Annotated in this window: 101 protein-coding genes, 7 tRNA genes and 1 pseudogene (2 of these 109 running past the window's edge); 66 read left to right on the top strand and 43 right to left on the bottom strand. The window is 70.7% G+C overall.

What is annotated here, in order from left to right; genetic code table 11:
• From sdhA to KAK03_RS13565, 19 genes are all read left to right on the top strand, one after another.
• Positions 1-382, top strand: the 3' end of a protein-coding gene (gene sdhA, locus KAK03_RS13475; RefSeq protein WP_210854481.1) for a succinate dehydrogenase flavoprotein subunit. It extends 1,385 nt beyond the left edge of the window; 382 of the gene's 1,767 nt are visible here — the last part of the coding sequence; its start codon lies beyond the left edge, outside the window; its stop codon occupies positions 380-382.
• 117 nt (positions 383-499) lie between these two features.
• Positions 500-1,207, top strand: a complete 708-nt coding sequence (locus KAK03_RS13480) for a succinate dehydrogenase iron-sulfur subunit (protein ID WP_210854482.1) — start codon at positions 500-502, stop codon at positions 1,205-1,207.
• Between the two features lie 38 nt (positions 1,208-1,245).
• Entirely contained in the window at positions 1,246-1,515 is a 270-nt protein-coding gene (locus tag KAK03_RS13485) for an FAD assembly factor SdhE (protein ID WP_210854483.1), read from the top strand.
• A 28-nt stretch (positions 1,516-1,543) separates the two neighbouring features.
• Positions 1,544-2,854: a citrate synthase gene (locus tag KAK03_RS13490; protein ID WP_210854484.1), complete on the top strand. Its 1,311-nt coding sequence runs from the start codon at positions 1,544-1,546 to the stop codon at positions 2,852-2,854.
• 207 nt (positions 2,855-3,061) lie between these two features.
• Positions 3,062-4,003 carry a hypothetical protein gene (locus KAK03_RS13495; RefSeq protein WP_210854485.1) on the top strand — a complete coding sequence of 314 codons (942 nt, stop codon included), beginning with the start codon at positions 3,062-3,064 and terminating at the stop codon, positions 4,001-4,003.
• Positions 4,000-4,632 carry a PilN domain-containing protein gene (locus KAK03_RS13500; RefSeq protein WP_210854486.1) on the top strand — a complete coding sequence of 211 codons (633 nt, stop codon included), beginning with the start codon at positions 4,000-4,002 and terminating at the stop codon, positions 4,630-4,632. The genes KAK03_RS13495 and KAK03_RS13500 overlap by 4 nt, the downstream gene beginning before the upstream one ends.
• Positions 4,629-5,357, top strand: coding sequence for a type II secretion system protein M (locus tag KAK03_RS13505; protein ID WP_210854487.1), 729 nt, complete (start codon positions 4,629-4,631; stop codon positions 5,355-5,357). The genes KAK03_RS13500 and KAK03_RS13505 overlap by 4 nt, the downstream gene beginning before the upstream one ends.
• A 1-nt stretch (position 5,358) precedes the next feature.
• Entirely contained in the window at positions 5,359-6,561 is a 1,203-nt protein-coding gene (locus KAK03_RS13510; RefSeq protein ID WP_210854488.1) for a hypothetical protein, read from the top strand.
• Entirely contained in the window at positions 6,558-8,150 is a 1,593-nt protein-coding gene (gene mshL, locus KAK03_RS13515; protein WP_210854489.1) for a pilus (MSHA type) biogenesis protein MshL, read from the top strand. The genes KAK03_RS13510 and mshL overlap by 4 nt, the downstream gene beginning before the upstream one ends.
• Positions 8,151-8,166: 16 nt before the next feature.
• Positions 8,167-9,879, top strand: coding sequence for a GspE/PulE family protein (locus KAK03_RS13520; RefSeq protein WP_210854490.1), 1,713 nt, complete (start codon positions 8,167-8,169; stop codon positions 9,877-9,879).
• A gap of 1 nt (position 9,880) precedes the next feature.
• A complete protein-coding gene (locus KAK03_RS13525; protein ID WP_210854491.1) occupies positions 9,881-11,113 on the top strand; it encodes a type II secretion system F family protein in 1,233 nt (410 codons plus the stop codon).
• On the top strand, positions 11,110-11,613 hold the full coding sequence (locus tag KAK03_RS13530) for a type II secretion system protein (protein ID WP_210854492.1): 504 nt from the start codon (positions 11,110-11,112) through the stop codon (positions 11,611-11,613). The genes KAK03_RS13525 and KAK03_RS13530 overlap by 4 nt, the downstream gene beginning before the upstream one ends.
• A gap of 29 nt (positions 11,614-11,642) precedes the next feature.
• Positions 11,643-12,050: a type II secretion system protein gene (locus KAK03_RS25415; RefSeq protein WP_310738595.1), complete on the top strand. Its 408-nt coding sequence runs from the start codon at positions 11,643-11,645 to the stop codon at positions 12,048-12,050.
• Positions 12,051-12,083: 33 nt separating this feature from the next.
• Positions 12,084-12,482 carry a type II secretion system protein gene (locus KAK03_RS25420; RefSeq protein ID WP_210854493.1) on the top strand — a complete coding sequence of 133 codons (399 nt, stop codon included), beginning with the start codon at positions 12,084-12,086 and terminating at the stop codon, positions 12,480-12,482.
• Between the two features lie 166 nt (positions 12,483-12,648).
• Positions 12,649-16,824 carry an NIDO-like domain-containing protein gene (locus KAK03_RS13545; protein WP_210854494.1) on the top strand — a complete coding sequence of 1,392 codons (4,176 nt, stop codon included), beginning with the start codon at positions 12,649-12,651 and terminating at the stop codon, positions 16,822-16,824.
• A complete protein-coding gene (locus KAK03_RS13550) occupies positions 16,824-17,288 on the top strand; it encodes a GspH/FimT family pseudopilin (protein ID WP_210854495.1) in 465 nt (154 codons plus the stop codon). Before KAK03_RS13545 ends, KAK03_RS13550 begins: the two co-directional genes overlap by 1 nt.
• Positions 17,272-17,730: a type IV pilus modification PilV family protein gene (locus KAK03_RS13555; protein ID WP_210854496.1), complete on the top strand. Its 459-nt coding sequence runs from the start codon at positions 17,272-17,274 to the stop codon at positions 17,728-17,730. The genes KAK03_RS13550 and KAK03_RS13555 overlap by 17 nt, the downstream gene beginning before the upstream one ends.
• The gene (locus KAK03_RS13560; RefSeq protein ID WP_210854497.1) at positions 17,727-18,614 is read left to right on the top strand and encodes a type II secretion system protein; all 888 of its coding nucleotides are present in this window, start codon (positions 17,727-17,729) and stop codon (positions 18,612-18,614) included. The genes KAK03_RS13555 and KAK03_RS13560 overlap by 4 nt, the downstream gene beginning before the upstream one ends.
• On the top strand, positions 18,611-19,090 hold the full coding sequence (locus tag KAK03_RS13565; protein WP_210854498.1) for an MSHA biogenesis protein MshP: 480 nt from the start codon (positions 18,611-18,613) through the stop codon (positions 19,088-19,090). Before KAK03_RS13560 ends, KAK03_RS13565 begins: the two co-directional genes overlap by 4 nt.
• On the opposite strand, the gene KAK03_RS13570 is transcribed toward KAK03_RS13565, so the two are convergent.
• Together KAK03_RS13570 and KAK03_RS13575 are read right to left on the bottom strand one after the other, a co-directional pair.
• Positions 19,083-20,300 (bottom strand): SUMF1/EgtB/PvdO family nonheme iron enzyme, encoded by a 1,218-nt coding sequence (locus KAK03_RS13570; RefSeq protein ID WP_210854499.1) that lies wholly within the window; start codon positions 20,298-20,300, stop codon positions 19,083-19,085. The two genes, KAK03_RS13565 and KAK03_RS13570, sit on opposite strands and share 8 nt — an antisense overlap.
• 32 nt (positions 20,301-20,332) lie before the next feature.
• Positions 20,333-21,046, bottom strand: coding sequence for a GntR family transcriptional regulator (locus tag KAK03_RS13575; RefSeq protein ID WP_247661148.1), 714 nt, complete (start codon positions 21,044-21,046; stop codon positions 20,333-20,335).
• A 77-nt stretch (positions 21,047-21,123) separates the two neighbouring features.
• On the opposite strand from KAK03_RS13575, the gene scpA reads away from it, so the two are divergent.
• The 10 genes and pseudogenes from scpA to KAK03_RS13620 all read left to right on the top strand — a co-directional run bounded on the left by scpA (position 21,124) and on the right by KAK03_RS13620 (position 34,552).
• The gene (gene scpA / locus KAK03_RS13580; protein ID WP_210854500.1) at positions 21,124-23,277 is read left to right on the top strand and encodes a methylmalonyl-CoA mutase; all 2,154 of its coding nucleotides are present in this window, start codon (positions 21,124-21,126) and stop codon (positions 23,275-23,277) included.
• Positions 23,278-23,289: 12 nt separating this feature from the next.
• On the top strand, positions 23,290-23,754 hold the full coding sequence (locus KAK03_RS13585) for a GNAT family N-acetyltransferase (protein WP_210854501.1): 465 nt from the start codon (positions 23,290-23,292) through the stop codon (positions 23,752-23,754).
• 19 nt (positions 23,755-23,773) lie between these two features.
• Positions 23,774-24,829 carry a methylmalonyl Co-A mutase-associated GTPase MeaB gene (gene meaB, locus KAK03_RS13590; protein ID WP_210854597.1) on the top strand — a complete coding sequence of 352 codons (1,056 nt, stop codon included), beginning with the start codon at positions 23,774-23,776 and terminating at the stop codon, positions 24,827-24,829.
• Between the two features lie 24 nt (positions 24,830-24,853).
• Entirely contained in the window at positions 24,854-26,386 is a 1,533-nt protein-coding gene (locus tag KAK03_RS13595) for an acyl-CoA carboxylase subunit beta (RefSeq protein ID WP_210854502.1), read from the top strand.
• A 25-nt stretch (positions 26,387-26,411) separates the two neighbouring features.
• Complete coding sequence (locus tag KAK03_RS25280) at positions 26,412-26,537, top strand: hypothetical protein (RefSeq protein ID WP_256441078.1); 126 nt, start codon at positions 26,412-26,414, stop codon at positions 26,535-26,537.
• The gene (locus KAK03_RS13600; protein ID WP_210854503.1) at positions 26,530-28,605 is read left to right on the top strand and encodes an acetyl-CoA carboxylase biotin carboxylase subunit; all 2,076 of its coding nucleotides are present in this window, start codon (positions 26,530-26,532) and stop codon (positions 28,603-28,605) included. Before KAK03_RS25280 ends, KAK03_RS13600 begins: the two co-directional genes overlap by 8 nt.
• 10 nt (positions 28,606-28,615) lie before the next feature.
• On the top strand, positions 28,616-29,644 hold the full coding sequence (bioB, locus tag KAK03_RS13605; RefSeq protein WP_375140983.1) for a biotin synthase BioB: 1,029 nt from the start codon (positions 28,616-28,618) through the stop codon (positions 29,642-29,644).
• Positions 29,641-30,105 (top strand): VOC family protein, encoded by a 465-nt coding sequence (locus KAK03_RS13610; RefSeq protein WP_210854504.1) that lies wholly within the window; start codon positions 29,641-29,643, stop codon positions 30,103-30,105. Before bioB ends, KAK03_RS13610 begins: the two co-directional genes overlap by 4 nt.
• A 104-nt stretch (positions 30,106-30,209) precedes the next feature.
• Positions 30,210-32,097 (top strand): annotated as a pseudogene (locus KAK03_RS13615) (propionate--CoA ligase).
• Between the two features lie 217 nt (positions 32,098-32,314).
• Positions 32,315-34,552 (top strand): NADP-dependent isocitrate dehydrogenase, encoded by a 2,238-nt coding sequence (locus tag KAK03_RS13620; RefSeq protein ID WP_210854505.1) that lies wholly within the window; start codon positions 32,315-32,317, stop codon positions 34,550-34,552.
• A gap of 40 nt (positions 34,553-34,592) precedes the next feature.
• On the opposite strand, the gene KAK03_RS13625 is transcribed toward KAK03_RS13620, so the two are convergent.
• From KAK03_RS13625 to KAK03_RS13645, 5 genes are all read right to left on the bottom strand, one after another.
• Positions 34,593-35,060 (bottom strand): CZB domain-containing protein, encoded by a 468-nt coding sequence (locus KAK03_RS13625; RefSeq protein ID WP_210854506.1) that lies wholly within the window; start codon positions 35,058-35,060, stop codon positions 34,593-34,595.
• A 135-nt stretch (positions 35,061-35,195) separates the two neighbouring features.
• The gene (locus tag KAK03_RS13630) at positions 35,196-35,765 is read right to left on the bottom strand and encodes a PqiC family protein (protein WP_210854507.1); all 570 of its coding nucleotides are present in this window, start codon (positions 35,763-35,765) and stop codon (positions 35,196-35,198) included.
• A 14-nt stretch (positions 35,766-35,779) separates the two neighbouring features.
• On the bottom strand, positions 35,780-36,781 hold the full coding sequence (locus tag KAK03_RS13635) for an MlaD family protein (protein WP_247661149.1): 1,002 nt from the start codon (positions 36,779-36,781) through the stop codon (positions 35,780-35,782).
• Positions 36,778-37,527, bottom strand: coding sequence for an ABC transporter ATP-binding protein (locus KAK03_RS13640; RefSeq protein WP_210854508.1), 750 nt, complete (start codon positions 37,525-37,527; stop codon positions 36,778-36,780). Before KAK03_RS13640 ends, KAK03_RS13635 begins: the two co-directional genes overlap by 4 nt.
• Positions 37,527-38,660 (bottom strand): MlaE family ABC transporter permease, encoded by a 1,134-nt coding sequence (locus KAK03_RS13645; protein WP_210854509.1) that lies wholly within the window; start codon positions 38,658-38,660, stop codon positions 37,527-37,529. Before KAK03_RS13645 ends, KAK03_RS13640 begins: the two co-directional genes overlap by 1 nt.
• Positions 38,661-38,900: 240 nt before the next feature.
• Here KAK03_RS13645 and KAK03_RS13650 point away from each other — a divergent pair, with 240 nt between their 5' ends.
• The 24 genes from KAK03_RS13650 (at position 38,901) to KAK03_RS13765 (ending at position 59,742) form a co-directional block, all read left to right on the top strand.
• Positions 38,901-39,866: a LysR family transcriptional regulator gene (locus KAK03_RS13650; RefSeq protein WP_210854510.1), complete on the top strand. Its 966-nt coding sequence runs from the start codon at positions 38,901-38,903 to the stop codon at positions 39,864-39,866.
• Positions 39,867-39,882: 16 nt separating this feature from the next.
• Positions 39,883-41,307: a 3-isopropylmalate dehydratase large subunit gene (gene leuC, locus KAK03_RS13655; RefSeq protein WP_210854511.1), complete on the top strand. Its 1,425-nt coding sequence runs from the start codon at positions 39,883-39,885 to the stop codon at positions 41,305-41,307.
• 17 nt (positions 41,308-41,324) lie between these two features.
• On the top strand, positions 41,325-41,450 hold the full coding sequence (locus KAK03_RS13660; RefSeq protein WP_210801316.1) for an entericidin A/B family lipoprotein: 126 nt from the start codon (positions 41,325-41,327) through the stop codon (positions 41,448-41,450).
• A 2-nt stretch (positions 41,451-41,452) separates the two neighbouring features.
• The gene (gene leuD / locus KAK03_RS13665) at positions 41,453-42,106 is read left to right on the top strand and encodes a 3-isopropylmalate dehydratase small subunit (RefSeq protein WP_210854512.1); all 654 of its coding nucleotides are present in this window, start codon (positions 41,453-41,455) and stop codon (positions 42,104-42,106) included.
• 33 nt (positions 42,107-42,139) lie between these two features.
• The gene (leuB, locus tag KAK03_RS13670) at positions 42,140-43,252 is read left to right on the top strand and encodes a 3-isopropylmalate dehydrogenase (protein WP_210854600.1); all 1,113 of its coding nucleotides are present in this window, start codon (positions 42,140-42,142) and stop codon (positions 43,250-43,252) included.
• Positions 43,253-43,346: 94 nt separating this feature from the next.
• Complete coding sequence (gene asd, locus KAK03_RS13675; RefSeq protein ID WP_210854513.1) at positions 43,347-44,474, top strand: aspartate-semialdehyde dehydrogenase; 1,128 nt, start codon at positions 43,347-43,349, stop codon at positions 44,472-44,474.
• A 340-nt stretch (positions 44,475-44,814) separates the two neighbouring features.
• Complete coding sequence (locus KAK03_RS13680; RefSeq protein ID WP_210854514.1) at positions 44,815-47,397, top strand: motility hub landmark protein FimV; 2,583 nt, start codon at positions 44,815-44,817, stop codon at positions 47,395-47,397.
• Positions 47,387-48,226 (top strand): tRNA pseudouridine(38-40) synthase TruA, encoded by an 840-nt coding sequence (truA, locus tag KAK03_RS13685; RefSeq protein ID WP_247661150.1) that lies wholly within the window; start codon positions 47,387-47,389, stop codon positions 48,224-48,226. The genes KAK03_RS13680 and truA overlap by 11 nt, the downstream gene beginning before the upstream one ends.
• Positions 48,223-48,885 carry a phosphoribosylanthranilate isomerase gene (locus KAK03_RS13690; RefSeq protein WP_210854515.1) on the top strand — a complete coding sequence of 221 codons (663 nt, stop codon included), beginning with the start codon at positions 48,223-48,225 and terminating at the stop codon, positions 48,883-48,885. The genes truA and KAK03_RS13690 overlap by 4 nt, the downstream gene beginning before the upstream one ends.
• A gap of 25 nt (positions 48,886-48,910) precedes the next feature.
• Positions 48,911-50,122: a tryptophan synthase subunit beta gene (gene trpB / locus KAK03_RS13695; RefSeq protein WP_210854516.1), complete on the top strand. Its 1,212-nt coding sequence runs from the start codon at positions 48,911-48,913 to the stop codon at positions 50,120-50,122.
• Positions 50,119-50,931 (top strand): tryptophan synthase subunit alpha, encoded by an 813-nt coding sequence (gene trpA / locus KAK03_RS13700; RefSeq protein ID WP_210854517.1) that lies wholly within the window; start codon positions 50,119-50,121, stop codon positions 50,929-50,931. Before trpB ends, trpA begins: the two co-directional genes overlap by 4 nt.
• 48 nt (positions 50,932-50,979) lie before the next feature.
• On the top strand, positions 50,980-51,852 hold the full coding sequence (accD, locus tag KAK03_RS13705; RefSeq protein WP_210854518.1) for an acetyl-CoA carboxylase, carboxyltransferase subunit beta: 873 nt from the start codon (positions 50,980-50,982) through the stop codon (positions 51,850-51,852).
• A 58-nt stretch (positions 51,853-51,910) separates the two neighbouring features.
• Positions 51,911-53,203 carry a bifunctional tetrahydrofolate synthase/dihydrofolate synthase gene (gene folC / locus KAK03_RS13710; RefSeq protein WP_210854519.1) on the top strand — a complete coding sequence of 431 codons (1,293 nt, stop codon included), beginning with the start codon at positions 51,911-51,913 and terminating at the stop codon, positions 53,201-53,203.
• Between the two features lie 70 nt (positions 53,204-53,273).
• Complete coding sequence (locus KAK03_RS13715) at positions 53,274-54,140, top strand: SPOR domain-containing protein (RefSeq protein ID WP_210854520.1); 867 nt, start codon at positions 53,274-53,276, stop codon at positions 54,138-54,140.
• Positions 54,141-54,148: 8 nt separating this feature from the next.
• Positions 54,149-54,661: a CvpA family protein gene (locus KAK03_RS13720; RefSeq protein ID WP_210854521.1), complete on the top strand. Its 513-nt coding sequence runs from the start codon at positions 54,149-54,151 to the stop codon at positions 54,659-54,661.
• Positions 54,662-54,701: 40 nt separating this feature from the next.
• On the top strand, positions 54,702-56,219 hold the full coding sequence (gene purF / locus KAK03_RS13725; protein ID WP_210854522.1) for an amidophosphoribosyltransferase: 1,518 nt from the start codon (positions 54,702-54,704) through the stop codon (positions 56,217-56,219).
• A gap of 2 nt (positions 56,220-56,221) precedes the next feature.
• Positions 56,222-57,463: an O-succinylhomoserine sulfhydrylase gene (locus tag KAK03_RS13730; RefSeq protein WP_210854602.1), complete on the top strand. Its 1,242-nt coding sequence runs from the start codon at positions 56,222-56,224 to the stop codon at positions 57,461-57,463.
• Positions 57,460-58,851, top strand: coding sequence for a glutamate--tRNA ligase (gltX, locus tag KAK03_RS13735; protein ID WP_210854523.1), 1,392 nt, complete (start codon positions 57,460-57,462; stop codon positions 58,849-58,851). The genes KAK03_RS13730 and gltX overlap by 4 nt, the downstream gene beginning before the upstream one ends.
• 93 nt (positions 58,852-58,944) lie before the next feature.
• Positions 58,945-59,020 (top strand) — tRNA-Ala (locus KAK03_RS13740).
• 42 nt (positions 59,021-59,062) lie between these two features.
• A tRNA-Glu gene (locus tag KAK03_RS13745) sits at positions 59,063-59,138 on the top strand.
• Positions 59,139-59,222: 84 nt separating this feature from the next.
• Positions 59,223-59,299 (top strand) — tRNA-Asp (locus KAK03_RS13750).
• Positions 59,300-59,387: 88 nt separating this feature from the next.
• Positions 59,388-59,463 (top strand) — tRNA-Ala (locus tag KAK03_RS13755).
• Positions 59,464-59,505: 42 nt separating this feature from the next.
• Positions 59,506-59,581: transfer RNA gene (locus KAK03_RS13760), tRNA-Glu, on the top strand.
• Positions 59,582-59,665: 84 nt separating this feature from the next.
• Positions 59,666-59,742: transfer RNA gene (locus tag KAK03_RS13765), tRNA-Asp, on the top strand.
• A 105-nt stretch (positions 59,743-59,847) separates the two neighbouring features.
• Here KAK03_RS13765 and KAK03_RS13770 read toward each other — a convergent pair.
• From KAK03_RS13770 to KAK03_RS13795, 6 genes are read right to left on the bottom strand one after another with little or no spacing between them, the layout of a single operon-like run.
• Positions 59,848-60,432 (bottom strand): NnrU family protein, encoded by a 585-nt coding sequence (locus tag KAK03_RS13770; RefSeq protein ID WP_210854524.1) that lies wholly within the window; start codon positions 60,430-60,432, stop codon positions 59,848-59,850.
• Positions 60,433-60,471: 39 nt separating this feature from the next.
• The gene (locus KAK03_RS13775) at positions 60,472-61,365 is read right to left on the bottom strand and encodes a DMT family transporter (protein ID WP_210854525.1); all 894 of its coding nucleotides are present in this window, start codon (positions 61,363-61,365) and stop codon (positions 60,472-60,474) included.
• Positions 61,362-61,862, bottom strand: coding sequence for a methylated-DNA--[protein]-cysteine S-methyltransferase (locus KAK03_RS13780; protein ID WP_210854526.1), 501 nt, complete (start codon positions 61,860-61,862; stop codon positions 61,362-61,364). Before KAK03_RS13780 ends, KAK03_RS13775 begins: the two co-directional genes overlap by 4 nt.
• A complete protein-coding gene (locus KAK03_RS13785) occupies positions 61,859-63,334 on the bottom strand; it encodes an Ada metal-binding domain-containing protein (RefSeq protein ID WP_210854527.1) in 1,476 nt (491 codons plus the stop codon). Before KAK03_RS13785 ends, KAK03_RS13780 begins: the two co-directional genes overlap by 4 nt.
• Before the next feature lie 60 nt (positions 63,335-63,394).
• On the bottom strand, positions 63,395-64,147 hold the full coding sequence (locus KAK03_RS13790; protein WP_210854528.1) for a LytR/AlgR family response regulator transcription factor: 753 nt from the start codon (positions 64,145-64,147) through the stop codon (positions 63,395-63,397).
• A 4-nt stretch (positions 64,148-64,151) separates the two neighbouring features.
• On the bottom strand, positions 64,152-65,282 hold the full coding sequence (locus KAK03_RS13795) for a sensor histidine kinase (RefSeq protein ID WP_210854529.1): 1,131 nt from the start codon (positions 65,280-65,282) through the stop codon (positions 64,152-64,154).
• Positions 65,283-65,456: 174 nt separating this feature from the next.
• On the opposite strand from KAK03_RS13795, the gene KAK03_RS13800 reads away from it, so the two are divergent.
• Positions 65,457-66,845, top strand: a complete 1,389-nt coding sequence (locus tag KAK03_RS13800) for a phosphomannomutase/phosphoglucomutase (RefSeq protein ID WP_210854530.1) — start codon at positions 65,457-65,459, stop codon at positions 66,843-66,845.
• A complete protein-coding gene (locus KAK03_RS13805; RefSeq protein ID WP_210854531.1) occupies positions 66,845-68,155 on the top strand; it encodes a 3-deoxy-D-manno-octulosonic acid transferase in 1,311 nt (436 codons plus the stop codon). The genes KAK03_RS13800 and KAK03_RS13805 overlap by 1 nt, the downstream gene beginning before the upstream one ends.
• On the opposite strand, the gene KAK03_RS13810 is transcribed toward KAK03_RS13805, so the two are convergent.
• The 6 genes from KAK03_RS13810 to KAK03_RS13835 are packed head-to-tail and all read right to left on the bottom strand — an operon-like array spanning position 68,133 to position 75,567.
• Positions 68,133-69,494: a TolC family outer membrane protein gene (locus tag KAK03_RS13810; protein ID WP_210854532.1), complete on the bottom strand. Its 1,362-nt coding sequence runs from the start codon at positions 69,492-69,494 to the stop codon at positions 68,133-68,135. The genes KAK03_RS13805 and KAK03_RS13810 overlap by 23 nt on opposite strands.
• Before the next feature lie 49 nt (positions 69,495-69,543).
• A complete protein-coding gene (locus tag KAK03_RS13815; protein WP_210854533.1) occupies positions 69,544-69,879 on the bottom strand; it encodes a rhodanese-like domain-containing protein in 336 nt (111 codons plus the stop codon).
• 16 nt (positions 69,880-69,895) lie between these two features.
• On the bottom strand, positions 69,896-70,549 hold the full coding sequence (locus KAK03_RS13820) for a protein-L-isoaspartate O-methyltransferase family protein (RefSeq protein ID WP_210854534.1): 654 nt from the start codon (positions 70,547-70,549) through the stop codon (positions 69,896-69,898).
• Between the two features lie 51 nt (positions 70,550-70,600).
• The gene (locus tag KAK03_RS13825) at positions 70,601-73,747 is read right to left on the bottom strand and encodes an efflux RND transporter permease subunit (RefSeq protein WP_210854535.1); all 3,147 of its coding nucleotides are present in this window, start codon (positions 73,745-73,747) and stop codon (positions 70,601-70,603) included.
• An 18-nt stretch (positions 73,748-73,765) separates the two neighbouring features.
• Positions 73,766-74,920, bottom strand: a complete 1,155-nt coding sequence (locus KAK03_RS13830; protein WP_210854536.1) for an efflux RND transporter periplasmic adaptor subunit — start codon at positions 74,918-74,920, stop codon at positions 73,766-73,768.
• Complete coding sequence (locus KAK03_RS13835; RefSeq protein WP_247661151.1) at positions 74,917-75,567, bottom strand: TetR/AcrR family transcriptional regulator; 651 nt, start codon at positions 75,565-75,567, stop codon at positions 74,917-74,919. The genes KAK03_RS13830 and KAK03_RS13835 overlap by 4 nt, the downstream gene beginning before the upstream one ends.
• A gap of 171 nt (positions 75,568-75,738) precedes the next feature.
• On the opposite strand from KAK03_RS13835, the gene KAK03_RS13840 reads away from it, so the two are divergent.
• Positions 75,739-76,563: an undecaprenyl-diphosphate phosphatase gene (locus KAK03_RS13840; protein WP_210854538.1), complete on the top strand. Its 825-nt coding sequence runs from the start codon at positions 75,739-75,741 to the stop codon at positions 76,561-76,563.
• A 1-nt stretch (position 76,564) separates the two neighbouring features.
• Here the strand turns inward: KAK03_RS13840 and trmB are convergent, their stop codons facing one another.
• A complete protein-coding gene (gene trmB / locus KAK03_RS13845) occupies positions 76,565-77,278 on the bottom strand; it encodes a tRNA (guanosine(46)-N7)-methyltransferase TrmB (protein ID WP_210854539.1) in 714 nt (237 codons plus the stop codon).
• Positions 77,279-77,339: 61 nt separating this feature from the next.
• Here trmB and KAK03_RS13850 point away from each other — a divergent pair.
• A tRNA-Gly gene (locus KAK03_RS13850) sits at positions 77,340-77,413 on the top strand.
• A 44-nt stretch (positions 77,414-77,457) separates the two neighbouring features.
• Here KAK03_RS13850 and KAK03_RS25425 read toward each other — a convergent pair.
• The gene (locus KAK03_RS25425; RefSeq protein WP_210854540.1) at positions 77,458-78,657 is read right to left on the bottom strand and encodes a tetratricopeptide repeat protein; all 1,200 of its coding nucleotides are present in this window, start codon (positions 78,655-78,657) and stop codon (positions 77,458-77,460) included.
• A 152-nt stretch (positions 78,658-78,809) separates the two neighbouring features.
• On the opposite strand from KAK03_RS25425, the gene KAK03_RS25015 reads away from it, so the two are divergent.
• Positions 78,810-79,703: a GGDEF domain-containing protein gene (locus KAK03_RS25015; protein WP_247661152.1), complete on the top strand. Its 894-nt coding sequence runs from the start codon at positions 78,810-78,812 to the stop codon at positions 79,701-79,703.
• A 24-nt stretch (positions 79,704-79,727) separates the two neighbouring features.
• On the opposite strand, the gene KAK03_RS13865 is transcribed toward KAK03_RS25015, so the two are convergent.
• The gene (locus KAK03_RS13865) at positions 79,728-81,206 is read right to left on the bottom strand and encodes an NAD-dependent succinate-semialdehyde dehydrogenase (protein ID WP_210854541.1); all 1,479 of its coding nucleotides are present in this window, start codon (positions 81,204-81,206) and stop codon (positions 79,728-79,730) included.
• A 152-nt stretch (positions 81,207-81,358) separates the two neighbouring features.
• Positions 81,359-82,663, bottom strand: coding sequence for a 4-aminobutyrate--2-oxoglutarate transaminase (gene gabT, locus KAK03_RS13870; RefSeq protein WP_210854542.1), 1,305 nt, complete (start codon positions 82,661-82,663; stop codon positions 81,359-81,361).
• Positions 82,664-82,786: 123 nt separating this feature from the next.
• Here gabT and KAK03_RS13875 point away from each other — a divergent pair, with 123 nt between their 5' ends.
• A complete protein-coding gene (locus KAK03_RS13875; RefSeq protein WP_210854543.1) occupies positions 82,787-84,190 on the top strand; it encodes an aminotransferase-like domain-containing protein in 1,404 nt (467 codons plus the stop codon).
• Here KAK03_RS13875 and KAK03_RS13880 read toward each other — a convergent pair.
• The 20 genes from KAK03_RS13880 to KAK03_RS13975 form a co-directional block, all read right to left on the bottom strand.
• Complete coding sequence (locus tag KAK03_RS13880) at positions 84,171-85,577, bottom strand: hypothetical protein (RefSeq protein WP_210854544.1); 1,407 nt, start codon at positions 85,575-85,577, stop codon at positions 84,171-84,173. The two genes, KAK03_RS13875 and KAK03_RS13880, sit on opposite strands and share 20 nt — an antisense overlap.
• 284 nt (positions 85,578-85,861) lie before the next feature.
• Positions 85,862-87,763 (bottom strand): M48 family metallopeptidase, encoded by a 1,902-nt coding sequence (locus tag KAK03_RS13885; protein WP_210854545.1) that lies wholly within the window; start codon positions 87,761-87,763, stop codon positions 85,862-85,864.
• Positions 87,764-87,836: 73 nt separating this feature from the next.
• Complete coding sequence (locus KAK03_RS13890; protein ID WP_210854546.1) at positions 87,837-88,772, bottom strand: hypothetical protein; 936 nt, start codon at positions 88,770-88,772, stop codon at positions 87,837-87,839.
• Between the two features lie 25 nt (positions 88,773-88,797).
• Entirely contained in the window at positions 88,798-89,208 is a 411-nt protein-coding gene (locus KAK03_RS13895) for a hypothetical protein (protein ID WP_210854547.1), read from the bottom strand.
• Positions 89,209-89,263: 55 nt separating this feature from the next.
• Positions 89,264-90,394, bottom strand: a complete 1,131-nt coding sequence (locus KAK03_RS13900; protein WP_210854548.1) for an AgmX/PglI C-terminal domain-containing protein — start codon at positions 90,392-90,394, stop codon at positions 89,264-89,266.
• A gap of 8 nt (positions 90,395-90,402) precedes the next feature.
• The gene (locus tag KAK03_RS13905) at positions 90,403-90,900 is read right to left on the bottom strand and encodes an ExbD/TolR family protein (RefSeq protein WP_210854549.1); all 498 of its coding nucleotides are present in this window, start codon (positions 90,898-90,900) and stop codon (positions 90,403-90,405) included.
• 1 nt (position 90,901) lies between these two features.
• Positions 90,902-91,390, bottom strand: a complete 489-nt coding sequence (locus KAK03_RS13910; RefSeq protein ID WP_210854550.1) for an ExbD/TolR family protein — start codon at positions 91,388-91,390, stop codon at positions 90,902-90,904.
• Between the two features lie 4 nt (positions 91,391-91,394).
• On the bottom strand, positions 91,395-92,036 hold the full coding sequence (locus KAK03_RS13915; protein WP_210804151.1) for a MotA/TolQ/ExbB proton channel family protein: 642 nt from the start codon (positions 92,034-92,036) through the stop codon (positions 91,395-91,397).
• Positions 92,033-92,323, bottom strand: coding sequence for a hypothetical protein (locus KAK03_RS13920; protein ID WP_210854551.1), 291 nt, complete (start codon positions 92,321-92,323; stop codon positions 92,033-92,035). Before KAK03_RS13920 ends, KAK03_RS13915 begins: the two co-directional genes overlap by 4 nt.
• Complete coding sequence (locus KAK03_RS13925) at positions 92,320-95,379, bottom strand: tetratricopeptide repeat protein (protein ID WP_210854552.1); 3,060 nt, start codon at positions 95,377-95,379, stop codon at positions 92,320-92,322. The genes KAK03_RS13920 and KAK03_RS13925 overlap by 4 nt, the downstream gene beginning before the upstream one ends.
• Positions 95,366-97,336: a hypothetical protein gene (locus tag KAK03_RS13930; RefSeq protein ID WP_210854553.1), complete on the bottom strand. Its 1,971-nt coding sequence runs from the start codon at positions 97,334-97,336 to the stop codon at positions 95,366-95,368. The genes KAK03_RS13925 and KAK03_RS13930 overlap by 14 nt, the downstream gene beginning before the upstream one ends.
• Positions 97,333-97,887, bottom strand: a complete 555-nt coding sequence (locus KAK03_RS13935; protein ID WP_210854554.1) for an AraC family transcriptional regulator — start codon at positions 97,885-97,887, stop codon at positions 97,333-97,335. Before KAK03_RS13935 ends, KAK03_RS13930 begins: the two co-directional genes overlap by 4 nt.
• 5 nt (positions 97,888-97,892) lie before the next feature.
• A complete protein-coding gene (locus KAK03_RS13940; RefSeq protein WP_210854555.1) occupies positions 97,893-99,026 on the bottom strand; it encodes a DUF3570 domain-containing protein in 1,134 nt (377 codons plus the stop codon).
• A complete protein-coding gene (locus KAK03_RS13945; RefSeq protein WP_210854556.1) occupies positions 99,013-99,234 on the bottom strand; it encodes a DUF4266 domain-containing protein in 222 nt (73 codons plus the stop codon). Before KAK03_RS13945 ends, KAK03_RS13940 begins: the two co-directional genes overlap by 14 nt.
• A 2-nt stretch (positions 99,235-99,236) precedes the next feature.
• A complete protein-coding gene (locus KAK03_RS13950) occupies positions 99,237-99,734 on the bottom strand; it encodes a TlpA disulfide reductase family protein (RefSeq protein ID WP_247661154.1) in 498 nt (165 codons plus the stop codon).
• 8 nt (positions 99,735-99,742) lie between these two features.
• Positions 99,743-100,378 carry an outer membrane beta-barrel domain-containing protein gene (locus KAK03_RS13955; protein ID WP_210854558.1) on the bottom strand — a complete coding sequence of 212 codons (636 nt, stop codon included), beginning with the start codon at positions 100,376-100,378 and terminating at the stop codon, positions 99,743-99,745.
• A gap of 13 nt (positions 100,379-100,391) precedes the next feature.
• A complete protein-coding gene (locus KAK03_RS13960; RefSeq protein WP_210854559.1) occupies positions 100,392-101,156 on the bottom strand; it encodes an SH3 domain-containing protein in 765 nt (254 codons plus the stop codon).
• Complete coding sequence (locus KAK03_RS13965; RefSeq protein WP_210854560.1) at positions 101,153-101,707, bottom strand: hypothetical protein; 555 nt, start codon at positions 101,705-101,707, stop codon at positions 101,153-101,155. The genes KAK03_RS13960 and KAK03_RS13965 overlap by 4 nt, the downstream gene beginning before the upstream one ends.
• Positions 101,704-104,673 (bottom strand): HzsA-related protein, encoded by a 2,970-nt coding sequence (locus KAK03_RS13970; RefSeq protein WP_210854561.1) that lies wholly within the window; start codon positions 104,671-104,673, stop codon positions 101,704-101,706. Before KAK03_RS13970 ends, KAK03_RS13965 begins: the two co-directional genes overlap by 4 nt.
• The gene (locus KAK03_RS13975; protein ID WP_310738599.1) at positions 104,670-105,650 is read right to left on the bottom strand and encodes an FAD:protein FMN transferase; all 981 of its coding nucleotides are present in this window, start codon (positions 105,648-105,650) and stop codon (positions 104,670-104,672) included. Before KAK03_RS13975 ends, KAK03_RS13970 begins: the two co-directional genes overlap by 4 nt.
• A gap of 318 nt (positions 105,651-105,968) precedes the next feature.
• Between KAK03_RS13975 and alaS the strand changes: the two genes are divergently transcribed.
• From alaS to KAK03_RS14010, 7 genes are all read left to right on the top strand, one after another.
• A complete protein-coding gene (alaS, locus tag KAK03_RS13980) occupies positions 105,969-108,620 on the top strand; it encodes an alanine--tRNA ligase (protein ID WP_210854562.1) in 2,652 nt (883 codons plus the stop codon).
• 16 nt (positions 108,621-108,636) lie between these two features.
• On the top strand, positions 108,637-109,239 hold the full coding sequence (locus tag KAK03_RS13985; protein ID WP_210854563.1) for a hypothetical protein: 603 nt from the start codon (positions 108,637-108,639) through the stop codon (positions 109,237-109,239).
• 228 nt (positions 109,240-109,467) lie between these two features.
• Positions 109,468-110,007, top strand: coding sequence for a GNAT family N-acetyltransferase (locus KAK03_RS13990; RefSeq protein ID WP_210854564.1), 540 nt, complete (start codon positions 109,468-109,470; stop codon positions 110,005-110,007).
• 44 nt (positions 110,008-110,051) lie between these two features.
• Positions 110,052-110,402, top strand: coding sequence for a DUF6364 family protein (locus tag KAK03_RS13995; protein WP_210854565.1), 351 nt, complete (start codon positions 110,052-110,054; stop codon positions 110,400-110,402).
• Between the two features lie 5 nt (positions 110,403-110,407).
• Entirely contained in the window at positions 110,408-110,854 is a 447-nt protein-coding gene (locus KAK03_RS14000) for a type II toxin-antitoxin system VapC family toxin (RefSeq protein WP_210854566.1), read from the top strand.
• An 86-nt stretch (positions 110,855-110,940) separates the two neighbouring features.
• On the top strand, positions 110,941-111,462 hold the full coding sequence (locus KAK03_RS14005) for a DUF1993 domain-containing protein (RefSeq protein WP_210854567.1): 522 nt from the start codon (positions 110,941-110,943) through the stop codon (positions 111,460-111,462).
• Between the two features lie 19 nt (positions 111,463-111,481).
• Positions 111,482-111,571 carry the beginning of an ABC transporter ATP-binding protein gene (locus KAK03_RS14010; protein ID WP_210854605.1) on the top strand. 579 nt of this gene lie beyond the right edge of the window, so only the first 90 of its 669 coding nucleotides appear in the window; it begins with the start codon at positions 111,482-111,484; its stop codon lies beyond the right edge, outside the window.

Below are 111,571 nucleotides of genomic sequence, written 5' to 3' on the forward strand. Positions count from 1 at the left end.
CATCCGCGCCACGATGCAGAAGCACGCCGGCGTCTTCCGCACCCAGGCCAGCATGGACGAGGGCGTACAGAAGATCATGCAGGTCGCCGAGCGCGTGAAGTCGATCGGCCTGAAGGACAACTCCAAGGTCTTCAACACCGCCCGCATCGAGGCGCTGGAAGTGGAGAACCTGATCGAGGCCGCCAAGGCCACGATGACCTCGGCCGCGGCGCGTCCGGAAAGCCGCGGTGCGCATGCGCACAACGACTACCCGAACCGCGACGACGCCAACTGGATGAAGCACACGCTGTGGTACTCCGAAGGCAACCGCCTGGACTACAAGCCGGTCAACCTGACGCCGCTCACCGTGGAATCGGTGCCGCCGAAGGTCCGTACGTTCTAAGCCGGTGCATCGCCACTTCCTTTCCAACGAGCGTCCGGCCGAGCGCCGGGCCGCTCCCAAGCCGGCCGGCATCCCCTTGGGGGATCGGTCGGCGTACCCGACGAACGAGGGGTAAACATGTCTGACAAGCGCACGTTCCAGATCTACCGCTACGACCCCGACAAGGACGCCAAGCCCTACATGCAGACCATCGAGATCGAGCTCGATGGCAATGAGCGCATGCTGCTGGACGCCCTGGTCAAGCTCAAGGCCGTCGACCCGACGCTGAGCTTCCGCCGCTCCTGCCGCGAAGGCGTGTGCGGCTCGGACGCGATGAACATCAACGGCAAGAACGGCCTGGCCTGCCTGACCAACATGCGCACGCTGCCCCAGACCGTGGTGCTGCGTCCGCTGCCGGGCCTGCCGGTCATCCGCGACCTGATCGTGGACATGACCCAGTTCTTCAAGCAGTACCACTCGATCAAGCCCTACCTGGTCAACGACACGCTGCCGCCCGAGAAGGAGCGCCTGCAGTCGCCCGAGCAGCGCGAGGAGCTGGATGGCCTGTACGAGTGCATCCTGTGCGCCAGCTGCTCCACCAGCTGCCCCAGCTTCTGGTGGAACCCGGACAAGTTCGTCGGCCCGGCCGGCTTGCTGCAGGCCTACCGCTTCATCGCCGACAGCCGCGACCAGGACACCAGCGCCCGTCTCGACAACCTGGAAGATCCGTACCGCCTGTTCCGTTGCCACACGATCATGAACTGCGTGGACGTCTGCCCCAAGGGCCTGAACCCCACCAAGGCGATTGGCAAGATCAAGGAGCTGATGGTCCGCCGCGCCGTCTGACGACGACGCGCCACGGTCAACTTCGAGCAAGCCTGGGCATGGACACTGCACCGCTGACAGCCACCGACATCAGCCGCCTCAAGTGGCGTTGCCGGCGTGGGCTGCTCGAGAACGACCTGTTCGTGGAGCGCTTCTTCCGTCGCTACGAGAGCACGCTCTCGGTGCGACAGGTGGAAGGCCTGCAGAAACTGATGGACCTGGCCGATAACGACCTGCTCGATCTCCTGCTGGCCCGCAAGGAGCCCGAAGGCGATCTCGACCAACCCGAGGTGCGGGACGTCCTGGCGCAGTTGCGCCAGCCCGGTTGAAGCACGATTTGTTTGAAAGGACCCGACGATGACCCCGTCCGACGTGAAAGCCACCCTGTCGTTCTCCGACGGCAGCCCCAGCATGGACCTGCCGATCTACAAGGGCACGATCGGGCCCGACGTGATCGACATCCGCAAGCTCTACGGCCAGACCGGCAAGTTCACCTATGACCCGGGCTTCCTGAGCACCGCGTCGTGCAACTCGACCATCACCTACATCGATGGCGACAAGGGCGAGCTGCTGTACCGCGGCTACCCGATCGAACAGCTGGCCGTGCAGTGCGACTTCCTCGACACCTGCCACCTGCTGCTGTACGGAGACCTGCCGAACGTCGAGCAGCGCACCACCTTCCGCAAGCGCGTGACCAACCACACGATGGTCAACGAGCAGATGCAGTTCTTCCTGCGTGGCTTCCGCCGGGATGCGCACCCGATGGCGGTGATGACCGGTCTGGTGGGCGCGCTGTCGGCCTTCTACCACGACAGCACCGACATCAATAACCCCGAGCACCGCGAGATCGCGGCGATCCGCCTGATCGCCAAGATGCCCACGCTGGTGGCCATGGCCTACAAGTACAGCGTGGGCCAGCCCTACATGTACCCGCGCAACGAGCTGTCGTACGCCGGCAACTTCATGCGCATGATGTTCGCCACGCCCTGCGAGGACTACACGGTCAGCCCGGTCATCGAGCGCGCGCTGGACCGCATCTTCATCCTGCACGCCGACCACGAGCAGAACGCATCGACCTCCACGGTCCGCCTGTGCGGCTCGTCGGGCACCAACCCGTTCGCGGCCATCGCTGCGGGCGTGGCTTGCCTGTGGGGCCCGGCCCACGGTGGCGCCAACGAGGCCTGCCTGAACATGCTGGAAGAGATCCAGGCCATGGGCGGCGTGGCCAAGGTCGGTGAGTTCATGAACCAGGTGAAGGACAAGAACTCGGGCGTGCGCCTGATGGGCTTCGGTCACCGCGTCTACAAGAACTACGACCCGCGCGCCAAGCTGATGCAGGAAACCTGCAAGGAAGTGCTGGTCGAGCTGGGCCTGGAGAACGACCCGCTGTTCAAGCTGGCCATGGCCCTGGAGAAGATCGCGCTGGAAGACGACTACTTCGTCGCCCGCAAGCTCTACCCGAACGTCGACTTCTACTCGGGCATCGTGCAGCGCGCGATCGGCATCCCGGTGTCGCTGTTCACCGCGATCTTCGCGCTGGCCCGCACCGTGGGCTGGATCGCCCAGCTCAACGAGATGATCGCCGACCCCGAGTACAAGATCGGCCGTCCGCGTCAGCTGTTCGTCGGCGCCGCCAAGCGCGACGTCAAGCCGCTGGCCGAGCGTTGATCCCACCCCGGGCGCGCTGTCGCCCGGTGACTGCAGGCCGCCCTCGGGGCGGCCTTTTTCATGGCGCGCTGCCGCTGCGGGGCGGCTCAAGCGTGCGTTGCATCACACAGATGGGCTCGGTAAGGCCTTGATTCCGGTCGCTTTTCGGCCGACAAGGCGGCGCCCGGGCGCTTGAAGATGGGGGTATCTCAGTAGTGGGGATACCCTGTGCCGACCACGCCTGCCGTCCGCGACACCGACCACTGGGTCGGTCTGGCGCTGACCGACGCCGAATACGCCCTGGCCGAAGTGCGCCAGCCGGCGGGTGCGCGTCCGTGCGTGGTGCGTGTGGCCAGCGGCCCCCGGCCGCAGGGCTGGCGGCCTTGGCAGGCGCTGCGTCGTCGCCACGAGCTGGGCGCCATTCCCGTGGTGCTGGTGCTGCCGATGGCGGGCTACCGTCTGCTGGGCGCCGACGCGCCCGAGCTGCCCCGCGCCGACTGGCCCGATGCGCTGCGCTGGCGCATCAAGGACGCGGTCGACTTCCCGGTGGAGGATGCCGCGATCGATGTGCTGGCCGTGCCACCCGCCGACCCGGCGGCCCCGGTGCGCAGCGCCTGGGTTGTGGCGGCGCCGGCCACCACCCTGCAGCCGCTCGCCGAGGACTGCCAGACGGCCCGGCTGCCGCTGGAGGCGATCGACATCGTCGAGACCGCGCTGCGCAATCTGTGCGCGCTGAGCGACGACCATGAGCGTGCCCGCGCCCTGCTGTGGGCCGGTCCGCAGCAGGCGGTGCTGGTGGTCACGCTGCGTGGCGAGCTGTTGCTGGCGCGGCGCATCGACGTCGCCGGCGACCTGCTGGTGCATGAGGACGCCGGCCTGCGCCAACAGGCCACCGACCGCATGGCACTGGAACTGCAGCGCACGCTGGACCTGTGCGAGCGCCAGTTCAGCCACGCCAACGTCGCGGGTCTGGCGGTGTTGCCCGGCGCTGCCGCCCAGGCCCTGTGCGACGAGCTGGGTCAGGTGCTGTATGTGCCGGTCAGCCTGATGCCGGTGCAGGAGCTGGTCGATGTCAGCGACGCACCCGAGCTGGCCGACCCGGCTCGCCTGGGAACCCACCTGGTGGCCCTGGGTGCCGCGTTGCGCCAGGCGGTGCAGGCCCCGACATGAGCCGCCAGCAGATCAACCTCTACCGCGGAGCATTCCGCCCGCAGCGCCAGGGCGTCGGCCTGGACCGTGCGCTGTGGATCTGGGCCGCCACCGCCGTGCTGCTGCTGGGCCTGGGCAGCTGGCTGGCCTGGACCCAGCGGGGCCTGCCCACCAGCCAGGACGACGCGCTGCGCAGCACCCAGGCGGCGCAGATCCAGGCGCTGAAATCCGAGCTGGAACAGCGCCGCCGCGGGGTGGACGCCGAACTGTCGCGGGTGCGGGCCATCGAGCAGGCGATTGCCAAGGTCCAGGCCAGCCTGCGCGGGCCGGCCGAGTCGGCCTCGGCACCGGCCTACTCCGCCTACTTCGAGGCCCTGGCCAACCAGGCCCATGGGGCGCTGTGGATCACCGGTTTCAGCGTCTCGCCCGATGGCCAATCGCTGGAACTGCGCGGCCGGGCGCTGGACGCCGCGGCCGTGCCGGACTACCTCGCCCGCCTGAATGCCGAGCCGGTGTTCCGCGGTCGCCAGTTCGCGCAGCTGAACGTCACCACCGTGGGCAGCGACGGCGCGGTCGAGGCGGGCGCCGTGCTGACCGAGTTCGTCGTGCGCAGTGGCCCGCCGGGCACCGAAACCAAGGAGGCCCGATGATGTCGCGCACCGATGCCCTGCGTCAGGCCCTGGCGGACGTCCAGGACCGCTGGCCCGAACTGGCCCGCCGTTTCGATGCGCGCAGTCCGCGCGAACGCTGGGCGCTGATCGCCTGCGGTGTGGCCCTGCTGTGGGCGCTGGCCGACACCCTGTTCCTGGGTCGCCAGCTGCAGCAATGGCAGCGTCAGAGCGCCGAGCAGCGCAGCCTGGCCGTGCAGCGCCAGGCGGCGGATGCCGAGGCCCAGGCGCTGGCCCGCGAGATCCGCCAGCTGGCCGAGACCCAGCAGCAACAGATCGATGCGGCGCGCCAGCGTGCCGCGGCCGTCCAGCAAAGCCTGCTGGGCGGGCCGAATGGCCTGGTGAGTGCGCAGCAGATGCTGCCGCTGCTGCAGCAATTGCTGCGCCAGCAGGCCTGTGGCGCCGGCTCGGCCTGCGCCGGCCGCCTGCGGGTGCGCAGCGTGAAGTCGCTGTCAGCGGCCGCGCTGGCGGCGTCGCCGGCGGCCTCCGGCGCGGGCGGCGACTTGCCCGGTCTGTGGAAGCAGGGCGTGGAGATCGTGCTGGAGGGCAGCTTCGTGGATCTGGCGAGCTATGTGCAGGGCCTGGAGCAGCTGCCGCAGCGCCTGCTGCCCGGCGGCATGAGCTTCGTGGTCGAACGCCATCCGCGCGCTGCGCTGACCCTGCGCCTGTACACGCTGAGCCTGGACAAGAACTGGATGGAGATCTGACATGACCGGTCGATCCTGCGTCCCCCGCGCTGGCACCCTGGTGGTGGTCCTGGGCCTGGTCCCGGGCCTGACCTGCGCCGGCATGACCGATCCGACCCGGCCGCTGACGGGCCTGCCGGGCAGCGAGCCCGCCGCGGCCCCCTCCGGCGCAGCCCGCGCCGCTGCGCCGGCGGCTGCCCCGGCGGTGGTGCCGACCGAGCCGCAGCTGCAATCGCTGCAGATGCCGCGCGATGGCGTGGCCAGCGCCCTGGTCGACGGCCAGCTGCTGCACGCCGGCCAGCGCTGGAATGGTTTCGAGATCGTCTCGATCGACGCCCAGGGCGTGCTCGCCAAGGGCCCTGGCGGGCCGCAGCGCTGGACCCTGGTCGGCGTGCAGTACCTCGATCCCAAGGCCCGTGCGCGCCGCGCCGTGCCGCTGCCCTCGGCCCCCGTGGCCGGTGAGGCCGCCAGCGCCGCCGGCGCCATGAACCAGGCGCCGATCAGCCGCGCCACGCCGTCGCTGAGCACCGCCCAGTGGCAGTACACCCCCGTGCCGGCGCCGACCCCGGCGCCGGCCCCCTCGCTGCCGCCGGTCACGCGCCTGAGCTGGGCCGACCTGGTGGCGCCTGGGCCGTCGGCCCCGCCCCCGGCACCGCTGCGCCCGGCCGCACCGCCGCGCGCCGAACCGGTGCTGCGTCTGCCCAGTCAGGCGCCGCGGATGCAGGTGGCCGCCGGCCCGTCCCAGGCGCCGAAGCCCCCGGTGGTAGCGCCGTCCCGCGCCGCCGCCAGCTGGCGCGGTCTGCCCTTTGCGTGGCCGACCCTGGCCCGCGTGGAGCCGCGCCCCGCCGTGCGGGCGCGCGGACCGCTGCGGGGCCCGCTGCCGCCCAGCGTGGTGCTCGCCCGGCCCTCGACGGGTGCGGGCGATCCCTCGCACTGGACCCGCCACTCGGCGGCGACCGATGCCGCATCGACCTGGTGGACGCCACCGGTGTCCCTGCGGCCGGCCCCGGTCACCGTCGCCGCCGCGCCGGCCCCGGCCCTGCGCCGCGCGCCGGTGCGCCCGCTGCGGCCCCAGCCGGCACGGGCCTGGGCCCAGGCGCTGCCGCGTCCGGCCTCGGCGCCTGCCACGACCCACGCGCTGCGCGCACCGCTCGCGCCCCCCGCGCTTCGCTTGACCGGGCCGCACCTGGTGGGCGTGGTCGCCCTGAACAAGGAGACGCCATGAACGTCAGACCCCTGCTGCTGGCCGTCGGCCTGGCCTGGACCACGCTGGCCTCGGCCGCACCGCTGCCGGCGCCCCTGTCCGCCGCCGCGGCCGAGACCGGTGACGGCCCACGTTTCGACGTGGCGATGAACAACGCCCCCGCCTCGGCCGTGTTTGCCCAGCTGGCCGTGGGCAGCCGCTACAACATGCTGGTCTCGCCCGAGGTCACCGGCACCGTGTCGCTGTCGCTCAAGGACACCACGCTGATGGAGGCGCTGGCGGCACTGCGCGACCTCTACGGCTACGACTTCAAGGTCCAGGGCAACCGCATCACGGTCTATTCGAACACCGTGCAGACGCGGCTGTTCCGCATCAACTACCTGCCCGGCCGCCGCCAGGGCGCCTCGGACATCCGGGTGTCGTCCAGCTCGATCACCCAGGCCGGCACCGGCGGCAGCGCTGCCGCAGCGGCCGGCGCCGGTGGCAGCACCACCAGCGGCGGCACCGTGGGGGGGCGCGCCGAGGATTCGGCCCATGTGCGGACCACCTCCGACGCCGATTTCTGGCGCGAGGTGCAGAGCTCGCTCAATGCCCTGGTCGGCACCGCCGCCGATCGCCGCGTGGTGCTCAATCCGGCGGCGGGCGTGGTCGTGGTGCGCGCCTCGCCGGCCGAGCTGCGCCAGGTCGAGCAGTACCTGGGCGCGGTGCAGATCAACATCGAGCGCCAGGTGATGATCGAGGCCAAGATCGTCGATGTCGTGCTGGGCCAGGAGTCGCAGCAGGGCATCAACTGGAGCAGCTTCGGCAAGTTCCTCGGCAAGGGCAAGCTCAGCGTGGGCATGCTGCAGCCGGGCGCCACGATCGGCAACACCGGCGACCTGGTCGACGGCAGCGGCAACCTGGCCACGCCGGGCAGCGCGCTGATGGCCAATGCGTTGGGCGGCGGCATGTACGGCATCGCCTTCCAGGCCGGCACCTTCGCGGCCATGCTGAACTTCCTGCAGACCCAGGGCGACGTGCAGGTGCTGTCCAGCCCGCGCATCGCCACGCTGAACAACCAGAAGGCGGTGCTCAAAGTGGGCACCGACGAGCTCTACGTCACCGGCGTGGCCAGCACCAGCACCAGCACCGCCACCAGCTCCAGCAGCACGCCGACGGTGACGCTGCAGCCCTTCTTCTCGGGCATCGCGCTGGACGTGACGCCGCAGATCGACGAGCGCGGCAACGTGATGCTGCATGTGCATCCCAGCATCAGCGTGGTCAGCGAGCGGCAGAAGAACGTCGACCTGGGCTCGCTGGGCAGCTACAAGCTGCCGCTGGCGACCAGCGCGGTCAACGAGACCGACTCGATCGTGCGCGTGGCCGACGGCCAGATCGTCGCCATCGGCGGCCTGATGACGCAGAGCCAGACGCTGGACAAGTCGGGCCTGCCAGTGCTGGGCGACATGCCCCTGGTCGGCAAGCTGTTCAGCCAGAAGAACGCGGTGAGCCGCAAGCGCGAGCTGGTGATCCTGATGAAACCCACGGTGATCCAGGACGGCCGCTGGCCCGAATCGGCCGAGGACGCCCGCGCCCGCCAGGTCATCCAGCTCGAGGCCCCGGCCCGCTGAGCCAACGAGCAACACGATGGCCCGCCCCGAACGCGTCCGCCTGGGTGACCTCCTGATCAAGGAGGGCCTGCTCGCGCCCGAGCAGCTCGAGCGTGCGCTGGAAGAGCAGCGCCGCACCGGCCGCAAGCTGGGCCGCACCTTCGTCGACAACGGCTGGGTCACCGAGGAGCAGGTGGCGCGCCTGATCGCCCGCCAGCTGGGCATGCCCTTCGTCGAGCTGCAGCCGCAGTCGCTGCGGCCCGAGCTGATCAAGCTGCTGCCCGAGGTGCAGGCCCGCCGCCTGCGCGCGGTGGTGCTGGCCGAGGAGGGCGGCTCGCTGCGCGTGGGCATGGCCGACCCGACCGACATCGGCGCCTACGATGAGCTGGGCCGGCTGCTGCGCCGCCCGATCGAGATCTCGGTGGTCACCGAGGGTGCCTTCCTGGCGGCGATCGAGCGCAGCTACCAGCGCAGCGACGAGATCGCCGGCCTGGCGCGCGAGCTGACCAGCGAACTCGGCGCCGCCGACACCCGCCTGGCCGACGTGCTGGGCCTGGGCAACCTGGGCGCCGAGGACGCGCCGGTGGTGCGCCTGCTGACCAGCGTCTTCGAGGAGGCGCTGCGCGTGCGCGCCTCCGACATCCACATCGAGCCGCAGGAGCGGCAACTGCGCATCCGCTTCCGCATCGACGGCCTGCTGCGCGTGCAGACCGAGACCGACGCCAAGATCGCCGGCGCGGTGGCCCTGCGCCTGAAGCTGATGAGCGGCCTGGACATCTCCGAGAAGCGTCTGCCGCAGGACGGCCGCTTCGCCGTCAAGCTGGCCGGCGGCACGGTGGACGTGCGCATCTCGACACTGCCCACCCAGCATGGCGAATCGGTGGTCATGCGCCTGCTGAACCAGAACGCCGGCCTGCTGGAGCTGGACCGCCTGCACATGCCCGAGCGCGTGCTGGCCGCGCTGCGCCGTGCGATCGCCCGGCCCAGCGGCATGGTGCTGGTCACCGGGCCCACCGGCTCGGGCAAGACCACCACGCTGTACGCCGCGCTCAACCAGCTCAACAGCACCGACCGCAAGATCCTCACCGCCGAAGACCCGGTGGAGTACCGCCTGCCGGGCCTGAACCAGGTGCAGGTGCAGGAGAAGATCGACCTCAGCTTCGAGCGCGTGCTGCGCGCCGCGCTGCGCCAGGACCCGGACGTGGTGCTGATCGGCGAGATGCGCGACCAGGAGACCGCCGAGATCGGCATGCGCGCCGCCATCACCGGCCACCTGGTGCTGTCCACGCTGCACACCAACGACGCGCTGTCCACGCCGGTGCGCCTGCTGGACATGGGCGTGCCGCGCTACATGGTGGCGTTGTCGCTGCAGATGGTGCTGGCGCAACGCCTGGTGCGGGTGATCTGCCCGGCCTGCAAGGCGCCGGCCGAACCCTCGCCGGCCGAGCGCCAGTTCCTGGAAACTGAGCTGGGCGACCGCGCCGCCGACACGCCCTTCTGGCGCGGCCGCGGCTGCGCGCTGTGCAACCACACCGGCTACAGCGGCCGCACCGGCATCTACGAGTTCGTCGAGATGAGCCAGGACCTGGTCGAGGCGCTGAACCACGGTGAGGCCCAGGCCTTCACGCAGGCCGCGCGGCGCCAGATGGCCGGCCACACGCTGCGCCGCGATGCGGTGCGCCTGGCCATCGAGGGCCGCAGCACGCTGGAAGAGGCGATGCGCGCGACCAACCAGGTGGACGAAGGCTGAGATGGCCGAATTCGCCTACACCGGCCACGGCCCCAGCGGTGCGGTCTCCGGCACGCTGGAGGCGCCCACCGCGGGTGCGGTGGCGGAGCTGCTGCAGGCACGCGGCATCACGCCGCTGCGCATCCAGGCCGGCACCGTGCCGGCCGGGCCGACGCCCTCGCTCACGCTGCGCCTGCCCGCCTGGCGCGCGCCGCGTGTGGCCACGGTGGACCTGTTGCTGTTCTCGCGCCAGCTCAACACCCTGCTGCGTGCCGGCGTGCCCATCCTGCGTGCGCTGGGGGGCTTGATCGAATCGGCCGCCAACCCGGCGATGCGGTCCACCCTGGCCGCGGTGCGCCAGACGCTGGAATCGGGCCGTGAGTTGTCGCAGGCCCTGGCCGCGCACCCGGCGGTCTTCGATGCCTTCTACATCGCCATGGTGCGGGTGGGCGAGGCCACCGGTCGGCTGGACGAAGTCTTCCTGCGCCTGTTCAAGCACCTGGAGTTCGAGCAGTTCATGCGCCAGCAGGTGCGCTCGGCGCTGCGCTACCCCAGCTTCGTGGTGGCGGCGATGGTGGTGGCGGTGGCGGTGATCAACCTCTTCGTCATCCCGGCCTTCGACCAGGTGTTCCGCAACTTCGGCGCCGAGCTGCCGTGGATGACCCGCGTGCTGATGGCGACATCGGCCTTCACCGTGCAGTTCGGCTGGCTGCTGGCGCTGGGTGCGGTGGCCGGCTTCGTGGCCTTCCGGCGCTGGGCCGGCACGGCCGCCGGACGGCTGACCTGGGACCGCCTGAAGCTGCGGCTGCCGGTGGCCGGCAAGATCGTCCACAAGGCCACGCTGTCGCGCTTCGCGCGCAGCTTCGCGCTGTCGCTGCGCTCGGGCGTGCCGGTGGCGCAGGCGCTGGCGGTGGTGTCACAGACCGTGGACAACCGCTGGATCGGCCAGCGGGTCGAAGGCATCCGCGACAGCGTCGAGCGCGGCGAGACCATCCTGCGCGCTGCGGCACTGGCCGGCATCTTCACGCCGGTGGTGCTGCAGATGATCGCGGTGGGTGAGGAGACCGGTGCGGTCGACGAGCTGATGGACGAGGTGGCCGATCTGTATGCGCGCGACGTCGAGTACGAACTGAAGACCCTGTCGCAGCAGATCGAGCCGATCCTGATCGTCTTCCTGGGCATCCTGGTGCTGATCCTGGCGCTGGGTGTCTTCCTGCCGGTCTGGGACCTGGGCCGCGCGGCCTTCAAGAAATGAAGTCGCTGCGCCGCATCCACCGCGCGCCAGGCTTCAGCCTGCTGGAGCTGGCCGTGGTCATCGTGATCACCGCCTCGCTGCTGGCCGTGGCGCTGCCGCGCTACCGCGATGCCCAGCGCTACGCCCGCACCGCCACCCTCGACAACATGGCGCTGCTGATGATCCAGGCGGTCGACCAGTTCCACTGGCAGTGTCTGGCGGCGCAGACCCGCGATCTGCGCGAGGACTGCCATGAAGTGCGCGTCGGCCTGTGGCTGGTGCGCGGTGAGCTGGGCTACCCGCAGGCCGGGCTGGACGGCATCGGCCGCCTGGTCGGTCTGGTGCCTGGCGAGCCTGCTGCTGATCAATTCCGTGTCGAAACCACCCGGCAGCATGGACAGGCCGGGCTCAAGGTCTCGCTGCGACATGCCGACAACGGGACGTGCGAGCTGGTCTACCTCGCCCCCGCCGGCGTGGGGCAGCGGCCGGAAATCACCGTCCTGCAGTCCACCTGTTCCTGACCCACCCCCTCGCCTCGAAGGAGCTTCCGATGAGATCCACCACCAAAGGCTTCACGCTGATCGAGCTGATCGTCGTGATCGTCATCCTGGGCATCCTGGCCGCCACGGCGCTGCCCAAGTTCATGGACCTGCGTGGCGATGCCTACGCCTCGGCCGCGCAAGGCGTGGCCGGCGCTGGTGCCGCCGCGATGAACCTGAACTACAGCGGCTGCATGCTGACCAACAACACCGTGACCGCCAACAAGTGCGTCAAGGTGGACCAGTGCAGCGACGTGGCCAGCCTGCTGCAGGCCGGCCTGCCCAGCGGCTACAGCGTGGCGGCGTCGGGCACCGACCTGGGCACCACCAACGGCGCCACGGGCGACTGCAATGTGTTCTACACCGGCTACCAGGCCGGAGCGCTGGCGAGCTTCAAGGGCGTCGCCGCCGGCAACTGAGTTCCACCGCCCTGCCTGCGCAAGGAGCATGCGATGAAATCCCACCTGCAACGCGGCTTCACGCTGATCGAGCTGATCGTCGTGATCGTCATCCTGGGTATCCTGGCGGCCGCCGCCCTGCCCAAGTTCATGGACCTGCGTGACGACGCCTACGGCGGCTCTGCCGCGGGCGTGGCCGGTGCGGCCGCCGCGGCCATGAACAACAACTATGCCGGCTGCATGCTGACCAACAACACGGTCACAGCAGGCAAGTGCGCCAAGGTCGACGAGTGTTCCGATGTCTCCGGCCTGCTGCAGGGCGGTCTGCCCTCGGGCTACAGCGTGGCCGCCTCGGGGTCCGAGCCGGGCACCACCAACGGCACCACGGCGAACTGCACGGTGACGGTCAGCAACAGCAGCGCCAGCTTCAAGGGCATCGCCGCCGGCAACTGATCCGCCCTTCAGGGGGCAGACGCGAGGCGGTGGCCGGGTCGATCCCGGCGTCCTGGGCCCCTGGCCAGGCTGAGCCGGTCCTGCGTGTCGCGCGGGGCCGGTTCAGCCTGGCCTTTGGGCGTCTTATCGGCGCTTCGGCGGCGGTGGCGCTTCGCAGAATCGACGCATGTCGAAGATCGTGCGACTGCTGCTGCATGGGCTGCTGGCCTGCCTGCTCCTGGCGGGCGCAAAGGTCAGCGCAGCCACGTTCACCGCCAGCAGCGTGACCTACAGCTGGGACACGGTGTCCACCAGCGCCGGCGTCATCGGCGACGACGTGTCTTCCGGGGCGATCAGCCTGCCCTTCAGTGTCACGGTGGGCGGGGTGACGGTGTCGACCGTCTACATCTCGTCCAACGGTCTGGTGGCCTTCAGCGGCGCCAACACCGCTTACAACAATACCGCGCTGCCCACCGGCACCGCGCCGCTGCTGCTGCCCTACTGGGACGACCTGCGCACCGACGTCAGTGGCGCCTCGGTGGTGTACGGCACGCTCGGTTCGGCGCCCAACCGCCGTTTCGTGATCAGCTGGAACAGCGTCGCGCTGTTCAGCAACACCGCGGTCCGGCTGAGTTTCCAGGCCGTGCTGTACGAGTACGGCGACGTCGAGTTCCGCTACCAGAGCATGGGCGATACCGGCTCCAGCGCGACGATCGGCCTGCAGCTCAGCGGCAGCGACTACACCCAGTGGAGCCTGAACACGCCGGCCAAGGCGTCCTCGTCCACCGCGATCCGCTTCAGCGCGGCCGAGGGGACATCGCCGGGCGGCGTCAGCGGCCATGTCTGGTGGGGGCGCGCCGGCTCGATCGGCCTGGCCGATGGCGCGGGTATCAGCACCTGGACCAACCACGCCAGCTACAGCCGCAACCTCACGGGCAGCACGACGGCGCCGGTGTTTCGCAACACCAACGCGCGCAACATCAACTTCAACCCGACGGTGGAGTTCACCAGCACCACCGCCACCGCGGCCGGGGCGCAGTACTTCACCGGGCCCAGTTTCCTGGGCACATCCACCTGGACGCGCGCGCACTACGTGGCCGTGGGCTACCCGGTGTCGAGCACCCAGAACAACTGGCTGTTCTACGAGGACACCGTCACGCCGTCGGGCTACGTCGATGGCCGTCTGTCGGTGCATTTCCCGTGGAACCCGCACATCTACTGGGATGCGGGCAACTGCTGCACCACCAACCGGGAGTTCTACACGCCACCGAATCTGGTGAACGGGCCATCGATCTACCTGTTCTCGGTGGACACCACGACCACCGGTGCGCCCGGTGCCGGCAAGCAGGGCATCCGGCAGAACGGTGCCGCGGCCGTCGTCGCGGGCGACGGCACCGCCAACGCCCAGATCAGTTTCACTGGCAACAATGGCAACTTCCGCGTGGGGTGGCCGGGCTGGGACGGCAACTTCCAGGGCTACCTGGCCGAGGGCATGATGTTCCTTGGCAACACGATGACGCCGGCGCTGGCGGTGCAGCTGGAAAGCTACCTGGCGGTGAAGTACGGCATCACCCTGGGCAGCAATGGCGCCAGTGCCAACGCCTACGTCCACAGTGGCGGCAGCACGATCTGGGCGGCGGGCACCGGCCTGCACTACAACGTGGTGGGTGTCGGGCGTGACGATCTGTCCAAGCTGGACCAGCGGATCTCGCGCTCGGTCAACAGCGGCGACCAGATCACCATCACCACCTCGGCCACGGTGCCGTCCACCGCCTCGACGATCGCCCCGACCACCGGTACCGCCTTCTCGGCCGACCGCTCCTTCGTGCTGGCGGGCGACAACAACGGCACGGTGGAAAGCACGGTGTCGATCAGCAGCGGCACGCTGGCCGGTCGCGCGCGCAGCGGCCGCCTGTGGCGCGTGCAGACCACCGGCACCGTGCCGACGCAGCTGACGGTGTGCATCCCCGACACGCTGATCCCCGCCAGCTTCCTGACCGGCACGCTGAGCGATCTGCAGCTCAATGCCGCCAGCGACGCCAACCTCAGCACCAACGTGGCTTCGGTGGTGATGGCGGCGGCCAACTGCCCGGGCACGGGGGTGGGCGTCAGCACCTCGGTGTCCGGCCGCGCGGCCACCTTGTCGGCCGCGCAGCTCAGTGCGCTGGGCGGCACCGGCTACTTCAGCGTCACCCGCCGGCAGCTTGACCACATCGAGGTGACCACCGACGCCACCAGCAGCGTCACCTGCCAGCCCACGACCTACACGATCCGCGCCTGTGCCGACGCGGCCTGCAGCGGCTACTACGTCGGCGGTCTCAGCGGCAACCTGGCGATCACCGGCACCGGGGTCACCGTGACCTACCCCAGCGGCGCGGCCTGGAGCATTGCCGCCGGCTCGTCGACCACCACCATCCAGGCCCAGGTGACCTCCACCACCACCGCCACGGTCGGCCTGACCGGCCTGTCGGTCACGCCGGGCAACGCCAAGCCGGTGTTCTGCGGGCTGGGTGTGGCTGCCTCGTCCACCAACAGCTGCAGCTTCACGCCGGCCAGCAGCGGCTTCCTGTTCGACGTGCCGTCGCACCGCTCGGGCGAGAGCCAGACGGTGTCGATCACCGCGGTCAAGAACACCGGCGGCAGCTGCGGCGCGGCGTTCAGCGGCACCAAGAGCGTGACGCTCAAGTGCAGCTACCTCAACCCCACGACCGGCACCCTGCCGGCGCTGGTCAACGGCACGGCCACCAACGCCGCCGGCAACGCCAGCGCCGCCTGCGATGCCGCCGGCAAGGCCTTCAGCCTGAGCTTCAACACCAGCGGCGTGGCCAGCATCAGCGTGCAGTACCGCGATGCCGGCCAGGTGGCGCTGAGCGCCAGCTACACCGGCAGCGGTGCCGACGCCGGGCTGAATCTCACTGGCAGCGACAGCTTCGTCGCCGCCCCGTATGGCTACACCTTCAGCGGCCTGCCATCGACGGTGAAGGCAGGTGATCCGTTTGCGTTGACGGTCACCGCCGTCAACAGCCTGGGCAGCGCCACGCCCAACTACGGTCTGGAGACCACGCCCTTGAAGCCCGCGCTCAGCTTCTACCGCGCCAAACCCGGTGGCAGTGGCGCGGTGGATGGCAGCTTCACCGTGGGCAGCGCCGGCAGTGTCAGTGCCGCCAGCGTCACCTTCAGCGGCAATGCCTGGAGCGAGGTGGGGCGGCTCGAGGCCACGGCCCGCCTGGCCAGCGGCAACTACCTGGGCAGCGGCATCTCGGTGGCCGGCACCACCGGCGCCTGGACCTACTGCGCCCATGAGCGCAGCACCTGCACGCTGCCCAGCGGCATCGTCGCCACCGTGCGCTACATCTCGCGCGGCAAGATGCTGCACCTGCATGGCATCAGCGGCAGCCTGAGTTGTGACAACACCACCTTCGGACAGGACCCCGACTATGGCTTCGAGAAGGACTGCTACTACGCCGTGCAGTCCGGCAGCCAGACCACCGACCCGGGCAGCATTGCGGTCATTCCCCACCACCTGGACCTGCAGACCAGCGCCGCCTGCGGCAGCTTCAGCTATGCCGGCCAGCCCTTCGGGGTCACGGTGACCGCGCGCAACGCGGTCAACGGGGTCACCCTCAACTACGACGGCAGCGCGGCCACCAGCCCCAACCAGGCGCAGGCGATCAGCTTTGTCGACGCCAGCGGCAACAGCACCGGCAGCCTGGCGGGCAGCCTGGCGGCCAGCGCCTTCACCGCCGGGGTGGGCAGCGGGACCGCGCCGGTCTTCAGCTTCACCAGCAAGCTCACGCCCGAGCAGACGATCACGGTGCGCGGCGTCGATGCCAACGCCGTCAGCTCGCAGGGCTACACCGAGGGCTCGATGATGCTGCGCAGTGGCCGCCTGGTGGTGTCGAATGCCTTCGGCACCGACAAGTCCAGCCTGCAGCTGCCGCTGCAGGTGCAGGCCTGGAGCGGCATGAGCTGGGTGCTCAACAGCGACGACAGCTGCACCAGCATCCCCACCAGCGCGGTGGTGCGTCCGCGTGTCGTCAACCACAACGGCAGCGCGGCCAGCTGGACCAGCGCGGTCAGCGCGGTCAGCCTGAGCGCCGGGCAGGGCGCGATCACGCTGGCGCCGCCCAGCCCGTCAGGCACCGGCACCGTCGACGTGGCGGTCCACCTGGGCAGCGGCACGGCGGCCGATCAGAGTTGCCTGGCCAGCCACAGCAGCGCCGCCGGCGCCGGCCTGCCCTGGTTGCGCTCGCGCAATGGCTCGTGTGCCGCCACCTGGGACCGCGACCCGTCGGCGCGCGCCACCTTCGGCGTGTACGCGCCCGAGTCGCGCAAGCTGATGCAGATCCGGGAGCTGTTCTGATGCGCCGCGCTCGGGGGTTCACGCTGGTGGAGCTGATCGTCGTGCTGGTGCTGGTCGGCGTGCTGGCGGCGGTGGCCGTGCCCAGCTTCCAGGGCCTGACCGGCGCGCGCACCGAGGCCTACCGCGACAGCCTGGTGGCCGGATTGCGGCTGGCCCAGTCGACCGCGATCAGCCACCGCCGGCTGGTCTGCGTGGACCTGAGCGGCGGGACCATGACGGTTCGCATTGCGGTGGCCAAGTCGGACACCAGCTGCAGCGCGACGATCGGCGCGCCTGATGGCTCCAGCAACTGGGCCGTGCCGCCCGCCGGCGTGACGCTGTCGGCCTCGCCGTCGACCACGCTGTACATCCAGGCCTGGGGCGGCGTGTCGGCCACCGCCGGCGGTGCCAGCACCACCTTCACGCTGACGCCCTCCGGGTCGTCGGCCATCACCATGCGGGGCGTCAATGGTGTCGTCGAGTAAGCGCCAGCGCGGCCTGACGCTGGTCGAGCTGGTCATCGCGATCGTCGTGCTCGGGCTGGGCGTGGCCGGGCTGATGCTGGCCTTCTCCACCGTGGGCCGCGGCTCGGCCGATCCGCTGGTGCAGCGCCAGATGGAGGTGATCGCGGTGGAGATGCTCGAGGAGATCGCCCTCAAGCCCTATGCCGCGACGGCCAACACCGCCCCGGCGGCCTGCGCCCGCAACACCTACAACGATGTGGCCGACTACAACGGCTATGCCAGCAATGGCGCGATCTGCAGCATCGATGGCACGCCGATCACCGCGCTCAGCGGCTACTCGGTCGCCGTCAGCGTGCTGCCCACCACGCTCGCCGGGGCGACCGCGCTGAAGATCACGGTCACGGTCAGCCGCTCGGGCCAGTCGCTGAGCCTGGTGGGCTGGCGCACGGATTACGCCTCATGAGCCGCTCCCGAGAGACCCGCGCACGCGGCTTCACGCTGGTGGAGCTGGTGCTGGTGATCGCCATCGGCGGCGTGCTGGCGGCGGCGCTGGTGATCTTCCTGCGACCTGCGGTGGACAACTACGTGGCCAGCCGCCAGCGCGGCGAGCTGCTGCACCGCGCCGACGGCGCGCTGACGACGATCGTGCGCGACGTGCGCCGGGCGTTGCCCAACTCGATCCGCATGGTCGGCAACCAGTGCTTCGAGCTGGTGCCCACCAAGGCGGGCGGCCGCTACCGTGCCGGGCCCGACACCGTCAACGACTCGGCGCCGGGCTGCACGCCGGGCGCCAGTTGCGCGGCCTGGGTGGATACCAGCGCCGCCACCACGGTGTTCGATGTACTGGGCTGGGGCTCGTCGGTGGCCGCGGTCGGTGATTACGTGGTGATCAACAACCAGAATGGCAACGATGTCTACGACGGCCTGAACCGGTCGCTGATCACGGGCCTCAGCACGCCGTCGGCCAGCCAGGGCAAGCAGCGCATCACGATGGCGGCGCAGCAGGTGTCGCCGGGCTACGACGGCGGCCGCTTCTTCATCGTGCCGGCCAGCCGGCAGGCGGTGTTCTTCAGCTGCACCGGCGCCGACGGCACCCTCGACGCCGCGGGCGACGGCAAGGGCACGCTGCTGCTCAACGAGGCCTATGGATTCAACGCGGCGTACCCCAGCAGTTGCCCGAGCAGCGGGACGGTGCTGGCGTCCAAGGTGAAGAGCTGCAACTTTGTCTACGACCCCAACCAGGGCGCCACCCAGCAGAGCGGCTTTGTCTGGATGGAGATCGAGATCGCCCGCGCCGGCGAGACCGCCCACCTGAGCATGGGCGCCCACGTGTCGAACATCCCATGAGCACGAACGCCCGAACATGCCGTGACCGCCGCAGTCGCCGTCGCCCGCGCGGCTTCGGCGCGATCGCCGCGCTCGTGGTGCTGGTGCTGATGGCGGCGCTGGCGGCGGCGGTGGTGCGCATCGGCGTGTCCCAGCAGGGCAGCCTGGCGCAGGGCCTGTCGGCCAGCCGGGCGACGGCCGCCGCAGCCGCCGGCCTGGAGTGGGGCGCCTGGCAGGTGCTCAAGGGCAGCTGGGGCAGCTGCAACGCCGCCAGCCAGACGCTGGACCTGAGCGCCGACACCGGCCTGTGGGTCACCGTGGCCTGCCAGGCCACCGCCTACAACGAGGGCGAGAGCGCGCCCGGCACCGCGCGCACGGTGACCAGCTACACCTTGACCGCCACGGCCTGCAATTCCTCGGCCGGCTGCCCCGACAACGCCCGGGTGGTGGAGCTGGGCTATGTCGAGCGGTCCACGCAGTCGGTGATCGTCAACTGAGGGCGCTGCGGAATCCGCAGAAGCCGCTGCCGTCCTGCGGCGCCGCCGGTAGGCGCCGCCAGGGCCGGTGCAGCCGGGGCGGTTCGGCGAAGCTGGCACCGCACAGCAGCGCGTCGCCCGCGCGTCCCGCGCGCGCATGGGCGCTGCTGGCGGCCCAGTCGGCCACCGGCTGGTCGCCGGGCAGCGTATCGGCCGTCCATTCGAGCACCTGTCCCCAGGACAGCAGGCCGGCGCGCGCCGCCGCCTCCCATTCGTCGGCGGTTGGCAGGCGGCGTCCCGCCCAGCGGCACCAGGCCTGGGCCTCATGGCGGCTCAGGTGCATCGCCGGCGTGGCCGGATCCAACGGCAGCCAGCGGCCGAAGCGGGCCAGGCGCCATCCGCCATCGTCCTCGTCGCGGCCCAGGTGGCGCGGGCGGCCGGCACTGTGGCGCTGTCGCCAGGCCCAGCCCTCCGGGCTCCACCACTGCGGGTCGTCATAGCCGCCGGCCTCGATGAAGGGCAGGTAGCGGGCCCAGCTGACCGGCTGGGGGTCGATCGTGCAGGCCGGCAGCGTCAGCTCGCGCGCGGCGAACTCGTCCGGGGCCAGCCAGGCGCCGTCGGGGGCGCCCAGCCGGTGGGTGCCGGCGGGCAGGGTGCGCGGTGTGTCGTCGCTGCGCAGGGTGGGCATCTCGGGCAGCGCGCTGTCGGGCCAGGCTCCCAGCGCCTGGGCCAGGCCCAGCCAGGTGGCGCGTTCATGGTCCTCGTGCCACAGCAGCAGGCGCCAGGACGCCAGCGCCGCAGAGGGTGCCCCGCGGGACTCGGTGGCCAGCAGTGCCAGGCTGCGCTGGCGGCACTGCTGCGACACCGCCAGCGCGCGTGCCAGCGTGGGCACCTCGGCATGCCAGCGGCCGGCGTGGCTGACCCGGCGCGGGTCCAGCGCGGCATCTTCGCGGGCCGTGGCCGCACGGCCGCGCGGCGCGCCGGCGCTGGCGGCCAGGCCCTGGCGGCGCTGCGGGTTGCGCCCCACCCACCAGTCCTCCAGCCAGGCCCCGTGCGCGATCTGCCAGCGGGGCGGTGTCAGCTCGGGCAGGTAGCGCAGGTCCATCGCCTCGCCCAGCAGGGCACGCAGCGGTGCGACCAGCGGCAGCCAGTGGCCGCGGGCCTCGGTCAGCGCAGCCGCCAGCGCGCGGCCATCGCCGGTGGCGGTCAGCAGGGGGTCGTCCAGGCTCATCGGGCGCGGATTATCGGCGCCCCGCGCCGGGCTCAGACGGTGGCGGCGGCCAGCCCGTTGTCGAAATGGGCGCGCATCAGCCGTGCGGCCTCGGTGCCGTTGCGGGCCTCCAGCGCGGCCATCACCGCGCGGTGCTCGGCCAGCGACTCGGCCAGGCGGCCGCTCTTGAACAGCGAGTGGTGGCGGTTGAGCTTCATCACCTTGCGCAGGTCGCCCACGATCTGCTGGCGCCAGCGGTTGCCGGCGATCTGCAGCAGGCGGTGGTGGAACAGTTCGTTGGTGTCGAAGAAGGCGTCGCGCTGGCTGACCTGCGACTCCAGCGCCTCGTGCAGCGCGCGCAGCTCGGCAATGTGCGCCTCGGTGGCGTGCTCGGCCACCTCGGCAGCGGCGTCGCTTTCCAGCAGGCCCAGCAGGCGGTAGACCTGGCGCACGTCGTCGGTGGACATCTCGGTGACGTAGGCGCCGCGGCGCACCTTCATCGTCACCAGGCCCTCGACCGCCAGCACCTTCAGCGCCTCGCGCAGCGGCGTGCGGCTGATGCCGTAGTCGGCGGCCAGCTTCTGCTCGTCGATCCAGCTGCCGGGCTCCAGCTGGCGCGCGAAGATCTGCTCGCGCAGCTTCTCGGCGACCTGCTGGTACAGGGCGCGCGGGGCGAACAGGGTGTCGGCGTCGGTGGGCACGGCGGTGGTGGGCTGGGACGGGTGCGTCAGGAAGCGTTCAAGTTTGTATTCATAATTATGCATCATGTATGATGTGAAGCAAGCGGGGTCCGGGTGGGGGTCATCCCTCGGGCCGCGCCGTGTCTGAGCCCTGGAGCCCTGTGATGTCGAACGCCCACGAATTCAATCCCGCCAGCCTCGAGCAATGGGCCAAAGCGGCCGCCAAGTCGGCCGGCGGTGACCTCGACAAGCTGAACTGGCACACGCCGGAAGGCCTGGTCGTCAAGCCGCTCTACACCGCCGAGGATGTGGCCGGGCTGCCCCACACCAACACGCTGCCCGGCTTCGAGCCCTTCATCCGCGGCCCGCAGGCCACGATGTACGCGGTGCGGCCGTGGACGATCCGCCAGTACGCCGGCTTCTCCACTGCCGAGGAGTCCAACGCCTTCTACCGCAAGGCGCTGGCCGCGGGCGGGCAGGGCGTGTCGGTGGCCTTCGACCTGGCCACCCACCGCGGCTACGACAGCGACCACCCGCGCGTCACCGGGGACGTCGGCAAGGCCGGCGTGGCGATCGACAGCGTCGAGGACATGAAGATCCTGTTCGACGGCATCCCGCTCGACAAGGTCAGCGTGTCCATGACCATGAACGGCGCCGTGCTGCCGGTGCTGGCCGGCTACGTGGTGGCAGCGGAAGAGCAGGGCGTGTCGCAGGACAAGCTCAGCGGGACCATCCAGAACGACATCCTCAAGGAGTTCATGGTCCGCAACACCTACATCTACCCGCCCGAGCCGAGCATGCGGATCATCGGCGACATCATCGAGTACACGGCGAAGAACATGCCGAAGTTCAACTCGATCAGCATCTCGGGCTACCACATGCAGGAAGCCGGCGCCAACCAGGCGCTGGAGATGGCCTTCACGCTGGCCGATGGCAAGGAGTACGTGAAGACCGCGCTGGCCAAGGGCCTGGACGTGGATGACTTCGCCGGCCGCCTGAGCTTCTTCTGGGCGGTGGGCATGAACTTCTACCTGGAGATCGCCAAGATGCGTGCGGCCCGTCTGCTGTGGGCGCGCATCATGAAGGGCTTCAACGCGAAGAACCCGAAGAGCCTGATGTTGCGCACGCACAGCCAGACCAGCGGCTGGAGCCTGACCGAGCAGGACCCGTACAACAACGTGGTGCGCACCACGATCGAGGCGATGGCCGCGGTCTTCGGCGGCACCCAGAGTCTGCACACCAACAGCTTCGACGAAGCCATCGCGCTGCCCACCGAGTTCTCGGCCCGCATCGCCCGCAACACGCAGCTGATCATCCAGGAAGAGACCCACATCACCAACGTGGTCGACCCCTGGGCCGGCAGCTACCTGATGGAGTCGCTGACCCAGCAGATGGCCGACAAGGCCTGGTCCATCATCGAGGAGGTCGAGGCCATGGGCGGCATGACCAAGGCGGTGGATTCGGGCTGGGCCAAGCTGAAGATCGAGGCCAGCGCCGCCGAGAAGCAGGCCCGCATCGACTCGGGCAAGGACGTGATCGTCGGCGTCAACAAGTACAAGCTGGCCAAGGAAGACCCGATCGACATCCTCGAGGTCGACAACGTCCGCGTGCGCGAGGCGCAGATCGCCCGCCTGCAGCAGATCAAGGCCACCCGCGACGGCGCCAAGGTGCAGGCCGCGCTGGAGGCGCTGACGGCCGCCGCACAATCGGGCCAGGGCAATCTGCTGGACCTGGCCATCCAGGCGATCCGCCTGCGTGCCACGGTGGGCGAGGTCAGCGATGCGCTGGAGAAGGTCTACGGCCGCCACCGCGCGGACATCCAGAAGGTGACCGGTGTGTACGCTGCTGCCTATGACTCGGCCGAGGGCTGGGACAAGCTGAAGGACGAGATCAACGCCTTCGCCGAGCAGGCGGGCCGCCGCCCGCGCGTGATGATCGCCAAGCTTGGCCAGGACGGCCATGACCGCGGCGCCAAGGTGGTGGCCACGGCCTTCGCCGACCTGGGCTTCGATGTCGACATGGGTCCGCTGTTCCAGACCCCCGAAGAGTGCGCCCGCCAGGCGATCGAAAACGACGTGCATGCGGTGGGCGTGTCCACGCTGGCCGCCGGTCACAAGACCCTGGTGCCGGCCATCATTGCCGAGCTGAAGAAGCAGGGCGCCGACGACATCATCGTCTTCGTCGGCGGCGTGATCCCGGCGCAGGACTATGGTTTCCTGTTCGATGCGGGCGTCAAGGGCGTCTACGGCCCCGGCACGCCGATCCCCGCCAGCGCCAAGGACGTGCTGGAACAGATCCGCGCCGCGCAGGGTCTCTGAGGCCGGGCCGACATGCCGCACGCGCACCGCGCACCCGAGGGCCTGGCGCTGTTGCCGGCCGGTGAGGGCGATTTCGAGGCCCTGCTGGCGCTGCGCATGGCCGCGATGCGCGAGAGCCTGGAGCGCGTGGGCCGCTTCGACCCCCAGCGTGCCCGTGAGCGCCTCTCCCGCGGTTACCTGCCGGCCTACACGCGCCACATCCGGCTGCGCGGCGAACTGGTGGGCTTCGTGGTGGTGGTGCCGCGCGAGAAGGACTGCCTGCTCGACCACCTCTACATCCACCCGTCGGCGCAGGGTCAGGGCATCGGCTCGTGGGTGCTGGACCAGGTGCTGCAGGACGCCGATGCCCAGCGCAAGGCGGTCAGCGTCACCGCGCTGAAGCACTCCGACGCCAACCGCTTCTACCTGCGCCACGGCTTCGTGCTGCAGGCCGAGGGCGAGTGGGACCTGTACTACCTGCGCCCCGCACGGACCTGAACGCTCCGCGATGAACGCGATGTCCGACACGCCACCGCCGCTCGCCGGCGCCGCCGAGCTCCCGCCGCCCGATGCCCTGCTGCTGGCGCAGGTCACCGCCGGTGAGGATGCGCCGCGCCGCCGTGCGATCGCCAAGACCATCACGCTGCTCGAAAGCACCCGCGCCGACCACCGCCTGCGTGCCGACGCGCTGCTCAACGCGCTGCTGCCGCACAGCGGGCGTTCGCTGCGGCTGGGCATCTCGGGCGTGCCGGGCGTGGGCAAGAGCACCTTCATCGAGGCGCTGGGCCTGCACCTGATCGCCCAGGGCCACCGCGTGGCGGTGCTGGCGATCGATCCGTCCAGCAGCGTCTCGGGCGGCTCCATCCTGGGCGACAAGACCCGCATGGAGCAGTTGAGCGTGCAGGAGGCCGCCTACATCCGTCCCAGCCCCAGCAGCGGCAACCTGGGCGGCGTGGCCGAGCGCACCCGCGAGGCGATGCTGGTCTGCGAGGCCGCCGGCTTCGACGTGGTGATCGTCGAGACCGTGGGCGTGGGCCAGAGCGAGACCGCGGTGCACGGCATGACCGACATGTTCTGCCTGCTGCAACTGCCCAATGCCGGCGACGAGTTGCAGGCGATCAAGAAGGGCGTGATGGAGCTGGCCGACCTGGTGGTCATCAACAAGGCCGACATCGATGAGCACGCCGCCACCCGCGCCCGCGCCCAGATCACCAGCTCGCTGCGCATCTACGGCCACCATGGGCATCCGGATCATGCGGCGCACGACACCGCGCTGTGGCAGCCCACGGTGCTGCAGATGAGCGCGCTGAAGTCCACCGGCATCGCCGAGTTCTGGCAGACCGTCCAGCGCTACCGCGAACTGCAGACCGCCAGCGGCCGGCTGGCCGCGCGCCGCCACGCCCAGGACGAGGCCTGGATGTGGGAGCGCATTGAATCGGGCCTGCGTGAGCGGTTCCACCAGCACCCCGCGGTGCGCGAGGCGCTGGCCACCACCACCCAATCCGTCCGCCAGGGACGCGTGGCCGCCAGTGTGGCGGCGCGCCGCCTGCTGGACCTGTTCAAGTTGACCTGAAGGCAAGACCGAGGAGCCACTCCCATGCATGACATCCAGCAGATGCTCGAAGAAAAGCGCGCCAAGGCCCGGTTGGGCGGCGGGCGCAAACGCATCGACGCCCAGCACAAGAAGGGCAAGCTCACCGCGCGCGAGCGCCTGGAACTGCTGTTCGACGAGGGCACGTTCGAGGAGTGGGACATGTTCGTCGAGCACCGCTGCGTCGACTTCGGCATGGCCGACACCAAGATCCCCGGCGACGGCGTGGTCACCGGCTACGGCATGATCAACGGCCGCCTGGCGTTCGCCTTCAGCCAGGACTTCACGGTGTTCGGCGGCGCGCTGAGCGAAACCCACGCCGAGAAGATCTGCAAGGTCATGGACCAGGCGATGAAGGTGGGGGCGCCGGTGATCGGCCTGAACGACTCGGGCGGCGCCCGCATCCAGGAAGGCGTGGCCTCGCTGGGCGGCTATGCCGACGTGTTCCAGAAGAACGTGATGGCCTCGGGCGTGATCCCGCAGATCAGCATGATCATGGGCCCGTGTGCCGGTGGCGCGGTGTACTCGCCGTCGATGACCGACTTCATCTTCATGGTGAAGGACAGCTCCTACATGTTCGTCACCGGCCCCGAGGTGGTGAAGACCGTGACGCACGAGGAGGTCACCGCCGAGGAACTGGGCGGCGCCAGCACCCACACCACCAAGAGCGGTGTGGCCGACCTGGCCTTCGACAACGACGTGGAGGCGCTGCTGATGCTGCGCCGCTTCTTCAACTACCTGCCGCTGAACAACCGCGAGAAGCCGCCGGTGCGCCCCAGCGGTGATTCGGCCAGCCGCCTGGACTTCTCGCTCGACACCCTGGTGCCGGACAACCCGAACAAGCCCTATGACATCAAGGAGCTGATCGTCAAGACGGTCGACGACGGCGACTTCTTCGAGCTGCAGCCCGACTACGCCGCCAACATCGTCATCGGCATGGCCCGCATGGAGGGCCAGACCGTGGGCATCGTCGCCAACAACCCGCTGGTGCTGGCCGGCTGCCTGGACATCAAGAGCAGCATCAAGGCCGCGCGCTTCGTGCGCTTCTGCGACGCCTTCAACATCCCGGTGGTCACCTTCGTGGATGTGCCCGGCTTCATGCCCGGCACCAGCCAGGAGTACGGCGGCATCATCAAGCACGGCGCCAAGCTGCTCTATGCCTACGCCGAGTGCACCGTGCCCAAGATCACCGTGATCACCCGCAAGGCCTATGGCGGTGCCTATGACGTGATGGCCTCCAAGCACCTGCGCGGCGATGTGAACTTCGCCTGGCCCAACGCCGAGATCGCGGTGATGGGCGCCAAGGGCGCGGTGGAGATCATCTTCCGCGAGGACAAGGGCGACCCCGAGAAGCTCGCGGCCAAGGAAGCCGAATACAAGGCCCGCTTCGCCAACCCCTTCGTGGCGGGTGCGCGCGGCTTCATCGACGACGTGATCCAGCCGCACGAGACGCGCAAGCGCATCTGCCGCAGTCTGGTGATGCTGCGTGAAAAGAAGCTGGAAAACCCGTGGCGCAAGCACGGAAACATCCCTCTTTGAGTTCAGGCCGCGCGGAGAAAAAAGCATGTTCAAGAAGATCCTGATTGCGAACCGCGGCGAAAACGGCCGCAAGGCCGTTTCGGCGAAGCCAAATTGCCGGGTGCGCGAAGCGCACGCAGGCGAGTTCCCCGCGGAGACCCACCATGTTTAAGAAGATCCTCATTGCCAACCGCGGGGAAATCGCCTGCCGCGTCATCAAGACCGCCCAGAAGATGGGCATCCAGACGGTCGCCGTCTATTCCGAGGCCGACAAGGACGCCCGCCACGTGGAGCTGGCCGACGAGGCCGTGCTGCTGGGCCCGGCGCCCTCGCGCGAGTCCTACCTGGTGGCCGACAAGATCATCGCCGCGGCCAAGTCCACCGGCGCCGAGGCCATCCACCCGGGCTACGGCTTCCTGTCCGAGAACGAGGCCTTCGCCAAGCGCTGCGAGGACGAGGGCATTGCCTTCATCGGCCCGCGCCACTTCAGCATCGCGGCCATGGGCGACAAGATCGCCTCCAAGAAGCTGGCCAACGAAGCCAAGGTCAACACCATCCCCGGCTACAACGACGCGATTGACACGCCCGAGCAGGCGGTGGAGATCGCCAAGGGCATCGGCTACCCGGTGATGATCAAGGCGTCCGCCGGCGGCGGCGGCAAGGGCTTGCGCGTGGCCTTCAACGACAAGGAGGCCTTCGAGGGCTTCTCCTCGTGCCGCAACGAGGCCCGCAACAGCTTCGGCGACGACCGCGTCTTCATCGAGAAGTACGTGCTCGAGCCGCGCCACATCGAGATCCAGGTGCTGGGCGACAGCCACGGCAACGTGGTCTACCTGAACGAGCGCGAGTGCTCGATCCAGCGCCGCCACCAGAAGGTGATCGAGGAGGCGCCCAGCCCTTTCATCTCTGATGCCACGCGCAAGGCCATGGGCGAACAGGCCGTGGCGCTGGCCAAGGCGGTGAAGTACCAGAGCGCTGGCACGGTGGAGTTCGTGGTCGGCAAGGACCAGGACTTCTACTTCCTGGAAATGAGCACCCGGCTGCAGGTGGAGCACCCGGTCACCGAGTGCATCACCGGCCTGGACCTGGTGGAGCAGATGATCCGCGTGGCGGCTGGCGAGAAGCTGTCCTTCGGCCAGGCCGACATCCAGCGCGAGGGCTGGGCCATCGAGTGCCGCATCAACGCGGAAGACCCGTTCCGCAACTTCCTGCCGTCCACCGGCCGCCTGGTGAAGTACCAGCCGCCGGCCGCGGATCTGGAGCAGGGCACGGAGACGCTGCAGGGCGCCGCCTATGCCGACGGCCGCTTCGGTGGCGTGCGCGTGGACACCGGCGTCTATGAAGGCGGCGAGATCCCGATGTTCTATGACTCGATGATCGCCAAGCTCATCGTGCACGGCCGCGACCGCAACGACGCGATCGCGAAGATGCGCGCCGCGCTCAACGCCTTCGTGATCCGCGGCATCAGCAGCAACATCCCCTTCCAGGCGGCGCTGCTGGCGCACCCGAAGTTCGTCACCGGCCAGTTCAACACCGGCTTCATCGCCGAGCACTACGCCAAGGGCTTCCGCGCCGAGGACGTGCCGCACGACGACCCGCTGTTCCTGGTGGCGATCGCCGCCTTCGTGCGCCGAAAGGCGCGCGAGCGTGCGGCCGGCATCAGCGGCCAGCTGCCGGGCCACGAGGTGGCGCACAAGAACGAGCTGGTGGTGGTGCAACTGGGCGCCGAGGGCCAGCACGTCTACCACGACGTCACGCTGGGCGAGTTCGATCCGGCCAGCGGCCGAGCCGATGTCACGGTGGGTGGCAAGACCTACGCCATCCAGAGCCACACCAAGCTGGGTGAGGTGCTGATGACCGGCACGGTCAACGGCCAGCCCTTCAGCGCCCAGGTGGAACGTGGCTCCGCCAAGCAGCCGCTGTCGATGCGCATCGCCCACAACGGCACCGCGATCGACGCGCTGGTGCTGCTGCCGCGTGCCGCCGAGCTGCACAAGCTGATGCCCTACAAGGCGCCGCCCGACCTGTCGAAGTTCCTGCTGTCGCCGATGCCGGGGCTTCTGGTCGATGTGGCTGTCAGCGTGGGCCAGAAGGTGCTGGCCGGCGAGAAGCTGGCGGTCATTGAGGCGATGAAGATGGAGAACATCCTGGTCGCCGCGCAGGACGGGGTGGTCAAGGAAGTGCGCGCCAGCAAGGGCGAGAGCCTGTCCGTGGACCAGCCGATCATTGCCTTCGAGTGAGGTCTGACCAGTGATCCAGACCGACGCACCCGAGGCGCCGATCCAGCTGCTGCGCCGTCCGGCGCCCCGCACCGCCCGCTGGACGGCCGAGGCCGTGCTGGCGCTGATGCAGCAGCCCTTCATGGCCTTGGTCCACCAGGCCCACGAGGTGCATCGCCAGCATTTCCCGGCCGGCGACATCGAGCTGGCCTCGCTGCTGTCGGTGAAGACCGGCGGCTGCCCCGAGGACTGCGCCTACTGCCCGCAGAGCGCCCACCACGACACCGGCGTCGAGGCGGGCAAGCTGATGGACGTCGAGGCGGTGCTGGGCGCGGCGCGCGCCGCCAAGAGGGCCGGCGCCTCGCGCTTCTGCATGGGGGCCGCCTGGCGCGCGCCCAAGGACCGCGACGTCGAGAAAGTGGCCGAGCTGGTCCAGGGCGTCAAGGACCTGGGTCTGCAGACCTGCGCGACACTCGGCATGCTCGAGCCGCACCAGGCCGTGATGCTGCGTGATGCGGGCCTGGACTACTACAACCACAACCTCGACAGCGCGCCCGACTTCTACGGCGACATCATCCACACCCGCGTCTACGAAGACCGGCTGCGCACGCTGGAGCATGTGCGCGAGGCCGGCATCAAGGTGTGCTGCGGCGGCATCGTCGGCATGGGCGAGACCCGGCTGCAGCGTGCCGGCCTGATCGCCGAGCTGGCCAGCCTGGACCCGGCGCCGGATTCTGTGCCGGTCAACCAGCTGGTGCGCATCGAGGGCACGCCGCTGGCCGACGCCGAGCCGGTCGACCCCTTCGAGGTGGTGCGCGTGATCGCCGCCGCGCGCATCACGATGCCCGCCTCGCGGGTGCGCCTGTCGGCCGGCCGGCGCGGCCTGGACGAGGGCGTGCAGGCGCTGTGTTTCATGGCCGGTGCCAATTCCATCTTCTACGGCGACAAGCTGCTGGTCACCGGCAACCCCGATGCCGAGCAGGACCGCCGCCTGCTGGCCCGGCTGGACCTGCCGATCAGCGCCGAACTCTCCAACGCTTTCCAGGACACCACACGATGAGCACCAAGCCTTTCAGGATCCTCGGCATCCAGCAGATCGCCATCGGCGGCCCGAGCAAGGACAAGCTCAAGAGCCTGTGGGTGGACATGCTGGGCCTGCAGGTCAAGAGCACCTTTGTCAGCGAACGCGAGAACGTCGACGAGGACATCTGCGCGCTGGGCAGCGGCCCGACCGCGGTGGAGGTCGACCTGATGCAGCCGCTGGACCCCGACAAGAAGCCGGCGGTGCATGCTACCCCGCTGAACCATGTCGGCCTGTGGGTGGATGACCTGCCCAAGGCGGTGGAATGGATGAGCGCCAACGGCGTGCGCTTTGCCCCCGGGGGCATCCGCAAAGGCGCCGCGGGCTTCGACATCTGCTTCATCCACCCCAAGGGCAACGACGAGTTCCCGGTGGGGGGCGAGGGCGTGCTGATTGAGCTGGTGCAAGCCCCCCCTGAAGTGGTGGCGGCGCTGGGCTGAAATGCATTGTTTTTGACAGTGCAGCGTCAGGCTGTGGCGCTGCAATTCCGGATTGACGCTCGGCGCTGTGGCCGGGCTCCGAACACGGCCCCGAGGAGACATTCATGACCAGCTACGCAGAGTTCCACCGCCGCTCCATCACCGACCGCGACGGCTTCTGGCGCGAACAGGCCGCGCTGGTCGACTGGCACCGGCCCTTCGACCAGGTCTGCGACTACAGCAACCCGCCGTTCGCCAAGTGGTTCGCCGGTGGCCAGACCAACCTGTGCCACAACGCGGTCGATCGCCACCTGGCGACGCGGCCGGACCAGAACGCGCTGATCTTCGTCTCCACCGAGACCGACACCGAGAAGGCCTACTCCTTCCGCGAACTGCACACCGAGGTCAACCGCATGGCGGCCATCCTCCAGGGGCTGGGTGTGGGCAAGGGCGACCGCGTGCTGATCTACATGCCGATGATCGCCGAGGCCTGCTTCGCGATGCTGGCCTGCGTGCGCATCGGCGCGATCCACTCGGTGGTCTTCGGCGGCTTCGCCAGCCATTCGCTGGCCAGCCGCATCGATGACGCCAAGCCGGTGGCCATCATCAGCGCCGACGCCGGCATGCGCGGCGGCAAGTCGGTGCCCTACAAGCACCTGCTGGACGAGGCGATCAACCTGGCCGCGCACAAGCCGGCCAAGGTGCTGATGGTCAACCGCGGCCTGGCCGAGTTCGCCCGGGTCGCCGGCCGCGACGAGGACTACGCCAGCCTGCGCGCCGCCAACATGGACGCCCAGGTGCCCTGCGAGTGGGTGGACTCCACCCACCCCAGCTACATCCTCTACACCAGCGGTACCACCGGCAAGCCCAAGGGCGTGCAACGCGACACCGGCGGCTACACCGTCGCGCTCGCCGCGTCGATGAAGCACATCTACATGGGCAACCCGGGCGAGACCTACTTCTCCACCTCCGACATCGGCTGGGTGGTGGGCCACAGCTACATCATTTACGGCCCGCTGATCAACGGAATGGCCACGATCATGTACGAGGGCCTGCCGATCCGCCCCGACGCGGGCATCTGGTGGAGCCTGGTGGAGAAGTACAAGGTCTCGGTGATGTTCTCGGCGCCCACCGCCGCGCGCGTGCTGAAGAAGCAGGACCCGGCCTTCCTGACCAAGTACGACCTGTCCAGCCTGAAGGCGCTGTTCCTGGCCGGCGAGCCGCTGGACGAGCCCACCGCCACCTGGATCGCCGGCGCGATCAACAAGCCGATCATCGACAACTACTGGCAGACCGAGACCGGCTGGCCGATCATGGCCATCTGCAACGGTGTCGAGAAGGCCCCCACCAAGTTCGGCTCGCCGGGCAAGGCGGTGTACGGCTACGACGTCAAGTTGATCGACGAGACCACCGCCGAGGAGATCACCGAGCCCGGCAAGAAGGGCGTGATCGCGGTGGAAGGCCCGCTGCCCCCGGGCTGCCTGCAGGGGTGACGACGAACGCTACGTCAAGACCTACTGGTCCAGCATCCACAACAAGGTCATGTACAGCACCTTCGACTGGGGCATCAAGGACGAGGACGGCTACTTCTTCATCCTGGGCCGCACCGACGACGTGATCAACGTGGCCGGCCACCGCCTGGGCACGCGCGAGATCGAGGAGAGCATCTCCAGCCACCCGAACGTCGCCGAAGTGGCGGTGGTGGGTGTGGCCGACCAGCTCAAGGGCCAGGTGGCCGTGGCCTTCGCGGTGCTGAAGGACCCCAGCCAGGCCGCCTCGGACGCCGACGCGCTGAAGCTCGAAGGCGCGATCATGAAGGTGGTGGACGAGCAGCTCGGCGCCGTGGCCCGCCCGGCCCGCGTGCGCTTCGTCAGCGTGCTGCCCAAGACGCGCTCGGGCAAGCTGCTGCGCCGCGCGATCCAGGCGGTCTGCGAGGGCCGCGATCCGGGCGACCTGACGACGATGGAAGACCCGGCCGCGCTGCAGCAGGTCAAGGACCTGGTCGCACGCTGATCCGCCGCGCCACCCTCCCTGGCCAGGCCGCCCCTCGGGGCGGCCTTGTCTTTGGGGCCGCCAAAAAATCTGGGCCATTTTTTGCATCATGAAATATCAATGCAAAAACCGGGGCCAGGGTCAGACCCTCGAAAGCAAAATGCCGCATCGTTCCCGGTTGTCCGCGACGCCCCCTCGCGGCCAGAGCATTCATTCACATTGATCCAGGAGATAAGCGATGAGCGACCCGAAGTCCACCATCATCTACACGCTGACCGATGAGGCGCCGCTGCTGGCGACCGGGTCCTTCCTGCCGATCATCCGCACCTTCACCGCCCCTGCGGGCATCAACGTGGCCACCAGCGACATCTCGGTGGCCGGCCGCATCCTGGCGCAGTTCCCCGAATGCCTGACCGAAGAGCAGCGCGTGCCGGACAACCTGGCCGAGCTGGGCAAGCTGACGCTGCGCCCCGAGGCCAACATCATCAAGCTGCCCAACATCAGCGCCTCGATCGCCCAGCTGAAGGCGGCCATCAAGGAACTGCAGGACAAGGGCTACAAGATCCCCGACTACCCCGAGAACCCGAAGAACGAGGAAGAGCAGTCGATCAAGGCGCGCTACTCGAAGTGCACCGGCTCGGCGGTGAACCCGGTGCTGCGCGAAGGCAACTCCGACCGCCGCGCGCCGCGCGCCGTCAAGGAGTACGCGCGCAAGAACCCGCACAGCATGGCCGAGTGGAGCCAGGCTTCGCGCACCCACGTCTCGCACATGCACGCCGGCGACTTCTACCACGGTGAGAAGTCGATGACGCTGGACCGCGCGCGCGATGTGAAGATGGAGCTGATCACCAAGAGCGGCAAGACCATCGTGCTCAAGCCCAAGGTCTCGCTGCTCGACCGCGAGGTGATCGACAGCATGTTCATGAGCAAGAAGGCCCTGCTGGCCTTCTACGAGAAGGAGATCGAGGACGCCCGCAAGACCGGCGTGATGTTCTCGCTGCACGTCAAGGCGACGATGATGAAGGTCTCGCACCCGATCGTCTTCGGCCACTGCGTGAAGATCTTCTACCGCGAGGCCTTCGCCAAGCACGCCGAGACCTTCAAGGAGCTGGGCGTCAACGTCAACAACGGCATGGTCGATCTCTACACCAAGATCGAGAAGCTGCCGGCCTCGCAGCGCGACGAGATCAAGCGCGACCTGCACGCCTGCCACGAGCACCGCCCCGAGCTGGCGATGGTGGACTCGGCCAAGGGCATCACCAACTTCCACTCGCCCAACGACGTGATCGTCGACGCCTCGATGCCGGCGATGATCCGCTCGGGCGGCAAGATGTACGGCGCCGACGGCCGCCTGAAGGACGTCAAGGCCGTGATGCCCGAATCGACCTTCGCCCGCATCTACCAGGAGATGATCAACTTCTGCAAGTGGCACGGCGCCTTCGACCCGAAGACCATGGGCACGGTGCCCAACGTCGGCCTGATGGCCCAGCAGGCCGAGGAGTACGGCTCGCACGACAAGACCTTCGAGATCCCCGAGGACGGTGTGGCCAACATCACCGACCTCGAGACCGGCGAGGTGCTGCTGAGCCAGAACGTGGAAGAGGGCGACATCTGGCGCATGTGCCAGGTCAAGGACGCCGCGATCCGCGACTGGGTCAAGCTGGCCGTCAACCGCGCCCGCAACTCGGGCATGCCGGTGGTCTTCTGGCTCGACAGCTACCGCCCGCACGAGGCGCAGCTGATCCGCAAGGTCAAGATGTACCTGCACGAGCACGACACCAATGGCCTGGACATCCAGATCATGAGCCAGGTGCGGGCGATGCGCTACACGCTGGAGCGCGTGATCCGCGGCATGGACACGATCAGCGCCACCGGCAACATCCTGCGCGACTACCTGACCGACCTGTTCCCCATCATGGAACTGGGCACCTCGGCCAAGATGCTGTCGATCGTGCCGCTGATGGCCGGTGGCGGCATGTACGAGACCGGCGCCGGCGGCTCGGCCCCGAAGCATGTGCAGCAGCTGGTGGAAGAGAACCATCTGCGCTGGGACAGCCTGGGCGAGTTCCTGGCGCTGGCGGTGAGCCTGGAGGACCTGGGCCTGAAGAACGGCAACAGCCGCGCCAAGCTGCTGGCCAAGACGCTGGATGCGGCCACCGGCAAGCTGCTGGACAACCGCAAGTCGCCCAGCCCCAAGACCGGTGAGCTCGACAACCGCGGCAGCCAGTTCTACCTGGCGATGTACTGGGCGCAGGAGCTGGCGGGCCAGACCGAGGACGCCGAGCTGGCCGCCACGTTCGCGCCGCTGGCCAAGACCCTGGCCGACAACGAGGCCAAGATCGTGGCCGAGCTGGCCGAGGTGCAGGGCAAGCCGGCCGATATCGGCGGCTACTACAAGCCCGACACCGCCAAGCTGAGCGCGGTGATGTGCCCCAGCGCCACCTTCAACGCGGCGCTGGCCACGCTGAGCCGCTGAGCGCTGTGCGCGGGCGCTGCGGCCCGCTGGGCTGAGAGGCTCAGTCGGGCTGCGGTGCCTGGGTCAGCGGCAGGTCCAGCTGCCGCCGCAGCGCCATGAATGAGCGCGCGACCCCGCTGGCGCTGATGCTGTAGGCGCCGCGCTGCAGCCGCTCCATCTCGTGGATGCGGCCGCTGCGCTGCAGGCTCAGCAGGTTGGACGCCGCGTGGTGGAAGCTGCGGTGGCTGTCCACCAGCTGGCGAAAGGCCGGCAGCTGGCCCACCGAGGCCTTGCCGTCGTTCTGCAGCCAGCGACCCAGCACGCAGCGGTCGTCGAAGCAGATGTCCTCGGGCTTCATGCCCGCGTCCGTCAGGCCGCTGAGCTGGCCCTCGAAGCGGATCTTCCAGTGGTCGTGTGCCGCCTGGGCCGCCAGCAGGTCGAGCAGGCGATGCAGCGCGTCGTCCTGCGGTTCGGCAGGCGGCGCGGTCCCGAAGCGGTGGATCAGGCGGGTGAAGAGTCCGGTGAGCATGGGTCGGCGCAGGGCAGTCGACCAGCTTATCGGCCATTGCGCAGCGAACTTCAGTCCCGCGCAAGGCTTCGTGAGCACGTCACGGCGGCGGCCCCCGCTGTGCCCTGGCCGCCACGCCGTGCGCAGGATCGTTGTTCAGGCCTGGGCGATGGCCTGGGCCAGGCGCCACAGCAGTTCGCGCTGGGCGGCCACCAGGTCGTCGGTCGAGGCGCTGGCGGCGGTGGCGCGCAGGCTGATCTCGCGCACCGCCGGCGCCTCCCGGCCCTGCGGGTCCTGCAGCCACCAGCGCGCGCTCAGCACCACGGCCTGATCGTCGGGCTCGGGGTCCAGGCGCTGGATCTCGACCCGCAACTGGCGCGCCGCGCTGACGCCTGGCGGCAGGCCGCCGGCAAAGACGCTGGCGGTGCCACGCAGCCGCGCCAGGTCGGCCAGCAGCAGCCGCGGCACGGCGTCGCGCAGCGGTTCGGCCCAGCGGGCCGCGGGCACGGCATTCAGGGCCGACCGGCCGCTGGGGCGCAGCACCGATTCACGGTCCAGGTAGGCCGGCAACTGCACCGCCAGCAATTGCCAGACCGGGCTGTCGGCCCGCGCGGGCGCCACCGGGCCGGGCGCTTCGGCGCGCAGCTGGTACCAGGTGATCGCCGGGGAGCTGCTGCAGGCGGCGAGCAGGGCTGCCAGGGCGAGGGGAGCAAGGCGCAGGCGCATGGCGGCGGGCTTTCTCATTGGCGGCCACGCAGCACCGATTCGGGCTGCTGGTTCAGGGTGTCGGCCAGCTCGCGCAGCGAGCGCGCGGCGCTGGCCAGGTCGGTCAGGGCGCGCTGCAGGTCGCGGTTCAGCGGCGCGTCGGTACCCACCGACTCGCGCAGCACGACGCCGGTGCGGGCCATCTCGTCGGCGGCGCCCCGCAGCTTGGTGGCCAGTGCGCCATCGGGCTGGAAGGTGGTGCCCACCCGGCGCGCCGAGTCGGTGACGGCGCTGGCCGCCACGCGCAGGTCCTCGGTGGTCTTGCGGGCGGCGTCCAGCGTGGCCTCGGCGCGGTCGAGCAGCGGCCCGCTGCGCTGGTCCAGGCGCTGGCTCAGGTTGACCAGGTGGCGGGTGATGTCGTCCAGGTCCTTCAGTGCACGCGACAGCTCGGGCGCACTGACCATGGCCCGGGTGGTGCTGGCGATCGCGCCGATGTCCTCGATCAGGCGCTTGACGTCGATCTGGTCGATCTGGTTGCGCAGTTCCTGGAACACCGTGGCCACCGTGGGAATCTCGGGTTGGCCGGTGCCGCCCTGGCTCATCGAGGGCTTGTCGGGGCGGAAGTCCAGGTCGATGTAGAGCTGACCGGTGAGGATGCTCTGCATCGCCAGCTGGGCCCGCAGGCCGCTGCCCACCAGGGTCTGCACGGTGGCGCGCAGGTTGGCATCGGCGCTGCCGCCGCCGACATTGCGCAGCGCATCGGCGTCGAGTTCCGCCACCACCGGGATGCTGACATGGTGCCCGGCGGCATCCCACTTCACACCCACCGAACTGACGCTGCCCAGGCGCACCCCGCGGAAGACCACCGGCGCGCCCACCTGCAGGCCGTAGATGCTGCCGCTGAAGTACATCACCACCTGCTGGCGGGTGGCGAACAGCCGCCCCCCGGCGACGGTGAACACGGTGGCGAACAGCAGCACCAGGGCGCCGACGACGAACAGGCCCAGCAGCGCCGGGTTGCCGTGGCGGCGGATCATGGCCGGGCCCGTCCCTGCAGGAAACGCCGCACCGGCTCGGGGCCGTGCTGCAACAGGGTGCGGGGCGCGTCCAGCGCGGTCATGGTCTTCTCCTGGGCGTCGAGGAAGAGGGCACGGTCGGCGACCGCGAAGATGCTGTCGAGCTCATGGGTCACCATCACGATCGTCGTGCCCAGATGATCGCGCAAGTGCAGGATCAGCTCATCCAGCCGCGCCGAGGTGATCGGGTCCAGCCCGGCGCTGGGCTCGTCCAGGTACAGCAGGGGCGGGTCCAGCGCCATCGCGCGGGCGATGGCAGCGCGCTTCTTCATGCCGCCCGAGAGATCGGCCGGCGCAGCGTCGAAGGCGCCCTCCAGGCCCACCAGGGCCAGCTTGAAGCGGGCCAGGGACTCCACCTCGGCCGGCGCCAGCGTGGTCAGCTCCTGCAGCGGCAGCATCACGTTCTCGCCCACGCTCATCGAGCTCCACAGCGCACCGGCCTGGAACATCACGCCAAAGCGTTCGCGCAGCAGGTCGCGCTGCGCCTCGTCGGCGCTGGCCAGGTCGATGTCGCCGTAGCGGATGCGCCCCTGCGCCGGGGCCTGCAGGCCGATCAGGTGGCGCAACAGCGTGCTCTTGCCGCAGCCGCTGCCGCCCATCAGCACCAGCACTTCGCCGGGCTGCACCGCGAAGTTCAGGTCATGCTGGATCACCCGCCCGTCCCAGGCCAGCGTCAGGTCCTCGACATGCACCAGCGCGTCGTCCATCACCACCCCAGGCGCTGGAAGCTGATCGTCAGCGCCGACGCGGCGACGACGATCCAGACGATGGCCTGCACCACCGCCGCGGTGGTGGCCTCACCCACCGCCTGGGCGCTGCGGCCGGCGTGCAGGCCCTGGCGGCAGCCCGCCAGCGCCACCAGCAGGCCGTAGACCGTGGCCTTGAGCAGGCCGATCGAGACATGGGCCAGGCTCAGCGCGTTGAAGCTGCGCACCAGGTACTCCAGCGGCTCGACGCGGAAGATGCCCACCGCGACGAACATGCCCGCGATCATCGCCACCCCGGCCGCGTACACCGTGAGCAGCGGCGCCATCAGCGTCAGCGCGATGGTGCGCGGCAGCACCAGGTGCTCCACCGGGTCCAGGCCCAGGGTGCGCAGCGCGTCGATCTCCTCGTTGGCCTGCATGCTGCCCAGCTGCGCCGCGAAGGCCGCGCCCACCCGGCCGGCCAGGATCACCGCGGTCATCAGCGCGGCCACCTCGCGCACCTCGCCGATCGTCACCAGGTCGGCCATGTAGATCTGGGCACCGAAGCGCTGCAGCTGCGCCGCGCCCAGGTAGGCGATGATCAGCCCGACCAGGGCGCTGACCAGCGAGACGATCGGCAGGCTGGACGGCCCGGTGGCCCAGAGCTGGTGCACCAGGTCCTGGCCGCGCATCGCGGTGCGTCCACGCAGCAGGCGCCCCAGGGCCATCAGGGTCTCGCCGACGAAACCCAGGGTCACCGTGGCGCGTTCGACGAAGCGCGTCAGCAGCAGCCCCAGGCGGCTCAGCACACCGGGTTCGGGCGGCACCGGCGCTGCGGCGCTGGACGCGCTGGCCAGCGACAACACTTCGCGCAGGCCGCTGGGCAGGGCGGCCAGGTCCAGCGGCACCGCAGGCTCGCGCCGGGCCAGGTCCGCGCCCAGCTGCCACAGCCGCGCGGCGAGCCGGCTGTCCCAGGCCTGCAGCGCGTCAGCGCGCACCTGCACCCGCCGCACCGTGGCCGGCAGGCCACCCAGTCCCGGCCAGGCGGTCGCGGCCTCGGGCGCCCGCCAGTCGCCCCGCAGATCCAGGGTGGCCAGCGGCCCATCGGCCTGCCAATGGGCGGCCGGGGGAATCCGGTCGGCGGAGTCAGCCATCACCCTCACTGTAAGGCCAATGCGGCGCGACCTTGGCGGGTGGGTGTATCGTTCGCCTGGGGCGAATGCTTGCTTGTCAAACCCCGTGTGCGCCGGCCCGAGCCTTCGTGCAACATCCGGTTCAGCGATGCGGCTGTTGGTGCTGGACTCACCGGTCCTCTCCCAGCCGATCCCTGGCCGCCTGACCATGGCCACCCGGGGACGGTGCATGCAGCGGTCGCCCCCCATTCCTGTGCTGCGATGCGTTTCGACCTCATCACGCTGAACCTGGTGCTCGCGATCTCCGAGACCCGCAACCTGACGCGGGCGGCGGAGCGCGAGCATCTGGCGCTGGCCGCCGCCAGCAAGCGCCTGAAGGACCTGGAGACCCGCCTGGGCGTGCAACTGTTCGTTCGCCGCGCGCGCGGCGTGGAGCCCACCGAGGCCGGCCGCGCGCTGGTGCGCCACATCCGCGGCCTGCATGCCTCGCTGCATGCGCTGGAGAGCGAGGTGGTCGAGTTCAGCCGCGGCATCAAGGGCCACCTGCGCATCGCCGCCAATGCCGGCGCCATTGCCGAGTGCCTGCCGGCCGACCTGGCCGCCTTCTCGCGCGAGCATCCGCAGATCCGCATCAGCCTGGAGGACCTGACCAGCGCCGAGGTCCAGGCCGCGGTGGCCGATGGCCGCGCCGATGTGGGCATCTTCGCCCAGCCGCTGTCCGACCAGCGCCTGCGCGCCTGGCCCTACCGCGACGGCCAGCTGGCGGTGATCCTGCCGCGCGGCCACGCGCTGGCGGCCGAGCCGGGCGCACTGGCCTTCGAGTCGCTGCTGGACTACGACATCGTCGGCCTGCACATCGGCGCCTCGGTGCACGAGCTGATGCTGCAGCGCGCGCTGGAGCGCGGCCGCACGCTCAACGCCCGGCTGCAGGTGCGCGGCTTCGACGCCATCGCCCAGCTGGTCGACGCCGGCCTGGGTGTGGCCCTGCTGCCGGCGGCGGTGGCCGAGCGCTTCGCCCGGCTGTTCGCGATCGAGGTGCGGCCGCTGCTCGATGCCTGGTCACAGCGCACCTACCTGATCGCCGCGCGCGACCAGGAGGTGCTGCCGGCCGTGGTGCAGCGCTTCGTCGATGCCCTGACACGCGACGTGCCGCTGGTCTCGCCGACCGGCGGCGCATCGCCGACAATCCCTGTCCCGCGCGCACCCCGCGCGACGATTCCTTCCTGACCTTCTCCGGCCTGCCATGACCGCACGCACCCTGTACGACAAGCTGTGGGACGAACACGTCGTCCACACCGAGGAGGACGGCACCGCCGTGCTCTACATCGACCGCCACCTGGTGCACGAGGTCACCAGCCCGCAGGCCTTCGAAGGCCTGCGCGAGGCCGGCCGGCCGGTCTGGCGCACCAGCTCGGTGGTGGCCACCGCCGACCACAACACGCCCACCGACGGCTGGGAGCTGGGCCTGGACGGCATCAAGGACCCGATCTCCAAGGAGCAGGTGGTCACGCTGGACGCCAACATCAAGGCCTTCGGCTCGGCCGCCTACTTCCCGTTCATGAGCAAGCGCCAGGGCATCGTCCACGTGGTCGGCCCCGAGAACGGCGCCACGCTGCCGGGCATGACGGTGGTCTGCGGCGACAGCCACACCTCCACCCACGGCGCCTTCGGCGCGCTGGCGCATGGCATCGGCACCTCCGAGGTCGAGCACGTGCTGGCCACCCAGACCCTGCTCGCCAAGAAGGCGAAGAACATGCTGGTGCGGGTGGACGGCGAACTGGCCCGCGGCCTGACCGCCAAGGACATCGTGCTGGCGATCATCGGCCGGATCGGCACCGCCGGCGGCACCGGCTACACGATCGAGTTCGGCGGCTCGGCCATCCGCGCGCTGAGCATGGAAGGCCGGATGACCGTGTGCAACATGGCGATCGAGGCGGGCGCGCGCGCCGGCCTGGTGGCGGTGGACGACAAGACCATCGACTACGTCAAGGGCCGCCCCTTCGCGCCCCAGGGCGTGGAGTGGGAACTGGCGGTGGCGCACTGGCGCACCCTGCACTCCGACGACGGCGCGCACTTCGACAAGGTGGTGGTGCTCGATGCCGCGCAGATCAAGCCGCAGGTCACCTGGGGCACCAGCCCCGAGATGGTGCTGGCGATCGACGAGCGCGTGCCCGACCCCGACAAGGAGAAGGACGGCGTGAAGCGGGCCGCGATCGAGCGGGCGCTGAGCTACATGGGCCTGGAGCCCAACAAGGCGATCAACGACATCCGCGTCGACAAGGTCTTCATCGGCTCGTGCACCAACAGCCGCATCGAGGACATGCGCGAGGCCGCCGCGGTGGTGCAGCGCGTGGGCGGGCGCATTGCCGCCAACATCCGCCAGGCGCTGGTGGTGCCGGGCTCGGGCCTGGTCAAGGCGCAGGCCGAGGCCGAGGGCCTGGACAAGGTCTTCACCGCCGCCGGCTTCGAGTGGCGCCAGCCCGGCTGCAGCATGTGCCTGGCGATGAACGCCGACCGGCTGGAGCCCGGCGAGCGCTGCGCCAGCACCAGCAACCGCAACTTCGAGGGCCGCCAGGGCAACGGCGGCCGCACCCACCTGGTCAGCCCCGCGATGGCCGCCGCCGCCGCGATGGCCGGCCATTTCGTCGACATCCGTCGCATCGCCTGAACGCAAGGAGCCACCGCATGAAGACCGTGTTCGCCCTGATCGCCGCGCTGTTCGTCCTGGCCGGCTGCAACACCTTCGAGGGCATGGGCAAGGACATCCAGAAGGCCGGCGAGACCATCGAAGGCGCTGCCAAGAAGAAGTAAGCATGGACCAGTTCACCGTACACCAGGGCCTGGTGGCCCCGATGGATCGCGCCAATGTCGACACCGACGCGATCATCCCCAAGCAGTTCCTGAAGTCGATCAAGCGCACCGGCTTCGGCCCGAACCTGTTCGACGAGTGGCGCTACCTGGACAAGGGCGAGCCCGGCCAGGACCCGGCCAGCCGCCGACCCAACCCCGACTTCGTGCTGAACCAGCCGCGTTATGCCGGCGCCAGCATCCTGCTGGCGCGCGACAACTTCGGTTGCGGCTCCAGCCGCGAGCACGCGCCCTGGGCGCTGCAGCAGTACGGCTTCCGCGCCATCATCGCCCCCAGCTTCGCCGACATCTTCTTCAACAACTGCTTCAAGAACGGCGTGCTGCCGATCGTGCTGCCCGAGTCGCAGGTGGCGAAGCTGTTCGACGAGGTGGCGGCCTTCCCGGGCTACACGCTGACGATCGACCTGCCGCGCCAGGTCATCGTCAAGGGCGACGGCAGCGAACTGCCCTTCGAGGTGCAGGCCTTCCGCAAGTACTGCCTGGTCAATGGCTTCGACGACATCGGCCTGACGCTGCGCCACGCCGACAAGATCAAGGCCTACGAGGCCGAGCGCCTGGCGAAGATGCCCTGGCTGGGCACCTCGATGCCGCAGCTCTGAATTCCCGACATTCCAAGAAAGAACACGATGAGCATGAAGATCGCCGTGCTGCCGGGTGACGGCATCGGCACCGAGATCGTCGCCGAGGCGGTCAAGGTCCTGCAGGTGCTGGACCTGCCGCTGGAGATGGAGCAGGCCCCGGTGGGCGGCGCCGCCTACGAACTGCACGGCCACCCGCTGCCCGAGGGCACGCTGAACCTGGCCAAGTCCGCCGACGCCATCCTCTTCGGCGCCGTGGGCGACTGGAAGTACGACAAGCTCGACCGCCCGCTGCGCCCCGAGCAGGCCATCCTGGGTCTGCGCAAGCACCTGGGCCTGTTCGCCAACTTCCGCCCGGCGATCTGCTACGAGCAGCTGGTGGGCGCCTCCAGCCTCAAGCCCGAACTGGTGGCCGGCCTGGACATCCTGATCATCCGCGAGCTGACCGGCGACATCTACTTCGGCCAGCCCAGGGGCCGCCGCACCGCGGTGGACGGCCTGTTCCCCGGCGCCGACGAGGCCTTCGACACGATGCGCTACTCGCGCCCCGAGATCGAGCGCATCGCCCATGTCGCCTTCCAGGCAGCGCGCCAGCGCGGCCGCAAGGTCACCAGCGTCGACAAGGCCAACGTGCTCGAGACCTTCCAGTTCTGGAAGGACGTGGTCATCGAGGTGCATGCCCAGTACCCCGATGTCGAGCTGCAGCACATGTACGTCGACAACGCGGCGATGCAGCTGGTCAAGTCGCCCAAGTCCTTCGACGTGGTGGTGACCGGCAACATGTTCGGCGACATCCTGTCGGACGAGGCCTCGATGCTGACCGGCTCGATCGGCATGCTGCCCTCCGCCTCGCTGAACGACCGCAAGCAGGGTCTGTACGAGCCCAGCCACGGCAGCGCGCCGGACATCGCTGGTAAGGGTATTGCAAACCCGCTGGCTACAATCCTGTCTGCTGCCATGATGCTCCGCTTCTCCCTCCAAGCACCCGAGGCTGCCGACCGCATCGAGTCGGCCGTCAAATCGGTGCTGGCTGCCGGCTACCGTACGCCGGACATCTGGAGCGAAGGCACCCAGAAGGTGGGCACGCGCGAGATGGGTGATGCAGTCGTCGCCGCCCTCATGGGCAACGGCGCGGGCAAAACCATTACCACGATCACCAAGAGCTGACAGCTCGGTTTCGTCTCGCCCCCACACCTGGACCCCGGCGAACGAGCCGGGGAAGTCAGGGGTCCGGGATTGGCTACACACAAGGAAACTGGAAATGGCACTCGTAGGTCTCGTCGGTTGGCGCGGCATGGTCGGTTCGGTCTTGATGGACCGCATGCAGGCCGAGAACGACTTCGCGCACTTTGAACCGCTGTTCTTCTCCACCTCCAATGCCGGCGGTGCCGCCCCGGCGCAGGCGAAGAACGAAACCCGTCTGCAGGACGCGCATGACATCGCCGCGCTCAAGCGCTGCGACATCGTCCTGACCTGCCAGGGGGGCGACTACACCTCGGCCGTCTACCCCAAGCTGCGCGCCGAAGGCTGGAATGGCCACTGGATCGACGCCGCCTCCACGCTGCGCATGGAGAAGGACGCCGTCATCGTGCTGGACCCGGTGAACATGCCCGTCATCAAGGACGCGCTGGCCAAGGGCGGCAAGAACTGGATCGGCGGCAACTGCACCGTCAGCTGCATGCTGATGGGCGTGGGCGCGCTGTACAAGGCCGGTCTGGTCGAGTGGATGTCCACCCAGACCTACCAGGCCGCCTCGGGCGGCGGTGCGCAGCACATGCGTGAGCTGCTGACCCAGTACGGCACCCTCAACGCCGAGGTCAAGGCCCTGCTGGACGACCCGAAGAGCGCCATTCTGGAAATCGACCGCAAGGTGATCGCCAAGCAGCGTGCCCTGTCGGGCGCCGAGACCGCCAACTTCGGCGTGCCGCTGGGCGGCTCGCTGATCCCCTGGATCGACAAGGACCTGGGCAACGGCCAATCCAAGGAAGAGTGGAAGGGCATGGCCGAGACCAACAAGATCCTCGGCCTGGGCGAGGGCTTCAGCGCTCCCGCGGTGCCGGTGGACGGTTTCTGCGTCCGTGTGGGCGCGATGCGCTGCCACAGCCAGGCCCTGACCCTGAAGCTGAAGAAGGACGTGCCGGTGGCGGATCTGGAAGCCATGATTGCCGCCGACAACGAGTGGGTGAAGGTGGTGCCCAACACCCGCGAGGCCACGCTCCGGGACCTGACGCCGGTGGCCGTGACCGGCACCATGACCATCCCGGTGGGTCGCATCCGCAAGCTGGCCATGGGCCCCGAGTACGTCGGCGCCTTCACCATCGGCGACCAGCTGCTGTGGGGCGCCGCCGAGCCGCTGCGCCGCATGCTGCGCATCCTGCTGGCCCAGTGAGTGCCACCACCGGCGCCGAAGCGGGCGCCGGATGTCCGAGCCGTCCATGACCCGCCTGCGCGGGCTGGCGGCCGGGCCTGTTGCAAGTCGTTGCCACTCGTTGCCGTCTGGCAACGATAAAGGCGCTGCGCTGCGGGCAAACAGCGCGACCGGCATCAACTCAGGTTTTGGATGAGCTTGCGAGCCTATATGCTTGCTGCTATGGTGTTTTCTCGCCTTGGTGCGACCAGGGGGTCGTGCGGGGCTGCAGAAAACCATCGATGACGGCGCAGCCGCCCAGGCGTCTGTGCCCAGCGTTGTCGGAGACGCCTTGAAGAACACCACCACAACGTCCGCGGGAATGGCCCTGTCCAGCCTGGCGATCGCGGCCTGGCTGGCGCTGTCCGCGCCCGCCGCCGAGGCCCTGGGCCTGGGGCGCCTGAGCGTGCGTTCCGCGCTGGGCGAGCCGCTGCGCGCCGAGATCGACATCAGCAGCATCACGCCCGAGGAAGCCGACACGCTCAAGGCCGTGCTGGCCTCGCCCGAGTCCTTCCGCTCGGCCGGGGTCGAGATGAACCCGGCGCTGCAAGGTGTCCAGGTGACGCTGGTGCGGGGCGCCGATGGCCGCCCGGTACTGCGCATGGCGGGTGACCGCGCCGTCAGCGAGCCCTTCCTGGACGTCATCCTGGACCTCAGCTGGGCCTCGGGCCGCCTGCAGCGGTCCTACACGCTGCTGATCGATCCGCCGATCAAGCCGGCCCCAGCACCCGCGCCACAGACCGCTCCGGTGATGTCCAACGCGCCGGCGCAGGCGCCGGTGGCCCGCCCGGTGCGGCCGCAGCCCGCGCCCAGCGCCGAGCCGGTGGCGCCGACGGCGGCCTCGGCCCCCGCAGCCCGTCCGCCGGCACCGACCCCGCCCAGCACCCCGGCGGCACCGGCGGCGCCGACCCAGGGCTACCGTGTGAAGAGCGGCGACACGCTCTCCAGCATCGCCAACGCCAACGCACGGCCTGGCGTGTCGCTGGACCAGATGCTGGTGGCCCTGTACCGCGGCAACCCCGACGCCTTCGTTGGCAACAACATGAACCGCCTCAAGGCCGGCGTCGTGCTCGACGTGGCCGAGGCCCAGGCCCGTGCCGGCGAGATTCCGGCGGCCGAGGCGCGCCGGGTGTTCCAGGCGCAGAGCGCCGATTTCGCCGCCTTCCGTCAGCGCCTGGCCGGCGCCGCGCCGGTGGTCAAGTCGGCCGAGCCGCCGCGCCAGGCCCAGGGCAAGGTCGATGCCGCGGTCAAGGACCGCAAGACCGACAGCGCGCCCACGCCGGATCAGCTCAAGCTCTCCAAGGGCGGTCTGAAGGCCGCCAGCGCGCCCGAAGCCAAGATCTCCAAGGACACCGAGCGCAAGGCCGCCGAGGCGCGCATGTCCGAGCTGACGCGCAACGTCGAGGAGCTCAAGCGCCTGTCTTCTGGCGCTTCTGCGGTGGGCAAGGCAGCGTCTGCGCCGGCGCAGCCGCCGGTGGCGGTGACCAAGCCGGTGACGCCGCCTCCACCCCCGCCGCCTCCGCCGCCTCCGCCGGCGCCGGCCGCCTCGGTGGCCCCGCCGCCGGTCGTGGCCAGTGCGCCGGCCTCGGCCGCGGCGCCCGCGTCGGCGGCGGCACCGTCAGCGTCGGCCGCGCCTGCGGTGGCCGAGCCGGCCTCGGCCGCGGCATCGCGCCCGCCGCGCCCGCCGGAGCCGGCCCCCGCCGCCGAACCCGGCGTGCTGGACTCGCTGAGCGAGAACCCCTTCGTGCTGCTGCTGGGCGTGGGCCTGGTGGCGCTGCTGGCCGGCTGGGGCGTGATGCGCCTGCGCCGCCGCGGCCAGGAGGGCGCCGGCGAGACCTCGTTCATCGAGAGCAAGCTCCAGCCCGATTCCTTCTTCGGCGCCTCTGGCGGCCAGCGGGTCGACACCCGCGACGGTGCCACCAGCGCGGCCGCGTCCTCGTCGCTGAGCTACTCGCTGAGCCAGCTCGATGCGATCGGCGATGTCGACCCGGTGGCCGAAGCCGACGTCTACCTCGCCTATGGCCGCGACCTGCAGGCCGAGGAGATCCTCAAGGAAGCCCTGCGCACCGACCCGGCCCGCGCCGCGATCCGCACCAAGCTGCTCGAGGTCTATGCCAAGCGCGCCGATGCCGAGGCCTTCATGCAGCAGGCGCGCCAGCTGCACGAGATGACCGGCGGTCAGGGCGAGGACTGGGCGCGTGCGGCGGAACTGGGTCGACAGATCGATCCGGCCGAGCCGATGTTCGCGGCCAACGAGGACATGCTGCCGGCCACCGCCTCCTTGGTGGACGACAGCGCGCCCCCCGCCGCCGTCGAGCCCGACCCACTGCCCGAACCCGACCCGGTGCCCGCCGCCGCGGCCGCGCCGGCCGGTCCTTCGTCCACCTACGACATCGACATCGACCTCGATTCCCCGTCGCAGCTCAGCGGCCTCGAGAACACCCGGCCGATGACCGGCTCCGAGCCGACGATGGACCTGGGCGAGCCCTCGGTCCACGGCATGCTCGACGACGACCCGGTGACCACCCGCCGCGGCCAGCTCGACGAGCTGGACCTGGGCGAGGCGACCACGCCCAGCGCCTTCGACGCGCTGGCGCCTGAACTGCCACCGGCCGTCGCCCCGGCGCCCGCGCCGCGCGACGCCCAGCCCTCGGCACCGGTGGACTTCGACTTCGGCGACCTGTCGCTCGACCTGCCCAATGAGCCGGCCGCGCCGCCGCCGCCGCCCAGCGGCGATGACCTGGACGCCGGCAGTGGCGATCCGCTGCAGCGCAAGATCGAGCTGGCCGACGAGTTCCGCCGCATCGGTGACATCGAAGGTGCCCGCGACCTGCTCCAGGAAGTGATCGAGAAGTCCGATGGCGCGCTGAAGGCCCGCGCCCAGAGCCTGCTGGATGAGCTCTGAGCCCGTGCCGTCGCCCATGGGCGACGGTCGGGCGGGGCGGCCACTGCGGCGCATCGCGCTGGGCGTGGCCTACCGTGGCGAGGCCTACCACGGCTGGCAGAGCCAGCCGGGCGGACGCACCGTGCAGGACCACCTGGAGCAGGCGCTGTCGCAGTTCGCCGCGCAGCCGGTGCACACCGTCTGCGCCGGCCGCACCGACACCGGGGTGCATGCGCTGAACCAGGTGGTTCACTTCGACACGCCACTGGCGCGTGAGGACTTCTCCTGGGTACGCGGCACCAACCGCTACCTGCCGAATGACATCGCCGTGCAGTGGTGCCGCGAGGTGCCGCCGCACTTCCATGCGCGCAACGGCGCGCGTGGCCGGCGCTACCGCTACCTGCTGCTGGAGTCGCCGGTGCGCCCGGCGATCGAGCGCGGCGGCTGCGGCTGGAGCTTCCGGCCGCTCGATGCCGATGCGATGCGCGCCGCCGCCGCTCACCTGGTGGGCGAGCACGACTTCACCTCCTTCCGCTCGTCGGAGTGCCAGGCGGCGTCGCCGGTGAAGCAGCTGCACGCCATCCGCATCGATCAGCGCGGCGCCTACTGGCGCTTCGAGTTCGACGGCATCGCCTTCCTGCACCACATGGTGCGCAACATCATGGGTTGCCTGGTGGCGGTGGGCGCCGGCACCCGCCCGCCCGGCTGGATGGCCGAGGTGCTGGCCGCGCGATCGCGTGACGCCGCCGCACCCACCTTTGCCCCGGACGGCCTGTACTTCCTGGGGCCCCGCTACGATGCCGGGTTCGGCCTGCCGGAGCACACGGCGGCCATGGACTGGATGCCATGAACCCCCTGACACCGCGCACCCGCATCAAGATCTGCGGCCTGACCCGCGAGGCCGACGTCGACGCCGCCGTCACCGCTGGCGCCGATGCGATCGGCTTCGTGCTCTACCCGAAGAGCCCTCGCGCCGTCACGGCGGCGCGCGCGGGCGACCTGGCGCGCCGTCTGCCGCCTTTCGTGACACCGGTGCTGCTGTTCGTCAACGCCACCGCCGACGAGATCGCCGCCGGCCTGGCGGCGGTGCCGCAGGCCCTGCTGCAGTTTCATGGCGACGAGCCCCCCGAGGCCTGCACCGCGCCCGGCCGACCCTACCTGCGGGCGGCCCGGATGGCGCCGGGCGTCGATTTGCTAGACTTGGCGGCTCGCCACCCCAGCGCCCAGGCGCTGCTGCTCGACGCCCATGTCGAGGGCTACGGGGGCGGCGGAAAGGCGTTCGATTGGTCTCTCATACCGCCCGGCGTTCCCTGTCCGGTCGTTTTGTCTGGTGGGTTGAATCCTGCAAGCGTGATCGATGGGGTGATGCACGTCCGGCCCTGGGCCGTTGACGTGAGCTCCGGCGTGGAGAGCGCCAAGGGCATCAAGGACGCCGCGCTGATGCACTGCTTCTGCCAGGCGGTGCGCGAGGCCGATGCCCGAGTCGCCCAGGCCAGCGCCGGCACCTGAACGCTGCATTCCAAGGATTCCTGTCATGTATGAGTACCAGCAGCCCGATGCATCGGGCCACTTCGGTCCGTACGGCGGCAGCTTCGTCTCCGAGACGCTGACCCATGCGCTCGAGGAACTGAAGGCCGCCTACGCCCACTACCGCAACGATCCCGAGTTCCGCCGCGAGTTCGAGGACGAGCTCAAGCACTTCGTTGGCCGTCCCAGCCCGATCTACCACGCCGCGCGCCTGTCGCGCGAGGTGGGCGGCGCGCAGATCTACCTCAAGCGCGAAGACCTGAACCACACCGGCGCGCACAAGGTGAACAACACCATCGGCCAGGCCCTGCTGGCCCGCCGCATGGGCAAGCCGCGCGTGATCGCCGAGACCGGCGCCGGCCAGCACGGCGTGGCCACCGCCACCATCTGCGCCCGCTACGGCCTGGAGTGCATCGTCTACATGGGCAGCGAGGACGTGAAGCGCCAGAGCCCCAATGTCTACCGCATGCACCTGCTGGGCGCCAAGGTGGTGCCGGTCGAGAGCGGCTCCAAGACGCTGAAGGACGCGCTCAACGAAGCGCTGCGCGACTGGGTCACGAACGTCGAGAACACCTTCTACATCATCGGCACCGTGGCCGGCCCGGCGCCGTACCCCGAGATGGTGCGCGACTTCCAGCGCGTCATCGGCGACGAATGCCTGCAGCAGATGCCCGAGTACTTGGGCGCCGGCCGCCAGCCCGATGCGGTGGTGGCCTGCGTGGGTGGCGGCAGCAATGCGATGGGCATCTTCTACCCCTACATCCCCCACGAGCAGGTGCGCCTGATCGGCGTGGAGGCCGCAGGCGATGGCCTGGATACGGGCCGCCATGCCGCCAGCATCTCGGCTGGCAGCCCCGGCGTGCTGCACGGCAACCGCACCTACCTGCTGCAGGACGAGAACGGCCAGATCATCGAGACCCATTCGGTCTCGGCTGGCCTGGACTACCCTGGCGTCGGCCCCGAGCACGCCTACCTGCACGACATCGGCCGCGCCGAATACGTGGGCTGCACCGACGCCGAGGCCATGGCCGCCTTCCACCGCCTGTGCCGCACCGAAGGCATCATCCCGGCGCTGGAATCCAGCCATGCAGTGGCCTACGCCATGAAGCTGGCCGCCACGATGCGCCCCGACCAGCATGTGCTGGTCAACCTCAGCGGCCGCGGCGACAAGGACATCAACACCGTGGCCAGGCTGGCCGGCCTGGAGGGCATTGCATGAGCCGCATCGCAGCCACCTTCGCGGCCCTGAAGGCCGATGGTCGCAAGGCCCTGATTCCCTATGTCTGCGCCGGTGACCCGCATGCCGACGGTACGGTCGAAGTGATGCTGGCGCTGGCCGACGGCGGCGCCGACGTGATCGAGCTGGGCGTGCCCTTCTCGGACCCGATGGCCGACGGCCCGGTGATCCAGAAGGCCGCCGAGCGCGCGCTGGCGCGCGGCATCGGCATGGCCCAGGTGCTGGCAATGGTGCGGGACTTCCGCGCCCGCAACGCCGACACCCCGGTGGTGCTGATGGGCTACGCCAACCCGGTGGAGCGCTACGACCAGAAGCACGGCGGCGGCGCCTTCGTGAAGGACGCGGCGGCCGCAGGGGTGGATGGCGTGCTGATCGTCGACTACCCGCCCGAGGAGTGCGGTGCCTTTGCGCAGGCGCTGCAGGCGCACGGCCTGGACCTGATCTTCCTGCTGGCGCCCACCTCCACCGAGCAGCGCATGCGCCTGGTCGGCGAGATCGCCACCGGCTACGTCTACTATGTCTCGCTCAAGGGCGTGACCGGCGCCGGGAACCTGGACACCGACGCGGTGGCGGCCGCCGTGCCGCGCATCCGCCAGCATGTGAAGGTGCCGGTGGGCGTGGGTTTCGGCATCCGCGATGCGGCGTCTGCGCAGGCGGTGGGGCGGGTCTCGGACGGCGTGGTCATCGGCTCGCGCCTGATCCAGATCCTGGAAACCCAAACGCGCGACAATGCGCCCGCGGCGGCCCGCGCCTTCATGGCCGAGATCCGCACCGCGCTGGACAGCCTCTGAAGGCTTTCTGGCAGACTACTGGACCGAATCGTTGAGGAGCCTTGATCGATGAGCTGGCTTGAGAAACTGCTGCCACCGAAGATCCAGCACACCGACCCGAGCGAACGCCGCTCGGTGCCGGAAGGCCTGTGGATCAAGTGCCCCTCGTGCGAATCGGTGCTCTACAAGACCGATCTGGAGAGCAACCTCAACGTCTGCCCCAAGTGCGACCACCACCACCGCATCGGGGCGCGCGCGCGCCTTGATGCGTTCCTTGACGCCGAAGGCCGCTACGAGGTGGGCCATGAGGTGCTGCCGGTCGATGCGCTGAAGTTCAAGGACAGCAAGAAGTACCCCGAGCGCCTGAAGAGCGCGCTGGAAACCACCGGCGAGACCGACGCGCTGATCGTCATCGGCGGCGCGGTGATGAGCATGCCGGTGGTCGCCGCCTGCTTCGAATTCGACTTCATGGGCGGCTCGATGGGCTCGGTCGTGGGCGAGCGCTTCGTGCGCGGCGTCGAGACCGCGATCGAGCAGAAGGTGCCCTTCATCTGCTTCACCGCCACCGGTGGCGCGCGCATGCAGGAAGGCCTGTTCAGCCTGTTCCAGATGGCCAAGACCAACGCCTCGCTGACCCGCCTGGCCAAGGCCCGCCTGCCCTACATCAGCGTGCTGACCGACCCCACGATGGGCGGTGTGTCGGCCTCGTTCGCCTTTGTGGGCGACGTGGTGATCGCCGAGCCCAAGGCGCTGATCGGTTTCGCCGGCCCGCGGGTGATCGAGAACACCGTGCGCGAGAAGCTCCCTGAGGGCTTCCAGCGCGCCGAGTTCCTGCTGGAAAAGGGCGCGGTCGACATGATCCTGGACCGCCGCCAACTGCGCCAGGCGATTGCCCACCAACTGGCCATGCTGCAGCGCCAGAGCGCTGACGCCGTCGCCTGACCCTGTTCACCCCCCGTCCCGCCCCGGTGCGACACCGTCGCCCGGGGCGCTGTCTTTGATGAGCTCGCTGCCCACCACGCTGGCAGGATGGCTCGCCCACTGCGAGCGCCTGCACCCCACCGAGATCGAGATGACCCTCGACCGTGTCCGCACGGTCAAGGAACGCCTGGGCCTGCGCTTCGACTGCCCGGTGATCAGCGTCGCCGGCACCAATGGCAAAGGCTCGACCTGCGCCATGCTCGACAGCATCGCCCGCGCCGCCGGCTACCGCGTGGGGCTGTTCAGCAAGCCGCACCTGGTGCACTTCGAGGAGCGCTGCCGGGTGGACGGCGAGATGGTCAGCGGCGAGTCGCTGGTCGAGCACTTCGCGGCGGTCGAAGCCGCGCGCGGCGACGTCAGCCTGACCTACTTCGAGTTCACGCTGCTGGCCATTGCCCGGCGCCTGATCGCCGCCCAGCCCGAGCTCGTGATCCTGGAGGTGGGCCTGGGCGGCCGACTGGATGCGGTGAATGCCTTCGATGCCGACGTGAGCGTGATCACCTCGATCGACATCGACCACGTGGCCTTCCTGGGCCCCGACCGCGAGAGCATCGGCCGCGAGAAGGCCGGCATCCTGCGCGCCGGCCGGCCGGCCATCGTCTCCGACCCCGTGCCGCCGGCCAGCGTGCTGCGGGCCGCTGAAGCGCTGGGTGCCGACCTGTGGCTGATGGGCCGCGACTACAACCAGCAGGGCGACCGCCAGCAGTGGTCGTGGAGTGGGCGAGGGCGGCGCTACCACGCGCTGGGCCACCCGGCGCTGCGCGGCGCCAACCAGCTGCTCAACGCCAGCGGGGCGATCGCCGCGCTCGAGGCGCTGCGCGACCGCCTGCCCATCAATGCCCAGGCGCTGCGCGTGGGCCTGGCCTCGGTGGAACTGCCGGGGCGCTTCCAGATCGTGCCGGGCCAGCCGGCGCTGGTGCTGGACGTGGCCCACAACGACCAGAGCGTTGCCGCGCTGGCGCTGAACCTCGACCAGATGGGCTTCTTCCCGCGCACCCGGGCGGTGTTCGGCGCGATGCACGACAAGGACCTGGCGGCGGTGGTGGCGCGGCTGGCGCCGCTGGTCGATGCCTGGCACCTGACCGATCTGCCGCTGCCCCGCGCCGCCCGCGCCGCGGATCTGGCGGCGGTGGTGCGCCAGGTCCGCGCCGACGTGCCGGCGCAGACCCACCCGGACCCGGCTGCCGCACTGGCCGCGGCCCTCGAAGCCTCGGACCCGGCTGATAGAATCGTGGTCTTCGGCTCCTTCCTGACCGTGGGCGGCGTGCTGAAGGACGGCGTGCCCCGGTTGAGCGCTCCCCACAAGGGCTGACCGGCGTCGCCGTGACGCCTGCGGATGGTCGGGGCGTTTGCCGCTCCGCCCACCTGCCCGACGCGTCCGCATGGCCTTGCCACCGTTCCTGACCTCCCTGTTCAAGAAGTCACCCGCTGCGGCCCCTGCGTCGATGCTGGATGCCGCCGAGGTGGTGCGCGAGGCCCGCAGCCGTGCCCGACGCCGCCTGATCGGGGCCAGCGTGCTGCTGGGCTTGGGCATCATCGGCCTGCCGCTGCTGTTCGAGAGCCGGCCGCGGCCGATTCCGGTGGACCTGCCGATCGAGATTCCTGCCCGCGAAGGAGCGCCGGCGCTGAACGCCCCGGTGGCCCGCGCGGATGCGCGCCGCCCCGAAGCCCGCCCCGCCGAGCCGATCGACGAGCCGGTGCTGCCGGCCTCGGCCGCCTCGGCCAGCGCCAAGCCGGCGGCCGCCAAGCCGTCCGCACCGGCCGACACCAAACCGTTGACGCCGCCGCCGGTGGCGTCGACGCCGGCCAAGCCGGTCGCCAAACCCGAGGTCAAGCCCGAAGCCAAACCCGAGGTCAAGCCGCCGGTTCCGCCCGCGTCCAAGCCCGAGGCCAAGCCGCCCGCCAGGCCCGAGCCCAAGCCGGAGGCCAAGCCCCCCGCCAAGCCGGAGGCCAAGGTCGAGCCCAAGCCCGCCGCCAAGCCCGACGCCAAGACCGACACCAAGCCGGCCGCGGCCGACGAAGGCCGCTACGTGGTCCAGATCGGCGCCTTCGCCGAGGTGGGCAGCGCGCGTGAGGCGCGCATGAAGGTCGAGGGCATGGGCCTGAAGACCTACACCCAGGTGATCGATTCGGCCACCGGCCGACGCATCCGCGTGCGCGTCGGCCCCTACGCCACCAAGGCCGAGGCCGACAAGGCCGCGGCCCGCATCAAGGCGGGCGGCCTGCAAGCCGCCGTGCTGGTGCTCTGAGGTCGCCCGTGGGCCCGGAACACGCCGCCACCACCGCCTGGCTGGGCCTGGGCTGGGTCGATGTCACCCTGGCCGGACTCGGCCTGATCTCGGTGCTGGTGGGGCTGTGGCGTGGCCTGGTCTATGAGCTGCTGTCGCTGGCGGCCTGGGTGATGGCCTGGCTGGTGGCCCTGAACTGGGGGCCGGATCTGGCGGCCCGCCTGCCGCTGAACGAGACCGGCACCGCGCCCCGCGTGGCCCTGGGCTATGCGCTGTGTTTCATGGGCACGCTGCTGCTGGGCGCGCTGCTGGCGCGGCTGCTGCGCATGCTGGTGGCGGCCACGCCACTGCGCTGGATCGATCGCCTGCTGGGCGCTGTCTTTGGTGCGGCGCGCGGCGCGCTGCTGCTGCTGGCCGTGGTCATCGTGGTCGGCTGGACGCCGCTGTCGCGCTCGGCGGCGTGGCAGTCCTCGCAGGTCGTCGCGTGGTTGGGGCAGGCCGGGGCCGTGTGGCAGGCCTGGCGTCCCCAGAGCACCCGCTGACCTCTCTCGGATTCTTTTCGCTTTTCAGGACGGACCTCCCATGTGCGGCATCGTCGGTGTCATCTCCAAGCAACCGGTCAATCAGCTGATCTATGACGCGCTGCTGCTGCTGCAGCACCGCGGCCAGGACGCGGCCGGCATCGTCACCATGCAGGGCACCAAGTGCTACATGCACAAGGCCCGCGGCATGGTGCGCGACGTCTTCCGTACCCGCAACATGCGGGCCCTGCCAGGCCATGTGGGCCTGGGCCAGGTGCGCTACCCCACGGCGGGCAATGCCTACAGCGAGGAAGAGGCGCAGCCCTTCTACGTCAACGCGCCCTTCGGCATCGTGCTGGTGCACAACGGCAACCTGACCAATGCGATGGCGCTGAAGGACGAGTTGTTCGACATCGACCGCCGCCACATCAACACCGAGAGCGACACCGAGGTGCTGATCAACATCCTCGCGCACGAGCTGGAGATGGCCGCGCGCGACCTGCCGCTGACGCCCGAGGAGATCTTCAAGGCCGTGGGCGCGGTGCACCAGCGCATCAAGGGCTCGTATGCGGTGGTGGCGCTGATCGCCGGCCACGGTCTGCTGGCCTTCCGTGATCCGCATGGCATCCGGCCGCTGTGTTACGGCGTCTCGGGCGATGGCTCCGAGGTGATGCTGGCCAGCGAGTCGGTGGCGCTGGAAGGCACCGGCCACCGCTTCGTGCGCGACATCGCGCCGGGCGAGGCGGTCTTCATCACCACCGAGGGCCAGCTGCACAGCCAGCAGTGTGCCAAGGACCCGCAGCTGCACCCCTGCATGTTCGAGTACGTCTACCTGGCGCGGCCTGATTCGGTGATCGACGGCATCTCGGTCTACCAGGCGCGGCTGAACATGGGCGAGACGCTGGCCCAGCGCCTGATCTCCACCATGCCGCCCAGCGAGATCGACGTGGTGATCCCGATCCCCGAGTCCAGCCGGCCCAGCGCCATGCAGCTGGCGCACAAGATCGGCAAGCCCTACCGCGAGGGCTTCGTGAAGAACCGCTATGTGGGCCGCACCTTCATCATGCCCGGCCAGAGCGTGCGCAAGAAGAGCGTGCGCCAGAAGCTCAACGCGATCGGCCTGGAGTTCAAGGGCCGCAACGTGCTGCTGGTGGATGACTCCATCGTGCGCGGCACCACCTCCAAGGAGATCGTGCAGATGGCCCGCGAGGCCGGTGCCAACAAGGTCTACATGGCCTCGGCCGCGCCGCCGGTGAAGTACCCCAATGTGTATGGCATCGACATGCCCACGCAGGAGGAACTGATCGCCCATGACCGCACGATGGAAGAGATCCGCGCCTATATCGGCGCCGACGCGCTGATCTACCAGGACGTCGATGCGATGAAGCGCGTCGTGGGTGCGCTGAACCCGTCGATCAAGGGCTTCGAGGCCTCGTGCTTCGACGGCACCTACATCACCGGTGACGTCAGCGTGGCCGACTTCGCCGCGATGAAGGCGCAGCGCGCCGCGCAGCCGGGTGACGAGGAAGACGCCGAGTCGCGCAGCCGCCTGGCGCTGCAGAGCCGGAGCGATGCATGACGATGGAGAGCGACGAAGAGCGCCGCATCGCCCGCGCCCGCCTGCCCGAGGGCGTGCGCCCCGAGACGCTGGCCGTGCGCGCCGCGCTGGCGCCCAGCCAGCATGGCGAGAACTCCGAGGGCCTGTTCCTCACCAGCGCCTATGTCCAGCCCGACGCGGCCACCTCGGCCAAGCGCTTCGCCGACATGCTGGACTTCACCTACTCGCGCACCAGCAACCCCACGGTGCGCAGCCTGGAGATGCGCCTGGCGGCGATGGAGGGCGCCGAAGCGGCCATCGCCACCACCACCGGCATGAGCGCGATCCTGCTGCTGATCATGGGCCTGTTGAAGGCGGGCGACCACGTGGTGTGCTCGCGCTCGGTGTTCGGCTCGACGATCGGCCTCTTTGGCAAGGAGTTCGCCAAGTTCGGCGTCGAGACCAGCTTCGTCGCGCAGACCGACCTGGCCGATTGGCGCGCCGCGATGCGGCCCACCACCAAGCTGCTGTTCGCCGAAACCCCCACCAACCCGCTGACCGATGTCTGCGACATCGCCGCGCTGGCCGGGATCGCCCACGCCGGCGGCGCGCTGCTGGCGGTGGACAACACCTTCTGCACGCCCGCACTGCAAAGGCCGCTGTCGCTGGGCGCGGATGTGGTGATGCACGCCGCCACCAAGTACCTGGATGGCCAGGGACGTGTGATGGCTGGCGCGTTGTGCGGCAGCGAGGCGCTGATCAACGGCATCATGGCGCCGGTGCTGCGCACCGTGGGCATGACGCTGTCGCCGTTCAACGCCTGGGTGGTGCTCAAGGGCCTGGAGACCCTGCACCTGCGGATGAAGGCGCAGAGCGATCAGGCGCTGGCCGTGGCCCGCTGGCTGGCGGCGCGGCCCGAGGTGGCGCGCGTCTACTACCCCGGCCTGGCCACCCACCCGCAGCACGACCTGGCCATGCGCCAGCAGTCGGGCCTGGGCGGCGCGGTGCTGTCCTTCGACCTGCAGGCTGACACGCCCGAGGCCGCGCGCGCACGCGCCTTCCACGTGATCGACAGCACCCGCGTGCTGAGCATCGCCACCAACCTGGGCGACACCAAGTCCATCATCACCCACCCGGCGACCACCTCGCACGGCCGGCTGTCCGAGACGCAGCGCCAGGCCGCCGGCATCGGCCAGGGCATGGTCCGCCTGGCCGTCGGCCTGGAACACGTCGACGACATCACCGACGATCTGCTGCGCGGCCTGGCCACGCTTCCCACCGCATGACTTCCAAGATCCGCACCCGCATCGCCCCGTCGCCCACCGGCTTTCTGCACCTGGGCACCGCGCGCACCGCGCTGTATTCGTGGGCCTATGCCCGCCACCACGGTGGCGAGTTCGTCCTGCGCATCGAGGACACCGATGTCGCCCGCTCCACCCAGGACTCGGTCGACCAGATCCTGCAGTCCATGCACTGGCTGGGCCTGGACTACGACGAGGGTCCGATCTACCAGATGCAGCGCCTGGATCGCTACCAGGCGGTGATCGAGCAGATGCTGGCCGCCGGCAGCGCCTACCGCTGCTACACCACGCCGGCCGAGCTGGATGCGCTGCGCGAGCAGCAGAAGGCGCGTGGCGAGAAGACCGGCTACGACGGCCGCTGGCGCCCTGAGCCCGGCAAGACCCTGCCGCCGGTCCCCGAGGGCGTGCAGCCGGTGATCCGCTTCAAGAACCCGCGCGATGGCGAGGTGCGCTGGGACGACCTGGTCAAGGGCGAGATCGTCATCGCCAACAAGGAGTTCGACGACCTGATCATCCAGCGCGCCGACGGCGTGCCCACCTACAACTTCGCGGTGGTAGTGGACGACTGGGACATGGGCATCACCCATGTCTTCCGCGGCGACGAGCACATCAACAACACGCCCTGGCAGATCAACATCTACCAGGCGCTGGGCGCGCCGCTGCCGCTGTTCGGTCACCTGCCGGTGATTCTGGGCGACGACGGCCTCAAGCTGTCCAAGCGCCGCGGCGCGGTGGCGGTGTCCAACTACGAGGACGGCGGTTACCTGCCCGAGGCGATGCTGAACTACCTGGCCCGCCTGGGCTGGAGCCACGGCGACGACGAGCTGTTCAGCCGCGAGCAGCTGGTGACCTGGTTCGACGGTACGCACCTGAACAAGAGCCCCGCGCAGTGGGATGCGGCCAAGCTCACCTGGGTCAATGCCCACTACATGAAGCAGGCCGACGACACGCGGCTGGCCAGCCTGGTGGCCGCCCAGCTGGCGCGGCGCGGCCATCAGGCCGATGCCGAGCGCCTGGCGCCGATGTGCGCGCTGTTCAAGGACCGCTGCGCCACCACCGTGGAACTGGCCGACTGGCTGGCCATGTATTTCGCCCCGGTGACGCCATCCCCCGAGGACCGGGCCCAGCACGTCACCGACGCGCTCCGGCCCGCGCTGGCCGCGCTGGCCGCCCGACTGCAGACCTGCGCCTGGGAGAAGGCAGCGATCAACCAGGCGATCAAGGACACGATCGGCGAGTTCGGGCTGAAGATGCCGCAACTGGCCATTCCGGTGCGGGTGCTGGTGTGCGGCCGCGCCCAGACGCCGTCGGTCGATGCGGTGCTGGCGCTGTTCTCACGCGAAGAAGTCGTCGCCCGGTTGGCAAACGCGTGATTTCCGGTATATACTGCTAGTCTTCGCTCAACAGCACTGGTGCTGACACAACAGCGACGCGGTACACACCGGGTGGCTCAAGTGGACGGATCCGGGGGTATAGCTCAGCTGGGAGAGCGCTTGCATGGCATGCAAGAGGTCAGCGGTTCGATCCCGCTTACCTCCACCATCCGGCGGCGAACGCACAGAAGCAGGGTTCGTGATGGTTCAGGTCCCCTTCGTCTAGAGGCCTAGGACACGACCCTTTCACGGTTGTAACAGGGGTTCGAATCCCCTAGGGGATGCCAGATTCGCCGCGGTGACTTGCCGCAGCGAGGGCGGCGCAGGCGGTTGATGCCTGGGTGCTTCGGCACCGAAGTTCAGCACCACGCGGAGTGGTAGTTCAGTTGGTCAGAATACCGGCCTGTCACGCCGGGGGTCGCGGGTTCGAGCCCCGTCCACTCCGCCATACGGTTACAGCAGAAAGACCTGCTGGATGAAAGTCCCGCAGGTCTTTTCGTTGGAGCTCCGCTTCGGCGCGCTCGCCTCCAGACCACGGGGGTATAGCTCAGCTGGGAGAGCGCTTGCATGGCATGCAAGAGGTCAGCGGTTCGATCCCGCTTACCTCCACCATCCGGCGGCGAACGCACAGAAGCAGGGTTCGTGATGGTTCAGGTCCCCTTCGTCTAGAGGCCTAGGACACGACCCTTTCACGGTTGTAACAGGGGTTCGAATCCCCTAGGGGATGCCAGATTCGCCGCGGTGACTTGCCGCAGCGAGGGCGGCGCAGGCGGTTGATGCCTGGGTGCTTCGGCACCGAAGTTCAGCACCACGCGGAGTGGTAGTTCAGTTGGTCAGAATACCGGCCTGTCACGCCGGGGGTCGCGGGTTCGAGCCCCGTCCACTCCGCCATCCCTTCCTCGGGAACATCGTCGCGCGCCCACTTCTGGTGGGCGTTGTCGTTTCCGGCCCCCAGGCGGGCCCGGCCAGGCGGCCGGGCCGGCGTCCGAAGCGGGCTCAGCGGGCCCCGAACGGCGCCACGCCGATCAGCACCGCATGGGCCCAGAAGGCGAACGCCGCCCAGGCGAGCGTGCCAACGATCACGACGATCGCCGTCCTGCCCGCACTGCCCGCCGGCCGTTGCACGCCCTGCGCCGCGTCGCGCTGGCGCGCCGCGCGGAAGCACAGCACGGCCCAGACCAGGAAGCTGCCGAACAGCAGCACATCGGCCAGCGTGTTGTTGGCCAGCAGATGCGCCAGCGCCCACAGCTTGGTGCCCAGCAGCATCGGGTGGCCCAGTCGGGCCCGGATGCCGTTGCCAGGCACATAGGCCGCCGCCAGCAGGATGAAGGCCGGCAGTGTCAGCGCCGCCGCCGCGTGGCTCAGGCCCCGCGGCGAGGCCCACAACACCACCGGCTCCTGCCGCGCCAGGCCGTAGCCCCAGCAGATCAGCGCGAAGCCCAGCAGCGAGGCCAGCGAGTACAGGCCCTTGTAGCGGTTCTCGCCCAGCCGGGCCACCCAGGCCGCGCGCGTGGGATCGGCGACGATGCGCACCGAGTGCAGGCCAAGAAAGATCAGCAGTCCGAGAATCAGCAGGGTCATGGCAAGGGCCGTTGGCGTCGATGTCGCGCTTGTACCCGATCAGCGTGACCCGCGCACGAATCCGGTCACCAATCCGGTCACCAGCGCGGTGCCCAGCAGGATCACGCCGCAGGCGGCCACCATCACCGGCGTGATCGCCTCGCCCAGGAACAGCGCACCCCAGAGCACGGCAAAGGCCGGGATCAGGAAGGTCACGCTCATCGCCTGGCTGGCGCCCACATGGGCGATCAGCCGGAAGTACAGGATGTAGGCCACGCCGGTGCAGGCGAACGCCAGCGCCGCCACCGCCAGCCAGGAGGAGGCCGCCGGCGGCGTGGTCGGCCAGGCCCACAGCGCCAGCGGCACCAGCACCGCAGCGGCCGACAACTGGCTGCCGGCGGCCAGCGCCATCGACGGAATGCCTTGCAGGTGCCGCTTGGTGAAGTTGGCCGAGAAGCCGTACATCAGCGTGGCCAGCAGACAGGCTGCCACCGCCAGCGCGGGGCTCACGCCGTGCTCGCCTGGCTTGAAGCTGGCATGGCCGCCGGCCAGCCACAGCACGCCGCCAAAACCCAGCGCCAGGCCCAGCGCCTTGTGCTTCGTGGGGCGGTCGCCCAGCCACCACCAGCCGATCAGCGCGCCCCACAGCGGTGTGGTGGCATTGAAGATCGACGACAGGCCGCCAGTGATCGCCAGCGCCGCCACCCCGTAGCAGACGAAGGGAATCGCCGAGTTGGTCAGTCCCACCAGCGCAATGCGCCGCCAGTGCAGGCGCAACGCCGGCCACTCGCCGCGCGACAGCAGCACCGGCAGCAGCAGCAACGACGCACCCGCGACGCGCAGCCCGGCCAGAGCCAGCGGCCCGAACTCGTGCGCCCCCATGCGGATGAAAAGAAAGCTGGCGCCCCACAGCGCGGCCAGCAGCAACAGTTCGGCGAGGTGGGCAGGCTTCATGAAGGGCGCGATTCTCCGTCCAGCAACGCCTGCTTGCGCGGCAGGCCGCCGGCATAGCCGGTCAGGGACCCATCCTGGCCGGTCACCCGGTGGCAGGGCACCAGCACGCTGACCGGGTTGCGACCCACCGCCGCGCCCACGGCGCGGGCCGCGCGGGGCCGGCCCAGCTGGGCGGCCAGTTCGCCGTAGCGGCGCCGTTGCCCAGGCGGAATGGCCAGCAGGGCCTGCCACACCGCCTGCTGCCAGGCGGTGCCGCCCAGGTCCAGCGGCGGCAGCGCCGGCAGCGGCGCGCCGGGGGCCGACCAGTACCGCGCCAGTGCCGCCTGGGCCTGCCGGATCCAGGGGTGGCCGGGCTGCAGCGGCGCATCGATCGGGCCGGGGTGGTGGGCCTGGCCGTCGAACCACAGGCCTGCCAGACCCTGGGTCGTGACCGCCACGGTCATCGGGCCCAGCGGGGTGTCGATCCGGGCCTGGGCGGCAAAGCGGCGGGTGTTCATCGGGCGGTCTCCTCGGGGCGGTCGACCAGCGACTGCCACAGTTGCATCACGGCGTAGGAACGCCAGGGCCGCCAGGCCTCGGCCAGCGGCAGGGATTGCGCGGCCTTCAGGCCGCCGAGCGCCTTGACCACGCCAGCGTCGGTGGCCGGGAAGGCATCGGGCCAGGCCAGCACGCGCAGCGCGGCCAGCTCGGCGGTCCAGTCGCCCACGCCGGGCAGCGCGCGCAGCCGCGCCAGCGTGTCCTCGACCGGCGCGGCCGGGTGCAGTGCCAGCGTGCCGCTGTCGACGGCACGTGCCAGCGCCTGCAGCGCCGCCACCCGCACCCGCACGATGCCCAGCGTGCCGATCGCCTCGGCGCTGGCCTGGGCCAGCGTGCGCGCATCGGGGAACAGCCGCTCCAGTCCCGACCAGGGCGTGACCAGCGGCTCGCCAAAGCGTTCCACCAGCCGCGCGGCCAGCGTGCAGGCGGCAGCCACCGTGACCTGCTGGCCCAGGATGATGCGCACCAGGGTCTCGAAGCCGTCGATGCAGCCGGGCACGCGCAGCCCGGGTCGCACGGGCACCGGCAGGCTGGCCAGGGTGGTGTCGATGCGCGCCGGATCGGCGTCCAGGTCCAGCAGGTGGCGCACGCGCTCGATCACCGTGCCCAGCGCCGGCGCCAGCGAGGGCGCCACCTCCAGGGCGGCGGCGTCCTCCTCCAGACGCAGCGCGATCCAGCCGCGCAGGGTCTGCCCATGGTGGACCACCGCCAGCGTGCGGCGCCACCAGCCGTCGTCGCCGGAGGCTTCCACGCGCGCCAGCGGGCGCGCGGCCAGGAAGCCCAGCATCGCGGCGCGGTCATACGGTGGCCGCCAGGGCAGGCGCAGCGGACGAACACCGGGGCCGGTGTCGGGCGCGGCGTCGCGCCGCAGGGCGCCGGGGGTGAGCCGGTAGCGCTCGGCGAAGGCGGCATTGAAGCGCCGAAGGCTGCCGAAGCCGCTGGCTGCGGCGACCTGGGTGACCGGCAGCCGGGTGTCGGTCAGCAGCCGCTTGGCCAGCAGCAGGCGCTGGGTGGTCTGCCAGTCGATCGGGCTGACACCCAGGTGGGCCTGGAAGATGCGGCGCAGGTGGCGCTCGGTGATGCCCAGGCGCTCGGCGATGGCCGGCAGCGAGGGCTGTTCGCCCGCGGCCACCGCATGGGTGATCAGCCGCGCCCCGGCCTCGGCCAGGCTGCGCGCGGCGTCGGCGCCCGACAGACCCGGCGCCTGCTCCGGCCGGCAGCGCAGGCAGGGGCGAAAGCCGGCCAGTTCGGCCGCCGCGGCATGGCCGAAGAAGCGGCAGTTCTCGCGCCGCGGCAGCCGCACGCGGCAGACCGGCCGGCAGTAGATGCCGGTGCTGGTGACGCCCACGAAGAAGCGCCCATCAAAACGCGCATCATGGGTCTGCAGCGCCCGGTAGGCGCTGTCGTCATCGAGCGGGCGAAGGTCTGACATGGGCCCATGCTAGCCCGCCCAGGCCGCGGCGCTGGCCGTTTTCGGACCTGTGCCTGGGGCTCACATGGCCTTGAACAGATGCACATAGGCGCGCGACACCGGCAGCTCGGTGTCGAAGCCGCGCAGGCGCACCCGCACGCGGCTGAGCTCATCGCGCCGGCTGCCCTCGAGGAAGCGCAGGTTGATCAGCGTGGAGCGGTGGATCTGCCAGAACTGCTGCGGGTCGAGCTGCTGGGCCAGTTCGGCGATCGGCGTGCGGATCAGGTACTCGCGCTCGGCGGTCTGGACACAGGTGTACTTCTCGTCGGCGCGGAAGAACAGTACCTCCTCCACCGCGATCTGCTGGGTCCAGTCGCCCTGGCTGGCACGCACCCAGCGCAGCGGCGCCGCGCTGGCGGCCGGGGCCTGCAGACGGCCCAGGGCCTGGGCCAGCCGCGGGTCCTCGGGCGTGGTGTGGCCGATCGCCTCCTTCAGGCGCGCCACGCTGCGCGCCAGGCGCTCGGTGGTCACCGGCTTGACCAGGTAGTCCAGCGCCGCGGCGTCGAAGGCCTGCAGCGCGAACTCGTCGTAGGCGGTGACGAAGACCACCCGGGTCGCGCACTCGATGCCCTGGGCCACCTCCAGCCCGGTCAGCCCCGGCATGCGGATGTCCAGGAAGGCCAGGTCGGGCTGCAGGGCCTCGATCTGCTCGGCGGCCTCAGGGCCGTTGCGGCACTGGGCCACGATCTGCAGATCGGGCCACAGCGTGGCCAGCAGGCTGGCCAGGTGGCGCAGCAGGTGCGGTTCGTCGTCGGCGATCAGGGCGGTGGGCATGGGCTCAGGGCTGGGCGGTGGGGCAGGGCAGGCGGATCTCGGCGCGCACACCGCCGCCGGGCTGGGGCTGCAGCGCCAGGCGGGCGTCGTCGCCCCAGGTCTGCTGCAGGCGCTCGCGCAGGTTCTGCAGCGCGCTGCGCTGGCCAGGGCGGCGCGCGGCGGGCGTGTCCAGGCCCAGGCCGTCGTCGGTGACGCTCAGCACCAGCGTGTCGCGGTCGCGCTCGGCGCGCACGCGCACCGTGCCGCCGTCGATCTTGGGCTCCAGGCCGTGGTGGATGGCGTTCTCCACCAGCGGCTGCAGCAGCAGCGGCGGCAAGGGCCGTGCGGCCAGCTCGGCGGGGATGTCGATCTGCCAGCGCAGCCGCTCCTCCATGCGCAGGCCCAGCACGCGCAGGTAGGCCTCCAGCAGGCGCTGTTCGTCGGCCAGCGTGTGCTGTTCGGCGCGCAGGCCGCCGAAGGAAGAGCGCAGGTAGTCGACGAAGGCCTCCAGCATGCCGCGGGCACGGGGCGGATCGGCCTCCAGCAGGCTGAGCACATTGGCCAGGGTGTTGAACAGGAAGTGCGGCTCGATCTGGCCCTGCAGCAGCTTCAGCCGGGCCTCGGCGGCGCGCCGCTCGGCGGCCTCGATGCGGCGCCGGTTCTCCAGGTACAGCCAGTGCAGCCCGGACACCAGCACCAGCACCACCAGCCAGCTGATGCTGACGTTGGTGGGCGAGCCGCCGCCGTCGAACCAGGTCAGCCGGTAGCCGGCCAGCCACACGCCCAGCGGCCAGGACCAGGCGGTGCCGCCCATGGCGATCGCGGTGGCGACCCAGGCGCGGCGGCGGTCCGACCAGGCCCGCCAGCGCGCCAGGCCGATCAGCCCGGTCATGACGTCGAAGCTGAGGTGGATGCCGGTGGCCACCACCGCCGAGACCAGCAGGTTCAGGCCGTAGGTCCGCCGCCAGGCGGTGCCATTCGTCCACAGCCCGGCCTCAGGGCTGGTGGCGAAGGCCACTACCGTGAAGACCAGGGCCACCAGCGCCGCGAACAGCAGGGACCACACCCATTGCAGCCAAATGGGGCCGACCCGGGTCAGGCTGCTGTCGGTCCAGGCGCGCCAGGAGCGCCGCAGAAGCTGTTTGTCGAGTGCCATGGGGCGCAGTCTAGGCAGTCCGGGCGCCCGATCGGCCGGGCGCGTCGACGAATCGACAGCCGGGCCGACGGATCGACAGCAGCGGCCCCTGGCACCCAACTTGCTGAGCCCGAGGGCGGGCCGCCTCTCTACAATGGCCGCCACCCCCCTCACCACTGTCCCGATCCCCACACCATGCAAGTCCACGCCTCCGTCTTCAAGGCCTATGACATCCGCGGCATCGTCGGCCAGACGCTCGACGACGCCTTCGCCGAGCACCTGGGCCGGGCCTTCGGCACCGAGGCCAAGGCCGCCGGCGAGCGTGCCGTGGTGGTGGGCCGCGACGGCCGCGTGTCCGGCCCCGGTCTGGCCGCTGCGCTGATCCGCGGTATCGCCTCGACCGGCCTGGACGTGGTGGACATCGGCGCCGTCACCACCCCGATGACCTACTACGTCGCCGCCACGCGTGGCGCGCACGGCTGCAGCAGCGGCATCCAGGTCACCGGCAGCCACAACCCCAAGGACTGGAACGGCTTCAAGATGGTGCTGGCCGGCCGCGCCATCTACGGCGACGAGATCCAGGGCCTGCGCCGCCGCATCGAGGCCGAGGACTATGCCCAGGGCCCCGGCCGCATCGGGGCGATGGACATCGTGCCCGAGTACGCGCACCGCATCACGTCGGATTGCAAGCTGGCCCGGCCGATGAAGATCGTGGTCGACTCGGGCAATGGCATCCCGGGCGCCAGCGCGCCGGCCATCCTGCGGGCGCTGGGCTGCGAGGTGATCGACCTGTACTCGAAGGTGGACGGCGACTTCCCCAACCACCACCCCGACCCTTCCAAGCCCGAGAACCTGGCCGACCTGATCAAGGTGGTGCATGCCACCGATGCCGAACTGGGTCTGGCCTTCGACGGCGACGGCGACCGCCTGGGCGTGGTCACCAAGGACGGCCAGATCATCTACCCGGACCGCCAGCTGATCCTGTTCGCGCGCGACATCCTCAGCCGCGTCCCGGGCGGCACCATCATCTTCGACGTCAAGTGCACCCAGCGCCTGGCGCCTGCCATTCGCGAGGCTGGCGGCGTGCCGCTGATGTGGAAAACCGGCCACTCGCTGGTCAAGGCCAAGCTCAAGGAAACCAATGCGCCGATCGCCGGCGAGATGAGCGGCCACATGTTCTTCAAGGAGCGCTGGTACGGCTTTGACGACGGCATGTACACCGCCGCGCGCCTGCTGGAGATCCTGTCGCGCCACGACGACCCCAGCGCGGTGCTGAACGCCCTGCCCACCAGCTTCAACACGCCGGAGCTGAACGTGGCCTGTGCCGAGGGCGAGCCGCACCGCCTGATCGCCGAACTGCAGGCCAGTGCGCAGTTCCCGGGCGCCGAGGTCTCCACCACCGATGGCCTGCGCGCCGACTACCCGGACGGCTTCGGCCTGGTGCGCGCGTCCAACACCACCCCGGTGCTGGTGATGCGCTTCGAAGGCCACACGCCCGAGGCGCTGCACCGCATCCAGGACGAGTTCATGGCCGTGCTGCGCAGCGTCAAGCCCGACGCCCAGGTGGGGGCCGCGGCCCACTGATGCCTGCCGCCGGCTGGCGCGCGGGCCTGGCCCGTGTCGCCTACAGCACGCTGCTGCGCCTGGCGACGCCGCTCTACCTGGCGCGCCTGTGGTGGCGCGGCGCACGCGAGCCGGGTTACCGCTCGGCCTGGCCCGAGCGGCTGGCGCTGGGTGGCCCCGCGCAGACCCCCGGGGCGCTGTGGCTGCACGCGGTATCGCTGGGCGAAACCAAGGCCGCGGCGGTGCTGATCGACGCCCTGCGTGCCCGGCAGCCAGGCCTGCGCCTGCTGCTGACTCACGGCACCGCCACCGGCCGCGAGGCCGGCCGGGCGCTGCTGCGCGAGGGCGACCTGCAGACCTGGCTGCCCTTCGACACCCCCGGCGCGGTGCGCCGCTTCCTGCAGCGCCACCGGCCGGCGCTGGGCGTGCTGATGGAAACCGAGGTCTGGCCCAACCTGCTGCAGGCGGCCGAAACCGCCGGCGTGCCGATCGTGCTGGCCAACGCCCGCCTGTCCGAGCGCAGCGCCGGTCGCGGCGAACGCTTCGCGGCCGTGCTGCGCCCGGCGGCGCAGCGCATCACCCTGGCGCTGGCCCAGTCTGAGGACGACGCCCGCCGCCTGCGCCAGGCCGGCGTGCCGCAGGTGGAGGTGGCTGGCAACCTGAAGTACGACCTGCGCGCCGACGCGGCGCTGCTGGCGCGCGGACAGGCCTGGCGGGCCCGACTGGGCCGGCCGGTGCTGGCGATGACCAACACCCGCGATGGCGAGGAGGCGCGCCTGCTGGCCGCCTGGCGCGGCGTCCCCTGGCGCGGTGCGGCGCCACTGCTGCTGATCGTGCCGCGCCATCCGCAGCGCTTTGATGCCGTGGCGGCGCTGGTGGCTCAGGCCGGGCTGAGGCTGTCACGCCGCGGCACCTGGGGCGATGAGGGCCCTGGTGCGGACGCCTGCCAGGCCGAGGTCTGGCTGGGCGACAGCCTGGGGGAAATGTCGGCCTACTACGGTGCGGCGGACCTGGCGCTGCTGGGCGGCAGTTTCGAGCCCTTGGGCGGCCACAACCTGATCGAGTCAGCGGCCTGTGGCTGCCCGATCGTGCTGGGGCCTTCGACCTTCAACTTCGCCGACGCCGCCGAGCGCGCGCTGGCCGAGGGCGCCGCCTGGCGCGCCGCGGACCTGCCGCAGGCGCTGGCATTGGCGGCGGAACTGCTGGCCGACGCGTCGCGCCTGACCGGGGCCGCCCAGGCGGCGCAGGCCTTCAGCGCCCGTCACCGCGGCGCGGCCGAGCGCATGGCCGGCCGCATCGGGGCGCTGCTTACTTCGCCAGCAGCGCGTTGACGTTGGCCACGTCGGCCGGCTGCAGCGTGCCGGCCGCCTGGCGCAGCTTGAGGCCACCGACGATCACGTCGTAGCGGGCCTTGGCCAGGTCGCGCTGGGTCTGGAACAGCTGGGTCTGGGCATTGAGCACGTCCAGGTTGACGCGCACGCCCACCTTGTAGCCCAGCTGCGTGGCTTCCAGGGCCAGCTTGCTGGACGACTCGGCCGCCTCCAGCGCCTTGACCTGCGCCTGGCCGGCCTGCACGCCGAAGAAGGCGCTGCGGGTGCCCTGGGTGACGCCGCGGCGGGAGGCCTCGTAGTCGTTGCGCGCCTTGTCTTCCAGCGACAGGGTTTCCTTCACGCGGTTCTGCACCGCAAAACCGGCGAACAGCGGGACGGTGACGCTGACACCGATGGCGGCATTGGTGCCCGTGCCCGAAGTGCTGTAGCCCACCAGCCCGCCCGGCGTGACCGTGTCGCCGCTGACACTGACATGGGTCTTGCCGTAGCTGCCCGTCAGCGCCACCGTGGGCAGGTGGCCGGCCTGGGCCTTCGCGGTTTCCAGCTTGGCCACCTCCAGGCCCAGACGGGCTTGTTCGATGGTGGTGTTGCGGGTCTCGGCCTCGCCCACCCAGGCATTGACTTCGGCCGGCTGCAGCGGCGGCAAGGCCACGGGCTGGGCCAGCGGGCGAGGCTCCAGGCCGGTCTTGCCCACCAGCTGTTCCAGCGCCAGTCGCTTGACGCGCAGGTCGTTGTCGGCGGCCACCTCCTGCGCCAGCACCAGGTCGTAGCGGGCCTGGGCTTCACGGGTGTCGGTGATGGTGGCGGTGCCCACTTCGAAATTGCGCTTGGCCGACGCCAGTTGCTCCGCATTGGCCTTCTTGTTGGCCTGCACCGTGGTCAGCGTGTCCTGGGCGGCCAGCACGTCGAAATAGGCCTGGGCGACGCGCACGACCAGGTCCTGCTCGGCAGCGCGCAACTGGGTCTGGGCCAGTTCCACCCCCCGCTTGGCCTGCTCGATGCTGACGCTGTTGGCGCGGTTGAACAGGTTCTGCTGCGCCTGCAGCGCCACGTTGGTGGCGTTGGTGTTGGTGCTGCGCGTGCTGGCGTAGGGCGTGTCGGCCTCGGTGCGCGAGGCGCCGGCACTCAGGCCCACGGTGGGCAGCCACAGCGCATTCGCCTGGTCCGCCCGGTACTGCGCGGCACTGGCTGCGGCTTGCGCGCCCAGGTAGGTGGCGTCGTAGCCGCGCGCCGCGTCGTACAGCTCCTGCAGGCTCTGCGCCTGCGCGCTCAGGCCGGCCAGGCCCAGAGCGAGGAGGGCGGCGGTGCGGTGCAGGGTGAAACGGCGCGGTGGCGTCATGGTGGCTTTCCTTGGAGCGATGAAGGCGGGAGCGAAATCCGCTGAGGGGTCAGTAGCGGGGCACGGACGGATCGACCAGACGCGACCAGGCGTCGGTGCCACCCTCCAGGTTGTACACCTCGTCGAAGCCATGGTTCGACAGGTATGCGACGACCTGCGCGCTGCGGGCCCCGTGGTGACAGAAAACGACGACAGGCCGCGCCGGGTCCAGTTCGGTGCGGCGCAGCGGCACCAGGTGCATCGGCATGTGCAGCGTGGGCACGCCGGCCAGGTTCAGCGGGGCGATCGCCAGTTCCTGCGCCTCGCGCACGTCCAGCAGCAGCGGCTGGCGATCCGCGTGATCGGCCAGGAAGGCGTGCAACTGCTGGACGGTGATCGCGTTCATCGGCTCGGTCGCTGGCTCAGAAACGGAAGCGGCTGGGCTCGGCGAAGCCCTCCAGGCGCGGCGCCACGGTGTCGAACAGCTCGACCTTGGCGAACGAGGACTCGCCCTGGCGCGTCACCAGCACGGCACGCATCACCGGCTCGTGGCCCTCGATGGCCAGCAGGCGACCGCCCGGCTTGAGTTGCGCCAGCAGGGCCTGCGGCACCTCGGCCACCGAGCCCGACAGCAGGATCACGTCAAACGGCGCCTCGGCGGCCAGGCCGGCGCAGCCGTCGGCCTCGCGCACCTCCACGTTGGCCAGACCGGCGCGCTGCAGGTTCTCGCGCGCGGCACGGGCCAGCGCCGGGCGCTTTTCCAGGGTGATCACGCGCAGTGCGCGGTGGCCCAGCAGCGCGGCCTGGAAGCCCGAGCCAGTGCCGATTTCCAGCACAGTCTCGTGGCGCTGCACCTTGGCTTCCTGCAGCAGGCGGGCCTCGACGCGCGGGGCCAGCATCATCTGGCCGTCGGCCAGCGGCACCTCGGTGTCGACGAAGGCCAGGGCCTTGCAGGCGGCCGGCACGAAGTCTTCGCGGCGCACGGCGCCCAGCAGGGCCAGCACGGCGGTATCCAGCACATCCCAGGGGCGGATCTGCTGCTCGATCATGTTGAAGCGGGCTTGTTCGATGTTCATGGCGATGTCCTCGGGTGGGCGTCGGCGGTGGATTCGGGTCAACCCTTGATTTTAGGCTGCCCCGCCTGACGCCGGGCTGCCCGTGCCGCGGCGCCGGCGCGCCCAGCTCGAGAGGTCATCCAGGTAGGCGTAGATCACCGGCACCACCACCAGGGTGAGCACCGAGGACGTGATCACGCCGCCGATCACCGCCTGGCCCATCGGCGAGCGCTGCTCCGAGCCCTCGGACAGTGCAAAGGCCAGCGGCACCATGCCGAAGATCATCGCCAGCGTGGTCATCAGGATCGGGCGCAGGCGCACGCGGGCGGCTTCCAGCAGCGCCTCGCGCCGGGCCATGCCCTGCTCGCGCAGGCGGATCGCGAAATCCACCAGCAGGATCGCGTTCTTGGTGACCAGGCCCATCAGCATCACCACGCCGATGATCGAGAAGATGTTCAGCGTCGAGCGCCACAGCAGCAGCGCCCCGACCACGCCGATCAGCGTCAGCGGCAGCGAACTCATCAGCGCCAGCGGCTGCAGGAAGCTGCGGAACTGGCTGGCCAGGATCATGTAGATGAAGATCACGCCCATCGCCAGCGCGCTGACCGCGTAGACGAAGGATTCCTGCATGTCCTTGGTCGAGCCGCCGAAGCGGAACTGGTAGCCCGGTGGCAGCGCGGTGCTGTCCAGCACGGCGCGGATGTCGGCCGAGACCTCGCCCAGCGCGCGCCCCTCGGTGCCGGCGGTGAACTCGACCTCGCGGTTCAGGTCGCGCCGGTTGATCTGGTTGGCCAGGCCGGCGGGCACCAGCTCGGCGGCCTGGTCCAGGCGCGCCATCCGCGGGCTGCCGTCCAGGTTCTGACCGGCCGACAGCACCAGCCGGCCCAGGTCGGCGCGGTCCTCGCGGGCCTCGGGGTGCAGGCGCACCTTGACGTCGTAGTTGTTGCCGTCCGGCGCGCGCCAGGTGCCCACGGTGGTGCCGGCCACCAGCTGGCGCAGCTGGGCGGTGATGCTGCCCAGGCTCAGGCCCAGGTCGGAGGCGGCGTCGCGACGCACCTGCACCGCCAGCGTGGGCGTGTCCTCCTTCATGCTGGTGTCCAGGTCCACCAGCCCGGGGATGGCGGCCAGGCGCTGGCGCAGGCCCTCGGTCAGGCGCTTGAGCTCGGCCAGGTCGGGGCCCTGCAGCGACAGCGAGATCGGCTTGGCGCCGCCCACCGGGTCGGTCAGGCCGACCAGGGTGACGGTGATGCCCGGCACCGAGGCCAGCTGCTCGCGCAGCACCGCCGACATCTGGTCGACCGAGCGCGAGCGCTGCTTGCGATCCACCAGGCGCACATAGATGCTGACCTGGTTGTGGCCCAGTGCGACGCCGGTGTTGATCGTCGCCAGCGTGTACTTCACCTCGGGCATCTGGCGCAGGATGCGGTCGACCTGGCGGGCGCGTTCCTCGGTCAGCGCCAGGCTGGAGCCCACCGGGGTGTAGAAGGCCACCGTGGTCTCGGAAAAATCGGCCTTGGGCACGAACTCGGTGCCCAGCACCCGTGTCAGGCCCAGGGCCAGCACCAGGCTGGCGGCGGCGATGCCCAGCGTCGACTTGGGGTGATCCAGAGACCAGCCCAGCGCCGCGTGGTAGCCCCGACCCAGGCGGTGCGAGGCGCGGTCCACCCAGTGCGTCAGCCGCCCCAGTGTGCGGTCGTACAGCGTGCGCGGCACGAAGGGCTGGCCTTCGCGGTCGATCGCCGGGTCGTGCCAGACCGAGCTCAGCATCGGGTCCAGCGTGAAGCTGACGAACATCGAGATCAGCACCGCCGAGACGATGGTGATGCCGAACTCGTGGAAGAACTTGCCGATGATGCCGCCCATGAAGCCGATCGGCGCGAACACCGCGACGATCGACAGCGTGGTGGCCAGCACTGCCAGGCCGATCTCGTCGGTGCCTTCCAGCGCCGCCTGGCGCGCCGGCTTGCCCATCTGCACATGGCGCACGATGTTCTCGCGCACCACGATGGCGTCGTCGATCAGCAGGCCCACGCACAGGCTCAGCGCCATCAGCGTGATCATGTTGATCGTGAAGCCGAAGGCCTGCATGAACAGGAAGGTGCCGATCAGCGCGATCGGCAGCGTCAGCCCGGTGATGACGGTGGAGCGCCAGGAGTTCAGGAACAGGAAGACGATGCCGATGGTCAGCAGCGCACCCTCGATCAGCGTGCGCCGCACGTTCTCGACCGAGACGCGGATCGGCCGCGAGTTGTCGCGCACCACATCCAGGGCCATGCCGGACGGCAGTTGGGCGCGCAGCGATTCGACCACCCGGTTCAGGCCGTCGACCACCTCGATGGTGTTCTCGCCCTGGGCCTTGACCACGTCCAGCGCCAGCATACGCTGGCCATTGCGCAGCGCCAGGCTGTCGGTTTCCTCGGGGCCGTCGACCACCTGGGCCACCTGGTCCAGCCGCACCGGTTGGCCGTTGCGGCGGGCGATGACGATCTGGCCCATGTCGGCCGGCCGGGCGACGCGGCCGTCGACCTGCACCACGTCTTCGCGCGCCGGCTGGCGCAGCGTGCCGGCGGGCAGGTTGCGGGTCTCGTTGCGCACCGCGCTGGTCACGGCGTCGGCGCCGATCGAGAAGGCCTCCAGCGCCTGCGGGCGCAGGTAGACATTGAGCTCGCGCTTCTGCGCGCCCACCAGCGCCACCGAGCCCACGCCCCGCACGTTCTCCAGGCGCTTCTTCAGCACCTGGTCGCCGTAGGTGCTCAGCTCGGAGGCGCTGCGGCTGTCGTCGGGCGAGGTGAGGGCGACGGTCCAGATCGGGCGGGACGCGGGGTCGAAGCGCTGCACGCGCGGCTCGTCCACCTCGTCGGCGAACGTGGCCTTGACCTGGGCCACCTTCTCGCGCACGTCGTCGGCGGCACGGCGGCCGTCGACATCCAGGTTGAACTTGACGATGACGACCGAGGTGCCCTGGTAGCTGCGGCTGAACAGCTCGTTGATGCCGGCGATCGTGTTGACCGCCTCCTCGACCTTGATCGTCACCTCGTTCTCGACCACCTCGGCAGAGGCCCCCGGGTAGGTGACGGTGACCACCACGAAGGGGAATTCGATGTTCGGGAACTGGTCGACCTTGAGCCGCTGCACGGCAAAGCCACCCAGCACCACGAAGGCCAGCATGACCATCACGGCCATGACCGGGTTGCTGATCGAGACGCGGGTGAACCACATGGTGCGGGTCGGCCCTGCTCAGCGGGACGCCGCCGAGGCGGGCGCGGTGGCCGCCAGGCGCACCGCAGTGCCGTCGCGCACCGTGCCGACGCGCTCGCGCAGCAGCGCGTCACCCGCGGTGGCACCGGACAGCAGTTCCACCAGCGGTTCGCCCTGCGGCGAGCGGCCGCGCAGCCCGGTCTGCACCGCATGCGCCCGGGCCTGTCCGCCCTGCATCACCAGCACATAGGGCTGGGGCTGGTCCTGGCGCAAGGCGTCCAGCGGGACGGCCAGTCGGTCGCTGCGGGCCAGGGCCACCGTGCCCTGGGCGAACAGGCCCTGGCGCAGCGCCGGGTGCGGCGCCAGGCTCAGGTAGGCGGTGACGGTGCGGGCGCCGGCGGTGGCGGTGGGGTTGATGCGCGCGACGCGTGCGGTCACCGGCTCGGTGATGCCATCGACACGCAGGCGGGCCGTGGCGCCCACCGACAGCCGCGCCACCGCCTGGGGTGCCAGCGCCGCCTCCAGCTCCAGCTGCGACAGGTCGACGATCTCCAGGATGCGCCCGTCCAGCGCCACCCGCTCGCCCGGCTGCGCCAGCCGGGCCGACACCAGGCCGTTGATGGGGGCCACCAGCAGGGTGTCGCCCTGGGTCTTGCGGGCCAGCTCCACCGCGGACTGCGCCGCCGCCCAGCTGGCGCGGTTGGCCTGGGCCGTGGACTGCGCGGATTCCAGCGCGGTGGGCGAGATGAAGCCCTGGGCCACCAGCGCCTGGCTGTTGGCCAGCGCGCGCTCGGCGATGTCGAGCTGGGCCTTGGCGGCATCGGCCTGCTGCTGCGCCTGCTTCAGGCGCCAGCCGGCCTCGGTGTCGTCCAGCCGGCCCAGCACCTGGCCGGCGCGCACGGCGTCGCCTTCGCGCACCGTGAGTTCACGCAGTTCGGCGGCCACTTTCGCCTTGACCAGGGCGCTGCGCACCGCCTTGACGCTGCCGGTGAGCTCGATCTCCTCGGTGAGTGGCTGCACCGCCACCACGGCCAGGTCGCCGGGCAGCAGTTCCAGCGCGGCCCGGCTGGGGGCGCTGGCCGCTGCCGCGGTCGTCGGTCCGGCGGACGGGGCGCCCGGGCGCAGCTTCCAGCCGACCAGGGCCAGGCCGGCCAACGCCAGCAGGATCAGGACGCGGCGCAGGACTGGGCTCATGGGGCGATGGGTTGGGCCTGCAGGCCGTGCAGGACCAGGTGCAGGTGGCTTCGGATGATGCGGCGCGGGTCGGCCACCATGGCGTCGGCCAGCGCACAGGCGCCCACCGAATGCTTGTGCAGGCACAGCATGATGATCGGCAGCACCAGGGAGTGGGCGGCGGCCTCCACGTCGACCGGGCGGAACTCGCCGCGGTCGATGCCACGCTGCAGCAGGGCCTGGATCACCGCCAGGCCGGGTTCGATCACCTCCTGGGCGTAGAACTCGGCAATGTCGGGGAAGTTGCGCACCTCGGTGATCACCAGCTTGAACAGGGCCGAGCTGGGGCTGTCGTACACCTCTTCCCACCAGGTGGGCAGCAGCTCGGTCAGTGCCTCGGTGGCACTGCCGTGGTGCTCCAGCAGGCGCTGGCGGCCGTTGGCCACGGCGCTGGACAGGGTGTGGCGGATCACGGCCTTGAGCAGCTCTTCCTTGCTGTTGAAGTACAGGTAGAGCGTGCCCTTGGCCACGCCGGCACGCTGCGCCACCTCCTCGGCCCGGGTGGCCGAGAAGCCTTTTTCGGTGAACAGGGCCAGCGCGGCGTCAAGCAGCTCGCTGGGGCGGGCTTCCTTGCGGCGCTGGCGGTGGGGAATGGCGGGCTCGGACATGTTTACTGACTGACCGGTCATTAATCCTAACAGGCTGACGGCGGCCGTCAATACCCCTAATGGTATCCAGGGCCTTGGCCGGTGCCTGACCCGTCAGGGGGCGACCACCGCGGTCGGTAAGATCACGGCCTTTGGGCAACCGGGGCGCAGCGACCCCGAACGGATGACGCGATGGATGTGCTGGTGTTGCTGAAGGCGGCGGTGATGGGCGTGGTCGAGGGCCTGACCGAGTTCCTGCCGATCTCGTCCACCGGTCACCTGATCCTGGCGGGTTCGCTGCTGGGTTTCGTGGGCGAGAAGATGAAGGTCTTCGAGATCGCGATCCAGACCGGCGCCATCTTTGCCGTGGTCCTGGTCTACTGGCAGCGCGTGCGCGACACCGTCATCGGCCTGGCCGCGCAGCCGCAGGCGCGGCGCTTTGCGCTGAATGTGCTGATCGCCTTCCTGCCCGCGGTGGTGCTGGGCCTGCTGGTGGGCAAATGGATCAAGGCCCACCTGTTCCTGCCCACCGTGGTGGCCTCGACCTTCATCCTGGGCGGCTTCGTGATCCTGTGGGCCGAGCGCCGCCAGGCGGGCCACACGCGGGTGTCCACGGTGGACGACATGACGCCAGCCGACGCCCTGAAGGTGGGCCTGGTGCAGTGCTTCGCGATGGTGCCGGGGACCAGCCGCTCGGGCGCCACCATCATCGGCGGCATGCTGATGGGCCTGTCGCGTCAGGCGGCCACCGACTTCAGCTTCTTCCTGGGCATTCCCACGCTGATTGGTGCCGGTCTGTACAGCCTGTACAAGGCGCGCGCCGACCTGGACTGGGCCGATGCGCCGCTGTTCGGCGTGGGCCTGCTGTTCAGCTTCCTGTCGGCCTGGCTGTGCGTGCGCTGGCTGCTGCGCTATGTGGCCACGCACGACTTCAAGCCCTTTGCCTGGTACCGCATCGGCTTCGGGCTGCTGATCCTGGTCACCGCGCACTTCGGCTGGGTGACCTGGGCCGACTGATTCAGCGCCGCCGGAACAGCAGGTCCCAGACCCCGTGCCCCAGGCGCAGGCCGCGGGCCTCGAACTTGGTCAGCGGGCGGTAGTCCGGCCGCGGGGCGTAGCCGTCGGCGGTGTTGACCAGCCGCGGTTCGGCCGACAGCACCTCCAGCATCTGCTCGGCATAGGGCTGCCAGTCGGTCGCACAGTGCAGCACGCCGCCGGGCGCCAGGCGCGAGGCCAGCAGCGCCACCAACGGCGCCTGGATCAGCCGCCGCTTGTGGTGCTTCTTCTTGTGCCAGGGGTCGGGAAAGAAGATGTGCACGCCGGCCAGCGAGTCCGGCGCCACCATCTGCTCCAGCACCTGCACCGCGTCGTGCTGCAGGATGCGCAGGTTGCTCAGGCCCTCCTCGCCGATGCGCTTGAGCAGCGCGCCCACGCCGGGCGTGTGCACCTCGATGCCGATGAAGTCGGTGTCGGGCCGGGCGGCGGCGATCTGCGCGGTGGCCGCCCCCATGCCAAAGCCGATCTCCAGCACCCGCGGCGCTTCGCGGCCGAAGGCCGCGGACCAGTCGGCCGGCTGGCCGGTGAAGGGCAGCACGAAGCGCGGCCCCAGTTCCTCCAGGGCCCGCTGCTGGCCAGTGCCCATGCGGCCGGCGCGCAGCACATAGCTGCGGATGCCGCGGCGGGGGGTGTCAGGGGAGTCTGCCGCGTCGGCGGACAAGGGCGCGTCGGTCATGCCTTGTGGGGATCGTTTCAGCGAGGGGCGTGATTGTCGCCGAGCTAGAATGCAAACCGCTGCGGGTGTAGTTCAATGGCAGAACGGCAGCTTCCCAAGCTTCATACGAGGGTTCGATTCCCTTCACCCGCTCCAAGATCCAGATGCCAGCCACGCGCTGGCATCGTCGTCTCTGGCCTTCAGTGCACGCCCAGCGCCCGCAGATGTTCCGCCTTCGCGGCGTAGAGAGAGCGCAATTCGGGCCGCGGGCTTTCGGCGCTGGCGCGCTGCAGGTGTGACAGGGCCTGGGCCGGGTGGCCCAGCTGCAGTTCGGCCTGGGCCAGGGCGAAGTGGATCTCGTGGTAGTCGGGGTCGCGGGCCAGTTCCCTCAGCAGCCAGTCGCGGGCGCCGGCGGGGTCGCCCGCCCGCAGTGCCGCCAGGCCGCGTGACAGGTTCACGAACGGGGCGGTGCCTTCGACCCGGGCGAGTACCGCCTCCAGTGGCTGGGCCTCGGCCGGGCGGCCCTGGGCGCGCAGCGCGGCCGCCAGGTTGGCCAGCAGCGTGGCGTGCTCCGGGGCCTGGGCCAGGCCGTCGCGCCAGGCGCGCTCGGCCAGGTCGGCGCGGCCGTGGCGCTGGAACACCACGCCCAGGGTGTTGTAGGCCGAGGGGTAGGCGGCATCCTGGGCCAGGGCCGCCAGGCTGAAGGCCTGCGCGGTGGCCAGGTCGCCCTGGGTCAGCCATTCGGCGGCGCGGTTGTTCAGGTACATCGCCAGCACGCGCTGGCGGCTGATGCGGCGCGCCGGCAGCTTGCCGGCCGCCTCGGGCGGCAGGAAGTCGATCACCGTCTGGGGCGGGGCCAGCAGCACGCTGGCGAATGGTGACGGCCGCGGGCCCAGCGCCAGGTTGACGTGGGTGTTGCCCACATGCAGGCCGGCCAGGCGGCTCCACTGGGTGTCGGTCAGCACCTCGCGGAATTCCACCGACAGCCCCAGCCCGTCGGCCAGCGCCGCGGTCATCAGCACCAGCGACAGGCAGTTGCCGCTGCGCGCCTCGAAGGTCTCGGCGGCGGTGCGGGTGGTGCTGGCGTCGTAGACCACGCGGATGTCGCTGGAGCGCAGCGCCTCGAACAGCGCCAGCAGCGCGCCCTGGCGGCGGGCCGCCGGGCGCAGCGTGTGCTCCAGGTAGGCCTGCAGCGCCGGGTCCAGGCGCAGGGCCGCCTCCACATCCGGCACGACCGCCGGCTGCCCCATCGTGGTGTCGGCCCAGCGGCTGGCGTCAGAGGCGGGTGCGCGGGGGGCCTGGGCGCAGGCCGACAGCAGCAGCAGGATCAGCGGCAACAGGCCGCGCCACCAGTCCCGGCCCGTGGGACCGTCCAGCGCGGCAGGGAGGGGCGGGTGCATGCGGGCTCCTTTCGAGGCCTCGGCCGGGGCCGGCGCCTGTCACACGGACATGCTACGCCGACACGGCGCTGACAACCAGCCTTGGTGTTTCCGCGCTGCCGGTGGCCGCTGCTGCTCAGGCATCATCGGGGCAAAGAACCCCCGCGCCCGTCATGTCACCCACGCCGTTGCAGGTCCTGGTGCTCAGCCAGCGGCCCCTGGATCTCGTCACTTCCGCCCACGGCCCCTTCATCGCCCACCAGGCCCGCACGCTGGCCGAGGTGGACGAGCTGCTCAACCAGCATGCCTGGCATGCGCTGGTGGTGGAGTTCGGTCCCGGCTTGTCGACCGAGCAGCTGCTGCACTGGAACGGCCTGGCGCGCGCCTTGCTGGAAACCGCGCTGGTGCTGGTCTCGCCTGAACCCACGCTGGCCGAATGCCAACGCTGGCTGCAGGCCGGCGTGCGCGAGGTGGCTTCCAGCCGCGAGATGCACGGCGATGCCGCCGGCCGCGTGCTGCGCATGGCGATCGAGCGCAAGCGCCAGGACGACGCCGCGCGCCGCGCCTACAGCATCGACCTGGCCACCGGCCTGCCCAACCACCAGCAGCTGCTGGAGCACATGACCCACCTGCTGGCGCTGCGCGAGCGCGAGCCCGCGCCGATGGCCGTGGTGGTGCTGCAGCTCGAGGGCCTGCAGTCGGTCGAGGCCAGCCAGGGCGCCGAAGCGGCGAACGTGCTGCGCCGCAAGGCCGCGGTGCGGCTGCGCTCGGCCTTGCGCGCGTCGGACGTGGTGGCCTCGCTGGGCCGCGACATGTTCGCGGTGCTGCTGGCCTGGATGGACGCCGACGAGGACGCCGAACCGGTGGCCCGCAAGCTGCTGGCCACGGCCAGCGTGCCGATGCATGTGTCGGGCCAGAGCGTGCCGCTGGGCATGCGCTACGGCCTGGCCCAGTTCCCGGCCCACGGCCGCGACGCGCAAAGCCTGCTCAAGCGCGCCACCGCGCAGGCCGCGGGTGGCGAGGGTCGGCTGGTGCGCCTGGGCGAGGCCGCCAACGACGGGGCCTGAGCGCCCCGGCGCCGGCCGCTGGCGTCACTTCAGGATGTCGCCCAGGCAGAGGTACTTGACCTCGACGTAATCGTCCATGCCGTGGTGCGAGCCCTCGCGCCCCAGGCCCGACTGCTTCACCCCGCCAAACGGCACCTCGGCCACGCTGATCAGGCCGGTGTTGATGCCCACCATGCCGTACTCCAGCGCCTCGCCCACGCGGAAGATGCGGCCGATGTCGCGGCTGTAGAAGTAGCTGGCCAGACCGAACTCGGTGGCATTGGCCAGCTCGATCGCCTCGGCCTCGGTGCTGAAGCGGAACACCGGCGCCACCGGGCCGAAGGTCTCTTCCTTCGAGACCTTCATCTCGGGCGTCACATCGGCCAGCACCGTGGGCGTGTAGAAGCGCTCGCCGATGCGCTGCCCGCCCACCACCACCTTGGCGCCCTTGGCCAGCGCGTCGGCCACATGGTCCTCGACCTTGGCGATCGCCTGGTCGTCGATCATCGGGCCCTGGTTGATGCCCGGCTCGAAGCCGTTGCCCACCTTGATCGCGGCGGCCCTGGCGGCCAGCTTCTCGATGAAGGCGTCATAGACGCTGTCCTGCACGTAGAAGCGGTTGGTGCAGACGCAGGTCTGGCCCGAGTTGCGGTACTTGCTGATCGCCGCACCTTCGGCGGCCGAGTCCAGGTCGGCGTCGTCGAAGACGATGAAGGGCGCATTGCCGCCCAGCTCCAGCGAGAGCTTCTTCACCGTCGGCGCGCACTGCTGCATCAGGATGCGGCCCACCTCGGTGGAGCCGGTGAAGCTGAGGTGGCGCACCACGTCGGAGCTGCACAGCACCTTGCCCACCTCGATCGACTGTGCGGCATCGGCCGTCACCACGTTGAGCACGCCCGCCGGCATGCCGGCGCGCTGCGCCAGCTCGGCCACCGCCAGCGCCGACAGTGGCGTGGCCTCGGCCGGCTTGATCACCACCGGGCAGCCAGCGGCCAGGGCCGGCGCCACCTTGCGGGTGATCATCGCGATCGGGAAGTTCCAGGGCGTGATCGCCGCGCACACGCCGATCGGCTGCTTGATGATGACGTAGCGCTTGTTGCCGTCGGTGGTGGGGATGGTCTCGCCATAGACGCGCTTGGCTTCCTCGGCGAACCACTCCAGGAAGCTGGCGCCATAACCGACCTCGCCCTTGGCCTCGGCCAGTGGCTTGCCCTGCTCGGCGGTCATGATGCGCGCCAGGTCGTCGGCATGGGCGTGCATCAGCGCGAACCACTTCATCAGGATGGCCGCACGCTCCTTGGCCGTCTTGGCGCGCCAGGCCGGCCAGGCCTTGTTGGCCGCGACGATCGCGTGGTGGGTGTGCTCGGCACCCAGGTTGGCCACATCGGCCAGCTTCAGACCGGTGGCGGGATCGGTGACCTCGAAGCGGCTGCTGCCGGCGACCCACTCGCCGTTGATCAGCGCATCGGTCTTCAGCAGGCTGGGGTCGGCCAGCAGGGCCAGGGGGGAAGAGGGCATGTCCATGGGGGGCTCCTTGATGGGCAGCGACTCTACCGCGCTCGGCAGTAAGGTCGAGTGATGAATGTCCGGGCCATCGCCGGGCCGCTCCCAAGCGTCCGGCCCGGACACCCTCCCGGAGGGTGGCTGCGGCGATGCCGCAGCCGGGTGTCGTCAGTTCAGGCGCCGCAGGCTTTGAGACAGTCAGCGAGCACCGCCATGCCCTCGTCGATCACCGCATCGCTGGCGGTCAGCGGCACCAGGATGCGGATCACGTTGCCATAGGTGCCGCAGGACAGCAGGATCAGCCCGCGCTGGATGGCTTCGGTGCACAGGCGCTTGGTCAGGTCGGCATCAGGCTGCGACAGGTCGCCGCCCTTGAACAGCTCGATCGCCACCATCGCGCCCAGGCCGCGCACGTCCTGGATGCTCTTGTGCTGGCCGGCCAGGCGGGTCAGGCCATCCTTCAGGCGCTGGCCCACGGCCTTGGAGCGTTCCAGCAGCTTCTCTTCGTCGAACACCTTGAGCACCGCCAGCGCCGCGGCGCAGGCCAGCGGGCTGCCGGCGTAGGTGCCGCCCAGGCCGCCGGGCAGCGGCTTGTCCATGATCTCGGCCTTGCCGATCACCGCGGAAATGGGAAAGCCACCGGCCATCGACTTGGCCATGGTCACCAGGTCGGGCGCCACGCCCCACTGCTCGCAGGCCAGCCAGGTGCCGGTGCGGCCGGCGCCGGTCTGCACCTCGTCGGCGATCAGCACGATGCCGTGCTTGTCGCACAGCGCGCGCAGCGCCTGGGCGAACTCCGGCGGCGCCACATAGAAGCCGCCTTCGCCCTGCACCGGCTCCAGGATGATGGCCGCCACGCGCTCGGCCTCAACGTCGTACTTGAAGATGTGCTCCAGCGAGCGCAGCGAATCGGCCACCGTCACGCCGTGCAGCGGGTTGGGGAACTCGGCGTGGTAGATCTCGGCCGGGAAGGGGCCGAAGCCGGCCTTGTACGGGGCGACCTTGCCGGTCAGCGCCATGCCCAGCAGCGTGCGGCCGTGGAAGCCGCCGCCGAAGGCGATCACCGCCTGGCGCTTGGTGGCCGCACGGGCGATCTTGACGGCGTTCTCCACGGCTTCGGCGCCGGTGGACAGGAAGTAGGCCTTCTTGGCGAAGTTGCCCGGGGTGCGGGCGATCAGCTGCTCGGCCAGTTCCACGTAGGGCTCGTAGGCCACGACCTGGAAGCAGGTGTGGTGCACCTGGTCCAGCTGGGCCTTGACGGCCTCGACGATCTTCGGGTGGCGGTGACCGGTGTTCAGCACCGCGATGCCGCCGGCGAAGTCGATGTAGCGCCGGCCTTCCACATCCCAGACCTCGGCGTTCTCGGCGCGGTCGACGAAGACCTCGTAGGTCTGGCCCAGGCCGGCGGGCAGGGCGGCGCGGCGGCGCGCCATCAGCGCGGCATTGGTGGCGGTGGCGGTTTTGGCGTCAAGCGGCATGATCAGGGCCTCGTCAAGGGATGGGCGATGGGCGCATCGTAGGCGCTTCGGCGCCCGGCTACCATGCACAGCCATGGCGGCGTCCGGACACACTGTGCCGGTCCGCCGCCCAGTACAGATGCCATGCTGAGCCTGCAGCCCACTTCCGCCACCCCGCTGGTCACCCAGATCGTCGAGGGTCTCGCCGCCCAGATCGACGAGGGCGCGCTGCGCGCCGGCACCAAGGTGCCATCGATCCGCCAGTTCGCCCATGCCCACCAGGTCAGCGTGTTCACCGTGGTCGAGGCCTACGACCGGCTGGTGGCCCAGGGCTACCTGGTGTCGCGGCCGCATTCGGGCTTCTTCGTGCGCAAGCGGGCCACGCCGGGCACACCGGTGGCCGCCGCGGCCAGCGGGCCGCAGGGCTTCGACTCGATGTGGTACCTGCGCAAGATCTTTGAGCACCGGCACCTGGGCATCAAGGCCGGCTGCGGCTGGCTGCCGGGTGACTGGCTGTTCGAGGACGGCCTGCGCCGCGCGCTGCGCCACCTGGCCGCCGATGACGCCGACCTGGGCGGCTACGGCGACCCGAAGGGCTACCCGCCGCTGCGCCAGCACATCGCCGAGGCCTTTGCCGAGCAGGAGGTGCAGGTCCACCCCGGCCAGGTGCTGCTGACCCAGGGCAGCAGCCAGGCGCTGGACCTGGCGGTGCGCCGCCTGGTGCGCCCGGGCGACGCGGTACTGGTGGACGACCCCGGCTACGCCAACCTGCTGTTCGCGCTGCGCTACCAGGGCGCGCAATTGCTGGGCGTGCCGCGCACCCCGCAGGGCTGGGACCTGGCTGCGCTGGAATCGCTGCTGACCGCCCACCGACCCAAGGTCTTCTTCACCCAGCCGCGGCTGCACAGCCCGACCGGCTCGGTGGCGTCGCTGGCCCAGCTGCACCGGGTGCTGCAACTGGCCGAGAAGCATGACCTCACCATCGTCGAGAACGACATCTACGCCGACCTCGACCCCGAGCCGCGCCCTTCGCTGGCCAGCCTGGACCAGCTCAGCCGGGTGCTGACCATCGGCAGCTACAGCAAGACCATCTCGCCCAACATCCGGGTGGGCTTTCTGCTGGGCCACCCCGACCTGGTCGAGGACCTCGCGCAGCTGAAGATGATCTCCGGCCTGACCAGCGCCGAGTTCGGCGAGCGCCTGGCGCACGGCGCGCTGACCGAGGGCCGCTGGCGCAAGCACCTGAAAGCGCTGCGAGAGCGCCTGGCCGGTGCCCACCAGCAGGCGGCCCAGCGCCTGGTGGACCTGGGCTTCGAGCTGTTCCACGAACCCAAGGCCGGCATGTTCCTGTGGGCGCGCCACCCGGCGCTGCCCGACCCGGTGGCGCTGTCCAACGAAGCGGCCGAGCAGGACATCATGCTCGGCCCCGGCCACCTGTTCATGGCCGACCTGCAGCCCACGCCGTGGATGCGCTTCAACGTCGCCTTCTGTGGCGACGAGCGGCTGTTCGGTTTCCTGGCGCGGGCGCTCAGTCCTGCAGGATCTTGAACTGACGCAACAGCTTGCCCAGCATCTCCGCGGATTGCGCCTGCTCCTTGAGCGTGCGTTGGCGCTCGATCACCTTGCTGCCCATCTCCATCAGGGCCTTCTTCACCAGCGGGTTGTCGCTCAAGGTGGACGGCACGCGGCTCTTGGCCTGGCCCAGCGCGGAGACGGCGGCGTTGAGTTGCTCGCGCGCACCGAGCAGGGCGATCTCCGCACGGTCCCACTGCATCAGCGCATTGTCGGCGGCCTGTGTGCGGTCCTCCTCGTTGCGGGCGCTGGAGAAGTCCTGGACGTAGCCCTTCACCGACGAGAGCGCGGACTCGAGCGAGTGCAACTGGTGGTCCACCGAGTTCTTCGGCTCGTCGCTCAGCGCCTGGTTGAAGGCGGCACGGTGGGTCTTGCCCTTGCCGTCCATCAGGTTGACCAGCACGAACTCCAGCACGTCCTTGGCCGACCGGGACAAGGCCACCGCCTGCCCGGCCATCATCTCCACATCGTTGGCGACCTCCTTGGTGGCCTTGGCCAGGCGGATGCACGACATGCCCAGGCGGATGGCGGCGGAATACTTGCCGGCCTGGCCCTTGAGCTCCTTCTCATAGGCCTTCTGGAACACCGCTGTGTTGGCGACGGCGTCCAGATCGAATTTCTTGGAGATCGCCCCCCAGTTCAGTGAGCTGCGGAAGTCGGCGAAGCCCTTCTGCACCCGGTCCATCTCCTCGTACTGGCTCTGGGCGTTCTCCTGCAGCTGCTCGGCCGTGCGGCGAAGCAGGTCGGCCTTCTTCGCCGCCTGCTCCTGGCGTCCGTCGGCGGCGTCCTGCTCGGCCAGACGCAGCAGCTTCTGCGCCTCCTCCCTGTGCGACACCATCTCCTGGTTCTGGCGCAGCATCTTCTTTTCCAGGTCGGTCTGCGAGTGCAGTTCCTCGGACCGCTTCTCCTTCATGTACTTCACCGCGGCATCGAGCTTGCGCTGATTGACCTCCTGGGCCATGGACTGGGCCACACCCTTGCCGGTTTCGCGGGTCTCGGCGCGCGACGACTCGGCGGATTCCTGCTCCGCCATGCGGGTGAAGGTCTGCCGGTAGTCCAGCCCCAGTGCCGCCAGCGACTGCTTGAACTTCGTGAGCTCGGACTGAAGGGGCTTCTTGTTGGTCTCCTTCAGCAACTGCTTGTCGATCTTGTCCAGCCAGAGAGTGACCTCCTGGTCGTACTTGCCGTAGGCCTCGCGCATGCCTTCGGCGGTCTTGCCGGCCACCTGGTCCATGGCCTTCAAGGCCTCGAGGATCTTCTTGTGGCTGTCGCGGAAGCCCTTGAACGACTCGGAGGGCGACAGCGGCAGCGTCGCCTTCTTGAACTTGTCCATCGACTGGGTGAATTCGGTCACGACCGGCATGGATGCATCTCCTTACAAAGTGCCGAGAGTGTTGGCCTGACCGCCGCTAACCACCGCTAAGGCGGGTACTTCATCTTTGGGGGGGCACGATGCGCGCCAACGCCAGGGCGGTGGGATGGGCACCCAGCGGTGTCGGACGGCGGCACGACCAACGGCGTGGCTGACGAAGCGGCCCCGCAGGCGCCCGCGAGGACGTTGCCGGATCGCCCATGTGCGCGGCGCGGGGTGGCGCAGCGCCGCGGACGTGGGGTCGACCACCCGCCGACGGGCCGCGGCCGACCCGGTCAGGCGCTAGCCGTGCGCGGGTTGACGGCGCACCAGGCACCGTCGACCTTCTCCGCCTTCGGGCGTCGACGCGTGTGGGCAGTCAGCAGATGGCAGCCCATCGGCCACGGCTGGCGGGCCAGCGCCGAGACGATGTCCGCATGCTGGCGGCGCAGGCGGGCCCACCAGCCCAGCTCCAGGACCACCAGATGGACCACCACGGTCGGATCGGCATCGATCAGACGCCGCACCACCCAGGCCCGTCGCACGGCCTGCTGGGTGGCCAACAGGCGCAACACCTCGTGGCGCGCGGCATCGTCCAGCGCCGGTGGGGCCAGACGGTCGGTGGGGCTGACCTTCTCCAGCTGCCGGTCGCGCGCCTGCTCCAGCGCGTGGCGCTCGTGCCAGCGCTGCTGCCAGTGCGCGGCGGCGTCGCGGTCGCGGCTGCGCAGCCATTCCCAGGCGCGCTCGCAGGCGGGCTTGGTCGAGGGCGGATCCAGCGCGATCACCCGCTCCAGGCTCTGCAGCCCCTGGACGTCGTCGGCACGGAGTTGCGCCAGGCCCAGCAGGTAGTGGGCCAGCGCGTTGTCGGGTTCGGCGTCGACCCGAGCCTGCAGCGGCGCGCGCAGATCGGCCTCGGGTTCGGTGCGCAGGCGCAGGTTCAGCAGCTCCAGTTCGGCCTCGTGGTCGCGCTCGGGCAGGGTCTGCAGCTCGGCCACGCGCGCCAGCCATTGGCGGTGTTCGCTGTGGCGCTCGGTCCAGTCCTCGGCGATGGACTCGTGCCAGCGCTGCTGCAACTGCTCGCGCAGCGAGGCCACGCCGGGCCCGAACCAGGCCTCGGCGGCACTGGGGCCTGCCAGCGGCGGTGGCGTGGCCTCGACCGCATCCGCACCGAGCCCCATCGCCAGCAGACGGCGGCGCGGCGTCGGGTGCGTGTCCATCACCTCGGCCGGGCGGTCGGCGGCCTGCACCCACCAGTCGCCGGCGCGCGGGTCGCTGTGGCGGCACAGCGCGGCCCAGCGCTGGGCGCGGTCGGTCGGCGGGCTGGGTTGATCGCGCACCCCCCGGAACAGCTCGTCGTGCCACTGCGACCAGGCGGCGGCGGCCAGGTTGACCCGCTTCAGCGCATTGGCCGCCGCGGCGGCGCCGACCCAGCGCACCGAGGTCTGGTCGGCCGCGTACTCCTCGGCGCGCGCCAGCACCTGGGTGTAGGCATTGAAATGCGGCACGAAGCGGCGCAGCCAGGCCGACGACCAGCGGCCCAGGCGGCCCTCGGCGCGGGCCGTCTGGTCGAGCAAGGCACTCCAGCTCAGGCGCAGCCGGTAGACAAAGGCGCCAAAGCGGCCGTGCGCGCCGCGCAGGTGGCCGTACTCGTGGGCCACCACCGCCAGCGCCTCGTCGGGCGACAGCGCCTCCAGCAGCGGCAGGCCCAGGCGCAAGTAGTTGCGTGGCCAGCCCACCAGGCCCATGCGCGGGTGCTGGACCACGGCCGCCTGCACTTCATCGAAGACCTGCACCTCGTGCACCGGCGGGCCCTTGAGTTCGCGGCGCAGCCGATCCAGTTGCTCGAACAGCACCGGCGCCTGGGCCCGCCCGACCACCAGGCCCTGCGGCGGGTCGAAACGCGTGAACAGCGACTGCATCGACTGCTTGAGCACCGACCACAGCGGCCAGATCAGCAGCAGCAGCAGCTTGCCCAGCTTGGCCACCAGCAGCCAGACGGCCGGCGAGCCGCTCCACAGCAGCGCCAGCACCGCGGCCAGCACGAGCAGCAGCAGCAGCCCTGCGCCGCCGGCCACTGCCAGCACGATCACGAACCCCAGCAGCACCAGGGCTGCCACATGGATCCGGTAGCGCCATGGATGGGCCGCGCTGTGGGCCTCCAGGCGGGCCACCATGGCCTCGATGTCTGTGTCGTTCACGCGCACCTCCCTCCCGTGTCCTTGCGCGCGGCCGATTGTCGGGCCAGTGTCGGACCTGGCGCGGCCGGGGGGCTCAGCGCCCGGCGGCCAGGGGTCCCAGCAGTTGCTGGGCCAGGGCGCCCAGCTTGGACAGCTCGGCCACCTTCAGCAGCACCTGCTCGGGCGGCAGGCCGTCCAGGAAGCGGCACAGGCTGTCGGCGGCCGACCGGTCCAGGGGCAGGGGCGCGCCATGCGGCGGCTCGCTCAGGGCCAGCAGCCGCCGCACGCGGGCCCACAGGTCATGGGCATAGGCGTGCATGTGGCGGGCCAGCGGCTCGCGCGTGGCCTCGCCGGGGTCCTGCTCGAAGGTGCGAAAGGCGGGCACGATGTGCCCGGACATGCTGGAGGCGCCACCGGCGTCCATCGAGCGCAGACGCTCGACCAGTCCCTGCACCAGTGCCTGCATCTCCCGGGCGCGCCGCACGGTGTCCGACGCCGCCCACAGGCGTTCAGCCCGCGCCAGCGACTGGCGCAGCGCCGGCGCGTCCAGGTGGTCATGCAGCACTCGTGCCGTCGCGGCGATGTGCTCCAGCAGCCGGGCGCAGGAGCGGCACAGCAGCGAGCCCTGGTAGTGATGGGCCACATGCAGCGCCTGCCGACGCAGCACCCGCAGCCGCGAGCGCAGGCGCCGCAGGCCGGCTGAATCGATCAGGGCCATCGCCTGCGCGATGCGGTCGTTGATGTGCTCGGGCCCGTTGTCCAGCCGGATCCAGGCGATCGCCGCCAGCGCCTGCTCGAGCGCCTCCAGCTGATGGGCGATGCCGGTGTGCTGGTGCCGCAGCAGCCAGGGTTGGCGGGACCGCCACCAGGCCACGGTCAGCGCCTCGGGCAGCCGCGGCGGCGGTGCGTCGGGCATGAACAGCTGCCGCCAACCGCACAGGGCGATCTCGGCGGCCAGCGCGGCCGCGGCCGGTGCCGTCGGCCGTGGGGTGGTCGTCCCGGTCTGCGTGGAAGAGGGCGTGGCTGTCACCCCGCCACTCTAGGCGCCGCTGGCGCTAAACAGCGCTAAGGCCCGGGTCGTCCGGCTCGTAGAGCTGCGCAAAGCGCTCGGCGCTGATGGCATAGGCGTCGCCGCCGTCAGGCTGGTTGGACACCAGCCAGTCGCCGGCGGCGTGGTGGGTGCGGCCCTCGCGGGTGACCACGCTGCCGGCGCTGCCGGCCTGCACGGCCCACACCGGCGCGCTCTTCACGAAACGGCCGGGCGAGACCTCGCGGTAGGTGGCCGCGAAGCTGTCGGCAGCGACGGTGTAGACATCGCCGTCGTTGTCCACCAGCCAGTCGCCCGCCCGGGCACGCTGCAGGTCGCCCCACTTGCGGTACACCAGACCATCGGTGTCCAGCCGCAGTTGCACGGCGGTGACAGCCTGGTCGGGACGGCGGCGAAAGCGCTGGCGTGGCGGGCTCATGCGGCGTGTGGGCGGTGGCGGACCACTGCATTCTCGCCGCCCGACGCCACCCCGGTCACGAGGGCAGGAAATCCAGCGGCCAGCTGACCACCATCTCGTCCACGTCCTTGGCGCCGAAGTCGAACTGGCGGATGCGCGCCAGCAGCTTGGCCTCCAGCTCGGGCGTCTTCAGCTCGCTGCTGACCAGGCGCAGACCGCTGACGTTGCCGGCCGGGGCGATGCGCAGCTCCACCACCACCTTGCCCTGCAGAGACGGGTCGTCGCGCAAGGCGCGGTTGTAGATCGCGTAGATCGCGCCCTTGTGGCGCTCGAAGACCAGCCGGATCTCCTCCAGCGAGCGCGAGGCCTTGCCGCTGTTGCCGCGTTGCACCGCGCCGCCCTTGCTGGCGCTGCCGCCGCCCACGCCGGTGCCGTTGCCCTTGCCGCCGGTGGCTGATCCGCCACCGCCGCCCGGGCCGCCCCCGCCACCCCCCCCGGCCACGCCTTCGACCAGCGTGGTGCTGCGGCCGGCCAGACCGCCGCCGCCGCTGTCGCGGCTGAGCGCGGCGGTGTTGATGCCGCCGCTGCCCCCGGTGGCGTTGCTGGTGATCAGCGCGCGGTCGGGCAGGCCCGGCTGGGTGCCGGCGCCCACGCCGGGTCCGGTGGCCACGCCGACGCCCGGGCCGGGGTTGATCTTCTCCTGCAGCTGCACCGCGGTGGGCGCGCCGTGGATGGCCGCCAGCTGGTCCTTCATCGCCAGCAGGCCGACGCCGGCGGCACGCTGGCGCGGGCCGACCTCGCCGGGCGCACGGCCCTCGATGGGTCGGCGCGCTTCGGGCACCGGCGGCTGATCGGGGTTGGGTTGCTCGTTGCGCGGCTTCGGGGCCTTCTTCGCCGGCGTGTCCTTCTCGGCGGGCGGGCGCTCGGCGGTCTTGTCGATGGCCGGCTTGTCCTCAGTGGGCGCGGGCCGCACCGGCAGCGGTGGAGGCGCCAGGCGCTTCTCCTCCAGCAGCTTGACCATCGGCGCGCTCAGGCCGGGCCGGGCCTCGGGCGCGCGCTCGGGCCGCGGCAGCCAGCCGGCCACCAGCGCGCCCAGCAGGCTGGCCAGCAGCAGGCCGCGCCACAGGCGGCGAAAGCGTGCCTCGTCGATCGCCGAGACCGACCAGGCCAGCACCGGCTGGCGAAAGCTCACTGCGGGCATCGTCATCGCGGCATTCATGACGACACCGCCTTCTGCCGCACCGCGAAGCGCACGTCCTCCAGGCCCGCGCGGGCGCAGGACACCATGACCTTGCGCAGCAGCTGGTAGGGCAGCTCCTGGTCGGCCATCAGCGTGACGCTCTTGCGGTCGTTCTCGGCGCGCACCGCCTGGCGCTCGGCCAGCAGGCGCTGCAGCTCAGCCTGCAGCGGCGCGATCAGGTCCTCGGTCTGCGCCAGGGCCTCGGGCGTGGCGGCCACGCGGCGGCCTTCGACCACGATGTCCTCGGCGCTCACCGTCACCACCAGCGTGGCCTGCGGCGCGGTCTCGGCCACCGACTCGGGCAGGCGCACCGCCTTGCTGGCCGGCAGGATCTCCACCTCGGTGGCGTTGGACAGCAGGAAGAAGATCAGGATCGTGAACACGTCGATCAGCGAGACCAGGTTCATGTCGACCATGTCGTGGTCGCGGGCCTTGCGGGCGGCGCGTTTTTGCAGCGGGGTCAGCTTGGCCATGTCACTTCCCCTGCGGAGCGTCGCCCAGCGAGATCACCGGAAACAGCTCGGCCTTGACCACCTCGGTGCCGCGGGTGGTGCGGCCCTCTCGGGTGGCATCCATCAGCGCCACCAGGGTGCGGTAGGGTGTGTCAGGGCGGGCCAGCAGCGTGGCGGCCTTCTCGTCCGGGAACTTCGCCTTGACCTGGTGCAGCAGCGCGTTCAGCGCGCGCACATCCGGGCCGTCGGCGGTGTGCGGCAGGTGCGCGATCAGGCCACCGATGCGGTCGCCCACGTCGATCGCATCGGCGCGCAGCACCAGCTCGAGCTGCAGCTTGTCGACCTGCAGCTTCTCCACGCCGGCGGTCTGCGCCGGCAGGTTCAGCTCCAGCACCGCCAGCCGGGTGAACACCGCGGTGGACAGCAGAAAGGGCACTAGCACCACGATCAGGTTGATGAACGCGGTGACCTCCAGCGCCGCTGGCGCCTTGCGCAAGCGTCGGATCGCCATGATCTCAGTGCGTGCCGGCCAGGCGCTGCACGGTGTTCAGGAAGCTGATCTTGGCGGCCTCCAGGCCGTCGACGATCTCCGCCGTGCGCGCCTGCAGGAAGGCATGCACCAGCAGGAAGGGAATGGCCACCATCAGCGCGAAGGCGGTGTTGTTCATCGCGATGGAGATGGACGCCGACAGCAGCTCGGCCTTCTCCGCCGGGTTGACCTGAGCCACCGCGGTGAAGGCCTTGATCAGGCCCATGATCGTGCCCAGCAGGCCGACCAGCGTGATCACGTTGGCGAAGGTGGCGATGTAGTGGGTGCGCTTCTCCAGGCGCGGGACGATCTCCATCATCCCTTCTTCCATCGCGGCGTCGATGTCCTCGCGCTTCTTCGAGGTCTGCAGCCGGTCCAGCCCGTTGGCCACCAGCTTGCCCAGCGCGGCGTCCGACGCACTGGCCAGCGACTGCACCTGCTTGAGCTGGCCCTGGCCCAGCAGCGGCTGTACCTGCTCCCAGAGTGCGCGGTTGTCGCTGCGCGCGCGGCGCAGGAAGACGAAGCGCTCGATGGCAATCGCCAGGCCCAGCGACATGATCAGCAGGCTGGGGTAGATGAACAGGCCGCAATCCTGGAAGAACTTGACAGCGGTATCGAAGGCATTCATCGGGGGCTCTCGTTGGCGGTGGGTTGGGCGGTGGGGTTGGATTCGTTGGCAAAGCGCAGGCGGCGCTTGTGCACGTCGCGGTCGAGCGGGGCCAGCACCTCGTCGACCAGGCTGGTGGGCGGCTTGCCCTGCAGCGCATCTGGCAGCGGCTTCTTCCAGGGCACGATGTAGATGACCTTGGGCAGCTCGCGGTTGCCGACGATGCGGCTGGGGTCCATGTCGGCGCGGTCCTGCGCGCCGGCCGCGCAGGCGGCCAGCAGCAGCACGGCGGCAGTCAGGGCTCTCATGTGGCCTCCTTCTTCACCGGGGCAGCGGCCTTGGCGGCGCGCGGTTTGAGCTCGGCCACCCACTTGCCGACCTGGGCGTCACCGCCGGGGGTCAGCTCGAGGTAGCGCTGGTACTGGGCGAGTGCCGCCACCGGCTCGTCCAGGTACAGGTCCAGCAGCACGCCCAGGTTCAGCACCGAGGCGGCGTGGCCCGGCTCGGCGGCCAGGGCCTGTTGCCAGCGCGCGCGGGCCTCGGGCAGCTTGCCTTGCTCGCGCAGCGCGATGGCCTCGCGGTTGAGCTGCGCGGCAGCGCCGGCGGCCTCGTCGCGGCGCTCGGCCTTGGCCCAGCGCGCCGGGCGCAGCGTGCGCAAGGCGGCCAGGCTCTGGCGCACCGGCTCGTCCCACTGGCCCTGGCGCACGCGGGCCGCGTTGGCTTCGTGCAGCGCGATGGCTTTCTCCTCGAACGGGTAGGCCTGCTCTTCCAGCAGCACGTCGTACTGTTCGCGCTCGGCCTTGCTGAGCTTCTTCGGCCGCTGCGACTTCAGCAGCGCCTGACCGAACTCCTGGTAGAGCGATGCGCTGGCAAAGGTGGCGGCGGTGACCCCTTCGGCCACCCCGTCCTCGGCGGCCACGCCCCAGGCCTGCAGCGCGGCCTCCAGGCGGGTCTTCTTCAGCGCCAAGGACTTGGCCAGCGGCTCGGTCAGCGCCACCGCGCGGCAAGCCTCGTCCGCCGGCCGGGCCAGCGCCAGCGCGGCCTGGGCCGACAGCAGCCTGCTTCGCGCGGTGCGGGCGCTGCCGCCGGCGCGCTCGCTGGCCAGCAGCTCGCGCTGCCAGGCCAGCGCCTGGGCGGGGCTGCGGGCGTGGCGGGCCAGTGCGGCGCGGGCCTCGGTGGCCTCGGGCAGGGGCCGCGGCCAGGCCTTGAGGTAGCGCTCCCAGGTGGCGGCGGCGTCACGGTCCTGCGCGCTCTCGCGGCGCTGCGCAGCCAGCCACAGTGCGGTGCGGCGGGCCTCGGGCTCGGTGGCGCTGGTGGCCACGCGCTCGTATTCGGCGGCGGCCAGGGCGGGGCGCTGCAACTCGTCGTAGGCCAGGGCCAGCCGGGCCGGTACCTGTGCCTGCAGCGCATGGCCGGGGTGCTGGCGGCGGAAGGCTTCCAGCGCCTCGGCGGCGCGCGGCCAGTCCTTCAGCGCGATCCACTGCGTGGCGGCGTCGAAGTCGGCGTTGGCGCGGATCGAGGCGCCCGGCGCGGCGCTGCCCACCTTGGCGAACAGCGCGGCGGCCTGGGCGCCCTGGCCGCCGTCGCGGGCGGCTTCGGCCTGGCGGTAGATGGCCGCGGCCAGGCGCTCGTTGAGCGCAGCGCGCGACGCGTCGCCGTCGGGCGTCAGCGCCAGCACCTGCTGGGTGGCGCGCTCGGCGTCGGCAAAGCGGCCGGCGTCGAAAGCGGCGCGGGCCTGCACGCCCAGCGCGCTGCGGCGCACCGGCGCGGCGGGCTCGGGCTGCCAGGCCAGCACGCGGGCGGCGCTGGCCTGGGCCTGTGCGGCCTGGCCGGCGCGCAGCTGGCGCTCGGCGGCATCGGCCAGCACGGCGGCGGCGCGCGGATCAGCGGCATGGCGTTCGGCAAAGCGCAGCGCACTGGACAGGCGCTCAGCGGCCAGCGCGGCGTTGTCCGGCGCGGCCTTCAGGCGTGCGTCGTGCGCCAGCAGCGCGGCGTAGCCGGCCTCGGCGCTGCGCGGGTGCGGCGGGTCCTGGTAGGCGGAGCGCTCGTACTCGGCGGCGGCGCTGTCGTACTGCCGGTCCTCGAACAGCAGCTCGGCCAGCAGGAAGCGCTGGCGCGGGCTGTCGGCGTCGTCGGGGAACTGGGCCAGCAGCGCCTGGTACCAACGCACCGCGGCTTGCACATCGGCAGCCTGGTGGCTCTTCTGTGCGGCGGCGTGGTGGCGCTGGGCCAGCTCGCCCAGGAACTCGCGCACCAGCGGGCGGGCGCGCTGCCAGGCCTCGGGGGCACTGGCCTTGAAGGCCGGATCCAGGCCGTAATGCTCGACGAAGGCCAGCTTGGCGGCCAGGGCCTGCTGCTCGAAGCCGGCTTCGGCGTGGATGCGCACCACCTGGGCCTGCAGCAGCGGCGCCATCGGGTCCTGCGGCGCGCGGCGAACGAAGGCGCCCAGCGCGTCGGCGGCATCCTTGGGCCGGTCCTGCTTCAGGTACAGCGCGGCCTGGTTCTGGTACAGCCGCACCGCGTAGCCGGCGCGCTGCGGGCTGTCGACCAGCGGCGCGATGGCGGCCACGCCCTGCAGGTTCTCCAGCGCCAGCGCGATGACGCGCAGCACGTCGTCGACCAGCTCGCGGTTGGCGCGCGACAGGCCGGGCAGTTGCTCTACCGGAACGGCGGGGTCGCGGCCGGCCAGGTGGGTGTCGAGCACCGCCATGAAGTTGCCCAGTGCCGGCTCCAGCCGGGCCTGCTTGAACTGGCTCCAGCCCTGCATGTAGCGGGCGCGCTCGGTCAGCCCGTGCGGGCGCGGGCTGGCCAGCACCGCGCCGAAGGCGGCTTCGGCCGGCGCGTAGCGGCGCGCCGAGAACAACAGCTCGCCGCGGCGGAACTGCGCTTCGTCGAGCGCCGTGGTCTGCGGGTAGGTGGCCACCAGGCGGTCCAGCGTGGCCAGCGCGGCGGGCGCGTCGCCGCCCAGCTCCTGGGCGCGGGCCAGCTGGTAGAGCACGCGGTCGTTGCCGGGGTCGTTGGGCGTTTCCTTCAGCAGCGTCTGGTAGCGGGCGATGGCGGCGCGGTAGTCGGCGCTGGCGCCGTCCTGGCTGGCCAGGCGGGCGTCGGTGGCGTCCATCTCCAGGTCACCCAGGCGGCGCAGGGCCTGGGCGCGCTGCTTGGCGTCGGGCTGGGCGGCCAGCAGGGCCTGCCAGGCGGCCAGCGCCCGCTGCTCATCGGTGGGCAGGCGGCCGGGGGTGACGGCCGGCAGCGGGCGCTGGGCCAGGGCCTTGAGCGTGGGCTGGTCGTCGCCGGGCAGCGGGCCGCTGGCGCAGCCGGCCAGGGCCAGGGCGGCGATCAGCAGGGCGGGCTCAGCGCGGCGCATCGGTGGCCTCCGGGGTGTCCAGCGGCTGGCGCGCGCGGTCGTGCAATTGGGCGATGCCGTAGCGGGCCTGCTGGGCATAGGCACCCAGGCGTTGCTGCTGGGTCTGCAGCGCCGCCAGCGCCAGGTGCTGCAGCGCGCCGGCCTGCTCGCGCGCGGTGCGCTGCAGCGGCGGCAGCAGACGGGTGATGCGGGCGTCGAGCGCATCCAGGCGACGGGCAAAGTCGTCGAAGGCCTGGCGCTGGTCGGTCGGGCGGCCGCTGAAGCGCTGGCGGCGCGCCTGCGCCTCGTCCAGCGCGCGGGCACTGGCCTGCAGCGCGCGACGGGTGGTCCAGGCGGCCTCGGGCGCGGCCTGGGCCAGGTCCCACTGCAGGCGCCCGGCCAGCAGGCGCAGGCGCTCGGCATGGGCGGCCTGCTGCTCAGGCGGCAGGTCCTGCAGCGCGGCGCGCACGCGGGCGATGCGCTGCTGCAGCGCGCGCTGGCGCTCATCGGCAAAGGCCTGGCCGTCGCCGCTGGATTCGGCGGCGGTCAGCGCGGTCTCCAGCGCCGCCTGCTGGCGCTGCAGCGGCGCCACGGCCAGCTGGCCTTCTTCGGCGGCCAGCGCGGGCAGGCGCTGCTCGAAGACGGCGCGTCGGTGCGCCAGCATGTCGCGGTAGCTGGCGATGGTGCCCTGCCAGGCGCTGAGGTGGGCGTGCAGGAACTGCAGGTCGCGCAGGGTCTTGTAGCCCTCCTGGAAGGCGTGGTCGGCCAGCACCGGCGCCAGCTGCGCGGCGTGCGGCAGCGGCGGCAGGGTCTCGGCGCTGCGCGACCAGGCCATGGCGTCGGCCGGGTTCAGCGCCACCAGGGCGTCCAGCCAGGCGTCGCGCTGCAGCTCGGCCTGGGTGGCTTGCAGGCGCTGCTGTTCGGTGTCGAAGCGGGTCAGGGCGTCGCTGTAGGCGGCCTCGGCGGCGGTGTCGGCCCCCAGCTCGGCCAGCGCATAGGGGATGGCGATGCGCGACTCCAGCACCGCGGCATCCCCAGGGTCGCGCCCGGCCAGCTCCTGCCAGGGCAGCAGCGCGCGGCGGGGGTTCTTCAGCGCCAGGTCGGCCCAGCCGAAGCCCAGCAGCGCCTTGGCCGAGGATGGGCCTTGCAGCCGCACGCGCTCCAGCGCGGTGCGGGCCGCCTCGGGCTCGCTGGCCTGCAGCGCGGCATAGCCCAGCGCCAGGTTGGCCTGGTCGCGCAGCGCGCGCTGGGATTCGTGCGCGGCGGGCATGGTGCCCAGGCGCTCCAGCCAGGGCCGCCCTTCGTCCAGCCGGCCGGCGCGCACCAGGGCCACGCCCAGGTTGTAGCGGGCGTAGAGCGGGGCGTCGTCCACGGGCCTGCCCTGCGGGTCGGTGGCCAGGCTGACGCCCAGCCAGGCCCAGAAGCGGGCCCACCAGCTGCGCGCCGGGCCGGTGGTGGCGCTGGGGTCGTAGGGCTGTTCGGCCAGCGCGGTCAGCGCGGCGGCCGCCGCATCGGGCTGCTGTCGGGCCAGCGCCACCTGGGCGGCCAGCAGCGCGCGCGCCGGCTCCAGGCCGTCGGCCAGCGGGGCGCCGATGCGGTCCAGCGCGGTCTGGGCCTCATCGTCCAGGCCACGGGCGTAGCGCACCTGGGCCAGGAAGTACCAGGCGCGGTCGCGCACGGCGGCGTCGGCGCTGTCGGTCAGCAGCCGCTCGAAGACGGCGGCCGCTTCGTCGTGCATGCCCCAGGCCAGCAGCAGGCCGCCGCGCAGCAGCGCCGCCTCGTCGCCGTGCAGGCCCAGGCGGTCGAAGTGCTGCGACACCATCAAGGCGCTCAGCGCGTCGAAGTGGCGGTCCTGGAAGAAGAAGAACAAGCCATCGCCCCAGTGCGGCGCCTGCAGCGCGCGCACCGGCGGCGGATCGACCGCGGCCTGGGCCGGCACGGCCGCGGCCAGCGCCAGGGACAGCAACAGACGCTTCACTGCCAGACCTTGACGTCGAACTCGGGCTGCAACTTGGTCAGGCGGTCGGTGATGCGCAGCTCGATGTAGCGCGCCTCGCCGGCCTTGTCGAAGTTCAGCGTGGTGGCGCGCCGGTAATCGCGCGCATGCGGGCCCTGGCCGGTGAAGAAGGCGGTGACCTCGTGCGTGCCGGCCTTCAGGTTGCCCAGCCACAGGCGCTGCACGCCGCCGCGGTGCAGCGCGGCCACCTCGCGCTCGGTGTAGAGGTGCTGCGCGACCACCTTGTCGTCGAGCTTGACCTGCACCGACTCCAGACCGAAGAGCTGGCCCACGTCCATCGACACGAACACCGCCACCTGGCTGCTGGCCGGGTAGAGCAGTTCCTCTTCCAGCACCAGCAGGTCGCGGTTGAGCTGCAGCACCTGGGCCTTCAGCGCCTGGGCGCGGGCGTCGAGTGCAGCATCGGGCTGCGCCGGGGCGGAGGCGGCCGGTGCGGCCGGCGCCGCGGTCTGGGCCAGGGCGGTCGAGGGGCCGGCGAGCAGGGCCAGCACGAGCAGGAGGAGGCGGGTCATCGGTGTCAGAAGCTGCCGGTGGCCTGCACTTGCAGCAGCAGGCCGGTGAATCGGTAGGCCGCGCCGGAGCGCAGGTCGGTGTAGTCGCTGTGGCGGAAGTTCACCAGCTCGAGCGAGCCGCCCAGACGCAGGTTCCAGTCCTGCCAGCGGCCGCCGGCGGCGCGGCTGGCCTTGGCGCCCAGGCTGGTGCTGGTGAAGCTGCCCAGCTGGCGGTTGCGGCTGACGTAGAGCGTCTCGCGGGTGGCGTCGTCGCTGTAGAAGCTGGCCGCCTGCTGGCGGTTGAGGCGCACGAAGCCCTCGGCCAGCCAGTCGCCCAGAGCGCTGCCGAGGTAGCGGCTGTAGCCGCCTTCCAGCGTCACGGCCTGGATGCCCCAGTTGTCGCGGTAGAGGCGGCCCTCGGCGCGCATCGCCTGACGCACGCTGTCGGACGACAGGTCGCCCTGCACACGCAGCTTGACGGCCTGGCCGCTGCGGCTGCGCGGCACGCGCTCGGGCACCAGCGCGCCGAAGACGCGCGCGGCTCGGTAGGGGCTGCCCAGGTAGCCGTCATCGGCCAGCGATTCGGCGCTGAGCGCGGCCAGCCAGCGCGGGCTGAGCACCTGCGTCCAGCCGGCGCGCCATTGCCAGTGGCGGGCCTCATCGGCAAAGCCCGGGTCGCCATGGCGCTTGACCTGGTCGGCGCCGCGGCTGAAGCCCAGGCTCACCGTGGCCATGCCGCTCCAGACCTCCTGGCTGATGTCGGCGCTGAGCGTGCGGGCGGTGTAGTCGGGCTCGGTGCTGTTCGTCAGTCCCAGGTGCAGCAGGGTGTCGCGCACTGCGTGGTCGACACCCACGCCCAGCTCGGTGCGCGTCTCCTTGAAAGGGCTGGCGGTGGTGACCACGTCAATCGAGGCATTGCTGACCGCATCCACGTAGAGCTGACCGCTGAGCTGCACCCGGTCGGCGATGCTCTTGCGCACCAGCAGCGCCGGACCGATGGCGCGCACGCCGCCGCCGTTGTAGATGTGGACCAGCGCCTCGGCGCCGTCGGGCGGCAGGTCCACCGCCTGCGCGGCGGGGGCGAGCAGGGCGCCGCCGCCCAGCCCCAGCGCGCGCGCCAGCAGGCGGGCAACGCGGCGCAGCGTGTCAGTTGCAGCCACAGCCGCCTCCTTGCACGCCGTTGGCGCCACGGGCAGCTTCGCGCACCGTGTAGACGTGCTCGCGGTGGCGCGCGGCCAGCTGGTCGCGGCCCGGGTTCATCATCGGGTCGGCCAGGCGCTCGCGCTCGTAAGGCGCAACCCAGGGCTCGGGGATGGCGCAGCCGGACAGCGCGGCGGCGCACAGCATCAGCATCAGCGTGGGCTTCATCGTCAGTCTCGCAGCAGTTCGCGCAGCTGGGGTTCGTAGAGCGACTCGACCCAGCCGGCCTGGTAGCCGCGGTGCAGGCGGCGCAGCACGCCGTCGCGGTCGATCAGCAGGGTGCTGGGCATGGCCTTGATCTCGTAGAGGCGGCTGACCGCCTTGTCGGTGTCCAGCAGCACCGGGAAGGCGGTGCGCAGCTTGTCGACGGTGGCGGCGGCGTTCTTCGGCTCGTCGTCGACGTTGACGCCCCACAGCGCGAAACCCGAGGCGCGGTACTTGTCGTGCAGGCGCGAGAGCAGCGGCATCTCGTCGCGGCAGGGGCCGCACCAGCTGGCCCAGAAGTTCAGCATCAGCACCTGGCCGCGCTGCTCGCGCAGGCGCAGCGGCGCGCCGCTGAGCTGGCGCAGCGTGAAGTCGGGCGCCGCCGCGCCCGGGGCGATGGTGGCGCGTGCGGGCAGTGCGGCCGCGGCCAGCGGAGCCAGCAGGCAGTGGCGTCGGGTCAGCATCATGGCGCTCAGAACAGGAACGAGGCGCCCAGCGTCAGCTCGGGGTTGTGGGTGCGGTCGCGCTGGCCCAGCAGGTCCAGCGGGAACAGGTGGTCACGCAGGTCCACGCGCAGCGCCCACTCGTCGCGCAGGAAGACGCGCCAGCCCATGCCCAGGTTGAAGGTCTGCGCGCGCTGGCCGTTGAAGCGGGTGGTGCCGACGCCGCCGATCAGGTAGAGCTGCGTGGGCAGCGCGCGCTGCGCGCCCAGGAACAGCTCGCCGGGCAGCAGGTTGTAGCCGGCCGAGAGGTTCATGTAATTCAGCGTTTCCTGGCCCGGCGTGATCACGCCGCCGGGCAGCACGCGGCGAAAGGCCTCGTCGCTGACCTTGGCCTGGCCCAGCGCGGCCTCGACGAACCAGTCCTCGGTGAGGTGGTAGGCCAGGCGCAGGCCGGCCGCGCCCTGCGTACCGAAGTTCTGCACCGAGTAGATGCCGAAGAACAGCCCCACCTCGAAATCGGTCGAGGGCAGGCGCGGCAGCTTCACGTCACGCCGTTCGACTGTCGGCTGCACCGGCTGCTCGGCCGGCGGTGGGGTTTGGGCGCGGGCCAGGGGCAGGGAGCAGGCCAGGGCCAGTGCGGCCAGGAGGTGGGTCAGGGGCTTCATCGGTGGGGTGGGGTCAGAAGAAGAAGGACAGTCCGGCGTTCAGCGCGCGGTACTCGCCATAGCCGCTGTCGCCCAGCAGCGCGGTGTAGAGGGTCCAGTCCAGGCGCACGACGAAACGTTCGGCCAGGTGCACCCGCAGGCCGGCGGTGGCCAGGCCCATGTTGACGTTGGTGCGTGCGTCGTCGACCAGGCTGTTGTTGGGCAGGTTGTTGAAGCGCCCCAGGCCCACGCCCACGAAGGGCGACCAGCGCTGGTTGGACCAGGGCTCGCTGACGATCTGCACCTGGGCCAGCGAGGTGCCCGAGTACACGCCCTGCACCTGGCCGATCGCCAGCTCCAGCGCCAGCGCCTCGTGCAGGCGCCAGCCGGCCCACAGGCGCACCATGGGCTCGGACTGGAAGCGGCCGATCATCGCGCCGGCCTCGACGCGGCGCTGCAGGTAATCCTGCAGCTGCAGGCCGGCAAAGCGGGTGGGCTGGCCGTCGTCGCCCAGCGTGGCCAGCAGCTGATCGCGCGTGACCCAGCCGACCTGGCCGGTCTCGGCACGCAGCTTGAACCAGTCGGTGTGGCGCCGCTCGACCTGCACCCAGGCGCCCCGCTCGGCCACGTAGTGCACTGGGTAGCCGCGGCCCGGGCCGGTGCGGAACTCGATGAAGGGGTCGGCCACCTGCACGCGCTGCACGGCGGCCAGGCCGGGACCGTCCACGCCCTGTGCCTGCGCGCCCAGCACGCCCAGGGCCAGCGCGGCGGCCAGCAGATGTCTTGTCAGCCAGCTCATCGGGTGTTGCAACTGCCGGTGGCCGGGTCGGCCGGGGTGAACATCGCGTAGGTGGCGCTGCTGAACTCGTCCTGGTCCTTGGGGGCCGGGTGGGTGATCCAGTAGCGGATGCGCAGCGCCAGCTCGTCGTCGGCACTGCCCAGCACCTGGCCGCCGCCATGCAGCATGCCCAGCAGCAGCGGCTTGGCCAGCAGCCGGCTGCCCTCGGGGTTGCCGGGCACGGTGACGCCCTGGGCGGAGTAGAAGTTGCGGTACATCTGGCTGGCGCGGATCTCATCGGCCGTCAGGCCCAGGTCCACCGTGGCGGCGTTGCCGATCAGGCGCAGCGCGCCGCCGGTGCCGTTGGTGTTGTCATGGCAGCCACCGGCGGCGCAGGTGGCGGTGCCGCCGCCGGGCAACGTCAGCGGCGAGCTCAGCAGCGGCTGCACGCACTTCTGGAAGTAGGCGAAGGCCAGCTTCTGGCCGCTGGCGCCTTCCGGGTTGTCGATGTCGGCGGCGCCGCCGCAGCCGGCCAGCAGGGCGGCGGTCCATGCCAGGGCGATCAGTCTCATGGGGTGGGGCATCCGCTGGCGATCCAGCTGTAAATGGCCTGGTAGCCGGCGCTGCCCACGGGCAGCGGGGCACGGGTCTGGCCGGTGGCGCCGCTGGGGTGCGGGCGGGTCGACGGCTGGGCCAGCAGCGGGTTGGCCGCGGGCTGGCAGGTGTTGGTGACCATCGACAGCGTGACGTTGTAGTCGCCCTCGGCGTCGCCGGTCAGCACGAAGCGGTTGCGGCGGAAATCGGTGCCGCGGCCGCTGCCCACGCCCATGTGGCAGGCGGTGGCGCAGGTGCTGCTGAGCACCGGCAGCACCTTGGCGGTGAAAGTCTGCTGGCTCAGCGTGCGCACCTCACGCACCTGGGCGTTGGCGTCGAAGGGGTCGTTGTAGTACTTGCCGCCCAGGTCGATCCACTCGGCCACCAGGCGCTTCTCGGCGGCGTTGAGCAAGGCGCTGTGGTTGACCGCGGGCGTGGGGTAGATCGTGCGGGTGTCGGCGCCGGCCATCAGCGTCTGGCCGCTGAGGATCTCGACCAGCCGGCTCTTGCGCGCCAGGCCCGCCGCATCGCCCTCGCTGGCGCCGGTTTCCACCAGTGCCGGCTCGCGCACCACCTCGGGAACGCCCTCGACCAGACGCGTCACCGGCAGGCCGGTGACCGGGTCGATCACCGGCGCGCCCACCAGCAGCGACTCGTAGCTCAGCAGACGGCCGGTGCCGGCGATGCTGGCGCTCAGGTCCAGCGCGGCGCCGGCGCCGTGGCAGCGGGTGCAGGTGTTGCTGCCGCGGTCGCGGGTCCACAGGGGCTGGATGTGCTCGGGGTAGTTGATGACGCCGCGCAGCGGCACGGTGGTGGCCAGGTCATTCGCAGCCAGGGCGTTGCCGGTATAGCGCAACGCCACGCTGGGCCGGGCCTGCACCCCGGGGCGGGCGGTGTCGGCCCAGACGTCCCGCGACAGGAGGTCGGTCGCCAGTTGCAGCGCGCTGGGGTCCAGCCGGGTGCGGGTGGAGGCCATGGTCTCGCCCGACAGCCGCGCCGAGGCCATGGCGCTGCGCCAGGCGGCCGGCACGGTGTCGACCACCGCGCCGGAGTTCAGCGCGCCGCCGCGCCGTGGGCTGTGGCAGCCGTCGCAGGTGCGGCGCTCGCCGGGGCGCACCTGGATCCAGTTGGTGTGGGTCTGGAAGGCGCGGCCTTCGGTGTCCACCACCGCCAGGCCGATCGGCGTGTCGGCGGGCACGCGCAGCTTGAACGAGCCGTCGGGTTCGATGGGTGCGTAGCCCAGGATCTGCTGCGGCTCGAAGTTGGTCTCGCCGATCGCATGGCGCAGGCCGATCGAGCCCGATGGCGGCGCCACCGCCCGCATCACGCGGATGAAGCGCGCCGGGCTGCACAGGTAGGCACTGTCGGCCGGGTCCTTCATGCGCAGCAGGTGGGCGACCTGGGCGCGGGTGTCGGCGGCGTCGGTGGGGGTGGTCTTGGGGATGGGCTCGCTGCAGGCACCGGCGGTGTCCACCGGAGCCAGCACCGGGTCGCCCATGCGGCCCAGGCCGTCGGTGTCGTAGACGCTGCGCACCTCCAGCAGGCCCAGCTTCTGCGCCGCCAGGTCGCTGTCCAGGTTGGTGGGCTCCACCACCTTGGGCTCGGTGCGGGCCACCAGCGCGATCGGGTCGGTGTACATGAAGCCCGGCGGCGGCGAGGCCACGTTCAGCCAGGTCTGCTGCTTCGGGTTGAACATGTAGATCGCGTAGTGCGGGCGCACGTTGTCCTGCAGCTCATCGGCCTCGCGCTGTTCGATCGTGCGGTTGGCATCGCCCAGGCGGTCCAGCTCGGCCTGCGTCAGCGAGGCGCAGGGCACGACATCGGTGCCGCGGTGCACCTCGCAGGGTTTCCAGGCCACCAGGATGCGGTCGGTGCCGTCCCACAGCGGGTAGGGCGTGGTGGCGCGGCCGAAGGGCGAGAAGCCGCGCTCGGCGTTGAGCGTCTTGTCGGTCATCGCCACCTGGCCGCCCTGCGCGGGCACGTCCTTGTTGGCCGGGGTGTTTTGCTCGGAGTAGTTGGCCACGTCCACCCGCACCAGCGCGCCGCCTTCGTGGGTGCGCTGCAGCGGCATCAGATCGGAGGTGATCTGGCCGGCGTAGGCGCCCTGGGGGTCCATGTCGCGCGGGTTCAGGAAGGTGTTGCCCTCGCTGTGCGAGCCGTACAGCACGAACAGGTCGGTGCCGTCGGGCTTCATGCGGAAGACCTTGAAGTGGTTGCGGTCCGCCACATGGTCCCAGCGCGAGAACATCACGTCGCCGTTGAGGCGGATCACCGGGTTGCGGTCGTGGCTCTGGTTGAACGAGACCTGGGTGATGGCCGCGCCGTCGGCGTCCATGGTGTGCAGGTTGAAGACGCGCTGGCGCTCATACTCGTCCAGCGCGTAGTAGCTGCGGCCCAGCGCCTGGTTGGCGTAGGAGCCGGTCTGGCGGTTGCTGCTGAAGACGAAGCCGCGGCCGCCGGGCAGGTAGACCGGGTCGACGTCGTCGCTCTCGGTGGAGGCGGTCAGGCGGCGGAAGCTGCCCTTGGTCAGGCCGCCGCTGCTCATGTCGTATTCCCAGATGTTCCAGCGCCCGGTGCAGGCGGGCAGGCCGCCGATCGTGGCGCTGTTGCTGGCCGGGCAGCGCATCGCGAAGACGATCTTCTTGCCGTCGTAGGACACCTCGGGGTCGGAGGCATCGCCGCGGCCCTGGGTGAATGCCGCGGTCAGGTTGTGTTCGGGCGCGCTGGGCGAGGAGGTCTCGCGCAGCATCAGATCGCCGCCTTCGGCAAAGCCGCCACCATCGGTGGGGTTCAGGTTCAGCGTGTCGGCGCGCTTGACGTAGGCGATGGGGATGTCGCCTTCGACGATCACGCTGTCGCTGCTGCCGCTGCCGGAGCAGGCGGCCAGCACGGCGGCGGCGGCCAGGGCAGCGGTCAGCCACCCGATCGGACGTGTCAGGGTCATGAATGGCTCCCGTTGAATCCGGCGCTGGCGTGCAGCACGCCCTGCGCATCGACCAGCACGGCGTCGACGCCGGGCCAGTCCTCGAGCATCGCGAAACCCCGGCGGGGCCCGTGGATGAACAGCATCTTGGACAGCGCCTCGGCCGTGACCCCATCGGGCGCCAGCACCGTGACGCTGGTGGCGCCGCGCGCCGAGTCGCCGGTGCGCGGATCGATCAGGTGGTGGTGGCGCACGCCGCGGCGTTCGAAGCCGCGCTCGTAGTCGCCCGAGGTGGACACCGCGGTGTCCTGCAGCGGCAGCACCGCCACGGTGTCGCCCTTGCGGCGCGGGTGGGCGATGCCCAGCTGCCAGGGCCGGCCGCGGCGGTCGCCCAGCAGGTGGCTGTCGCCGCCGGCGGCCACCATCGCGTGCTGGATGCCGCGCTGACGCAGTAGCGCCACCGCGCGGTCCACCGCATGGCCCTTGGCGATGCCGCCCAGGTCGATGCGCATGCCGGCGCGGCCGAAGCGCAGCGTGCCGGCACGGCGGTCCAGGTGCAGCTCGCGCCAGTCCACCAGGCCACGCGCTGCCGCCAGCAGCTGCGGGCTGGGCACGGTGCCGGCACGGTAGTCGTAGAGCTGGCCGATGGCGGCGAAGCTGATGTCGAAGGCGCCGTCGGTGCGGGCCGAGAAGTCCAGCGCCCGCGCCAGCAGTGTGGCCATCTCCTCGCGCAGCGGCACCGCATGGTGGGCCGCCTCGCGGTTGATGCGCGAGAGCTCAGAGGCCGGCTTGTGCGGGCTCATCAGGCGGTCGATGCGGTGCATCTCGTCGAAGACCACGTCCAGCGCGGCCTCGCCCTCGGCGGGGCTGTCGGCCCACAGCTCGGCGCTGATCGCGGTGCCCATGATCGCGGCCTCGCGGCGGTACCAGCCGGGCACGGGTGCGACCGGCGGCGCCGACCGGCGCAGCACGCGGGGCAGGGCGGCCAGCAGGCTCACGGCGCGCTCCGCAGGGCGGTGGAGGTTGTTGGGCAAAGCAGCGGCCCGACCTCGCTCACAGGCGGTGTCATACGGGGGGTCCTTGTGGGTCTCTCGTTCGCCGGCGGTGGGGGTCAACCGGCGGCGAGAATGTAACAACGCGGCCTTCTGAAACGCGTTACAACTCGTTCGATTGGGCAACCGTGCGCGTGCATCGGCGCCGCGTGCGGCCGGGCCCAGGAGGTGGCACTTCTATAATCCGCAGCTTCGCCTCCACCCCGGTGGCGCCCAGGGCCGCGCCCTGCTGCCGGGCCCCGCCTCGAACACCGAAAGTCCCGGATGAAAGCCTCCGAGATCCGTCACACCTTCCTGAAGTTCTTCGAGTCCAAGGGCCACCAGATCGTGGCCTCCAGCCCGGTCATTCCCGGCGACGACCCGACCCTGCTGTTCACCAACGCAGGCATGAACCAGTTCAAGGACGTGTTCCTGGGCTTTGACAAGCGCGCCTACAGCCGCGCCACCACCAGCCAGAAGTGCATCCGCGCCGGCGGCAAGCACAACGACCTCGACAACGTGGGCTACACCGCGCGGCACCACACCTTCTTCGAGATGCTGGGCAACTTCAGTTTCGGCGATTACTTCAAGAAAGATGCGATCGCTTACGCCTGGGAGCTGCTGACCGGCCACTTCAAGCTGCCCCCCGAGAAGCTGTGGGTCACGGTCTACTCGGAGGACGACGAGGCCTACGAGATCTGGAACAAGGTGGTGGGCGTGCCCGCCGAGCGCATCGTGCGCATCGGCGACAACAAGGGCGGCCGCTACATGTCCGACAACTTCTGGATGATGGGCGACACCGGCCCCTGCGGGCCCTGCACCGAGATCTTCTACGACCACGGCCCCGACGTGGCCGGCGGCCCCCCGGGCAGCCCCGACGAAGACGGTGACCGCTACATCGAGATCTGGAACAACGTCTTCATGCAGTTCAACCGCACTGAAGACGGCGTGATGCACCCGCTGCCCAAGCCCAGTGTCGACACCGGCATGGGCCTGGAGCGCATCACCGCGGTGCTGCAGCATGTGCACAGCAACTACGAGATCGATCTCTTCGTGGCGCTGCTCGCCGCCGCCAAGAACGCCGTCGACCATGCGACGCCCCACCGGGCCGAGGGCGGCTGCGACGCCGGCAGCCCCAGCCTGAAGGTCATCGCCGACCACATCCGTGCCTGCGCCTTCACCGTGGCCGACGGCGTGATCCCCGGCAACGCCGGCCGGGGCTTCGTGCTGCGCCGCATTGCCCGCCGCGCGATCCGCCACGGCTACAAGCTGGGCGCGCGCGCGCCCTTCTTCCACACCCTGGTGCACCCGCTGGCCGCCGAGATGGGCGAGGCCTACCCCGAGCTGCGCGCCAACGCCGACCGCGTGTTTGCGGTGCTCAAGCAGGAGGAAGAGCGCTTCTTCCAGACCATCGACCGCGGCATGGAGATCCTCGACGCCGCGCTGGAAGCGCTGGGCACGGCCGGCGGCAAAGTGCTGGACGGCGAGACCGCCTTCAAGCTGCACGACACCTTCGGCTTCCCGGTGGACCTGACCGGCGATGTCTGCCGCGAGCGTGGCTACACCGTGCACCAGGGCGATTTCGAGGCGGCGATGAGCCGCCAGCGCGAGCAGGCCCGCGCGGCCGGCAAGTTCAAGATGGCCCAGGGCCTGGAGTACAGCGGCGTGGCCACCGCCTTCCACGGCTATGAGCACCTGGTGTGCGAGACCTCCAAGGTCGTGGCCGTCTACGTGGACGGCTCGCCGGTCGCCAGTGCCAAGGCGGGGGATGACGCCGTGATCGTGCTTGACCACACCCCGTTCTACGCCGAGAGCGGCGGCCAGTGCGGTGACGCGGGCGAGCTGCGCAACGCCAGCACCAAGGTCGAGGTGGCCGACACCTTCAAGATCCAGGCCGATGTCTTTGGCCACCAGGGCCACATCGCCGAGGGCGAGGTGAAGGTGGGCGACGTCTTCACCGCCAAGGTCAACGCCGAGCTGCGTGCGAAGACCGTGCGCAACCACAGCGCCACCCACCTGATGCACAAGGCGCTGCGCGAGGTGTTGGGCGGCCATGTGCAGCAGAAGGGCTCGCTGGTCACGCCCGAGCGCACCCGCTTCGACTTCGCCCACACCCAGCCGATGACGGCCGACGAGATCCGCCGTGTCGAGGCGCTCGTCAACGCCGAGATCCTGGCCAACGCCGCCGCCAACGCCCAGGTGATGGCGCTGGACGATGCGCAGAAGAGCGGCGCGATGATGCTCTTCGGCGAGAAGTACGGCGAGACCGTGCGGGTGCTCAGCATCGGCTCCAGCAAGGAGCTGTGCGGCGGCACGCACGTCAAGGCCACGGGTGACATTGGCCTGTTCAAGATCGTGGCCGAGGGCGGTGTGGCCGCCGGCATCCGCCGCGTCGAAGCGGTGACCGGCGACAACGCGCTGGCTTACCTGCAGGGCCTGGAGAACACCGTCAACGCCGCTGCCGGCGCGCTCAAGGCCGCACCGGCCGAGCTGCCCGGCCGCATCGCCAGCCTGCAGGAGCAGGTGCGCGCGCTGGAGAAGGACATCGCCGCGCTCAAGGGCAAGCTGGCGTCCAGCCAGGGCGACGAGCTGGTGGCCCAGGCCGTGGACATCAAGGGCCTGAAGGTGCTGGCTGCCACGCTGGACGGCGCCGACGCCGCCACGCTGCGCAACACCCTGGACCAGCTGAAGAACAAGCTCAAGACCGCGGCCATCGTGCTGGCCAGCGTGGACGGCGCCAAGGTGCAGCTGGCCGCCGGCGTCACCGCCGACAGCATGGCCAAGCTCAAGGCCGGCGAGCTGGTCAACTTCGTCGCCCAGCAGGTGGGCGGCAAGGGCGGCGGCAAGCCTGACATGGCCATGGCCGGCGGCACCAATGCCGCCGCGCTGCCGGCCGCGCTGGCCTCGGTGGCCGGCTGGGTCAGCGAGCGGGTCTGAGTGGCCGCAGGTGACCGTGGCTGACCTGCTGGCCGCGCTGCAGGGCCTGGGCTCGCTCGGCTTCTTCGGCTGGTTCTTCCTGGGCCTGGCGCTGCTGTGGCTGAACGCCCGCGCCGGCCTGCCGCGCGCGCGGCGCGACCTGCAGCTGCGCGGCGGCGGCTTCGCGCTGTTCCTGGTGGCCGCCGTGCTGGGCCTGGGTCAGGGCCTGGTGGCGCTGTGGCCCTGGCCGCCGCAGGCCGCGCTGCTGTGCGCCGCCGCGGCGCCACTGCTGGCCGGCTGGTTGCTGGCCAACGGCCGCTGGGGCTGGGGGCTGCTGCTGGGCTTCAGCTTCCCCTTCTTCCTGCTGATCGCGCTGACCGCGTTCGTCGGCCAGTGGCTGGACCTGCGCGTGCTGGGCGGCGGCCTGCTGGCGTTGGCGCTGCTGGCCAGCCTGGCCGGTGCGCTGCTGACCTGGCGCCTGCCCCGGCCCGAGGTGCCACCCTTCGCCACCCACTTCCAGTTCCGCCGCGGCTTCGGCGGCCCGGGCTTTGGTCGGCGCGGGCCGGCCAACGACGACGATGTGGTGGACGTGCAGGCGCGCGACATCGACGAGCCGCCGCCGCCGGCCTTGCCGCGCTGACTTGACGGCGCCCCGCTGTGGCCCCTAAGCTGCAGCGCATGTCGCGCTCCCCGCTGATTACCATTCGCACCCTGCACACCCCCGTGGTGGGCCAGGGCGCGTTCGTCATGGTCCACCTGCGGCCCTAGCGGGTCTTGCGCGACACCCCGCAGCCACCGCTGCACCGCCCAAGGCCCGCGCACCCCGCGGGCCTTGTTGTTTTCAGCCCCCCGATCCAGGAGACTGAGCATGAGCACCGATCCCGAGAACCCGCCGAACCTCCTCTTGCGCCGCGCCCGCGCCGACGACGCGCGCGACGTGGCCGCGCTGATGAGCGACCCCAGCGTCTACGCCCAGACCCTGCAGATGCCCCACGCCAGCGAGGCCTGGTGGCGCGAGCGTCTGACCGCGATGGACAAGCCCGGCGTGGAGCTGCAACTGGCGGCCGAGCGCGACGGCCGCGTCGTCGGCCTGGCCGGTCTGCACCAGCCCACCCCGTCGCCGCGCCGCCGACATGTGGCCGGCCTGGGCATCACGCTGGCGCGCGAGGCGCAAGGGCAGGGCGTGGGCGACGCGATGATGCGCGCGCTGCTGCAGCATGCCGACGAGTGGGCCGGCCTGCTGCGGCTGGAGCTGACCGTCTACGCGGACAACGCCCGCGCCATCCGCCTGTACGAGCGGCATGGCTTCGAGCGCGAGGGGCTGATGCGTGGCTATGGGCTGCGTGGCGGCGCGTATGTGGACTGCGTGGCGATGGCGCGCTGGCGCGATGCGCCGAGTCATCCGTGAACACGTGTACACTGATGCACGTGTGAAACCGCAGGGAGACTGCCGTGGCCAACCTGACCCTGGTGGTGGACGAAGCCCTGATCAAGGCCGCCCGCATGCGGGCGATTGCCGAAGGCACATCGGTCAGCGCCCTGGTGCGCGATTTCCTGCAGTCCTACGCCAGTGCCGGCGTCCCCTCGTCGGCGCTGGTGGCCGCTGAGCCGCTGCCGGCGCCGCTGCACGGCAGTGGCCCGGCGGACACGCGGCCTGCCGCGCCCGGTCGACCCGTGCCACCCCCACCGCCGTCGCCGTCCTGGCTGGCGGTGGTGCGCGAGCGCGTCCAGGCCTTCGGTGGCGCTGAACCCGCTGACTGGCTCCCGCCGCGCGACCCCAGCCAGCCCCGCTCGTCGCGGTGAGTCGGTTGTCAGTCTCGCGGCCGGCCGGCTTGCTCGACACCTGCGTGGTGGCCGAACTGCTGCGCCCGGTGCCCGACGCCGGCGTGCTGCAGTGGCTGGCCGCCCAGGCGCCGGAGCAACTGCACCTGAGCGCCGTGTCATTGGCTCAGTTGTGGCAGGGCATCGAAGCCCTGCCCACCGGCCGACGCAAACGTGGCCTGGCCGTGGCGCTGCAGGCGCTGCTGGAGCAGGGCTTTGGCCAGCGCGTGCGGCCCTTCGATGCCGCGGCAGCGATCGTGCTGGGCCAACTCGTCACCGAACGGCGCCGCCGCGGCCGCCCCATCGGTTTCGCTGATGCCCAGATCGCTGCGACGGCGCGCCAGGGTGGTCTGGCGCTGGTCACGCGCAACGACAAGGACTTCGCCGCGTGTGGGGTGGTGGTCATCAACCCCTGGCAGACACCGCGGCGCTGAGGACCATCAGCCCTGCATCAAGGACGCGGCCCTGCGCGGGTGATCAGTCCGGGCTAGCATGCGCGACCGACCACGAGGAGACCCCGATGAGCATCACCCTGGGCAGCGCCGCGCTGCCGACCTTCACCACCGCCCTGGGCAACCTCGCCCACCTGATGGACAAGGCCGAGGCCAACGCCGCTGAGCGCAAGTTCAACCCCGACGTGTTCTGCACGCTGCGCTTCGCCCCCGACATGCTGCCCTTCACCGCGCAGATCCGCATTGCCTGCGACGCCGCCAAGAACGGCACCGCGCGCCTGGCCGGCATCGAGGCGCCGAAGTTCGAGGACAACGAAACCACCTTCGCCGAGCTGAAGGCCCGCGTGGCCAAGACGCTGGCCTGGCTGGCCACGGTGCAGCCGTCGCAGCTCGATGGCCGCGAGGCGGTGGAGATCACCTTCCCGGTCGGCCGCGACGCCACGCGCACGATGACGGGCCAGGCCTACCTGCTGCACTGGGCGATCCCTAACATCTTCTTCCACGTCACCACCGCCTACGACCTGCTGCGCCAGGCCGGCGTGCCGCTGGGCAAGGCCGATTACCTGGTGGGTCCGTCGGCGACGCGCTGAGCCACGCGTGAACGCCCCCTTGCTGCGCCTGCGCCAGCTGCGCAAGGCCTACCCGGGGCAGAGCGTCTTTGCGGGCGTGGACCTGGACCTGCCGGCCGGCGAGTTCGTC

It is taken from the genome of Ideonella alba (genome assembly GCF_018069845.1).
Taxonomy (GTDB): domain Bacteria; phylum Pseudomonadota; class Gammaproteobacteria; order Burkholderiales; family Burkholderiaceae_C; genus Ideonella; species Ideonella alba.

What these genes read in the sequence shown, in the direction of transcription:
- KAK03_RS13900 (WP_210854548.1), bottom strand. Translation starts at nt 90,394, where the DNA reads ATGACGATGCCCGCAGTGAGCTTTCGCCAGCCGGTGCTGGCCTGGTCG.
- KAK03_RS13945 (WP_210854556.1), bottom strand. Translation starts at nt 99,234, where the DNA reads ATGAAGCCCACGCTGATGCTGATGCTGTGCGCCGCCGCGCTGTCCGGC.
- KAK03_RS25280 (WP_256441078.1), top strand. Translation starts at nt 26,412, where the DNA reads ATGTTCAAGAAGATCCTGATTGCGAACCGCGGCGAAAACGGCCGCAAG.
- KAK03_RS13875 (WP_210854543.1), top strand. Translation starts at nt 82,787, where the DNA reads ATGCTGAGCCTGCAGCCCACTTCCGCCACCCCGCTGGTCACCCAGATC.
- KAK03_RS13935 (WP_210854554.1), bottom strand. Translation starts at nt 97,887, where the DNA reads ATGACCCGCCTCCTCCTGCTCGTGCTGGCCCTGCTCGCCGGCCCCTCG.
- KAK03_RS13800 (WP_210854530.1), top strand. Translation starts at nt 65,457, where the DNA reads ATGCAAGTCCACGCCTCCGTCTTCAAGGCCTATGACATCCGCGGCATC.
- KAK03_RS13835 (WP_247661151.1), bottom strand. Translation starts at nt 75,567, where the DNA reads ATGTCCGAGCCCGCCATTCCCCACCGCCAGCGCCGCAAGGAAGCCCGC.
- KAK03_RS13965 (WP_210854560.1), bottom strand. Translation starts at nt 101,707, where the DNA reads ATGAGACTGATCGCCCTGGCATGGACCGCCGCCCTGCTGGCCGGCTGC.
- mshL (WP_210854489.1), top strand. Translation starts at nt 6,558, where the DNA reads ATGAACGTCAGACCCCTGCTGCTGGCCGTCGGCCTGGCCTGGACCACG.
- KAK03_RS13785 (WP_210854527.1), bottom strand. Translation starts at nt 63,334, where the DNA reads ATGTCAGACCTTCGCCCGCTCGATGACGACAGCGCCTACCGGGCGCTG.
- KAK03_RS13795 (WP_210854529.1), bottom strand. Translation starts at nt 65,282, where the DNA reads ATGGCACTCGACAAACAGCTTCTGCGGCGCTCCTGGCGCGCCTGGACC.
- KAK03_RS13530 (WP_210854492.1), top strand. Translation starts at nt 11,110, where the DNA reads ATGAAGTCGCTGCGCCGCATCCACCGCGCGCCAGGCTTCAGCCTGCTG.
- KAK03_RS13920 (WP_210854551.1), bottom strand. Translation starts at nt 92,323, where the DNA reads ATGAGAGCCCTGACTGCCGCCGTGCTGCTGCTGGCCGCCTGCGCGGCC.
- KAK03_RS13560 (WP_210854497.1), top strand. Translation starts at nt 17,727, where the DNA reads ATGAGCCGCTCCCGAGAGACCCGCGCACGCGGCTTCACGCTGGTGGAG.
- KAK03_RS13805 (WP_210854531.1), top strand. Translation starts at nt 66,845, where the DNA reads ATGCCTGCCGCCGGCTGGCGCGCGGGCCTGGCCCGTGTCGCCTACAGC.
- KAK03_RS13715 (WP_210854520.1), top strand. Translation starts at nt 53,274, where the DNA reads ATGGCCTTGCCACCGTTCCTGACCTCCCTGTTCAAGAAGTCACCCGCT.
- KAK03_RS13565 (WP_210854498.1), top strand. Translation starts at nt 18,611, where the DNA reads ATGAGCACGAACGCCCGAACATGCCGTGACCGCCGCAGTCGCCGTCGC.
- KAK03_RS13825 (WP_210854535.1), bottom strand. Translation starts at nt 73,747, where the DNA reads ATGTGGTTCACCCGCGTCTCGATCAGCAACCCGGTCATGGCCGTGATG.
- accD (WP_210854518.1), top strand. Translation starts at nt 50,980, where the DNA reads ATGAGCTGGCTTGAGAAACTGCTGCCACCGAAGATCCAGCACACCGAC.
- KAK03_RS13485 (WP_210854483.1), top strand. Translation starts at nt 1,246, where the DNA reads ATGGACACTGCACCGCTGACAGCCACCGACATCAGCCGCCTCAAGTGG.
- KAK03_RS13830 (WP_210854536.1), bottom strand. Translation starts at nt 74,920, where the DNA reads ATGAGCCCAGTCCTGCGCCGCGTCCTGATCCTGCTGGCGTTGGCCGGC.
- KAK03_RS13570 (WP_210854499.1), bottom strand. Translation starts at nt 20,300, where the DNA reads ATGAGCCTGGACGACCCCCTGCTGACCGCCACCGGCGATGGCCGCGCG.
- KAK03_RS13585 (WP_210854501.1), top strand. Translation starts at nt 23,290, where the DNA reads ATGCCGCACGCGCACCGCGCACCCGAGGGCCTGGCGCTGTTGCCGGCC.
- trpA (WP_210854517.1), top strand. Translation starts at nt 50,119, where the DNA reads ATGAGCCGCATCGCAGCCACCTTCGCGGCCCTGAAGGCCGATGGTCGC.
- folC (WP_210854519.1), top strand. Translation starts at nt 51,911, where the DNA reads ATGAGCTCGCTGCCCACCACGCTGGCAGGATGGCTCGCCCACTGCGAG.
- KAK03_RS13895 (WP_210854547.1), bottom strand. Translation starts at nt 89,208, where the DNA reads ATGAGCCCGCCACGCCAGCGCTTTCGCCGCCGTCCCGACCAGGCTGTC.
- KAK03_RS13775 (WP_210854525.1), bottom strand. Translation starts at nt 61,365, where the DNA reads ATGAAGCCTGCCCACCTCGCCGAACTGTTGCTGCTGGCCGCGCTGTGG.
- KAK03_RS13500 (WP_210854486.1), top strand. Translation starts at nt 4,000, where the DNA reads ATGAGCCGCCAGCAGATCAACCTCTACCGCGGAGCATTCCGCCCGCAG.
- gabT (WP_210854542.1), bottom strand. Translation starts at nt 82,663, where the DNA reads ATGCCGCTTGACGCCAAAACCGCCACCGCCACCAATGCCGCGCTGATG.
- scpA (WP_210854500.1), top strand. Translation starts at nt 21,124, where the DNA reads ATGTCGAACGCCCACGAATTCAATCCCGCCAGCCTCGAGCAATGGGCC.
- KAK03_RS13575 (WP_247661148.1), bottom strand. Translation starts at nt 21,046, where the DNA reads ATGATGCATAATTATGAATACAAACTTGAACGCTTCCTGACGCACCCG.
- KAK03_RS13635 (WP_247661149.1), bottom strand. Translation starts at nt 36,781, where the DNA reads ATGATCCGCCGCCACGGCAACCCGGCGCTGCTGGGCCTGTTCGTCGTC.
- KAK03_RS25420 (WP_210854493.1), top strand. Translation starts at nt 12,084, where the DNA reads ATGAAATCCCACCTGCAACGCGGCTTCACGCTGATCGAGCTGATCGTC.
- KAK03_RS25425 (WP_210854540.1), bottom strand. Translation starts at nt 78,657, where the DNA reads ATGCACCCGCCCCTCCCTGCCGCGCTGGACGGTCCCACGGGCCGGGAC.
- KAK03_RS13490 (WP_210854484.1), top strand. Translation starts at nt 1,544, where the DNA reads ATGACCCCGTCCGACGTGAAAGCCACCCTGTCGTTCTCCGACGGCAGC.
- KAK03_RS13640 (WP_210854508.1), bottom strand. Translation starts at nt 37,527, where the DNA reads ATGGACGACGCGCTGGTGCATGTCGAGGACCTGACGCTGGCCTGGGAC.
- KAK03_RS13520 (WP_210854490.1), top strand. Translation starts at nt 8,167, where the DNA reads ATGGCCCGCCCCGAACGCGTCCGCCTGGGTGACCTCCTGATCAAGGAG.
- KAK03_RS13555 (WP_210854496.1), top strand. Translation starts at nt 17,272, where the DNA reads ATGGTGTCGTCGAGTAAGCGCCAGCGCGGCCTGACGCTGGTCGAGCTG.
- alaS (WP_210854562.1), top strand. Translation starts at nt 105,969, where the DNA reads ATGAAAGCCTCCGAGATCCGTCACACCTTCCTGAAGTTCTTCGAGTCC.
- KAK03_RS13865 (WP_210854541.1), bottom strand. Translation starts at nt 81,206, where the DNA reads ATGGACATGCCCTCTTCCCCCCTGGCCCTGCTGGCCGACCCCAGCCTG.
- KAK03_RS13680 (WP_210854514.1), top strand. Translation starts at nt 44,815, where the DNA reads ATGGCCCTGTCCAGCCTGGCGATCGCGGCCTGGCTGGCGCTGTCCGCG.
- KAK03_RS13820 (WP_210854534.1), bottom strand. Translation starts at nt 70,549, where the DNA reads ATGAACATCGAACAAGCCCGCTTCAACATGATCGAGCAGCAGATCCGC.
- KAK03_RS13645 (WP_210854509.1), bottom strand. Translation starts at nt 38,660, where the DNA reads ATGGCTGACTCCGCCGACCGGATTCCCCCGGCCGCCCATTGGCAGGCC.
- KAK03_RS13595 (WP_210854502.1), top strand. Translation starts at nt 24,854, where the DNA reads ATGCATGACATCCAGCAGATGCTCGAAGAAAAGCGCGCCAAGGCCCGG.
- KAK03_RS13625 (WP_210854506.1), bottom strand. Translation starts at nt 35,060, where the DNA reads ATGCTCACCGGACTCTTCACCCGCCTGATCCACCGCTTCGGGACCGCG.
- KAK03_RS25015 (WP_247661152.1), top strand. Translation starts at nt 78,810, where the DNA reads ATGTCACCCACGCCGTTGCAGGTCCTGGTGCTCAGCCAGCGGCCCCTG.
- KAK03_RS13545 (WP_210854494.1), top strand. Translation starts at nt 12,649, where the DNA reads ATGTCGAAGATCGTGCGACTGCTGCTGCATGGGCTGCTGGCCTGCCTG.
- leuB (WP_210854600.1), top strand. Translation starts at nt 42,140, where the DNA reads ATGAAGATCGCCGTGCTGCCGGGTGACGGCATCGGCACCGAGATCGTC.
- KAK03_RS25415 (WP_310738595.1), top strand. Translation starts at nt 11,643, where the DNA reads ATGAGATCCACCACCAAAGGCTTCACGCTGATCGAGCTGATCGTCGTG.
- KAK03_RS13840 (WP_210854538.1), top strand. Translation starts at nt 75,739, where the DNA reads ATGGATGTGCTGGTGTTGCTGAAGGCGGCGGTGATGGGCGTGGTCGAG.
- KAK03_RS13650 (WP_210854510.1), top strand. Translation starts at nt 38,901, where the DNA reads ATGCGTTTCGACCTCATCACGCTGAACCTGGTGCTCGCGATCTCCGAG.
- KAK03_RS13630 (WP_210854507.1), bottom strand. Translation starts at nt 35,765, where the DNA reads ATGCGCCTGCGCCTTGCTCCCCTCGCCCTGGCAGCCCTGCTCGCCGCC.
- KAK03_RS13925 (WP_210854552.1), bottom strand. Translation starts at nt 95,379, where the DNA reads ATGCGCCGCGCTGAGCCCGCCCTGCTGATCGCCGCCCTGGCCCTGGCC.
- trpB (WP_210854516.1), top strand. Translation starts at nt 48,911, where the DNA reads ATGTATGAGTACCAGCAGCCCGATGCATCGGGCCACTTCGGTCCGTAC.
- KAK03_RS13905 (WP_210854549.1), bottom strand. Translation starts at nt 90,900, where the DNA reads ATGGCCAAGCTGACCCCGCTGCAAAAACGCGCCGCCCGCAAGGCCCGC.
- leuD (WP_210854512.1), top strand. Translation starts at nt 41,453, where the DNA reads ATGGACCAGTTCACCGTACACCAGGGCCTGGTGGCCCCGATGGATCGC.
- KAK03_RS13770 (WP_210854524.1), bottom strand. Translation starts at nt 60,432, where the DNA reads ATGACCCTGCTGATTCTCGGACTGCTGATCTTTCTTGGCCTGCACTCG.
- leuC (WP_210854511.1), top strand. Translation starts at nt 39,883, where the DNA reads ATGACCGCACGCACCCTGTACGACAAGCTGTGGGACGAACACGTCGTC.
- purF (WP_210854522.1), top strand. Translation starts at nt 54,702, where the DNA reads ATGTGCGGCATCGTCGGTGTCATCTCCAAGCAACCGGTCAATCAGCTG.
- KAK03_RS14005 (WP_210854567.1), top strand. Translation starts at nt 110,941, where the DNA reads ATGAGCATCACCCTGGGCAGCGCCGCGCTGCCGACCTTCACCACCGCC.
- KAK03_RS13880 (WP_210854544.1), bottom strand. Translation starts at nt 85,577, where the DNA reads ATGCCGGTCGTGACCGAATTCACCCAGTCGATGGACAAGTTCAAGAAG.
- truA (WP_247661150.1), top strand. Translation starts at nt 47,387, where the DNA reads ATGAGCTCTGAGCCCGTGCCGTCGCCCATGGGCGACGGTCGGGCGGGG.
- gltX (WP_210854523.1), top strand. Translation starts at nt 57,460, where the DNA reads ATGACTTCCAAGATCCGCACCCGCATCGCCCCGTCGCCCACCGGCTTT.
- KAK03_RS13510 (WP_210854488.1), top strand. Translation starts at nt 5,359, where the DNA reads ATGACCGGTCGATCCTGCGTCCCCCGCGCTGGCACCCTGGTGGTGGTC.
- KAK03_RS13610 (WP_210854504.1), top strand. Translation starts at nt 29,641, where the DNA reads ATGAGCACCAAGCCTTTCAGGATCCTCGGCATCCAGCAGATCGCCATC.
- KAK03_RS13910 (WP_210854550.1), bottom strand. Translation starts at nt 91,390, where the DNA reads ATGGCGATCCGACGCTTGCGCAAGGCGCCAGCGGCGCTGGAGGTCACC.
- KAK03_RS13550 (WP_210854495.1), top strand. Translation starts at nt 16,824, where the DNA reads ATGCGCCGCGCTCGGGGGTTCACGCTGGTGGAGCTGATCGTCGTGCTG.
- meaB (WP_210854597.1), top strand. Translation starts at nt 23,774, where the DNA reads ATGTCCGACACGCCACCGCCGCTCGCCGGCGCCGCCGAGCTCCCGCCG.
- asd (WP_210854513.1), top strand. Translation starts at nt 43,347, where the DNA reads ATGGCACTCGTAGGTCTCGTCGGTTGGCGCGGCATGGTCGGTTCGGTC.
- KAK03_RS13780 (WP_210854526.1), bottom strand. Translation starts at nt 61,862, where the DNA reads ATGAACACCCGCCGCTTTGCCGCCCAGGCCCGGATCGACACCCCGCTG.
- KAK03_RS13525 (WP_210854491.1), top strand. Translation starts at nt 9,881, where the DNA reads ATGGCCGAATTCGCCTACACCGGCCACGGCCCCAGCGGTGCGGTCTCC.
- KAK03_RS13970 (WP_210854561.1), bottom strand. Translation starts at nt 104,673, where the DNA reads ATGACCCTGACACGTCCGATCGGGTGGCTGACCGCTGCCCTGGCCGCC.
- KAK03_RS13660 (WP_210801316.1), top strand. Translation starts at nt 41,325, where the DNA reads ATGAAGACCGTGTTCGCCCTGATCGCCGCGCTGTTCGTCCTGGCCGGC.
- KAK03_RS13960 (WP_210854559.1), bottom strand. Translation starts at nt 101,156, where the DNA reads ATGAGCTGGCTGACAAGACATCTGCTGGCCGCCGCGCTGGCCCTGGGC.
- KAK03_RS13480 (WP_210854482.1), top strand. Translation starts at nt 500, where the DNA reads ATGTCTGACAAGCGCACGTTCCAGATCTACCGCTACGACCCCGACAAG.
- KAK03_RS13730 (WP_210854602.1), top strand. Translation starts at nt 56,222, where the DNA reads ATGGAGAGCGACGAAGAGCGCCGCATCGCCCGCGCCCGCCTGCCCGAG.
- KAK03_RS13790 (WP_210854528.1), bottom strand. Translation starts at nt 64,147, where the DNA reads ATGCCCACCGCCCTGATCGCCGACGACGAACCGCACCTGCTGCGCCAC.
- KAK03_RS13600 (WP_210854503.1), top strand. Translation starts at nt 26,530, where the DNA reads ATGTTTAAGAAGATCCTCATTGCCAACCGCGGGGAAATCGCCTGCCGC.
- KAK03_RS13505 (WP_210854487.1), top strand. Translation starts at nt 4,629, where the DNA reads ATGATGTCGCGCACCGATGCCCTGCGTCAGGCCCTGGCGGACGTCCAG.
- KAK03_RS13810 (WP_210854532.1), bottom strand. Translation starts at nt 69,494, where the DNA reads ATGACGCCACCGCGCCGTTTCACCCTGCACCGCACCGCCGCCCTCCTC.
- KAK03_RS13815 (WP_210854533.1), bottom strand. Translation starts at nt 69,879, where the DNA reads ATGAACGCGATCACCGTCCAGCAGTTGCACGCCTTCCTGGCCGATCAC.
- KAK03_RS13620 (WP_210854505.1), top strand. Translation starts at nt 32,315, where the DNA reads ATGAGCGACCCGAAGTCCACCATCATCTACACGCTGACCGATGAGGCG.
- KAK03_RS13950 (WP_247661154.1), bottom strand. Translation starts at nt 99,734, where the DNA reads ATGCTGACCCGACGCCACTGCCTGCTGGCTCCGCTGGCCGCGGCCGCA.
- KAK03_RS13915 (WP_210804151.1), bottom strand. Translation starts at nt 92,036, where the DNA reads ATGAATGCCTTCGATACCGCTGTCAAGTTCTTCCAGGATTGCGGCCTG.
- KAK03_RS13990 (WP_210854564.1), top strand. Translation starts at nt 109,468, where the DNA reads ATGAGCACCGATCCCGAGAACCCGCCGAACCTCCTCTTGCGCCGCGCC.
- KAK03_RS13690 (WP_210854515.1), top strand. Translation starts at nt 48,223, where the DNA reads ATGAACCCCCTGACACCGCGCACCCGCATCAAGATCTGCGGCCTGACC.
- trmB (WP_210854539.1), bottom strand. Translation starts at nt 77,278, where the DNA reads ATGACCGACGCGCCCTTGTCCGCCGACGCGGCAGACTCCCCTGACACC.
- KAK03_RS13955 (WP_210854558.1), bottom strand. Translation starts at nt 100,378, where the DNA reads ATGAAGCCCCTGACCCACCTCCTGGCCGCACTGGCCCTGGCCTGCTCC.